The 115,343-nt window shown below is 40.8% G+C and carries 103 protein-coding genes, 1 tRNA gene, 2 pseudogenes and 1 riboswitch; of the genes and pseudogenes, 47 read left to right on the top strand and 59 right to left on the bottom strand.

Annotation, left to right across the window (positions count from 1 at the left end):
- Positions 1–225 precede the first annotated feature (225 nt).
- The 15 genes from tuf to deoC form a co-directional block, all read right to left on the bottom strand.
- Positions 226–1,410, bottom strand: a complete 1,185-nt coding sequence (tuf, locus tag AAEY55_RS06590; protein WP_011329538.1) for an elongation factor Tu — start codon at positions 1,408–1,410, stop codon at positions 226–228.
- Between the two features lie 62 nt (positions 1,411–1,472).
- Entirely contained in the window at positions 1,473–3,587 is a 2,115-nt protein-coding gene (fusA, locus tag AAEY55_RS06585; protein WP_011326943.1) for an elongation factor G, read from the bottom strand.
- Between the two features lie 27 nt (positions 3,588–3,614).
- Positions 3,615–4,085: a 30S ribosomal protein S7 gene (rpsG, locus tag AAEY55_RS06580; RefSeq protein ID WP_011326942.1), complete on the bottom strand. Its 471-nt coding sequence runs from the start codon at positions 4,083–4,085 to the stop codon at positions 3,615–3,617.
- 98 nt (positions 4,086–4,183) lie between these two features.
- The gene (gene rpsL, locus AAEY55_RS06575; protein ID WP_008165517.1) at positions 4,184–4,558 is read right to left on the bottom strand and encodes a 30S ribosomal protein S12; all 375 of its coding nucleotides are present in this window, start codon (positions 4,556–4,558) and stop codon (positions 4,184–4,186) included.
- Positions 4,559–4,750: 192 nt separating this feature from the next.
- On the bottom strand, positions 4,751–8,923 hold the full coding sequence (gene rpoC / locus AAEY55_RS06570; RefSeq protein ID WP_350550567.1) for a DNA-directed RNA polymerase subunit beta': 4,173 nt from the start codon (positions 8,921–8,923) through the stop codon (positions 4,751–4,753).
- Positions 8,924–9,027: 104 nt separating this feature from the next.
- A complete protein-coding gene (rpoB, locus tag AAEY55_RS06565; RefSeq protein ID WP_086995185.1) occupies positions 9,028–13,053 on the bottom strand; it encodes a DNA-directed RNA polymerase subunit beta in 4,026 nt (1,341 codons plus the stop codon).
- 270 nt (positions 13,054–13,323) lie between these two features.
- Positions 13,324–13,686, bottom strand: coding sequence for a 50S ribosomal protein L7/L12 (gene rplL / locus AAEY55_RS06560; RefSeq protein WP_011326939.1), 363 nt, complete (start codon positions 13,684–13,686; stop codon positions 13,324–13,326).
- Between the two features lie 74 nt (positions 13,687–13,760).
- A complete protein-coding gene (gene rplJ, locus AAEY55_RS06555; RefSeq protein WP_011326938.1) occupies positions 13,761–14,255 on the bottom strand; it encodes a 50S ribosomal protein L10 in 495 nt (164 codons plus the stop codon).
- 322 nt (positions 14,256–14,577) lie between these two features.
- Positions 14,578–15,282, bottom strand: coding sequence for a 50S ribosomal protein L1 (gene rplA / locus AAEY55_RS06550; RefSeq protein ID WP_011326937.1), 705 nt, complete (start codon positions 15,280–15,282; stop codon positions 14,578–14,580).
- A 4-nt stretch (positions 15,283–15,286) separates the two neighbouring features.
- The gene (rplK, locus tag AAEY55_RS06545) at positions 15,287–15,715 is read right to left on the bottom strand and encodes a 50S ribosomal protein L11 (RefSeq protein ID WP_058372361.1); all 429 of its coding nucleotides are present in this window, start codon (positions 15,713–15,715) and stop codon (positions 15,287–15,289) included.
- Positions 15,716–15,925: 210 nt separating this feature from the next.
- The gene (gene nusG, locus AAEY55_RS06540; protein WP_002958878.1) at positions 15,926–16,489 is read right to left on the bottom strand and encodes a transcription termination/antitermination protein NusG; all 564 of its coding nucleotides are present in this window, start codon (positions 16,487–16,489) and stop codon (positions 15,926–15,928) included.
- Positions 16,490–16,493: 4 nt separating this feature from the next.
- On the bottom strand, positions 16,494–16,871 hold the full coding sequence (gene secE, locus AAEY55_RS06535) for a preprotein translocase subunit SecE (protein ID WP_086995177.1): 378 nt from the start codon (positions 16,869–16,871) through the stop codon (positions 16,494–16,496).
- 132 nt (positions 16,872–17,003) lie between these two features.
- A tRNA-Trp gene (locus AAEY55_RS06530) sits at positions 17,004–17,080 on the bottom strand.
- 175 nt (positions 17,081–17,255) lie between these two features.
- On the bottom strand, positions 17,256–17,756 hold the full coding sequence (locus tag AAEY55_RS06525) for a hypothetical protein (RefSeq protein ID WP_089367604.1): 501 nt from the start codon (positions 17,754–17,756) through the stop codon (positions 17,256–17,258).
- Positions 17,746–18,492 (bottom strand): deoxyribose-phosphate aldolase, encoded by a 747-nt coding sequence (gene deoC / locus AAEY55_RS06520; protein WP_011326932.1) that lies wholly within the window; start codon positions 18,490–18,492, stop codon positions 17,746–17,748. Before deoC ends, AAEY55_RS06525 begins: the two co-directional genes overlap by 11 nt.
- A gap of 267 nt (positions 18,493–18,759) precedes the next feature.
- Here deoC and cysG point away from each other — a divergent pair, with 267 nt between their 5' ends.
- The 6 genes from cysG to cysQ are packed head-to-tail and all read left to right on the top strand — an operon-like array spanning position 18,760 to position 25,725.
- Positions 18,760–20,181, top strand: a complete 1,422-nt coding sequence (gene cysG / locus AAEY55_RS06515) for a siroheme synthase CysG (protein WP_182677334.1) — start codon at positions 18,760–18,762, stop codon at positions 20,179–20,181.
- A 55-nt stretch (positions 20,182–20,236) separates the two neighbouring features.
- Positions 20,237–21,136 (top strand): sulfate adenylyltransferase subunit CysD, encoded by a 900-nt coding sequence (gene cysD, locus AAEY55_RS06510; RefSeq protein WP_011326930.1) that lies wholly within the window; start codon positions 20,237–20,239, stop codon positions 21,134–21,136.
- Positions 21,136–22,560 carry a sulfate adenylyltransferase subunit CysN gene (gene cysN / locus AAEY55_RS06505; protein ID WP_011326929.1) on the top strand — a complete coding sequence of 475 codons (1,425 nt, stop codon included), beginning with the start codon at positions 21,136–21,138 and terminating at the stop codon, positions 22,558–22,560. Before cysD ends, cysN begins: the two co-directional genes overlap by 1 nt.
- 31 nt (positions 22,561–22,591) lie before the next feature.
- On the top strand, positions 22,592–24,316 hold the full coding sequence (locus AAEY55_RS06500) for an SLC13 family permease (protein WP_011326928.1): 1,725 nt from the start codon (positions 22,592–22,594) through the stop codon (positions 24,314–24,316).
- A 34-nt stretch (positions 24,317–24,350) separates the two neighbouring features.
- A complete protein-coding gene (gene cysC, locus AAEY55_RS06495) occupies positions 24,351–24,944 on the top strand; it encodes an adenylyl-sulfate kinase (protein ID WP_011326927.1) in 594 nt (197 codons plus the stop codon).
- A gap of 10 nt (positions 24,945–24,954) precedes the next feature.
- On the top strand, positions 24,955–25,725 hold the full coding sequence (gene cysQ / locus AAEY55_RS06490) for a 3'(2'),5'-bisphosphate nucleotidase CysQ (RefSeq protein WP_182684111.1): 771 nt from the start codon (positions 24,955–24,957) through the stop codon (positions 25,723–25,725).
- A gap of 143 nt (positions 25,726–25,868) precedes the next feature.
- Here the strand turns inward: cysQ and AAEY55_RS06485 are convergent, their stop codons facing one another.
- Positions 25,869–26,375, bottom strand: coding sequence for a GNAT family protein (locus AAEY55_RS06485; RefSeq protein ID WP_341255590.1), 507 nt, complete (start codon positions 26,373–26,375; stop codon positions 25,869–25,871).
- A 331-nt stretch (positions 26,376–26,706) separates the two neighbouring features.
- On the opposite strand from AAEY55_RS06485, the gene AAEY55_RS06480 reads away from it, so the two are divergent.
- The gene (locus tag AAEY55_RS06480) at positions 26,707–27,966 is read left to right on the top strand and encodes an aromatic amino acid transport family protein (RefSeq protein WP_011326918.1); all 1,260 of its coding nucleotides are present in this window, start codon (positions 26,707–26,709) and stop codon (positions 27,964–27,966) included.
- An 83-nt stretch (positions 27,967–28,049) separates the two neighbouring features.
- On the opposite strand, the gene speD is transcribed toward AAEY55_RS06480, so the two are convergent.
- The 8 genes from speD to AAEY55_RS06440 form a co-directional block, all read right to left on the bottom strand.
- Positions 28,050–28,862, bottom strand: a complete 813-nt coding sequence (speD, locus tag AAEY55_RS06475; RefSeq protein ID WP_011326917.1) for an adenosylmethionine decarboxylase — start codon at positions 28,860–28,862, stop codon at positions 28,050–28,052.
- An 87-nt stretch (positions 28,863–28,949) separates the two neighbouring features.
- Entirely contained in the window at positions 28,950–29,363 is a 414-nt protein-coding gene (locus AAEY55_RS06470) for an OsmC family protein (RefSeq protein ID WP_011326916.1), read from the bottom strand.
- Between the two features lie 169 nt (positions 29,364–29,532).
- Positions 29,533–29,871: a DUF3802 family protein gene (locus tag AAEY55_RS06465; protein ID WP_011326915.1), complete on the bottom strand. Its 339-nt coding sequence runs from the start codon at positions 29,869–29,871 to the stop codon at positions 29,533–29,535.
- A 128-nt stretch (positions 29,872–29,999) separates the two neighbouring features.
- Positions 30,000–31,469 carry a succinylglutamate-semialdehyde dehydrogenase gene (astD, locus tag AAEY55_RS06460; protein ID WP_011326914.1) on the bottom strand — a complete coding sequence of 490 codons (1,470 nt, stop codon included), beginning with the start codon at positions 31,467–31,469 and terminating at the stop codon, positions 30,000–30,002.
- Between the two features lie 16 nt (positions 31,470–31,485).
- Positions 31,486–32,502, bottom strand: a complete 1,017-nt coding sequence (astA, locus tag AAEY55_RS06455; RefSeq protein ID WP_086993843.1) for an arginine N-succinyltransferase — start codon at positions 32,500–32,502, stop codon at positions 31,486–31,488.
- A gap of 87 nt (positions 32,503–32,589) precedes the next feature.
- Positions 32,590–33,795, bottom strand: coding sequence for an aspartate aminotransferase family protein (locus AAEY55_RS06450; RefSeq protein ID WP_011326912.1), 1,206 nt, complete (start codon positions 33,793–33,795; stop codon positions 32,590–32,592).
- Positions 33,796–34,163: 368 nt separating this feature from the next.
- Entirely contained in the window at positions 34,164–35,324 is a 1,161-nt protein-coding gene (locus tag AAEY55_RS06445) for an HDOD domain-containing protein (protein ID WP_011326911.1), read from the bottom strand.
- A gap of 45 nt (positions 35,325–35,369) precedes the next feature.
- Positions 35,370–35,951 (bottom strand): aminodeoxychorismate/anthranilate synthase component II, encoded by a 582-nt coding sequence (locus AAEY55_RS06440; protein ID WP_011326910.1) that lies wholly within the window; start codon positions 35,949–35,951, stop codon positions 35,370–35,372.
- Positions 35,952–36,222: 271 nt separating this feature from the next.
- On the opposite strand from AAEY55_RS06440, the gene AAEY55_RS06435 reads away from it, so the two are divergent.
- From AAEY55_RS06435 to glpD, 3 genes are all read left to right on the top strand, one after another.
- Complete coding sequence (locus tag AAEY55_RS06435; RefSeq protein WP_011326909.1) at positions 36,223–36,465, top strand: YdcH family protein; 243 nt, start codon at positions 36,223–36,225, stop codon at positions 36,463–36,465.
- A 202-nt stretch (positions 36,466–36,667) separates the two neighbouring features.
- A complete protein-coding gene (gene glpK, locus AAEY55_RS06430; RefSeq protein WP_089367586.1) occupies positions 36,668–38,173 on the top strand; it encodes a glycerol kinase GlpK in 1,506 nt (501 codons plus the stop codon).
- 58 nt (positions 38,174–38,231) lie between these two features.
- Complete coding sequence (gene glpD, locus AAEY55_RS06425; RefSeq protein WP_089367585.1) at positions 38,232–39,737, top strand: glycerol-3-phosphate dehydrogenase; 1,506 nt, start codon at positions 38,232–38,234, stop codon at positions 39,735–39,737.
- A gap of 12 nt (positions 39,738–39,749) precedes the next feature.
- Here the strand turns inward: glpD and AAEY55_RS06420 are convergent, their stop codons facing one another.
- Positions 39,750–40,148 carry a thioesterase family protein gene (locus tag AAEY55_RS06420; protein ID WP_011326906.1) on the bottom strand — a complete coding sequence of 133 codons (399 nt, stop codon included), beginning with the start codon at positions 40,146–40,148 and terminating at the stop codon, positions 39,750–39,752.
- Between the two features lie 33 nt (positions 40,149–40,181).
- On the opposite strand from AAEY55_RS06420, the gene AAEY55_RS06415 reads away from it, so the two are divergent.
- Entirely contained in the window at positions 40,182–40,886 is a 705-nt protein-coding gene (locus AAEY55_RS06415; RefSeq protein ID WP_011326905.1) for a 2OG-Fe(II) oxygenase, read from the top strand.
- Between the two features lie 19 nt (positions 40,887–40,905).
- Here the strand turns inward: AAEY55_RS06415 and AAEY55_RS06410 are convergent, their stop codons facing one another.
- The 6 genes from AAEY55_RS06410 to AAEY55_RS06385 all read right to left on the bottom strand — a co-directional run bounded on the left by AAEY55_RS06410 (position 40,906) and on the right by AAEY55_RS06385 (position 49,444).
- Positions 40,906–42,141 (bottom strand): cysteine desulfurase-like protein, encoded by a 1,236-nt coding sequence (locus AAEY55_RS06410; RefSeq protein WP_011326904.1) that lies wholly within the window; start codon positions 42,139–42,141, stop codon positions 40,906–40,908.
- A 9-nt stretch (positions 42,142–42,150) separates the two neighbouring features.
- Positions 42,151–42,783, bottom strand: coding sequence for a 2OG-Fe dioxygenase family protein (locus tag AAEY55_RS06405; RefSeq protein WP_011326903.1), 633 nt, complete (start codon positions 42,781–42,783; stop codon positions 42,151–42,153).
- 199 nt (positions 42,784–42,982) lie between these two features.
- Positions 42,983–45,580: a bifunctional aconitate hydratase 2/2-methylisocitrate dehydratase gene (gene acnB, locus AAEY55_RS06400; RefSeq protein WP_011326902.1), complete on the bottom strand. Its 2,598-nt coding sequence runs from the start codon at positions 45,578–45,580 to the stop codon at positions 42,983–42,985.
- A 296-nt stretch (positions 45,581–45,876) separates the two neighbouring features.
- Positions 45,877–46,941: an OmpA family protein gene (locus tag AAEY55_RS06395; protein ID WP_011326901.1), complete on the bottom strand. Its 1,065-nt coding sequence runs from the start codon at positions 46,939–46,941 to the stop codon at positions 45,877–45,879.
- A gap of 385 nt (positions 46,942–47,326) precedes the next feature.
- Positions 47,327–48,736: a protein adenylyltransferase SelO family protein gene (locus tag AAEY55_RS06390; RefSeq protein WP_350550557.1), complete on the bottom strand. Its 1,410-nt coding sequence runs from the start codon at positions 48,734–48,736 to the stop codon at positions 47,327–47,329.
- A gap of 9 nt (positions 48,737–48,745) precedes the next feature.
- On the bottom strand, positions 48,746–49,444 hold the full coding sequence (locus AAEY55_RS06385) for a DNA-3-methyladenine glycosylase I (RefSeq protein ID WP_011326899.1): 699 nt from the start codon (positions 49,442–49,444) through the stop codon (positions 48,746–48,748).
- 203 nt (positions 49,445–49,647) lie between these two features.
- Positions 49,648–49,845: riboswitch (Lysine riboswitch) on the top strand.
- 152 nt (positions 49,846–49,997) lie between these two features.
- On the opposite strand from AAEY55_RS06385, the gene dapA reads away from it, so the two are divergent.
- The 5 genes from dapA to AAEY55_RS06360 all read left to right on the top strand — a co-directional run bounded on the left by dapA (position 49,998) and on the right by AAEY55_RS06360 (position 55,240).
- Positions 49,998–50,882: a 4-hydroxy-tetrahydrodipicolinate synthase gene (dapA, locus tag AAEY55_RS06380; protein WP_011326898.1), complete on the top strand. Its 885-nt coding sequence runs from the start codon at positions 49,998–50,000 to the stop codon at positions 50,880–50,882.
- 15 nt (positions 50,883–50,897) lie between these two features.
- Positions 50,898–51,638, top strand: a complete 741-nt coding sequence (locus AAEY55_RS06375; RefSeq protein ID WP_011326897.1) for a 2,3,4,5-tetrahydropyridine-2,6-dicarboxylate N-succinyltransferase — start codon at positions 50,898–50,900, stop codon at positions 51,636–51,638.
- Positions 51,638–52,843, top strand: a complete 1,206-nt coding sequence (locus tag AAEY55_RS06370) for a PLP-dependent decarboxylase (RefSeq protein ID WP_011326896.1) — start codon at positions 51,638–51,640, stop codon at positions 52,841–52,843. Before AAEY55_RS06375 ends, AAEY55_RS06370 begins: the two co-directional genes overlap by 1 nt.
- A gap of 49 nt (positions 52,844–52,892) precedes the next feature.
- Positions 52,893–54,011 carry a succinylglutamate desuccinylase/aspartoacylase family protein gene (locus AAEY55_RS06365; protein ID WP_089367575.1) on the top strand — a complete coding sequence of 373 codons (1,119 nt, stop codon included), beginning with the start codon at positions 52,893–52,895 and terminating at the stop codon, positions 54,009–54,011.
- 194 nt (positions 54,012–54,205) lie between these two features.
- Positions 54,206–55,240, top strand: coding sequence for a phospholipase A (locus tag AAEY55_RS06360; protein ID WP_182684118.1), 1,035 nt, complete (start codon positions 54,206–54,208; stop codon positions 55,238–55,240).
- 88 nt (positions 55,241–55,328) lie between these two features.
- On the opposite strand, the gene AAEY55_RS06355 is transcribed toward AAEY55_RS06360, so the two are convergent.
- A complete protein-coding gene (locus AAEY55_RS06355; RefSeq protein WP_011326892.1) occupies positions 55,329–56,222 on the bottom strand; it encodes a bifunctional GNAT family N-acetyltransferase/hotdog fold thioesterase in 894 nt (297 codons plus the stop codon).
- 162 nt (positions 56,223–56,384) lie between these two features.
- On the opposite strand from AAEY55_RS06355, the gene AAEY55_RS06350 reads away from it, so the two are divergent.
- Complete coding sequence (locus AAEY55_RS06350) at positions 56,385–57,113, top strand: spermidine synthase (protein WP_011326891.1); 729 nt, start codon at positions 56,385–56,387, stop codon at positions 57,111–57,113.
- Here the strand turns inward: AAEY55_RS06350 and dtd are convergent.
- Positions 57,097–57,534, bottom strand: coding sequence for a D-aminoacyl-tRNA deacylase (dtd, locus tag AAEY55_RS06345; RefSeq protein WP_058372331.1), 438 nt, complete (start codon positions 57,532–57,534; stop codon positions 57,097–57,099). The genes AAEY55_RS06350 and dtd overlap by 17 nt on opposite strands.
- A 1-nt stretch (position 57,535) precedes the next feature.
- On the bottom strand, positions 57,536–58,438 hold the full coding sequence (locus AAEY55_RS06340; protein WP_011326889.1) for a virulence factor BrkB family protein: 903 nt from the start codon (positions 58,436–58,438) through the stop codon (positions 57,536–57,538).
- Between the two features lie 87 nt (positions 58,439–58,525).
- Between AAEY55_RS06340 and AAEY55_RS06335 the strand changes: the two genes are divergently transcribed.
- A complete protein-coding gene (locus tag AAEY55_RS06335; RefSeq protein ID WP_011326888.1) occupies positions 58,526–59,182 on the top strand; it encodes a DUF2959 domain-containing protein in 657 nt (218 codons plus the stop codon).
- A gap of 92 nt (positions 59,183–59,274) precedes the next feature.
- Positions 59,275–60,354 carry an MBL fold metallo-hydrolase gene (locus tag AAEY55_RS06330; protein WP_350550552.1) on the top strand — a complete coding sequence of 360 codons (1,080 nt, stop codon included), beginning with the start codon at positions 59,275–59,277 and terminating at the stop codon, positions 60,352–60,354.
- A 165-nt stretch (positions 60,355–60,519) separates the two neighbouring features.
- Here the strand turns inward: AAEY55_RS06330 and AAEY55_RS06325 are convergent, their stop codons facing one another.
- Entirely contained in the window at positions 60,520–61,104 is a 585-nt protein-coding gene (locus AAEY55_RS06325) for a hypothetical protein (protein WP_350550549.1), read from the bottom strand.
- A gap of 257 nt (positions 61,105–61,361) precedes the next feature.
- Entirely contained in the window at positions 61,362–63,185 is a 1,824-nt protein-coding gene (typA, locus tag AAEY55_RS06320; RefSeq protein WP_179807385.1) for a translational GTPase TypA, read from the bottom strand.
- A gap of 509 nt (positions 63,186–63,694) precedes the next feature.
- On the opposite strand from typA, the gene glnA reads away from it, so the two are divergent.
- From glnA to AAEY55_RS06275, 9 genes are all read left to right on the top strand, one after another.
- Positions 63,695–65,101: a glutamate--ammonia ligase gene (glnA, locus tag AAEY55_RS06315; RefSeq protein ID WP_086993786.1), complete on the top strand. Its 1,407-nt coding sequence runs from the start codon at positions 63,695–63,697 to the stop codon at positions 65,099–65,101.
- 115 nt (positions 65,102–65,216) lie between these two features.
- Complete coding sequence (locus tag AAEY55_RS06310; protein ID WP_350550545.1) at positions 65,217–65,738, top strand: DUF4124 domain-containing protein; 522 nt, start codon at positions 65,217–65,219, stop codon at positions 65,736–65,738.
- Between the two features lie 92 nt (positions 65,739–65,830).
- On the top strand, positions 65,831–66,901 hold the full coding sequence (glnL, locus tag AAEY55_RS06305) for a nitrogen regulation protein NR(II) (RefSeq protein WP_011326883.1): 1,071 nt from the start codon (positions 65,831–65,833) through the stop codon (positions 66,899–66,901).
- A 15-nt stretch (positions 66,902–66,916) separates the two neighbouring features.
- Positions 66,917–68,302 carry a nitrogen regulation protein NR(I) gene (gene ntrC / locus AAEY55_RS06300; RefSeq protein WP_011326882.1) on the top strand — a complete coding sequence of 462 codons (1,386 nt, stop codon included), beginning with the start codon at positions 66,917–66,919 and terminating at the stop codon, positions 68,300–68,302.
- A gap of 30 nt (positions 68,303–68,332) precedes the next feature.
- Positions 68,333–68,791, top strand: coding sequence for a Crp/Fnr family transcriptional regulator (locus AAEY55_RS06295; RefSeq protein ID WP_011326881.1), 459 nt, complete (start codon positions 68,333–68,335; stop codon positions 68,789–68,791).
- A gap of 79 nt (positions 68,792–68,870) precedes the next feature.
- Positions 68,871–69,254, top strand: a complete 384-nt coding sequence (locus tag AAEY55_RS06290; protein WP_182677314.1) for an RNA-binding S4 domain-containing protein — start codon at positions 68,871–68,873, stop codon at positions 69,252–69,254.
- Between the two features lie 107 nt (positions 69,255–69,361).
- The gene (locus AAEY55_RS06285) at positions 69,362–69,796 is read left to right on the top strand and encodes a hypothetical protein (RefSeq protein ID WP_011326879.1); all 435 of its coding nucleotides are present in this window, start codon (positions 69,362–69,364) and stop codon (positions 69,794–69,796) included.
- 186 nt (positions 69,797–69,982) lie between these two features.
- Positions 69,983–72,727: an aconitate hydratase AcnA gene (acnA, locus tag AAEY55_RS06280; protein ID WP_011326878.1), complete on the top strand. Its 2,745-nt coding sequence runs from the start codon at positions 69,983–69,985 to the stop codon at positions 72,725–72,727.
- Positions 72,728–72,868: 141 nt separating this feature from the next.
- Positions 72,869–73,120 carry a hypothetical protein gene (locus AAEY55_RS06275; protein ID WP_182684120.1) on the top strand — a complete coding sequence of 84 codons (252 nt, stop codon included), beginning with the start codon at positions 72,869–72,871 and terminating at the stop codon, positions 73,118–73,120.
- Between the two features lie 7 nt (positions 73,121–73,127).
- Here the strand turns inward: AAEY55_RS06275 and AAEY55_RS06270 are convergent, their stop codons facing one another.
- From AAEY55_RS06270 to rpsJ, 15 genes are all read right to left on the bottom strand, one after another.
- Positions 73,128–73,631 carry a DUF4124 domain-containing protein gene (locus AAEY55_RS06270; protein ID WP_350550540.1) on the bottom strand — a complete coding sequence of 168 codons (504 nt, stop codon included), beginning with the start codon at positions 73,629–73,631 and terminating at the stop codon, positions 73,128–73,130.
- A gap of 136 nt (positions 73,632–73,767) precedes the next feature.
- Positions 73,768–74,508, bottom strand: a complete 741-nt coding sequence (locus AAEY55_RS06265) for a phosphoadenylyl-sulfate reductase (RefSeq protein WP_350550537.1) — start codon at positions 74,506–74,508, stop codon at positions 73,768–73,770.
- A 43-nt stretch (positions 74,509–74,551) separates the two neighbouring features.
- Complete coding sequence (gene cysI / locus AAEY55_RS06260; RefSeq protein WP_197182393.1) at positions 74,552–76,249, bottom strand: assimilatory sulfite reductase (NADPH) hemoprotein subunit; 1,698 nt, start codon at positions 76,247–76,249, stop codon at positions 74,552–74,554.
- Positions 76,250–76,297: 48 nt separating this feature from the next.
- Positions 76,298–78,112, bottom strand: coding sequence for an assimilatory sulfite reductase (NADPH) flavoprotein subunit (locus AAEY55_RS06255; RefSeq protein WP_089367566.1), 1,815 nt, complete (start codon positions 78,110–78,112; stop codon positions 76,298–76,300).
- Between the two features lie 421 nt (positions 78,113–78,533).
- Positions 78,534–78,791: a 30S ribosomal protein S17 gene (rpsQ, locus tag AAEY55_RS06250; RefSeq protein WP_011326872.1), complete on the bottom strand. Its 258-nt coding sequence runs from the start codon at positions 78,789–78,791 to the stop codon at positions 78,534–78,536.
- A complete protein-coding gene (gene rpmC / locus AAEY55_RS06245; protein WP_011326871.1) occupies positions 78,791–78,982 on the bottom strand; it encodes a 50S ribosomal protein L29 in 192 nt (63 codons plus the stop codon). Before rpmC ends, rpsQ begins: the two co-directional genes overlap by 1 nt.
- On the bottom strand, positions 78,982–79,395 hold the full coding sequence (gene rplP, locus AAEY55_RS06240; RefSeq protein ID WP_011326870.1) for a 50S ribosomal protein L16: 414 nt from the start codon (positions 79,393–79,395) through the stop codon (positions 78,982–78,984). The genes rpmC and rplP overlap by 1 nt, the downstream gene beginning before the upstream one ends.
- 12 nt (positions 79,396–79,407) lie before the next feature.
- Positions 79,408–80,109 (bottom strand): 30S ribosomal protein S3, encoded by a 702-nt coding sequence (rpsC, locus tag AAEY55_RS06235; RefSeq protein ID WP_350550533.1) that lies wholly within the window; start codon positions 80,107–80,109, stop codon positions 79,408–79,410.
- 12 nt (positions 80,110–80,121) lie between these two features.
- A complete protein-coding gene (gene rplV, locus AAEY55_RS06230) occupies positions 80,122–80,454 on the bottom strand; it encodes a 50S ribosomal protein L22 (protein WP_002957892.1) in 333 nt (110 codons plus the stop codon).
- 13 nt (positions 80,455–80,467) lie between these two features.
- A complete protein-coding gene (gene rpsS / locus AAEY55_RS06225; protein WP_010376377.1) occupies positions 80,468–80,746 on the bottom strand; it encodes a 30S ribosomal protein S19 in 279 nt (92 codons plus the stop codon).
- 16 nt (positions 80,747–80,762) lie between these two features.
- Positions 80,763–81,587: a 50S ribosomal protein L2 gene (rplB, locus tag AAEY55_RS06220; protein ID WP_011326867.1), complete on the bottom strand. Its 825-nt coding sequence runs from the start codon at positions 81,585–81,587 to the stop codon at positions 80,763–80,765.
- Positions 81,588–81,602: 15 nt separating this feature from the next.
- Positions 81,603–81,905 (bottom strand): 50S ribosomal protein L23, encoded by a 303-nt coding sequence (rplW, locus tag AAEY55_RS06215; RefSeq protein ID WP_011326866.1) that lies wholly within the window; start codon positions 81,903–81,905, stop codon positions 81,603–81,605.
- Positions 81,902–82,507 (bottom strand): 50S ribosomal protein L4, encoded by a 606-nt coding sequence (rplD, locus tag AAEY55_RS06210; RefSeq protein ID WP_002957897.1) that lies wholly within the window; start codon positions 82,505–82,507, stop codon positions 81,902–81,904. The genes rplW and rplD overlap by 4 nt, the downstream gene beginning before the upstream one ends.
- Before the next feature lie 17 nt (positions 82,508–82,524).
- The gene (rplC, locus tag AAEY55_RS06205; RefSeq protein WP_011326865.1) at positions 82,525–83,160 is read right to left on the bottom strand and encodes a 50S ribosomal protein L3; all 636 of its coding nucleotides are present in this window, start codon (positions 83,158–83,160) and stop codon (positions 82,525–82,527) included.
- A 27-nt stretch (positions 83,161–83,187) separates the two neighbouring features.
- A complete protein-coding gene (rpsJ, locus tag AAEY55_RS06200; RefSeq protein ID WP_002957900.1) occupies positions 83,188–83,499 on the bottom strand; it encodes a 30S ribosomal protein S10 in 312 nt (103 codons plus the stop codon).
- A 438-nt stretch (positions 83,500–83,937) separates the two neighbouring features.
- Between rpsJ and plsB the strand changes: the two genes are divergently transcribed.
- Positions 83,938–86,376 (top strand): glycerol-3-phosphate 1-O-acyltransferase PlsB, encoded by a 2,439-nt coding sequence (gene plsB, locus AAEY55_RS06195; protein WP_350550530.1) that lies wholly within the window; start codon positions 83,938–83,940, stop codon positions 86,374–86,376.
- 103 nt (positions 86,377–86,479) lie between these two features.
- On the opposite strand, the gene tesB is transcribed toward plsB, so the two are convergent.
- Positions 86,480–87,337, bottom strand: coding sequence for an acyl-CoA thioesterase II (gene tesB, locus AAEY55_RS06190; RefSeq protein WP_011326863.1), 858 nt, complete (start codon positions 87,335–87,337; stop codon positions 86,480–86,482).
- Between the two features lie 76 nt (positions 87,338–87,413).
- On the opposite strand from tesB, the gene AAEY55_RS06185 reads away from it, so the two are divergent.
- Both AAEY55_RS06185 and AAEY55_RS06180 read left to right on the top strand, forming a co-directional pair.
- Positions 87,414–87,875: an EVE domain-containing protein gene (locus tag AAEY55_RS06185; protein WP_182684122.1), complete on the top strand. Its 462-nt coding sequence runs from the start codon at positions 87,414–87,416 to the stop codon at positions 87,873–87,875.
- A gap of 186 nt (positions 87,876–88,061) precedes the next feature.
- Positions 88,062–89,093, top strand: a complete 1,032-nt coding sequence (locus AAEY55_RS06180; RefSeq protein WP_339684088.1) for a cytosolic protein — start codon at positions 88,062–88,064, stop codon at positions 89,091–89,093.
- 62 nt (positions 89,094–89,155) lie between these two features.
- Here AAEY55_RS06180 and AAEY55_RS06175 read toward each other — a convergent pair whose 3' ends face one another.
- Both AAEY55_RS06175 and AAEY55_RS06170 read right to left on the bottom strand, forming a co-directional pair.
- Entirely contained in the window at positions 89,156–89,359 is a 204-nt protein-coding gene (locus tag AAEY55_RS06175) for a PLDc N-terminal domain-containing protein (RefSeq protein ID WP_011326860.1), read from the bottom strand.
- Positions 89,356–90,426 carry a potassium channel family protein gene (locus tag AAEY55_RS06170; protein WP_306287646.1) on the bottom strand — a complete coding sequence of 357 codons (1,071 nt, stop codon included), beginning with the start codon at positions 90,424–90,426 and terminating at the stop codon, positions 89,356–89,358. The genes AAEY55_RS06175 and AAEY55_RS06170 overlap by 4 nt, the downstream gene beginning before the upstream one ends.
- A 179-nt stretch (positions 90,427–90,605) precedes the next feature.
- Between AAEY55_RS06170 and AAEY55_RS06165 the strand changes: the two genes are divergently transcribed.
- Positions 90,606–91,916, top strand: a complete 1,311-nt coding sequence (locus tag AAEY55_RS06165; protein ID WP_350550525.1) for a TIGR00366 family protein — start codon at positions 90,606–90,608, stop codon at positions 91,914–91,916.
- A 58-nt stretch (positions 91,917–91,974) separates the two neighbouring features.
- Here the strand turns inward: AAEY55_RS06165 and AAEY55_RS06160 are convergent, their stop codons facing one another.
- Positions 91,975–92,991, bottom strand: a complete 1,017-nt coding sequence (locus tag AAEY55_RS06160) for a site-2 protease family protein (RefSeq protein WP_350550522.1) — start codon at positions 92,989–92,991, stop codon at positions 91,975–91,977.
- Between the two features lie 176 nt (positions 92,992–93,167).
- Between AAEY55_RS06160 and AAEY55_RS06155 the strand changes: the two genes are divergently transcribed.
- Positions 93,168–94,397 (top strand): EAL domain-containing response regulator, encoded by a 1,230-nt coding sequence (locus tag AAEY55_RS06155; protein ID WP_350550519.1) that lies wholly within the window; start codon positions 93,168–93,170, stop codon positions 94,395–94,397.
- A 13-nt stretch (positions 94,398–94,410) separates the two neighbouring features.
- Here the strand turns inward: AAEY55_RS06155 and AAEY55_RS06150 are convergent, their stop codons facing one another.
- A complete protein-coding gene (locus AAEY55_RS06150) occupies positions 94,411–95,487 on the bottom strand; it encodes a hemolysin family protein (RefSeq protein WP_350550516.1) in 1,077 nt (358 codons plus the stop codon).
- Positions 95,488–95,571: 84 nt separating this feature from the next.
- On the opposite strand from AAEY55_RS06150, the gene AAEY55_RS06145 reads away from it, so the two are divergent.
- Together AAEY55_RS06145 and AAEY55_RS06140 are read left to right on the top strand one after the other, a co-directional pair.
- Complete coding sequence (locus tag AAEY55_RS06145; RefSeq protein WP_350550513.1) at positions 95,572–98,073, top strand: prolyl oligopeptidase family serine peptidase; 2,502 nt, start codon at positions 95,572–95,574, stop codon at positions 98,071–98,073.
- Positions 98,074–98,302: 229 nt separating this feature from the next.
- Positions 98,303–99,022, top strand: a complete 720-nt coding sequence (locus AAEY55_RS06140) for a response regulator transcription factor (protein WP_011326853.1) — start codon at positions 98,303–98,305, stop codon at positions 99,020–99,022.
- On the opposite strand, the pseudogene AAEY55_RS06135 reads toward AAEY55_RS06140, so the two are convergent.
- Positions 99,019–99,597, bottom strand: a pseudogene (locus AAEY55_RS06135) (ATP-binding protein); the annotation flags it as partial. The gene AAEY55_RS06140 and the pseudogene AAEY55_RS06135 overlap by 4 nt on opposite strands.
- A gap of 226 nt (positions 99,598–99,823) precedes the next feature.
- On the opposite strand from AAEY55_RS06135, the gene AAEY55_RS06130 reads away from it, so the two are divergent.
- Entirely contained in the window at positions 99,824–100,009 is a 186-nt protein-coding gene (locus AAEY55_RS06130; protein ID WP_350544928.1) for a hypothetical protein, read from the top strand.
- A 94-nt stretch (positions 100,010–100,103) separates the two neighbouring features.
- Here AAEY55_RS06130 and AAEY55_RS06125 read toward each other — a convergent pair whose 3' ends face one another.
- Complete coding sequence (locus AAEY55_RS06125; protein ID WP_350544925.1) at positions 100,104–100,457, bottom strand: DUF3147 family protein; 354 nt, start codon at positions 100,455–100,457, stop codon at positions 100,104–100,106.
- A gap of 96 nt (positions 100,458–100,553) precedes the next feature.
- Between AAEY55_RS06125 and AAEY55_RS06120 the strand changes: the two genes are divergently transcribed.
- The 11 genes from AAEY55_RS06120 (at position 100,554) to AAEY55_RS06070 (ending at position 114,271) form a co-directional block, all read left to right on the top strand.
- A complete protein-coding gene (locus AAEY55_RS06120) occupies positions 100,554–100,937 on the top strand; it encodes a BlaI/MecI/CopY family transcriptional regulator (protein ID WP_350544922.1) in 384 nt (127 codons plus the stop codon).
- Positions 100,938–100,939: 2 nt separating this feature from the next.
- The gene (locus AAEY55_RS06115) at positions 100,940–101,914 is read left to right on the top strand and encodes a M56 family metallopeptidase (RefSeq protein ID WP_350544919.1); all 975 of its coding nucleotides are present in this window, start codon (positions 100,940–100,942) and stop codon (positions 101,912–101,914) included.
- Between the two features lie 12 nt (positions 101,915–101,926).
- Positions 101,927–103,207: a TolC family protein gene (locus AAEY55_RS06110; RefSeq protein ID WP_350544916.1), complete on the top strand. Its 1,281-nt coding sequence runs from the start codon at positions 101,927–101,929 to the stop codon at positions 103,205–103,207.
- Between the two features lie 8 nt (positions 103,208–103,215).
- Complete coding sequence (locus tag AAEY55_RS06105) at positions 103,216–104,454, top strand: efflux RND transporter periplasmic adaptor subunit (protein ID WP_350544913.1); 1,239 nt, start codon at positions 103,216–103,218, stop codon at positions 104,452–104,454.
- A gap of 9 nt (positions 104,455–104,463) precedes the next feature.
- Positions 104,464–107,607, top strand: a complete 3,144-nt coding sequence (locus tag AAEY55_RS06100) for a CusA/CzcA family heavy metal efflux RND transporter (RefSeq protein WP_350544910.1) — start codon at positions 104,464–104,466, stop codon at positions 107,605–107,607.
- Entirely contained in the window at positions 107,597–108,292 is a 696-nt protein-coding gene (locus AAEY55_RS06095) for a HupE/UreJ family protein (protein ID WP_350545004.1), read from the top strand. Before AAEY55_RS06100 ends, AAEY55_RS06095 begins: the two co-directional genes overlap by 11 nt.
- 13 nt (positions 108,293–108,305) lie before the next feature.
- On the top strand, positions 108,306–108,836 hold the full coding sequence (locus AAEY55_RS06090; protein ID WP_350544907.1) for a hypothetical protein: 531 nt from the start codon (positions 108,306–108,308) through the stop codon (positions 108,834–108,836).
- 25 nt (positions 108,837–108,861) lie between these two features.
- Entirely contained in the window at positions 108,862–109,188 is a 327-nt protein-coding gene (locus AAEY55_RS06085) for a DUF6488 family protein (RefSeq protein WP_350544905.1), read from the top strand.
- A gap of 349 nt (positions 109,189–109,537) precedes the next feature.
- Positions 109,538–109,798: a hypothetical protein gene (locus tag AAEY55_RS06080; protein WP_350544902.1), complete on the top strand. Its 261-nt coding sequence runs from the start codon at positions 109,538–109,540 to the stop codon at positions 109,796–109,798.
- Positions 109,799–110,557: 759 nt separating this feature from the next.
- Positions 110,558–112,546: an AAA family ATPase gene (locus AAEY55_RS06075; protein WP_350544900.1), complete on the top strand. Its 1,989-nt coding sequence runs from the start codon at positions 110,558–110,560 to the stop codon at positions 112,544–112,546.
- A 6-nt stretch (positions 112,547–112,552) separates the two neighbouring features.
- Positions 112,553–114,271 carry an ATP-dependent helicase gene (locus AAEY55_RS06070; protein WP_350544897.1) on the top strand — a complete coding sequence of 573 codons (1,719 nt, stop codon included), beginning with the start codon at positions 112,553–112,555 and terminating at the stop codon, positions 114,269–114,271.
- 458 nt (positions 114,272–114,729) lie between these two features.
- On the opposite strand, the pseudogene istB reads toward AAEY55_RS06070, so the two are convergent.
- A pseudogene (istB, locus tag AAEY55_RS06065) lies at positions 114,730–115,266 on the bottom strand (IS21-like element helper ATPase IstB); the annotation flags it as partial.
- Between the last annotated feature and the right edge of the window lie 77 nt (positions 115,267–115,343).

Below are 115,343 nucleotides of genomic sequence, written 5' to 3'. Positions count from 1 at the left end.
ACTACAGCCCAGCCTTACTTCTTACAATGCCAATACAGTACACAGTATCAATCACAGCGACAAAACACCACTTAGCTACCCCACCGTAAGCCTGCCTAAATAGCCCCTCTTAAAATCACTAAGCACTCTTTTTATAGCTAGGTTCTGAAAGGTTTACTTTATATCAGGCATTAAAAAACCGAGCATAAGCTCGGTTTTTTTAGTACTAATTAGCTAGGCTAATTATTACGCTACGATGTTTGCAACAACGCCAGCGCCTACAGTACGACCACCTTCACGGATAGCGAAACGAAGACCTTCGTCCATCGCGATTGGCGCGATTAGAGTAACTGTCATCTTAACGTTATCACCTGGCATTACCATTTCTACGCCTTCTGGTAACTGTACGTCACCAGTTACGTCAGTTGTACGGAAGTAGAACTGTGGACGGTAACCTTTGAAGAATGGAGTATGACGACCACCTTCATCTTTTGAAAGTACGTATACTTCTGATTCAAAAGTAGTGTGTGGCTTGATTGAACCAGGCTTAGCTAGTACTTGACCACGTTCAACGTCTTCACGCTTAGTACCACGTAAAAGTGCACCAATGTTCTCACCAGCACGACCTTCGTCAAGCAGTTTACGGAACATTTCAACACCAGTACAGATTGACTTAGTTGTATCACGGATACCAACAATTTCAATCTCGTCGTTGATGCGGATAATACCAGCTTCAACACGACCAGTTACAACAGTACCACGGCCTTGGATTGAGAAAACGTCTTCGATAGGCATGATGAATGCTTTATCGATGTCACGCTCTGGCTCTGGAATGTAAGAATCAAGTGCGTTTGCAAGCTCAACAATCTTATCTTCCCACTCTTTCTCGCCTTCAAGCGCTTTAAGTGCTGAACCTTGAATTAGTGGTAAGTCATCACCTGGGAAATCGTATTCTGAAAGAAGTTCACGAACTTCCATTTCTACTAGCTCAAGTAGCTCTTCGTCATCAACCATGTCACATTTGTTCATGAACACGATGATGTAAGGAACGCCAACTTGACGAGAAAGTAGGATGTGCTCACGCGTTTGTGGCATAGGGCCATCAGTCGCAGCAACTACTAAGATAGCGCCATCCATTTGAGCAGCACCAGTGATCATGTTTTTAACATAATCGGCGTGACCAGGACAATCTACGTGTGCGTAGTGACGTGTAGGTGTATCGTATTCAACGTGAGACGTTGAAATAGTGATACCACGTTCGCGCTCTTCTGGAGCGTTATCGATTGATGCGAAATCTTTAGCAACACCGCCGTATACTTTTGCAAGTACGTTAGTGATTGCTGCAGTTAGTGTAGTTTTACCGTGGTCAACGTGGCCGATTGTACCTACGTTTACATGCGGTTTTACGCGTTCAAACTTTGCTTTTGCCATCTTAAAAAATTCCTATAAAGAAATTAAAGTCTAACTCACTATTGAGTTAAACAAGCTAAAAATCATATTACAGCGCGAGCTGAAATTATTGTCTCTGCAACATGTTTCGATGCTTCGGCGTACTTCAAAAACTCCATAGAGTATGAAGCACGACCCTGTGTTGCAGATCGTAAGTCAGTAGCATAACCAAACATTTCAGAAAGGGGAACCTGTGCATTAATTTGCTTCAGTCCACCTAATGCATCTTCCATGCCTTCGATCATGCCGCGGCGACGGTTTAAGTCACCAACTACATCACCCATGTTTGCTTCAGGAGTGAGTACTTCAACCTTCATTACTGGCTCTAAAAGTACCGGGCTCGCTTGCAGCGCGCCTTGCTTCATTGCCAATGAACCTGCTATTTTAAATGCCATTTCATTCGAGTCTACATCATGGAATGAACCATCATATAAAGTCGCTTTAACGCCAAGTAATGGGTAGCCTGCCAGCACACCTTGAGACATTTGCTCTTGGATGCCTTTGTCTACCGCAGGGACGTATTCTTTGGGAATAGAACCACCTACAGTTTCGTTAACGAACTCGTAAATTGGTGCTTCGTCATCCGTAATATCCATCGGTTCAAGTTTAAGCCAGACGTGACCATATTGACCACGACCACCTGATTGACGTATAAACTTACCTTCAACTTTAACAGTTGAACGGATAGCTTCTCGGTATGCAACCTGCGGCTTACCAACGTTACATTCAACACTGAATTCACGTTTCATACGTTCGACGAGGATATCGAGGTGAAGTTCACCCATGCCAGATATTATAATCTGACCCGATTCTTCGTCGGTTTGTACACGAAAAGATGGATCTTCAGCCGCTAGTTTACCCAGCGCGATCCCCATCTTATCTTGGTCAGCGATTGTGCGAGGCTCAACCGCAACAGAGATTACTGGTTCAGGAAATTCCATACGCTCAAGCGTAATAATGGATTTCGGATCACACAGTGTTTCACCTGTTGTTACGTCTTTGAGACCAATAGCCGCCGCGATGTCGCCTGCGAAGACTTCTTTGATCTCTTCACGTGAGTTTGAATGCATCTGTACGATACGACCAAGACGCTCACGCTTACTTTTAACTGGGTTGTATACCGCGTCACCCTGTTTAACTGTACCAGAGTAAACACGGAAAAAAGTTAAGGTGCCAACAAACGGGTCCGTTGCAATTTTAAATGCAAGTGCAGCAAACGGCGCTTTATCATCAGCAGGACGCTCTTCTTCGGTACCATCTTCTAGGATACCTTGAATTTGTTTCACTTGCGTTGGGGCAGGCATGTATTCAACAACGCAATCAAGCACCGCTTGAACACCTTTGTTTTTAAATGCGCTACCACACGTCATAGGAACAATGTCGTTTGCTAATGTACGTTGGCGTAAAGCTTCTTTTATTTCGGCTTCACTTAACTCTTCACCCTCTAAGTATTTATCCATTAGTTCTTCAGTAGCTTCTGCAGCACTTTCAACTAAATGAGAGCGCCATTCATCGGCTAATTCCTGAAGTTCTGCCGGTATTGCCTCATAAGTGAAAGTCATTCCCTGGTCCGCTTCGTTCCAGTTAATAGCTTTCATCTTGATTAGGTCAATAACACCTTTAAAGCCGTCTTCAGCGCCTATTGGCAACTGAATTGGAACAGGCGTTGCTCCAAGACGAGATTTCACCTGGTCAACAACTGCAAAGAAGTCAGCGCCTGTGCGATCCATTTTGTTTACGAAGATCATTCTTGGAACTTCGTATTTGTTCGCTTGACGCCAAACTGTCTCAGTTTGCGGCTGTACACCAGATGAAGCACAAAGAACAACTACCGCACCATCTAATACGCGTAAAGAACGCTCTACTTCGATAGTGAAATCAACGTGTCCTGGAGTATCAATAATATTGATACGATGAGCGTCAAATTGAGCGTCCATCCCTTTCCAGAAACACGTAGTTGCAGCAGAAGTGATTGTGATACCACGCTCTTGTTCCTGCTCCATCCAGTCCATAGTTGCAGCACCATCATGCGTTTCACCGATCTTATGAGAAAGACCCGTGTAAAACAGAATACGTTCTGTTGTGGTGGTTTTGCCTGCATCTACGTGAGCACAAATACCGATATTACGATAGCGCTCAAGTGGAGTTGTACGTGCCATAAAATCCTCTTAAAGGTTAAGGGCAGATTACCAACGGTAATGAGCGAATGCTTTATTCGCTTCAGCCATACGGTGAACGTCTTCACGTTTCTTAACCGCAGTGCCTTTGTTGTCAGCAGCGTCAACGATTTCTTGAGCTAAACGTAAGCCCATAGATTTTTCGCCACGCTTACGAGCAGCGTCTACTAACCAACGCATACCTAATGCGTTACGACGAACTGGACGTACTTCAACTGGTACTTGGTAAGTTGAACCACCAACACGGCGAGATTTAACTTCTACCTGTGGGCGGATATTATCAAGTGCCGTTTCAAAGATTTCTAGGTGCGACTTGCCTGATTTCTCAGCAGCCACATTTAGCGCACCATAAACGATTTTTTCAGCAGTAGATTTCTTGCCATCTAACATTACGATGTTTACGAATTTCGCAAGAAGCTCCGATCCGAACTTAGGATCTGGAAGAATTTTACGTTGACCTATTACGCGTCTTCTAGGCATTTTGTATCTCCGGTTTATTCAGGTTTGCTCTTATCGAGTCAATAACCCAAAACAATAATTAAAAATATTTAGTGCTTGGCCTTACTAACGGAGAACTATTAGCCTTTAGGGCGTTTAGTACCGTATTTAGAACGAGCTTGGCGACGATCGCTAACGCCTGCACAGTCAAGTGCACCACGAACGGTGTGAAAACGCACACCTGGTAAATCTTTAACACGACCACCACGGATTAGGATTACACTGTGCTCTTGAAGGTTATGACCTTCTCCACCAATGTATGAAGTTACTTCGAAACCGTTAGTTAAACGTACACGAGCTACTTTACGTAACGCCGAGTTTGGTTTCTTAGGTGTAGTTGTATATACGCGAGTACATACACCGCGCTTTTGCGGACACGCTTTAAGCGCAGCTGAGTTACTTTTCGTAACCTTGCTACGGCGTGGCTTACGCACTAGCTGGTTAATAGTTGCCATTTAAATAGCTCCTGAAATTAGAATTACTACTGAAAAAATAAAAAATCCGCCCGTTTTTACAAGTTTGTTTTAAACGCACAGGTAAATGGGTGGCGGAATTTTAATGAGCAAAGATTGACCTGTCAACCTAAACCGCTCGCAAGGTAGAAGATATCTACCTTGCGAAAACCTAATCTATTGATTTGGTTTAGTTTATTGATTTCCAGATAAATCCGCATTTAAAGCATCAGTTAGCGCTTGAGTTGCCTCTTCTGCACTTACAGTCTGCTCTTCTACTACATTTCTTTGCTTACGGCGAGCCATACGTTCTTGATGATACGAAAAGCCGGTACCGGCTGGGATCAAACGACCCACTATTACGTTTTCTTTCAGACCGCGTAACTCATCGCTCTTACCATTCACTGCTGCGTCGGTTAAAACACGTGTTGTCTCTTGGAAAGAGGCTGCAGAGATGAAAGATTCTGTTGCTAGTGATGCTTTTGTGATACCCATTAACTGGATTTCAAACTTAGCTGGGATCTTACCTTGAGCTTCAAGGTCGCGGTTTGCGATATTAACGCGTGCCACTTCAATTTGCTCACCGGCTAAGAAGTCAGTATCACCACCGTGCATAATGGTACATTTACGTAACATTTGACGAATAATAGTTTCAATGTGCTTGTCATTGATCTTAACGCCTTGCAAACGGTAAACCTCTTGCACTTCGTTAACAATGTAGTTAGCAACATGAGTCACACCACGTAAGCGTAAGATGTCATGCGGTGATTCTGGACCATCGGCGATAACTTCACCTTTAGACACTCGTTCACCTTCAAACACGTTAAGTTGACGCCATTTAGGGATCATCTCTTCGTAATGATCACCTTCATCTGGAGTAATAACTAAACGCTTCTTACCTTTAGTCTCTTTACCAAAGCTAATTGTACCGGTAACTTCAGCTAAAATAGCTGGTTCTTTCGGTTTACGAGCTTCGAATAAATCGGCTACGCGTGGTAGACCACCCGTGATATCACGAGTTTTCGACCCTTCTTGCGGAATACGTGCTAATACGTCACCTGGGTTTACTGTCGTGCCGTCAACTACTTCAATCGTAGTGAATGAAGGTAGACGTGTTTCTTGTAAGCCGCGCTCTTCACTTTCAATGATAAGCTTAGGTTCTTTCGCATTCGCTTTAGAAAGATCTTTAACAACTATACGGGTTAAACCGGTTAGTTCATCTGTCTGTGTTTCAGTATTCGAGTCATCGATATCGCTGAACGATACTTTTGACTTATGCTCAAGTACGATTGGGTGACTATGCGGGTCCCAAGTAGCAACGATGTCGTTACCTTGAACTTCTGCATTGTCTTGTACTGTTAATACTGCACCGTAAGGTACTTTATAACGCTCTTTTTCACGGCCATAACTATCAATGATAGTAATTTCCGTAGAACGCGAAATAATAGCAATCTTACCGTCTGTATTTAATACGTACTTAGCGTTGTGAAGCTTTAATGTACCGTTAGTTTTAACTTGTACATTATTCTCAGCAGACGCTCTAGATGCCGCACCACCGATGTGGAATGTACGCATCGTTAACTGTGTACCTGGCTCACCAATTGATTGTGCCGCGATAACACCTACTGATTCACCTGCGTTGATGATATGGCCACGTGCTAGGTCACGACCGTAACAGTTAGCACAAACACCAAAGTCATTATCACACGTGATAACAGAACGTACGCGAACTTCATCTACTGAATGCTCTTCTAAAAGGTCACACAGTTTTTCGTCAAGCATAATGTTACGTTCAACAAGTACTGTATTAGTACCTGGAATAACAATATCTTCAGCAACAACACGACCTAGAACACGTTCACGAAGCGCTTCTACAACATCACCACCTTCAATAAGCGGTTTCATTGTTAAGCCATCTTCTGTGCCACAGTCATCTTCATTGATTACCAAATCTTGTGCAACGTCTACTAGACGACGCGTTAGGTAACCAGAGTTAGCTGTTTTAAGTGCTGTATCGGCAAGACCTTTACGCGCACCATGCGTTGAGATGAAGTACTGAAGTACGTTTAGACCTTCACGGAAGTTAGCTGTGATTGGTGTCTCGATGATTGAACCATCTGGACGTGCCATTAGACCACGCATACCCGCCAACTGACGGATCTGAGCAGCACTACCACGAGCACCTGAGTCGGCCATCATAAACACTGAGTTAAATGACGCTTGCTCTACTTCTTCACCTTGTGCATTAATAACTGTGTCTTTCGACAAGTTAGACATCATCTCACGTGATAAGTTTTCATTTACACGTGACCAAATATCGATAACTTTATTGTACTTTTCACCAGCCGTTACAAGACCTGATTGGAATTGTTGGTTGATTTCAGTAACTTCAGCTTCAGCTGCTTCAATGATCTGCGCTTTAACCGGTGGGATAACTAAGTCATCAATACCGATTGAAACACCTGACTTCATTGCATAATGGAAACCGGTGTACATAATTTGGTCAGCAAACATAACTGTGTCTTTAAGACCAAGACGACGGTAACACTCATTAATTAAGCCAGAAATCTGCTTTTTACCTAGCGGCTGATTGATTGACTCATACGGCATGCCTTTTGGTAAAATTAGCGACAGAATTGCACGACCAACAGTTGTATCAATAACAGTGATAGTATCTTCTACTACACCGTTTTCGTTTTTAACTGATTGACTAATACGTACTTTCACAATTGCGTGAAGGTCTGCATTGCCACTACGGTATGCTTTTTCTGCTTCTTTTGGATCTTTAAATATCGCGCCTTCGCCTTTAGCGTTAATACGGTCACGAGTCATGTAATAAAGACCCAATACAACATCCTGTGAAGGAACGATGATTGGCTCACCATTCGCAGGAGATAGAATGTTGTTTGTAGACATCATTAAGGCACGAGCTTCAAGCTGCGCTTCAATTGTTAGCGGTACGTGTACCGCCATTTGGTCACCATCGAAATCGGCGTTGTAGGCCGCACATACTAATGGATGCAAATGAATCGCTTTACCTTCGATAAGCACAGGTTCAAACGCTTGGATACCCAAACGGTGAAGTGTTGGTGCACGGTTAAGTAATACTGGATGTTCACGAATTACTTCGTCAAGCACATCCCATACTTCCGGCATTTCACGTTCAACCATCTTCTTCGCAGCTTTGATTGTCGTAGCCATGCCGCGACGCTCTAATTTGCCATAGATAAATGGTTTGAATAGCTCAAGTGCCATCTTCTTAGGAAGACCACATTGGTGAAGCTTAAGTGTAGGACCCACTGTAATTACAGAACGGCCTGAATAATCCACACGCTTACCAAGTAAGTTCTGACGGAAACGACCTTGCTTACCCTTGATCATATCGGCAAGAGATTTAAGAGGACGTTTGTTAGAACCTGTAATTGCACGACCACGACGACCGTTATCAAGTAGCGCATCTACCGCTTCTTGTAACATACGTTTTTCGTTGCGTACGATAATATCTGGTGCTGCTAAATCTAATAGACGCTTAAGACGGTTATTACGGTTAATAACACGACGGTAAAGGTCATTTAGATCAGACGTCGCAAAACGACCACCGTCTAGTGGTACTAATGGGCGTAGATCAGGTGGCAATACTGGAAGTACTGTCATGATCATCCACTCAGGGTTGTTACCTGATTGGTGGAACGATTCCATTAACTTAAGACGTTTGGTGATTTTTTTACGCTTAGTTTCAGAGTTAATTGTTGGTAACTCTTCACGCATTTCAGCAATTAATTGTGCAAGATCGAGTTCACGAAGCAAGTCTAAAACTGCTTCAGCACCCATCTTAGCTTCAAATTCATCACCATGCTCTTCAAGTGCATCTAAGTATTCTTCTTCACCTAATAGCTGACCACGCTCAAGCGTTGTCATACCAGGCTCAGTTACTACGAATGATTCGAAGTAAAGAACACGTTCAATATCACGAAGCGTCATATCTAGCATTAAGCCGATACGTGACGGTAATGATTTTAAAAACCAAATATGCGCAACTGGGCTCGCAAGGTCAATATGACCCATACGATCGCGTCGCACTTTAGTGAGTGTAACTTCAACGCCACACTTCTCACAGATCACACCGCGGTGTTTAAGACGCTTATATTTACCACATAAGCATTCATAATCTTTCACTGGGCCGAAAATACGGGCACAGAATAAGCCATCGCGCTCAGGCTTGAAAGTACGGTAGTTAATAGTCTCAGGTTTCTTTACTTCACCGTATGACCACGAACGAACCATGTCTGGTGAAGCAAGACCAATGCGAATTGCATCGAATTCTTCGGTCTTATTTTGTTGCTTCAGAAACTTAAGTAAGTCTTTCACCTTAGCTCTCCTGTCGGAGTTAATCTTGAGGACGGGTAGTCTCGTCCCTACATTCTATTCGGCCGTAACAGATGCTGCAGCGTTAACTGCAGCATCTAATTGGCTTAATTTTCTTCCAACTCGATGTTGATACCCAGTGAGCGGATTTCTTTTAACAATACGTTAAACGATTCTGGCATACCTGGTTCCATTTTATGGTTACCATCAACGATGTTTTTATACATCTTAGTACGACCGTTCACGTCATCCGATTTCACTGTTAGCATTTCTTGTAGAGTGTAAGCAGCACCGTAAGCTTCAAGTGCCCATACTTCCATCTCACCAAAACGCTGGCCACCGAACTGTGCTTTACCACCCAGCGGCTGCTGAGTAACAAGGCTATAAGAACCAGTAGAACGCGCATGCATTTTGTCATCAACTAAGTGATTCAGTTTCAGCATGTACATGTAACCAACGGTTACTTGACGTTCGAACTGATCGCCAGTACGGCCATCATAAAGTGTAACCTGACCACTTCTTGGGTAGCCCGCAAGCTCTAGCATGTCTTTGATTTCGTTTTCTTTCGCGCCATCAAATGCTGGAGTAGCTATTGGTAAACCACCTTTTAAGTTTTCAGCCAAACGACGAATTTCGTCATCTGTAAAGCTATCAATGTCTACTACTTGACGAGATTCGCCAATTTCGTAGGCTTGCTTGATGAAGGCGCGTAACTCATGCAGCTCACGTTGCTCTTTCATCATTTCTTCAATGCGTTCACCAATACCACGTGCAGCTAGACCCATATGTGTTTCAAGGATCTGACCGATGTTCATACGTGATGGTACACCCAGTGGGTTAAGTACGATATCTACCGTACGACCTTTATCATCGTATGGCATATCTTCTACTGGTACGATAGTCGAGATAACACCTTTGTTACCATGACGACCCGCCATTTTATCACCCGGTTGGATACAACGCTTAACAGCTAGGTATACTTTAACAATCTTAAGTACGCCAGGTGCTAGGTCATCGCCTTGAGTGATTTTACGACGTTTGTTTTCAAACTTCTTATCGTATTCAGCTTTAAGCTCGTCATACTGGGCTGCTAATTGCTCAAGCTCAGCTTGCTTGTCTTCTTCAGCAAGGCTTTGCGTAAGTAGCTTCTCAGCATTTAATAACGCTAATTTGTCTTCATCAAAGCCAGCTGCGATAAGTAACTTACGCGCACGGTCTAATACACCAGCTTCTAGAATACGGAACTCTTCGTTGAAGTCTTTCTTCGCATCGCGAAGCTGCATTTCTTCAACTTCTAACGCACGCTTATCTTTTTCAACACCATCACGGGTGAAAACTTGCACGTCAATTACAGTACCAGTTACAGAATTTGGTACACGTAAAGAGCTGTCTTTAACGTCAGACGCTTTTTCGCCGAAGATAGCTCGTAGTAGCTTCTCTTCAGGAGTTAATTGCGTTTCGCCTTTCGGAGTCACTTTACCTACCAGAATATCGCCGCTTTTAACTTCAGCACCAATATAAACAACGCCTGATTCATCAAGCTTGCCTAGTGCAGATTCGCCCACATTCGGGATATCTGCAGTGATCTCTTCAGAACCTAATTTAGTATCACGGGCAATACACTGTAGTTCTTGAATGTGGATAGTCGTTAGACGATCTTCTTCAACTACGCGCTCTGAAAGTAAGATTGAATCCTCGAAGTTATAACCATTCCATGGCATAAATGCCACGCGCAAGTTTTGACCAAGAGCTAAGTCGCCCAAGTCAGTCGAAGGACCATCTGCTAACACATCGCCACGAGTAACCGGTTCGCCAACCATACAAGTTGGTTTTTGGTTAATACATGTATTTTGGTTAGAACGTGTGTATTTGGTTAAGTTGTAAATGTCGATGCCCGCTTCGCCTGGAACGCGTTCTTCTTCATGTACATTAACAACGATGCGACTTGCGTCACAATACATTACTTCACCACCACGTTTTGCAACGATAGTAACACCAGAGTCTTTCGCTAGTGTTAGCTCAATACCAGTACCTACTAACGGCTTATCCGCTTTCAATGTTGGTACTGCTTGACGTTGCATGTTTGAACCCATCAATGCACGGTTAGCATCATCGTGTTCTAGGAACGGGATAAGTGCTGCCGCTACAGAGATCACCTGTTGTGGTGATACATCCATATATTGCTGGTCCATACGTCCCATAAAGGTAGATTCACCTTTGTGACGACATGGAATAAGTTCATCTACAAACTCATTGGTTTCGGTTAAGTTTGAGTTCGCCTGTGCGATAACAAACTGACCTTCTTCAATGGCTGATAGGTAATCAACTTCATCAGTTACAACACCGTCTACCACTTTGCGGTAAGGTGTTTCTAAGAAACCATAATCATTAGTACGTGCGTACGTAGATAATGAGTTAATTAGACCGATGTTTGGACCCTCAGGAGTCTCGATTGGACATACGCGACCATAGTGAGTTACGTGAACGTCACGTACTTCAAAGCCTGCGCGCTCACGAGTTAGACCGCCCGGCCCTAATGCAGAAATACGACGCTTATGCGTTACTTCTGATAGCGGGTTATTTTGGTCCATAAACTGTGATAACTGAGACGAGCCGAAGAACTCTTTAACCGCTGCCGAAATAGGCTTAGCGTTAATAAGATCTTGTGGCATTATCGCATCTAGGTCACCTAAGCTTAAACGCTCACGTACAGCACGTTCTACACGCACTAAACCTACACGGAATTGGTTCTCAGCCATTTCGCCAACACTACGTATACGACGGTTGCCTAAGTGGTCAATATCATCTACATCGCCAACACCGTTACGAATAGCAATCAATACCTTCATAACCGACACGATGTCTTCTTTGCTTAATGTGCCTGGGCCTGTATCGGTATCGTAACCAACACGGCTATTGAACTTCATACGACCTACCGTTGATAAGTCATAGCGCTCTTCTGAGAAGAACAAGTTCTGGAATAAGGCTTCAGCCGCGTCTTTCGTCGGTGGCTCGCCTGGGCGCATCATGCGATAAATTTCTACTAATGCTTCTAAACGGCTGCTTGAAGAGTCAATGTTCAAGGTATTTGACATGTAAGCACCGCTGTCCACTTCATTGATATATAACGTATCAATTTTAGTGTGACCGGCTTTAACCAATTCAGCCATTAATTCAAGCGTTAGCTCGTCATTTGCATTAGCTACAACTTCACCTGTTGACTCATCAACATAGTTTTTCGCTAATACACGACCAATGATGTACTCATGTGGTACTTCTAATTGCTTAATGCCTTTTTTCTCGATGTTCTTGATATGGCGAGCCGTAACACGACGACCACTTTCAACAAACACTTCACCGTCTTCGCTCTTAATATCAAAAGCGGCGGTTTCACCACGTAAACGTGAAGGTACCAGTTCCATAAGAACTTTACCGTCAGTTACTTCAAACGTAGTGTTGTCGAAGAAAATACCAAGAATGTCTTCACTCGAGTACTCAAGTGCACGTAAGATAATAGACGCCGGTAATTTACGACGACGGTCAATACGTACATATAAGTTATCTTTTGCATCAAATTCAAAGTCTAACCATGAACCACGATATGGGATAACACGTGCGTTATATAACACTTTACCCGATGAGTGAGTTTTACCGCGGTCGTTATCAAAGAATACACCAGGGCTACGGTGTAGCTGAGAAACGATAACACGCTCTGTACCATTGATTACAAAGGTACCGGTATCGGTCATGAGCGGAATTTCGCCCATGTAAACTTCTTGCTCTTTAATGTCTTTAACTGTGCCTGGAGCTTCTTTGTCCATAACTACAAGACGCAATTTCACGCGAAGTGGAGCAGAATAAGTCACACCGCGAATTTGACATTCTTTTACATCGAAAACTGGCTCGCCAATACGATAACTTACGTATTGCAGCTCAGAATTTCCTGAGTAGCTTTTAATTGGGAACACAGAACGGAAGGCTGCTTCCAAACCATGATCGCCATCAGCGTCAGGCACTAAGAATTTTTTAAACGATTCTAACTGTGTAGATAGTAAGAAAGGTATATCCAAAACTTGTGGACGTTTACCAAAATCCTTACGGATACGTTTCTTTTCAGAATAAGAGTAAGCCATGGGGTTCCTCAGCTTGCTGATCTTTGACCCGACCTGTTCTTGTAAGAACAGACTTAACTGGCATCTATGCCAAGATTTACAACATTTGATTGTTGTTCTAATTTAGTCCCACTTTAACACTAGCAAACTATAAAGCGTTGAAAGTAAAGAAAAAACCAGATTTTATTTGAACTAAAAGAGTGCATCACTCTATAGCGCAAAAAGGCCGGTGATTAAATAATCACCAGCCCTTGCCTGATTTCTCAGGCAGCGAACTTAGCAAAAGCTAAATTACTTAACCTCAACTTCAGCACCAGCTTCAGTAAGGTCTTTAGCAAGAGCTTCAGCTTCTTCCTTAGAGATACCTTCTTTAACAGGTGTTGGTGCAGCTTCAACAAGAGCTTTCGCTTCTTTAAGGCCTAGGCCAGTTGCGCTACGAACTGCTTTGATTGCAGAAACCTTGTTAGCGCCAGCGCCAGTAAGGATTACATCAAATTCAGTCTTTTCTTCAACTGCTTCAGCAGCTGGACCAGCTACCATACCAGCAGCAGCAGTTACGCCGAATTTTTCTTCCATTGCTTCGATAAGAGCAACAACGTCCATTACTGACATTTCAGCAATTGCGTCAAGGATTTGGTCTTTAGATACAGACATTTCAAATTTCCTAATAATTAACGGACTTTAAGTCCAAATAAATTTTACACCGAAAGGGATTAAACAACTTAAAATTAAGCAGCTTGCTCTTCTTTCTGTACACGTACTGCTTCAATTGTTTTACACAATTTACCAGCAGACGCTTCTTTCATAGCGCTCATTAAGCGTGCAACAGCTTCGTCGTATGTAGGTAATGTAGCAAGCATTGCTGCATCAACAACATTTCCTTCAAAAGCGGCCGTTTTAAGCTCAAATTTCTCGTTCTTTTTTGCAAAAGCAGAAAAGATACGCGCAGCAGCACCTGGGTGCTCTGATGAGAAAGCGATTAAGCTTGGACCAACAAATGAATCAGAAAGGCACTCAAACTGTGTTCCTTCAAGAGCACGTTTTGCTAAAGTGTTACGGACAACTTTCATCCAAACACCATTTGCACGAGCTTCTTTACGAAGGGCAGTGATTGCGCCAACTGTTACACCACGAGAATCTGCAACAACTGCAGATAGAGCACCATTGGCTGCTTCGTTGACTTCAGCAACTATTGCTTGTTTGCCTTGAAGATTTAAAGCCATGGGTGTTACTCCTGGTTTAATGGGGTTACCGACACTCGGTGTCCCCTGTTCTACTCTTCCCTATCAAACAAGATAGAGATGCTTTTTACGGCGAGAGCCAGAAGGATTAGGAAAAATCTATCTGGGGTCTACACCGTCTACGTAGGTGAGTATTAAGGCCGAAGCCACCTACGGTCTTGGACGGAAGTCCAATTTATCGCTTTACCCTAAGGTGCAACGAAATTATGGACTTCAACCCGAATTCTTTACTTTGCTGAAAAACTAATTAATCAACAAAATGGCGCGAAATTATAGTACAAATTTCACGCCATGTAAACACCGATTAAGCTACAGTAGTGCTTAACGTGTTTTGGTCAACAGCAACGCCTGCGCCCATTGTTGTAGAGATGCTTACTTTCTTCACGTAAACACCTTTAGCTTGAGAAGGTTTAGCCTTCTTAAGCGCAACAATTAGTGACTCAAGGTTTTGTTGTAATTGCTCAGCAGTGAAATCAACCTTACCAATAGTAGTATGGATGATACCATTTTTGTCATTACGGTAACGTACTTGACCCGCTTTTGCATTTTTAACTGCTTCAGCAACGTTAGGTGTTACTGTACCAGTCTTAGGGTTTGGCATTAGACCACGTGGGCCTAAGATTTGACCTAGTTGACCAACAACACGCATAGCGTCTGGTGATGCAACAACAACGTCAAAGTTCATCTCGCCTTTTTTAACTAGCTCAGCAAGATCTTCCATACCTACTAATTCAGCACCGGCTTCTTTCGCAGCTTCTGCGTTAGCGCCTTGTGTGAATACTGCAACGCGAACGTCACGACCAGTACCGTTAGGTAGTACAGTTGCACCACGAACGTTTTGATCAGATTTACGAGCATCGATACCAAGGTTAACAGCAACGTCAACACTTTCTACGAATTTAGCTGTCGCTAACTCTTTTAAAAGCGCGATCGCTTCGTTGATTTCGTAATCTTTAGTTACTTCCACTTTTTCGCGGATAGTACGCATACGTTTAGTTAATTTAGCCATATTCTTAGTCCTCTACGCTCAAGCCCATCGCACGAGCAGATCCTGCGATAGTGCGAACCGCAGCTTCTAAATCAGAAGCTGTAAGGTCAGCTCGTTTAGTCTCAACAATCTCTTCAAGTTGAGCACGAGTTACTGTGCCTACTTTTTCAGTGTTAGGACGGCCTGAGCCTGATTTAACGCCAGCTGCTTTAAGTAGCAAGTATGCTGCAGGTGGAGTTTTCATGTCGAACGTAAAAGAACGGTCACCGTAAACAGAGATCACTACAGGAACTGGAGCGCCTTTTTCGATAGACTCTGTACGTGCGTTAAACGCTTTACAGAATTCCATGATGTTCACACCGTGTTGACCTAGTGCAGGACCTACTGGTGGACTAGGATTAGCCATACCAGCGGCAACTTGTAGCTTGATTAGAGCTTCAACTTTTTTAGCCATTATAAATACCTCATTAAGTGGGTCTCAGCCTTGTGCGCGCGAGGACGCGTACTCTAACGGCTCCCCAATTTAAAAAATTGTTTCGTACTTTTTGTAGCGTAAATTAATTTACCCAAATACAAAAAGGCCGCTGATTATAAGTTAATCAGCGGCCTTTTTCAAGCTTCGTGCCAAATTTTATAGAAAAATCAGCATCACTTTTTTAATCAATTACTTATCTTGTTCAACTTGACCAAATTCAAGTTCAACCGGTGTAGAACGACCAAAAATAAGTACCGACACTTTAACGCGGCTCTTTTCGTAGTCAACTTCTTCAACAACACCGCTAAAGTCAGCAAATGGACCGTCAGTAACACGAACAACTTCACCTGGTTCAAATAAGGTAGCAGGTTTAGGTGCTTCAGCATTTTCTTGTAGGCGATTAAGAATGCGCTCAGCTTCTTTAGGGCTGATAGGAGCAGGACGATCAGACGTACCGCCAATAAAGCCCATAACGCGTTCTGTGCTGTTCACTAAGTGCCAGCTTGCGTCATTCATATCCATTTGTACTAATACATAACCTGGGAAGAATTTACGCTCAGATTTACGCTTTTGGCCAGCGCGCATCTCAACAACTTCTTCAGTTGGTACTAGTATCTCACCAAAGCTCGATTCTAGACCTTCGATTTTAATATGTTCAATTAACGTTTGAGCTACACGCTTTTCGTAACCAGAAAAGGCCTGTACTACATACCAACGTAACTTAATTTCTTTGTTCTCGTTCTCATCCGACATGGGATCAGATCTCCAATCCAGTTAAAAAGCCTACAGCGCGGAATAAAATGCCATCTAATCCCCAAAGGATAAGTGCCATTATCACTGTTGCAACCATTACAATTAATGTCGTGTGGGTAGTTTCTTGACGCGTTGGCCAAATTACTTTGCGCACTTCAATTCTTGCTTCTTTAGCAAAAGTAAGGAAAGTACGTCCTTTAGCTGTTTGCGAGGCAATTGCTAAACCAGCTGCTATTGCAACTACAACGCCAATCGCACGTAGTAATACAGACTGATCTGCAAACATGTGATTACCAACAACTGCGCCTGCAAGTAGCACTATTGCTACTAACCACTTTACTGACTCCATCGCACTTGATGGCGTTTCTACATTCGTGCTCATAATATTATTACCTTAACTACAGACACAACAACCCTACGCTATGGTAGGGTTAATCCATTAAAATCCAAACTTAAAAACAGACTTATTTAAACCGATTTTTAACCCCAGACTTACCCGCATCGCGAGTAATATTGGCAGGGGCGGAGAGATTCGAACTCCCAACCGTCGGTTTTGGAGACCGCTGTTCTACCAATTGGAACTACGCCCCTGCAAAGTGGATGCCTATTATACTTACGCAGTTCATTAACACAAGAGTAAAGATTGTCATCTGATAAAATCTTCACCGTTAATTTACACACCGCATTATTTAACCACTTAACCCGCTAAATTAATATTTATTTATGCAATAAAAAGTCATTCCTGCAATGAGTTACCGTAAAAAAATCAAAATAAACGTACCAACTCGCCACGATAAAAATCGCATAACAACCAAATTTGCTCAAATGCATGCGTTTGCGGCACACTAATCATTTTAAGCTGAGCATCAAAGTCGGCTTTATGCCAAATAGTGCTGGCATTGCGAATTAATAACCAAGTTCGCGCTGAATGATAAGATTTAGTGGCTTTTTGCTCCAGTAATCTCTCTAACGCTAGGCGTAACCTTTGCTCACTTGGGGCTTGCGCCATATCGGCCAATGCCCGTTGCATTGGAATTGACAGTGGCCGGCCAAGCACTGCCATTGCTTCGGTTTCACTGGCATATAAATGCGCAACTTCAATATCAAGTTGCTGATCGCCTTTGTAGCAGCTAACGTCGGGCTTATTGGGCTCATTATGCCAAATATGGCGCATATGAATGCCATATTGCTGCTCATAACAACGTAAAAACAACCTCGCTGCCTCGTGCTCTAACTGTTGTTTTTCTTGTTCGCTATCACGCTTCATTTAATACCGCGTACACATTAGTTAATAAACTTGATGCGCCAAATCTAAAGGTATTTGCTTGTAAGTAGTCATTACCCATAATAGTGCTTGCAAGGGTTAAGTAATCGCTCGCATCTGCAACTGTTTTAACCCCTCCCGCCGCTTTAAAGCCAACTAGCTTGCCCGATTCTTTAATGGTATTGAGTATAGTTTTTGTCGCATCAAGCGTGGCATTAACGGCGACCTTACCGGTACTGGTTTTTACAAAGTCGGCACCGCCTTTAATAGCTAATAATGTGGCTGATGCGATTAAATCGGGTGTTTGTAACTCGCCGCTTTCTATAATCACTTTAAGTAGAGCGCGCGACCCACAGACTTTTTTGCTCTCGGTAACATACTCAAGCACACGGCTTTTATCACCCGCTATTAGCGCTTTATATGGAATAACTAAATCAATTTCATCTGCACCGCGCTCTATGGCAATTAGTGTTTCGTTTATTACGGTATTTAAAGGTGCGTCACCCGTTGGAAAGTTAGTTACTGTGGCTACTTTTATATGGCTTAGCTCTCTGGTAGCTAAGGCTATTTTTGCTTCTGCTACAAAATCACTGTAAACACATACTGCAGCGGGCGTGCCTAATTTAGGGTTAATGCTGTTCACTAACGTATTAATAGCGGCACTATCATCGTTGCTATTTAAGCTGGTTAAATCCATTAAGGCGACAGCCAAAGCAGCCTCTTTTTGTTGTTTAATCATAGTAACCTCATCATATTTATACCGTGATTTAATACCTGTAATTATAGTAACCTAAACTTGCTATAGCTCATAACCAAACACTCTAAGCCCTTAGTTTTACATGCAACCGACCGCAAAGCCTTACTAATTAAGATTTCGGCCTTAAAAACCCACTCGTTATAACTTTTAGTTATAACGAGTGGGTTTTAATTATTTTTTACTTAGTATGTGGCGCTATATTGTGGCTATCAGGCTAAACGAGCCATTTATTTTAGGGGTGTGATTAACGTGCAGTATTTACCTATCTTTACCAAACTCGACAACAAACCTGTATTGGTTGTTGGCGGTGGAGATGTTGCGTTGCGCAAATGCAGCGCGCTTTTAAAAGCGCGTGCCAGTATTACTTTAGTCGCTCCCAAATTTTGCCAACAGCTCATTGAACTTGCTAGCGAAAATAAAGTAACGCTTATACATGAGTACTTTAACGAGCAACATTTAAAAAATATGATGCTGGTAATTGCTGCTACTGATTTGGAACATGTAAATAGCCAAGTGTTTGAACTGGCTAATGCTCATAACATTTTTGTTAATGTAGTTGACGATCAGCCTAAGTGCACCTTTATATTTCCATCGATTGTCGATCGCAACCCAATCACAATTGCTATATCAAGCGCAGGCACTGCCCCGGTATTAGCACGCCGTTTACGCGAAAAACTAGAAACCCTAATACCGCAACATATTGGTCCGCTGGCAACGCTTGTGGGTGGCTTTAGAAGCAAAGTAAAACAACGCTTTAAGCACTTTGCCGATCGTCGCCAGTTTTGGGAAGGCGTATTCGACTCATCTGTTGTTAGTAAAGTACAAACCGGCGACACCCAAGCCGCAGAGCAACAGTTAGAACACATGCTAAATGCTAAAGCCGAGCCCGAAGGCGAGGTTTATGTAGTAGGTGCAGGCCCTGGCGATCCTGAATTGCTGACACTTAAGGCACTGCAACTTATGCAACAAGCCGATGTAGTGGTTTATGACTATTTAGTGTCTGACGAGATCATGGAGTTAGTGCGCCGCGATGCCGACCTTATTTGTGTAGGCAAGCGTTTAGGCGATCACAGCGTAGCGCAGCAAGACACTAACCAAATGTTGGTCGATTTAGCCAAGCAAGGTAAAAAAGTATGCCGTATTAAAGGTGGCGATCCGTTTATTTATGGTCGTGGTGGCGAAGAAGTACAAGTACTTGCGGCTAACAAGGTAAATTATCAAATTGTACCTGGTATAACTGCCGCTGCAGGATGCAGTGCCTATGCGGGTATTCCGCTTACCCATCGTGACCACGCACAAGCGATTCAGTTTGTAACCGGGCATTGTAAAAAAGACGGCCAAGAACTCGATTGGCAATCGCTGGCTAAACCAAATCAAACCTTAGCTATTTATATGGGCGTGATAAAGTCGCCACATATACAAGCTGAGCTTTTAAAACATGGCCGCAACGCCAATACACCCGTTGCCATTATTGAAAACGGCACCCGTAAAAATCAACGCGTAATTACTGGAAAGCTGGGCGAGCTTGCCGATTTAATTACGCGTAACAGTGTGGTTTCTCCTGCGCTGCTTATTATTGGCGAAGTAGCATCCTTGCACCAAGAGTTACATTGGTTTGGTGCCAAAGCGCAAACTAGCAGTTTTGCGCAACCACTTACCGATGTGGCATAAGCTTTATACATTTATTAGATTTTAACTTTTAATTATTTTAGTAGGACGACTAACAATGGCTTTAACTCACCTTCAGCAGCTTGAAGCTGAAAGTATCAAAATCATGCGCGAAGTCGCCGCTGAGTTTGAGAACCCAGTAATGCTTTACTCAATTGGTAAAGATTCGTCGGTACTTTTGCACTTAGCGCGTAAAGCATTTTACCCTGCAAAAATTCCGTTTCCGTTATTACACGTAGACACTAATTGGAAGTTTAGCGAAATGATTGAATTTCGTGACCGTATTGCCAAAGAATACGGCTTTGAGCTACTAGTGCATAAAAACCCAGAAGGCATGGAAATTGGTATAAGCCCATTCGAGCATGGCTCTGGTAAACATACCGATATAATGAAAACTCAAGGTTTAAAGCAAGCACTCGACAAATATGGCTTTGATGCTGCCTTTGGTGGCGCACGCCGCGACGAAGAAAAGTCACGCGCTAAAGAACGTGTTTATTCATTTCGCGATAAGCACCACCGCTGGGATCCTAAAAACCAACGCCCAGAGCTTTGGAATACGTACAACAGCCAAGTAAATCCAGGTGAAAGTATTCGTGTATTCCCACTGTCTAACTGGACCGAGTTGGATATTTGGCAATATATTTATCAAGAAAACATCGACATGGTGCCTTTGTATCTAGCAAAAGAGCGCCCAGTGGTTGATCGCGACGGCACCTTAATTATGGTTGACGATGAGCGTATGCCACTTTTGGAGGGTGAAGTGCCAATGATGAAGTCGGTACGTTTTCGTACTTTAGGCTGCTACCCACTTACCGGTGCAGTGGAATCAACGGCCAGCTCATTAACCGAAATTATTGAAGAAATGCTGCTATCTACGTCATCTGAACGTGAAGGTCGAGTTATTGACCATGACTCGGCAGGCTCAATGGAAAAGAAAAAACGTGAAGGGTATTTCTAATGGCTAATCAAAATAACGACACATTTAACGAAGTAAAAGCAATCGGTATAGACGCTTACCTAGCACGTCAGCAAGACAAAAGCTTATTACGCATGCTTACCTGTGGCAGTGTAGATGACGGTAAATCAACACTCATTGGCCGCCTACTGCACGACAGCCACCAAATTTATGAAGATCAGTTAGCAGCACTACATAAAGATAACGAAAAAGTAGGTAACGCAGGTGATGACCTTGATTTAGCATTACTTGTTGATGGCCTACAAGCTGAGCGTGAGCAAGGTATTACCATTGACGTAGCGTACCGTTACTTCTCGACCGCTAAGCGCAAGTTTATTATTGCCGATACCCCAGGGCACGAGCAGTACACGCGCAACATGGTAACGGGTGCATCAACCAGCGATGTGGCCATTATTTTGGTGGATGCACGTTACGGCGTGCAAGTACAAACTAAACGTCACAGCTTTATTTGTGACTCGCTTGGTATTAAGCAATTTGTTGTGGCTATTAATAAAATGGATATCGTTGATTTTGACGAAACTGTTTATGAAAAAATTAAAGCTGATTACTTAAAATTTGCCGAGCAACTTAATGTAAGTAACATTAAATTTGTACCTATGTCGGCGCTTAAAGGCGATAACGTAGTTACTCGTTCTGTACATACGCCTTACTACACCGATAAACCATTGCTAGAGTTATTAGAAGACTCGCCAGCAGCGCAAATCGACACTGACTTTGAAGCACGTTTACCGGTGCAATATGTGGCGCGCCCTAACTTAAACTTTCGTGGTTTTCAGGGCACGCTAGCCTCAGGCAAGTTACAAGTGGGCGATGCAATAAAAGTATTACCATCGGGCAAAACTTCTAGCATTAAAGAAATTGTTACCTTTGATGGCAACCTAGACAGTGCACAAGCTGGCCAAGCAATTACCGTTACGCTAAATAGCGAAATTGATATTAGCCGAGGCGATGTCATTGTACCAGCAAGCTCTACGGCAATAGTTACCAACCAGCTACAAGCTAAATTAGTATGGATGCACGAAACGCCGCTGCAACTAGGTAAAAGCTATAACTTTAAACTTGGTAGCAAAAACACCTCTGCTCAAGTTACTAAGATTGATCACACTATCGATGTAAATACCTTAGAGCATGGTAGCAGCGACACTCTACAGTTAAACGAAATCGCTATTGTAACGCTAGAACTTAGCGAAACTATTTTGGCTGATGAGTATCACAGTAATCACGAAACCGGCTCGTTTATACTTATCGATCGCTTATCTAACTTAACTATTGCAGCCGGTATGATAGAGCAAGTACTGCAAAGCCAAGCGCAGCAAAGTAACTTTAGTGCTTTTGAAGTTGAGTTTAACACTTTAGTACGCAAGCACTTTCCGCATTGGCAAGCGCTTGATATATCAAAGTTATAATACTTTTTTAGCCTGTTATAGGATATAAAGCATGGTAGATCAGCTCATTTTAACAGGCATTATGCTTACTTTAGTCGGGTGCCTTTTTGGCACTCGGCTTAATCCTGCATGGCTATTTGTGGGAGCCATTGGCAGCAGCTACTTAGCAGGGCTAATAGATTTAGAAAGCATGTTAGTTAATTATACTAACCCGTCGCTAATTACTTTGGTGTTATTAATATTAGTGTCAATTGCGATTGAAAAAACCACCCTTATTCAAAAATTAGCGCAATCACTATCGAGCGGTAGTTTAGTTAAATCAGTGACTAAATTGGGGCTTTCGACCGCGTTTTTATCGTCGTTTACCAATAACACTGCCGTGGTTGCCTCCTTAATTACCGCGATAAAAGACAACCCCAATCACTCGCCATCAAAGTTATTATTACCGCTATCGTACACCGCTATTTTAGGCGGCACTATTACCCTTATTGGCACATCAACCAACTTAATAGTAAATGGTTTTGCCGTAGATGCGGGCATGGCGCCACTGGGCTTTTTTGACTTTACCTTAGTAGGTTTGGGCGCATTAAGCGTGGGCTTAATCACTATTTTAGTCATGTTAAAATACTTACCCGACAACGGTAAAAGCGACCAAGAAGTCGTGCCTTTTTATCTTGAAGGTAAAGTACAAGCCGGTTCAAAGCTAATTGGTCGCACCGTAGAAGAAAATGGCCTGCGTGAACTTAAAGACTTATTTTTAGGCGAAATAATTCGCGATAACCAACGTATTTGTGCGGTCACGCCACAGCAAATAATTAAACAAAACGACATATTACTTTTTGTGGGCGATATAAAATCAGTCCCCCTACTTACGCGTTTCGATGGTTTAAAAGTAGTGCACGACAATCATCAAAAAGACATAGAACACTTAGTAGAGGTTGTCGTAAGTCAGTCTTCAAAATTTATTGGTAAAACCGTAAAAGAAGCCCGCTTTAGAGAGCAGTTTCATGCGGCCGTTATTGCTATTCGCCGCGGCCACGATCGCCTGCAAGGTGGTTTAGGGCAAGTGCGTTTACAAGCAGGCGACTCACTAATACTCGCCCCGGGTAAAAACTTTTACAGCTTGCCTAATTTAAAGCGTGAATTTGTGTATATATCGGGGTTTGATTTACAAACTCACCTAGCGCCTAAACAGTCAAACATTGTGCTGCTAAGCTTTGCCGCTGTACTGGGCTTAAGTATTATTGGCTTAGTGCCGCTAGTTAAAGGCTTATTAGTATTACTGATTGGCTTTATGCTTTGCGGTACTATTAAGCTTAGCGAAGTAAAACGTCGCTTTCCTATTGAGTTACTCGCCGTAGTAGGCAGCGCCATAGGCTTAGCAAAACTAATGATAGGCACCGGACTTGCTGGGCAAATATCGGCGGCTATGTTTGTAGTACTTGGCGACTTTGGCCCATACAGCGCCTTTATCGCAATATTTTTAATGACAGTATTATTTACCGAGCTGATAACCAATAACGCCGCTGCAGCATTGTCGTTTCCGGTTGCCTATTCACTTGCCGTTGGCTTTAACGTAGACCCACTGCCATTTATTATGGCGGTTGCGTTTGGCGCATCAGCAAGTTTTATATCGCCGTTTGGTTATCAAACTAACCTTATGGTTTACAGCGCGGGTAACTATCGTTTAAAAGATTATGTAGTGATGGGCTTGCCCCTTTCTATTATTTATTCAATAACAGTATTAACCTTGATCCCGCTAGTATTTCCGTTTTAATACCGGCACGCACAGCATAAAGAGATAACTCACTATGGATGAAAATATTGTTTGGCATAACTACGCAACCACTAAAGCACAACGTAGTGAGCAAAAAAAGCATCAGAGCGCTATTATATGGTTTACCGGATTTTCGGGCTCAGGTAAAAGCACTGTAGCAAACGCGCTAGAAGCCGCACTTAATCAACAAGGTATTCATACTTACCTGCTCGATGGCGACAACGTACGCCACGGTTTATGTAAAGACCTAGGCTTTAGCGACGCAGACCGAGTTGAAAATATTCGCCGCGTAGGTGAAACGGCAAAACTTATGGTTGACGCTGGCTTGTTAGTGCTTACTGCGTTTATATCGCCTTTTAGAGCAGAGCGCGACATGGTACGCAGCTTAGTAGATGACAAGGAGTTTATTGAAGTATTTATCGACACCCCACTCGATGTATGCGAAAGCCGTGATCCTAAAGGCTTATACAAAAAAGCCCGCGCTGGCGAAATTAAACACTTTACCGGCATTGATTCCAGTTACGAAATACCCATCAATCCAGAAATAATTTTAGATACCAGTAAAAACACCCTAGACCAATCGGTTGTTCAGCTGATAACGTATCTAAAACAACAGCACATAATATAGGTTAACCCCAATGAACCAAACCGAACTGCTAGAAGAAACCCTGATCCTTGCCCGCAAAGCGGGTAGCGCCATAATGGGAATTTATCAAAAGGACTTTAACGTTGAATACAAAGCCGATGAAAGCCCTGTAACCGACGCCGACTTAGCAGCTCATAAAATTATTGTTGCAGGGCTACAGCAGCTCACTCCCGACATTCCTATATTAAGTGAAGAAAACGCCGATATAAGCTGGGAAGTTCGCAAAGCATGGAAAAGTTACTGGCTAGTAGATCCTATCGATGGCACCAAAGAGTTTATTAAAAAAAATGGTGAATTCACCGTAAATATCGCACTTATCGAAAATGGCATTCCGGTTTTAGCCGTAGTAGACGCCCCAGCCCTTGGCGTATCCTACTTAGCAAGCGAAGCCATAGGCGCATTTAAAGACAAAGGCGATGAGCGCATAGAGCTAAAAGTAACTACCAAACCAAACACAGGGTTAATACGCGTAGTTGGCAGCCGCTCACACCCCTCACCCGATTTAGCCGAATTTGTAAAACGCTTTGACGAGGTAGAAATGGTTTCAAAAGGCAGCTCACTAAAGCTGTGCTTAGTGGCCGAAGGCAGTGCTGATATTTACCCCCGCTTAGGCCCAACCTGTGAATGGGATACTGGCGCCGGCCATGCAATCGCCGCAATCGCCGGCGCTAAAGTAACTAAAATTGATGGCAGCCCGCTAATTTATAACACCAAAGATGAGTATTTAAATCCGTATTTTATTGTTTCAGCTATTGAAGAATAAAGCGCCTAGAGCTGCGGGCTTTTAGCTACTAGCAGCTCTATGTCAATTTAAACACCGTAGGTTGGGTTGAGTGAAGCGAAACCCAACGAATAACCGCTGTTAACCACAATATTTTAATCTTCCAATTTCACCTCAAAAAACACTTAAATCGGTGCGCGTAAAAAGTGTGTAACGCCTAATGTGAGTCCGTTTATTGTCATGTAGTTGTCTTTATGTGATTGGGCTTTAAAACCACACTTTAATAGTACGGCTTTTGAGGCGGGGTTATTATCTAGCACTAAGGCTTCTAACTTGTTAACTGCATAATGCTGAGCGGCTATGCTAATTAATTCGTTAAGGCAAAAACTGGCGTAGCCTTTACCTATGCTATTTTTAGCAACTCGATAACCCACTGCGGCAGTGTTTGTTTGCCCTGTTATATCTTTTAAATTTGCGCGCGCAACAATTTGCTCATTAACAATAAGCACACCCGAATAATGCGTACCTAATTGCATGTTTATAATGGCATCATAAATATGCATTTTAATGCCTAAATCGCGATAAAAGTAATCCTCTCTCGGCGGCAGCATTGATTCAAACCAAGCTTTATTTTCTGATTCAAATTGCAATAACATAGCTAAATGCTTAACTGACAAGGTTTCAAATATCACAAAAACTCCTGTTTTTAATCACTTTACAACCTAGGTGGAAAGTAGGGTTTACAATAATTATACTCTAGATTGCAGTGTGTAAACTTTAAACTTTATGGGGAAAAGCTATTAACCCCCTTTTTAAGTGCACCTTTCCTGCTTATTATTTTTAACGTTGAGCTAAAGCCACTGCCATTCTCTGCTCACTTTTATAACGCTGTTGCAAATTAATTACAGGCGTAACTGGTACGCTACAAATAAGCGAATATTAAGCTAGTTTATCGAATGAAATCATTAAGTAAAAACTATATGCTTTGCCGTCATTATTATTCTAAAAAAACCTGGTGAGCTTATGCCCCCATCTCAAGATGCTACGCATTTTAATGCATCTACAGCAAAACAGTCTTCTTGGACTTTACACGACACACAGTGGACGTTAAGCCTATTTGGTACCGCCGTTGGTGCCGGTATTTTATTTTTACCTATTAATATTGGTATTGGCGGTTTTTGGCCGTTAATTATTATGGCGTGCTTAGCCTTTCCAATGACCTTTTTAGCGCACCGCGGTTTAGCGCGGTTTGTGCTGTCGTCAAAAAATAAAGATGCTGACTTTACCGATGTAGTAGAGGAACATTTTGGGGTGACCGCGGGTCGGCTAATCTCTTTGCTGTACTTTTTATCTATTTTTCCGATTTTACTTATTTACGGTGTCGGTTTAACCAATACCGTAGACAGCTTTATGGTGAACCAGCTTGGCATGGAGTCGCCATCGCGGGTGTTGCTTTCTGGTGTATTGGTTGCAGGTATGATTGGCTTAATGATGGGCGGCGAAAAGCTGATGCTTCGTGCTTTTGCTATTTTAGTTTATCCGCTTGTGGGCATATTGTTTTTTTTATCCTTGTATTTAATCCCTAGTTGGCAAATGCCGAATATGGCGCTGCCAGAAGTAGGCAGCTTTGGTAAAACACTGTGGTTGTCGATTCCTATTATTGTATTTTCGTTTAGCCACGCAGCGGCTATTTCGAGCTTTGTAAACGTACAACGCGGTCATTATGGTAATAAAGCGGTTGCTAAGTCTGAGGCGATATTAAAGCGCACCAGTTTACTGTTAATTACCTTTGTATTGCTGTTTGTGTTTTCGTGTGTGTTGTCCTTAACTGGCGAGCAAATGGCGGCGGCGAAAGCGGCAAATGTGTCGGTTTTATCGTACCTTGCCAATATTACTGACAATTCGTTTATTGCTACGCTTGGCCCATTGGTGGCGTTTATTGCGATTATGTCGTCATTTTTAGGGCACTTTTTGGGTGCACGCGAAAGCTTTACTGGCTTAGTAACTAAGCAGTCGAACATAAGCGCTAAAGTTGCCGATAAGGTAGGTGCTGTACTAATGTTTTTTGCTATTTGGTTTTGCGCGGTTAAAAACCCGAGCATACTCGATATGATGGATCAGTTATCTGGCCCTATTATTGCGATGATTTTATTTATTATGCCCATGATTGCTGTTTATAAAGTACCGGCATTACACAAGCATCGTAATCGTTTAAGCACCTTATTTATATTAGCGGTTGGCTCAATGGCGGTAATGGCTTTGCTTTACAGCATGCTTAAATAATACTAAATATACTGGCTATAAGCTTTTTAACACAAAAAAATGGCGCTCATTGAGCGCCATTTTTATTGACTATATTTTGCTATTTAATCTAGGTCTGGCAAGTTACGGCCATAGAATATTTCTTGCATTTCACGGGTCAGTTTAGAGCGAATTTCTTCCTCTTCTTCATCTGACAAATCATCCGTAGAAAGGCCGAACAAATAGGTATTTAAATCAGTCTCTTTTAACATCATTTTAGTGTGAAACAGGTTTTCTTGATACACGTTTACGTCCATCATTTGGTACGCTTCTTTGGTATCTTCTGTCATGAAGTTTTGAATTGAGCTAATTGCATGATCGATGTAGTGCTTAACGCCGTTTATGTCGCGGGTAAAACCACGTACGCGGTAGTCAATTGTTACTACGTCTGACTCTAGACTATGAATAAGGAAGTTTAACGCTTTAAGTGGCGATATTATGCCACACGTTGACACTTCAATATCGGCGCGAAAAGTACAAATACCGTCATCAGGGTGAGCTTCTGGGTACGTGTGTACACAAATATGGCTTTTATCTAAATGGGCAACCACTGAATCTGGTAATGGGCCTGGAGCTTCGTCAGCATCGTAATTTTGCTGCTCTTCTACCGGCTCTTCTGAAACCAAAATAGTTACGCTTGCACCTTGCGGTTCGTAGTCTTGGCGCGCTACATTTAAAATGTTAGCACCTATAATATCAACAACTTCACCTAAAATGTCGGTTAGTCTATCTGCACTGTACTGCTCATCGATATATTCAATATATTCTTTACGTTGTTGCTCGGTCTTTGCATAGCAAATGTCGTAAATACTAAAGCTTAAACTTTTAGTTAAATTATTAAAACCATGAAGTTTAAGTTTATCGAAGGGTTTGTTCATAATAAACCAACCTATAAATTAGTGAAATCTGCTCTAGCAGAATAAAAGTTCGCGGATTTTATACGAATTTTACTCATGGAAAAAGCGTTATTTTACTTGATCTTGCACAACTTCGTGGCTATGCGTAATTTTTACTGTTTTATCAAGCATTAATGCGACCGAGCAATACTTTTCAGCAGAGAGTGAAACAGCGCGTGCAAGGTGCTTTTCAGACACATTATTGCCCGTTGCTACAAAGTGTAAATTAACTTTGGTAAATACTCGTGGGGCAGTTTCGGCGCGCTCTGCCGTTAACTGTACTTCTACGTTGCTAAAATCTTGTTTGGCTTTTTTTAAAATGCTCACTACATCAACCGATGAACAACAACCGATTGACATTAATACCATTTCCATAGGGCTTGGTGCAGCACTGTCGCTACCACCGTCAAATACAACATTATGATTTGAATTAGAGCGACCAATAAAGGTATTACCTTCAACCCATTTTACATTTGCTTGCATTGTTATACCTCAAAAATTATTTTCTTGATTGTATACCAATCAGCTTTAATAAGTGAGCGCCCAGCAATAATATAAATTAGCTTGATCAAGGCACTTAAATTTATGCAAGGGTGGTAAAACCGTCAGCGCATTTAAAGCGTGCTACCGGAAAATATAGAAGGGTTGCGGGCTAAGAAACGGCGTTATCAAATAGGTTTTTAACCAAACCACCAAACTCATCAATAAACATGTGTTGCTCTACCGTAACAGGCCGCGAGGTGATGCTACTGAGGACTTCTTGTAAATCGTAAACTATGCCATCAACTTCACGCACAATTTGGCTACGCTGCTCTGTAGTGAGCTCTGTGTGCTGCTGACATATGAGCATTACGTTTTGTGCAATCACGTCTTCGATTAATTCCATAACCGTAGGTGCACCTGGTTTTATTTCACCCGGCTTTTCAAATAAAGCTAAGTTTTGAGTTAGGTACATAATTAAGTCGTCGTACCCTTGCCTATTTAAAACCATTACACGTATACCTTAAAAATAATTAATTCAGTAATTTAAGCAGAAAGCACTAATAATTACTAGCTTAGCGACATAGCTAATACAAAAAAAGCAGCCGAAGCTGCTTTTATAATTATTTAGTAGTAATTTTAGTCTATTTTTAAGCCTGGGCTTAATGTAGCTGGCATAGCAACTTTTTCAAGCTCTACTGATGCTACTGGGTATGCACAGTAATCGGCAGCGTAATACGCGCTGGCTCTGTGATTACCCGATGCGCCAATACCACCAAACGGTGCAGCACTTGATGCGCCAGTAATTGGGCGGTTCCAGTTAACAATACCAGCGCGAATACGGCGTAAAAAGTGCTCGTAGTCGGCTGCACTGTCGCTAAGTAAACCTGCTGATAAACCAAAGCTTGTGTCGTTGGCTTTATCAATTGCTTGGTCAAAGTCGTCAAAGCGGAATACTTTTAGAAGTGGTCCAAAATGCTCTTCATCTGGGAAGTCGCTAATATTTGTACACTCAATAATACCTGGTGTTACAAAGCCAGTATTAACTGTATGCTCAAGCTCTACCAATACTTGAGCACCAAGCTCAACAAGTTCGTTTTGCGCTTTAACCATACCGGCAGCGGCGGCTGATGAGATCATTGAGCCCATAAATGGCTGATCTGCATCGTCATAATTACCTACTTTAATCGCTTTAGTTGCGGTAATTAAACGCTCCAGGATTACATCACCTTTGCTACCCGTTGGTAAAAATAGTTTACGTGCACAGGTACAACGCTGGCCACTTGAAATAAACGCTGATTGAATAATATCGTGAACAACCGCTTTAGTATCTTCAACGTCAGTAATAATAAGTGGGTTATTACCGCCCATTTCTAGCGCTAAAATTTTACCAGGTTGACCCGCAAACTGTTCATGTAAAATATGACCTGTGCGCGAAGAACCCGTAAAGAACAAGCCATCAATACCTTTGTGAGCAGCAAGGGCTTTACCCGTTGCTACTTCACCTTGTACAAGGTTAATTACACCCGCTGGTAAACCTGCTTTTTCCCACAGCTTAAGCGTAAGCTCGGCAACTTTAGGCGTAAGTTCTGACGGTTTAAATATAACCGTGTTACCCGCTAAAAGCGCTGGCACTATGTGGCCATTAGGTAAATGCCCCGGAAAGTTATACGGACCAAATACAGCTACAACACCGTGTGGCTTGTGGCGGATCATTGCGCGCCCTAGTGGCATTGCATTTTCTACGTCGCCAGTGCGCTCTAAAAACGCTTTTTCAGAAATGGCAATTTTACCAACCATAGCACCCGCTTCTGTGCGAGTTTCCCACAGTGGCTTACCTGTTTCTTGTGCAATAGTAATGGCTAGCTCTTCGCTGTTTTCTTTTAATTGCGCTGCGAATGCTTTAACTATTTCTAAACGTTCAGCAAATGTTTTATCAGCCCAAGCATAAAACGCTTCGCGCGCTGCGCTAACTGCAGCGTCTACTTGCTCTGCAGTTGCTGAGTTTGCTTGGAAAATAACATTGTTATTGGCTGGGTTTACTGAACTAAATTCGGTTCCTTGGCCTTGTGACCATTGACCATTAATAAATTGTGCAGGATGAGTCATTATACTTTCTCCTAAATTAAATCGTGGTTGCGCTTACGCTATCGCCCGCTTGTAAATACAGTGCATCGGCTACTTGTTGCGTTATTACTATGCTGCTCATGCGCTCATCGAACGTCATAGGCACTACAGTTGCTCTAAAATCTGTAAGCTTTTCGTTGGCTAATAACACCATGGTGTCGCCACTTGGTTCACCTATTTCAACTTTAAAGTGTTTAGCATTGCGAATGGTGGCAATGTTATCTACTTTTGCTTCAACTGTGGGGCCGGCATCAAAAATATCAACATACCCATTAAAGGTAAAACCTTCACTTTTTAATAGCTCAATTGCTGGGCGTGTGTTGTCGTGTACTTTACCAATAACAGCTTGCGCATTTTTGCTGAGCAAATTAACGTAAATTGGGTACTTAGGCATTAATTCAGCAATAAATACTTTTTGGCCTATGCCTGTTAAATAGTCGGCAGTTGGAAAGTCCATTGAAAAAAAGTGCTCTTCTAGCCATTGCCAAAATGGGCTGCTGCCATTGTCGTCAGACACACCACGCATTTCTGCAATGACGGTTTGTGCAAAACGCTGCTGATGCTGCTTAATAAACATAAAACGCGATTTTGAAAGTAATTTACCGTTACTGTTTTTGCGGTATGCGTCTTTCAAAAATAATGTACATAGCTCTGTAGCGCCGGTGTAATCGTTACAAAGCGTTAAAATATCAACTGCTTTATATACGTTTAGAGTGCGTGAAGAATGAATCACTTTACTTAAATGATAGTGATAAAATGCATCATCTAAGCCAACAGCGGCTTCTATACCTGAGGTGCCAACTACTTCACCTGTTTCGGTGTCCTCTAGTACAAATAAATAACCTTCGTCGCCCGGCTCGGTAGCAGCTTTTGCAAATGAGCTAACCGAATGATCTATTTTCTTTTGCAATAACTTTTCATTATTAGGTAAAGAAGTAAAGCCATGACCCGATTCGTGGGCTATTTTCACTAATGCAGGGTAGTCACTTTGTTGGATTGGGCGAAGGATCATCATAAACCCGCTTACTCCCTTATATTATAACGGTAAATTAAAATTAGAGGGCAAACTAGGTCTGCCCTTAATAGATATTGTTTGGCTATGTTAAGCGCTTACAACACTGGCTACTGCTTTTTCAAAGCGTGCCATACCTTCACGAATGTCGGCTTCTGGGATAACTAATGATGGTGTAAAACGAACCACGTCAGCACCGGCAACTAATGACATAAGACCGTGCTCAGTACCTGCCACTAAAAACTCTTTTGCACGACCTTTGTATTGCTCGCTTACTACTGCACCAATTAATAAACCTTGGCCGCGAATTTCGCTAAACACGTGGTATTTATTATTAATTTCAGTAAGTAGTTGGTTAAATAATGCTGCTTTTGCTGTTACACCAGCAAGTACTTCTGGGGTATTTACAGTATCGAATGCTGCTTCGGCAACGGCGCACGCTAATGGGTTACCACCATAAGTAGAACCATGCGTACCTACTTTAAGGTGTTGTGCAATTTCAGTTGTGGTGATCATAGCACCAATAGGAAAACCGCCGCCCAATGCTTTAGCCGTAGTTAAAATGTCAGGAACAACGTTTAAACCTTGGTATGCGTATAAGTTACCTGTACGGCCAACACCTGTTTGCACTTCATCAAAAATAAGCAGTGCATTATGTTTAGTACATAAATCACGAACGCCTTGTGCAAATTCGTCAGTTGGCGAAACAATACCGCCTTCACCTTGTAGTGGCTCCATCATTACGGCACATGTTTTGTCGCTAATAAGGGCTTCAAATGCTGCCAGGTCGTTGTAATCACAATGTACAATGTCGCCTGGCTTAGGACCAAAACCATCTGAGTATGCCGCTTGGCCACCAACAGTTACGGTAAAGAATGTACGGCCGTGGAAACCTTTGTTGAATGCGATGATTTGTGATTTTTCTGCGCCAAATTGATCAAGGGCAAAACGACGCGCTAATTTAAGTGCTGCTTCGTTTGCTTCTGCGCCTGAGTTGGCAAAGTAAACTTTTTCGGCAAAGGTTGCATCAACCATTTTTTTAGCTAAGCGTAGTGCTGGCTCGTTGGTCATTACATTTGATAGATGCCAAAGCTTTTCGCCTTGCTCTTTTAATGCGCCTACTAATGCAGGGTGGCAATGGCCAAGACAGTTAACGGCAATACCACCAGCAAAGTCGATAAACTCTCGACCTTGTTGATCCCATACGCGAGAGCCTTCGCCTCGAACTGGAATTACGCTTGAAGGTGCGTAGTTAGGAACCATTACGTGATCAAATAATTCGCGATTGACTGTCATTTTATTTCCTCTTAATTGTGTACATCACAAAGCCGTAAATAGCTGTGTGGTAACCTGTAGCATATGTGTTTTTTAGCAAACTCAGTATAGCGATATTTGCATAAAAAGGGCTGTGTGGTTCAATTTTCAGACGCTTATTATTTCAGAAAACATTGATTATGTCTCTTCAAAAACTTTCATGTAACCCTTGATAATAAAGGGCTTGAGATATAATTTCATAGATAGTGAATAACTATTTGCTTGCTTTATGCAACTCGTTTTTAGCCAATAAAGCGCCTGAACAACGAGCGCGCCTCACTTTAAACGGGGAAATGTATTGAAAAGAGATAATAAAAAGTGAATGGATAGTCGCAAAAAAATTAACAAATTTAATCAATTTGAATAGCAAGATTATTAAAATTGCTTGCTTGGAGTGCTTTTAGCTCTTTTTTGGTGAACTTAAAGTACGAAAACCAACTAAGCGTTTCATCCGGTTCAACTAGCTGATGCTGCTTTAGCGTTAAGTACTGAGAGTAACATCGTGCTTTTAGCATTACCTGCGTTAAAGGCAGCGCTGTATCGCCTTTTTCTACACCATTAACGAGTTGCTGCATTACGCTATTAAACGGCAAATACTTAAAGGCCATTTTTTCAATTATTTTAGCGCTAATAGCCAACGACTGTTCGCTCAGTAAGGTGGTTAAAAATAAAGGGTCTGGTTTTAGCTCTAGCAATGCAGTATGCAAGCCTTTATTCGCTGTAGTGCGAGCAAATTGTACTTTTCGCTGCCAAATTTGCTCAAACACTTTTAAATATAAACGCACTAAGGCTATTTGCCCCACGTTTAATAACATCCCTAAAGTAAAAGCATGGCTTGGGTTAACCTCGTTAACTTCAGCAATTTTTTGTGCAGCAATAGCATTCGCCATGGCGCTTTCTTTTAAGCGCCTTTTTAGTAACGAAAAAGGCTCTGTGCTATAAGGCATCCAATGGCGCACTGCAAAAGTTGGTACTACTAGCTGTAAGTTATCTAGGCCAATATAACGCAGCGCTAAAGCGGGGCTATCTACTTTCACTGCGGTATTTTTGCTGCGCTGATTACGATAATAAGGCAAGTTAACTAAAGTAACTAACTCTCTGCCAAGCCAGCTTAGGTCGTTAACTAAGGGCTCTAAGCGCCCAACCGATGCGCTTTTTGTGGCTAAAATATCTAACATGGCACATACGCTGTCCTCTACACCTATGGTGTTTTGAATAACACTGTCTATATCGCTAAGCTGCTCAGACATCATTTTTTCTATTGCTTTATGCAGTTGCTCGCTCGCTGCTGCACGATATTTATGATGCGCGGTGCTTTTTAGCTTGCGCTTTTGCTGAGCGGCAACCTCTACTTCAAGTAATGTGCGTTGCTTTAGTGGTTCGCCATAGTCCATTTCTAGCGTATGAATAAAGCCAATTTGTTGATGAGCAAAGTTATGACCAAGCAGCAAATCATGTGCTCGTTGATTAAGCATTTTAACAATACGCGGTTGCTGCACTATTTCGGTCATGGCTCTCTGTCTTTAATGTAATGATATTTACTTAATACTATAAGCTTAGAAGCGAGTTAAAAAGTTATCAAGTAACGCTAAACCTTGCTCAGTTAAAATAGCTTCCGGATGAAATTGTACACCTTCAAGTGCTAAGTCTGTATGTAATAATCCCATAATTTCGTCAAACTCACCTTGCTGGGTTTGTGTCCAGGCTGTTACTTGCAACTCTTTAGGCAGCGACTGTGCCTCAACAATTAAAGAATGATACCGACAGACCGTTAAGGGCTTAGCTAAACCTTTAAATACTCCTTGATCGCTATGGTAAATTGGCGATGTTTTACCGTGCATTACTTTTTTAGCACGCACCACCTTTGCTCCTAAGGCTTGGGCAATAGTTTGATGCCCTAAGCAAATTCCTAAAATAGGATACTGCCCTTTTAATTGCTCAACAATACTTAATGAAATACCCGCTTCGCTTGGGCTTTTAGGACCGGGTGATATAACAATATGTTGAGGATTTAACTGCTTAATTTGGCTAAGCGTTATTTGGTCGTTGCGCTTAACCAGTACCTCTTGATCTAAACGCTGAAAGTACTGTACCAAGTTATAGGTAAACGAGTCGTAATTGTCGATCATTAAAAGCATGTAATAAAGCACTCAAAATAGTTATTGTTTGCGAGGAGTTGTTGCATTTTGTATTCTAACTTAAGCATCTTTGAGTGTCAGTGCTTTGTATAGTGATATATAAGTATTTCCGTAATAATAATTAATAACGGCTATGTGTTGATTTATACTCAAGCAACCCCCAGCTCTAATATTATGGCGTACATAAATACCCATACAATCTGAATTTAACTAAACCCTAAGCGTGTTATTTTTAAAACACATTTATTACACGCACCGTTAAGGAGTACCTATGTTAGGCGAAGATCATTCATTAACTCAAGACTTTCCTGAGCACCTAAATACCATTAAAAAACTCAATAGCAATGATCCAGAGTTTGCAGATAAAGCCAAAAAATACAACGCGCTTGATAAAGAAATTCGTACCTTAGAGCTGCAAGACGCGCCTATCGATGACGAGGAAATGCTGCAATTAAAACATGACCGTGTGGTGTTAAAAGATTGGCTACATCAACAACTGTTAAAAGCCAGCTAAGCGCAATTTATACCCATTGTATTTAAGAGCCCTCTGACTTATGGGCTCTTATTACCCTTGCTTCTTAATATACACTGCCACCACCCTTGGTATAAATTACAGCGTTATAGCTATAACAGCCCTTCCTAATATTTAAAAAGCATTGCTATTAATTTAACTTGCAGACAAGCTATCTGTATCTAAGATAAATAACGTTAAGCTTATGTCTAAATACATACTCTCGATTGATCAAGGAACTACCAGCTCTCGGGCTATTTTATTTACCAAAGATGCCAAGGTAGTTGATACTGTTCAGCAAACATTCCCGCAGCACTTTCCCAATAATGGCTGGGTTGAGCACGACCCTAACGATATTTTACAAACCGTACTAAGTACCTGTAAAACAGTACTGGCTAATAACCAGGTTACAGCCGAGCAGGTCATTGCCATTGGTATCACTAATCAGCGCGAAACCACTTTAGTATGGAATAAAAAGACTGGCCAACCAATTTATAATGCCATTGTGTGGCAAGATCGCCGTACCAGCGAGTATTGCGAGCAAATACGTAGCGATAAACTCAGTAAAAAAATTAGCGATAAAACCGGGCTATTATTAGATCCGTACTTTTCAGCCACTAAAATTCGCTGGATTTTAGATAATGTTGCCGATGCACAGCAACAAGCGCTAGCCGGCGAGCTAGCATTTGGTACGGTTGACAGTTATTTACTGTGGCATTTAACCGCTGGCAAAGTACACCGTACCGATGCCACCAACGCCTCACGTACACTATTATTTAATATACATCAGCAATGTTGGGATGAAGAGTTACTAACGCAGTTTAATATTCCACACTCTATGCTTCCAGAAGTGATGGACAGCGCAGCCGAGTTTGGCAGTACCAGCAGTGAAATTTTTGGTGCACCGATTAAAGTTTGCGCTATGGCGGGGGATCAGCAAGCCGCATTAATTGGCCAAGCTTGCTTTAAAGAAGGCATGGCTAAAAGTACCTACGGAACGGGCTGCTTTTTAATGCTTAATACGGGCGATAAAGCCCTTACCTCTAATAACCGCTTATTAACTACTGTGGCTTACAGGCTCAATGGTAGAGTGACCTACGCTATAGAGGGCAGTATTTTTATGGCGGGTGCCACTATGCAATGGATTGTTGAGGGCTTAAAGCTACTTGAACATGCCGGCGACAGCGAGGCTATGGTCAAAGACGTGCCACTGGATCACGGCGTATTTTTAGTGCCTTCGTTTACCGGTTTAGGCGCCCCATACTGGGATGCCAATGCCCGTGGTGCTATTTTAGGTTTAACCCGTGATTCGGGCATTAGCACTATAGTAGCAGCGGCGCTGCAGTCTGTTGGCTATCAAACCAAAGATTTACAAAAAGCCATGGAAGGTGATGGCCTGCGTCCAAGTATTTTGCGCGTGGACGGTGGCATGGCAAAAAATAATTGGGCCATGCAGTTTTTAGCTAATATTTTAGGCGCAAGTGTGGAACGCCCAGCGCTAACAGAAACAACCTCTCTGGGTGTTGCCTATTTAGCAGGGCTGCAAACTGGGATTTATAAGTCAACGGAGCAATTAGCTACTATGTGGCAATGCGACCGTCGTTTTGAACCAACCATGAGCATAGATGAACGTAACGATTTATACGCAAAATGGCAGCACTGTATAGCACAAGTCACACTTTCAAATAACGCAACAAAAGACGACTGCTAATGCGATAGTGTTATTGGCTATTGATATGCCATCGCTTAAATTAATAAAGAGGTATTCAGTGAAATTACTCGATAATGAATATGATTTACTGGTTATTGGCGGTGGCGTTAATGGCACTGGTATTGCGGCTGACGCCGCCGGTAGAGGCTTAAAAGTATTACTGTGTGAGCAAAATGATTTAGCCTCTGCTACATCATCAAGTAGCAGTAAACTTATTCATGGTGGACTACGCTATTTAGAGCATTACCAATTTAGGCTAGTAAAAGAGGCACTTAAAGAGCGTGAAGTGTTATTAAAAAATGCCCCACATATTATGTGGCCGCTATCTTTTAGGCTGCCACATCAAGCGCATTTACGCCCTTACTGGATGATTAGAATTGGGTTGTTTATATACGACCATCTTGCCAAACGCATTACTTTACCCGCATCAAAATCAATTAAATTTACCCGCGATAGTATATTGAATAATACTATTACCCGCGGTTTTGAATACGCTGATGGCTGGGTTGATGATTCGAGGTTAGTTATTTTAAATGCGTTAGCAGCACAGCAAAAAGGTGCAACCATTTTAAGCCGCACGCGCTGTATTAAAGCAGTTCGCAATAACAATAATTGGAGTGTGACCTTAGAGCAACAAGGTAGCAAAAAGCAATGTTCTATAGTTGCTAAAGGAGTTGTTAATGCAGCGGGCCCTTGGGTTGCATCACTTTTTGATGAGGTAATTACTGGGCCGTCGCCACATAATATTCGCTTAGTTAAAGGCAGCCATATTATTGTGCCGCGTATTCACACTGAGCCGCAGGCCTATATTTTACAAAATAAAGATCAGCGTATTATTTTTGTTACCCCATTTGAAGATGACTATTCACTGATTGGCACTACAGATGAAGAATACAGCGACAATATAGCAGATGTAAAAATTAGCGATAAAGAAGTCGATTACTTAATTGGCATTACTAATAATTACTTTAAAAAACAACTTACTCATAACGACATAGTGCATACCTTTAGTGGTGTACGCCCCTTACTAGATGATAACTCATGCGACGCACAAGCCGTTACTCGCGACTACAAACTGATATTATCGAGCAATAATAACCAGGCACCACTGCTAAGTGTATTTGGTGGGAAAATTACCACTTATCGCAAGCTCGCTGAAAACGCAGTAAACGAACTCGCCAGCTTTTATCCGCATATGGGCCAAACATGGACAAAAAATACTCCATTACCCGGTGGCGACTTTTCATCAAAGGTAGTATTAAAGCAACAACTACAGGTAAAGTATGCATGGTTGCCTGAGTTTATTTTAAATCGCTTTATACGCAGTTACGGTACTGGCACTTATACCCTACTTACAGATGCCCAAAGCGTAGCTGATTTAGGCCAGCATTTTGGCCATGGTTTATACGCCACTGAAGTAAATTATTTAGTTAATAGCGAGTGGGCTCGCTGCGCCGAGGATATATTGTGGCGTCGTAGTAAGTTAGGTTTGCGTTTTAATACTGAGCAAATAACAGCGCTGAGCCAGTATATTCAAAATTATAATGGCTCAATACCGCTGTAAACATTTACCAAACTAGCTAGCCGGGGCTAAATGCTCATTAAGTGACGATTTTTCAGATACTGAAAGCGATTGCTTTGCTTTTGCTGCAAAATCGTAACGTACCAATACCGTTTTACCAACTGCACAGCAGTTACCTTGCTGGTGAGCTTCTTGGCGTAATACAAATGAGCTGGTACCTACATGCTCTACTGAGGTTTTAATGGTTACTTCATGGCCATAAAATAACTCACCAACAAACGACACTTCGACTTTGGCAATAATTAGCTTCCAGTCATGTGGGTTTAAATCTGGGGTAAAAAACCTAAAAATAGGCGCACGCGAAGCTTCAAACCATACAGGGAGTACGGTATTGTTAATATGTCCTAGCGCATCTGTTTCACTAAAGCGCGGCATCACTTTTTCAATAAACATAATAATCCAATAATAATTATATAAAGGTAAACTATGACGGACTTTATTCGCGTATACGATAACGCGCTCAGCAATGACTTTTGTGATAACTTTATCACTACCTTTTCTCAAAGCCCGCATATAAAACAAGGGATGACATCTGGCGGTATCGATTTAAATAAAAAAGATAGCCACGACTTGCACTTAAACAATCATCCGGAATACGTTGAGCAATTAAAACACATTCAACAAACCACTGCACAGTATGTTTTTAAATACATTGAAGAACATATTTTTATTATGATTGGTGCCTTTGGCCTAAAAGTGTATCACCCTAAAAGTGGCGAACCTGTTGACTTAACACACGCAAACTTTGATGAAGTGGGTAAACCACAACTGCCCTTATTAGTGCAGCAAATTTTTAGGCTAGGAAATATTCAGGCGCAAAAATACCAAGTTAATAAAGGCGGTTACCCGTATTGGCACAGCGAAGTTTATCCGCAGTTAAATCATAACGAGGCGCTACATAGAGTATTGCTGTTTATGTTTTATTTGAACGATGTTGAACAAGGTGGGGAAACGGAGTTTTATTATCAAAAGCGTAAAATTGCGCCTAAAAAAGGCACTATGGTAATAGCGCCCGGCTACTTTACTCACACTCACCGTGGCAATAAGCCAGTATCTAACGATAAGTATATTTTAACCTCGTGGGTACTGTTTAACCGCGCAGAGCAAATATACGGTGCGCCAAAGAGCTAGCGCACCTTTTTTATGTATATTAACCTAGTAGCTCATCAAACAAATTAAATAACTGATCAAGCTCTGCGGTGGTGTTGTAGTGCATGCAACCAATGCGCACTACGCCACCTTTATCAAGTACGCCTAATTGCTCACACAAACCTTGCGCGTAAAAGTTGCCGTCCCATACACAAATATGTTGCTTACCTAAACATTCAGATACAGCGCGCGGCTCTAAACCTTCAAAAGTTAACGCAAAAGTAGGCGTACGCTCATTTAAACGATCTAAATCATCTATACCAAACAATTTAATACGCGGGTAATTAACTAAGCGCGTTAAAAAGTATTCACTCAGCGCCATTTCGTGTTGCTTGGTTTTAGCAAAGGCAACACTTAACTTTTCGCGGCGTGAATGGCTGTCGTCAAGCTCGCTAATTGCTGCAATGTAATCAACCGCCGCTATAAAACCAGCCATGGCTTCAAAGCTTTGCGTGCCGGTTTCCCAGCGACCAGGCGCTACGTCTTTAGCTGGCTCAACTTTGTACGGGGTAAATCCTTCAAGGTGCTCTTTTTTGCCATAAACCATACCTAAATGCGGGCCAAAAAACTTGTACGCAGAGCAGGCTAAAAAGTCGCAATCAAGCGCTTGTACATCTACAAGTTCGTGCGGTGCATAATGTACGGCATCAACATAAACAAGTGCGCCTACGTTGTGGGCAAGCTCTACAATACGTTTAATATTGTTAATTGAACCTGTGGTATTTGAAGCATAAGTTACCGCTACCAGCTTAGTATTACTGTTTAGTAAACTCTCGAACTGCGCCATATTGAGTGTGCAGTCGGTTTCGTTAATAAGCGCAGTATTAACTTTAACACCTTTATCTTCTGCGGCTTGCTGCCACGACGAAACGTTAGAAAAGTGATCCGCGTTAGTGACAATAATTTCATCACCCGTTTGCCAGTCGCGTGAAATTGCGCGGCTAAAGCTAAACGTTAAGCTGGTCATATTCGGACCAAATACAATTTGTTGTGAGCTGGGCGCATTGAGTAAATCGGCAGCAGCTTGGCGAGCATTTGCCATTAGCTCAACGGTTTTATCGCTTGAGAAAAATGCTCCACCTAAATTTGAGTTGTAATAACCCAAATAAGCAGTCATAGCGTTAAGTACCGATTGCGGTACTTGCGAGCCACCGGGGCCGTCTAAAAACACGGGAGATTTACCATTAACGCTTTGCATTAATGCCGGAAATTGCTCACGTAATTGCGTTATATTCATGCTCATTCCTTAAGACGTTAATACAAAGCAATCCAGGTAACCTGGCTTACTGGCATCAAGTTTATTCATTGGAGTAGCGTTATGCCACACTTGACGGTCGTTAATTACTGCAAACATACCGTCTTTTATGGCCATTTTAAAACAGGGATCGGCTTGCTTGTTTTCGTATACAAGCAATTCACCGCCCTCTAAGTTTTCATGCGATACACCACATACACACACATGATCAAAACCATCTTGGTGCACGCCTTCTGGCGCTGCAGGCGTATCACTATCAATGGCTAACATACGAAATTGGTGAATTTCGATATCACGTTCTTCATCAATCCCGGTAATTTGACGAAACTCATTCACAATACTTTTCATGCCCGCTGACTCAAGTAGGCTTTGCTCTAAATTTTCGTAACTACGCTCAACATTACCCTGAAAGGTATTAATTGCATCATCTTGTACAAATGCTTTTGTTGCTTGTAGCTTTAGCTCACCATTTTGTAGTTTAACTACAGAGTAACGGCGTTTACGAAAGGCACCATCTGCATAAGGATTAGTCGGCAGGTTATCAAAAGAAGGCTTAACCAAATCAATATTTGTTTGGTTAATAAAACGCAGCTGCAGTAAATTCTGGGGGTTTAAAGCGGTCATAAAAATCCTGCTATAGTAATTATAATATTGCAGAGATTTTAATGCATGCAAAGAGGATTTATTGCTTTATTATTTAACTTCAAAACAATTAACCACCAAAATTAATACAATAAATGCAAAAAAACAACATTAACTATCTAAAATTTATTTTTGCCAATAAAAAACCCGCAAAAGCGGGTTTTTAAATAAGCTGTAAAAATTATACTGCTTGTTGAATGATCACGTTGTCTGCTTTTTTAGTGTAAGCAGGCATGCGATGGAAGTTCAAGTAGCGATATGTATCTGACGCTGTTGCATTGATCTTCGCTGCATATTCTTGATACTCAGCAGCAGTTGGCAATCGACCGATAATTGCCGCAACTGCAGCAAGTTCAGATGATGCTAAAAATACATTTGCACCATTACCTAAACGGTTAGGGAAGTTACGTGTAGAGGTAGACACTACCGTTGCTTTATCAGCAACACGTGCTTGGTTACCCATACATAATGAACAACCTGGAGTTTCTATACGTGCGCCAACACGACCAAAGATGCCATAGTAGCCTTCTTCAATTAGTTGGTCTTTGTCCATCTTAGTAGGTGGAGCAACCCAAAGCTGAGTAGGTAGTTGACCTTTAAAGCCATCTAGTAACTTACCAGCCGCGCGGAAGTGACCAATGTTAGTCATACAAGAACCGATGAATACTTCATCAATTTTCTCGCCAGCAACATCAGAAAGTAAACGCGCGTCATCTGGATCATTTGGAGCACAAAGAACTGGCTCTTTAATCTCAGCTAAGTCGATTTCAACTACGTGAGCGTATTCAGCATCTTTATCTGCTTCCATAAGCTCAGGATTAGCTAACCAGTCTTGCATTGCATTAATACGACGTTCAATCGTACGTACATCGCCATAACCTTCAGAGATCATCCACTTAAGCATAACAATGTTTGATTCTAGGTATTCAGAAATAGACTCTTTTGAAAGCTTAACCGTACAACCTGCAGCTGAACGCTCAGCAGATGCATCTGATAATTCAAACGCTTGCTCAACAGTTAGGTGCTCAACGCCTTCAATTTCTAGTACGCGACCAGAGAACTCGTTGATTTTACCTTTTTTCTCAACTGTTAATAAGCCTTGCTTGATACCGTAGTAAGGGATTGCATGTACAAGGTCACGTAATGTGATACCTGGTTGCATTTCGCCTTTAAAACGAACCAAAATTGACTCAGGCATATCAAGAGGCATAACACCTGTTGCTGCTGCGAATGCTACTGCACCCGAACCAGCTGGGAATGAAATACCTAATGGGAAACGTGTATGCGAATCACCACCAGTACCTACGGTATCTGGTAATAACATACGGTTTAACCATGAGTGAATAATACCGTCACCTGGGCGAAGTGAAACGCCGCCACGGTTCATGATGAAATCAGGAAGCGTGTGATGCGTGTTTACATCAATAGGTTTTGGGTATGCCGATGTATGACAGAAAGACTGCATTGTTAAGTCTGCAGAGAAACCTAAACAAGCTAAATCTTTAAGTTCATCACGTGTCATAGGACCTGTTGTATCTTGCGAGCCAACAGTTGTCATTTTAGGCTCACAGTATTGACCTGGGCGAATACCTGCAACGTTACATGCTTTACCAACCATTTTTTGCGCTAGTGTAAAGCCTTTATCTGATACTTCAGTTGCTGTTGGTACTTTAAATATATCAGTAGCACCTAAACCAAGTGATGTACGTGCTTTGTCTGTTAAACCACGACCAATGATTAGTGGAATACGACCACCAGCACGAACTTCATCTAAAATCACTTCAGATTTAAGTTCAAACTTAGAGATTACTTTATCAGTACCATGCTGCTTAACAACACCTTCGTATGGGTAGATGTCAATTTGCTCGCCCATGTTAAGTTCATCAACATTTAGCTCAATTGGTAAAGCGCCAGAATCTTCCATAGTGTTAAAGAAGATTGGTGCAATTTTATTACCTAGACATACACCGCCAACACGCTTATTTGGTACAAACGGGATATCATCGCCCATAAACCAAAGCACTGAGTTAGTTGCAGATTTACGTGAAGAACCCGTACCAACAACATCACCAACGTAAGCTAGTGGTAAGCCTTTAGTTTTTAATTCTTCTAGTTGGGTGATTGGGCCTACTTCGCCTGGTTTGTCAGGAGTGATACCATCACGTTCAATTTTTAGCATAGCTAAAGCATGTAGTGGAATATCTGGACGAGACCATGCATCTGGTGCAGGTGACAAGTCATCCGTATTTGTTTCGCCAGTTACTTTAAATACAGTAACTGAAATCTTTTCAGCAACAGCTGGTTTATTAGTAAACCATTCTGCATTTGCCCAAGACTCAATAATTTGCTTAGCGAATGTGTTACCCGCTTTTGCTTTTTCTTCTACATCGTAAAATGCATCAAACATTAATAATGTGTTTGAAAGGCCTTTTACTACAATAGGTGCAAGTGTGTCGTCATCAAGTAGGTCTATCATAGGTGCGATATTGTAACCGCCTAGCATAGTTCCTAATAATTCTGCCGCTTTTTCTTTAGAAAGTAGTGGAGAATTAGTTTCACCTTTAGCAACTGCCGCTAAAAACCCTGCTTTGATATAAGCTGCATCATCAACACCTGCCGGTACACGATTAGCAAATAAGTCGAGAATAAACTCTTCTTCACCAGCCGGTGGAGTTTTGATTAATTCAATAAGATCAGCCGTTTGCTGAGCATCTAATGGCGCTGGTACGATACCTAACGCGGCACGTTCTTCTACGTGTTTACGATATTCTTGTAGCACAATATTGCCCTCTTGGTGACGTGAAAATATTCGGTAGCGCTTCATAAGCGCAATGTTACCCAATACTTATAGTATTCTAACGCTTAATTATAAAGCTTTTGTAGGTAGATGAAAATCTATCCAGTTCAGCAACTGATTATACCGACTATAAGTATTATGAATAGTAGATAAAGTAAAATCAATTTCTATGAATGTTTATTAAGTAAGAATCATTAGTATTAATTTTTAATTTAAGTTTTTAGTAGGCATAAAAAAACCCAGCATAAAGCTGGGTTTTTGTAATTCAATCGATTTTATTAACGTAAAACTTTAACGTTTTTAATCGTTTTGATATGCGCTTCTACACGACGGTTTTCTTCGTGTGCTGCTTTAGTGTTCGCTTCATTTTTAAGACGCTCTTCACCTAAACCAACTGTAGTAATACGGTCTTCTGCTACGCCATCAGCTACTAATTTTTTAGCTACTGCGTCAGCACGTTTTTTAGATAACCACTTGTTGTAAGATGCTTTACCTACAGAAGAAGTATGACCTTCTAAAAGAACAGTTGTATCTGGGTACTCTTTTAAGAACTCAGCTACTTTATCGATATCGTTTAAGTACTGTGTAGATACTGCAGATGTATTATTAGGGAAAGTCACTAATAAGCTTACAGTTACTTCTTTATCTTCGTATAATGTACAACCTGTGCCATCAACTGCATCTGTCATTGGTGTGTTAGGACACTGATCATCTGCATCTGGAATGTTATCGTTGTCGCTATCTACTGGTGCAACTTCAACAATTACTGGCTCTGGAGCTGGTTGAACTGGCTCTTCTGCTACTGAACTTTGACCAAATAAGTAGTTAATACCTAGTTTAGCGTTCACATCGGTATAACCACGGTCAAGACCTTGATAAACAGATGTTTCTGCGTTAACAAATAAGCCGTCTGTAATGAAGTGCTGGTAACCAACACCTGCGTTTAAGAAAGTATTATCTGTTGCTACTTTTACTTCTTTAATACCAAATAAACCATAGAAAGGACCGCCACCAAAGTGGTAAAGTGCATCAACACCAAAACGCTCGCCGTCTACGTCGTTACGATTACCATTAGGAATCGGATTTTTAAGAAATGCATTAAAGTCCATATCTGCATACTCAAGACGTGCACTCCAGTAATCACTGAAACGGTAGCCAACTTCAGCACCCCAACTTGCAGATTCATTAACTTCCAAGTTTTGGTGCATGTTTAAGTTTTTCCAAGATGCATCGTAATAGTCACCGAACACACCAATGTAAAAACCTTCAGTTTTTTCTGCTGCAAATGCTGATGCGCTAGTTGCAGCTAACGCGATTGCGATTGTAAGTGATTTTAATTTCATTGTTTTCTTCCCATTTTAACAATTAAAAAATATAGCTAATTCTTTCTAGCTCAACCAGTTTTATTAATATTACCTGATCCTTTATTAATCAATACTTAACAAAAGATAAATTAATTCGTTTTCAACACTCTATATACAAGTATCAGTAAGTTTAGGACATATTAATTACTTTACCCAACCCCTAGATAATAAATACTATCGCTAGTATCTAAATTTATTAAATAACCATACCGACTTCACTAGCTGAGTTTATATTGAGCTCCAAGCTCCTAGCTTTAAATGCATATCAATAATATCAGCTCAGTTTATTGTGCTCAATAATAAAGCAGCGCTACGGCCGCTAAATGACCTTTAATAATCAGCAACTTAAATTTCAATCTAATAATTAAGTACCACAAAAAGTATAATACTCTTTATCGCTGCTAGGTGCATCCTGAAATTTTGCCAATTTGTCTGTATTTTCATAAGGTGTGTGCATAACCTGCATAAACTCATGCAGTAATTCACTTGAGCCAGTCTTATTATACTCACTAAGTATTTTTTCGATCACATGGTTACGAGGAATAACTCGCGGATTAGCTGCGCGCATTACGGTATAGCTGCGATCATCGGTACGTTTTTGCCACTTACCGGCCCACTGAACTAATACCACTGGTATGCTCACTCCACCTGTTAAAGACTCGGTTAGTGCATCAAACGTGTTGGTATAGTCGAGTTGGTGCTCTTTTAATAACTGTAATAGCTCTGCAATTAACTCTTTATCGGCTGTATCTGTGCCAGCTAAGCCCAGTTTTGTTGCCCACATTGCACTAAATTCAACATTAAATTGCTCAGCAAAACCATCTATTATTGGGGTCATTAACGCCACAGCTTGTTCGTCGTCATCATTTACAAGCGGTATTAAACTCTCAGCTAAGCGGGCGCAGTTCCAGTTAGCAATATTAGGTTGATTACCAAATGCATAACGCCCTTGCTTATCAATAGAGCTAAACACGGTATCAAAATCGAAGCTGTTCATCATGGCACATGGGCCATAGTCGATAGTTTCGCCGCTAACCAGCGTATTATCGGTATTCATTACCCCATGTATAAAGCCTACTCGCATCCAACTAACCACCAGCTCAACTTGGTTTTTAATCACTGCAGCTAAAAATGCTAAATAGCGCTCAGGTCCTGTTGCTTGAATTTTTGGGTAATGACGCTCAATAGCTAAGTCGGCAAGGTTTTTAAGCCCTTCAACGTCGCCTTGCGTTGCTAAATACTGAAACGAGCCAACACGAATATGGCTACTGGCTAAGCGTGTTACAATAGCGCCAGGTTGAGGTGGGTTTCTGTACACGGTTTCGCCACTACCAACCACTGCTAAGCAGCGCGTAGTTTTAATACCTAACGCTTGCATTGCTTCGCTCATTATATATTCACGAATTGCTGGGCCAAGTGCACAGCGGCCATCGCCACCACGAGAGTAAGGAGTGGCACCTGAGCCTTTTAATTGAATGTCCCACAACTGGTTTTGCGCATCCTCTACTGCACCTAGCAAATGAGCACGCCCGTCGCCTAAACGAGGTGAAAAATGTCCAAATTGATGCCCTGAGTATCCCAGTGCAACCGCTGCAATTGCTTGCTGTTCGTTGCCGCTAAAAGTACTGGCCCGTAATTCAGGAACTACATTAATATTAAACGCTTTAGCTAAGCTGTCGTTCCATAGTAATAGCTGTGGGGCGGCCACCTTAGATGGGCGATCTTCAATTGCAAAATTGTCGGCTACTTGTCTGTACCTTGGCATTAAATTCATAACTACCCTCTACTGTTGTTGGCTTATACCTACACGATTATCGCCTACACTGTAGGCTATAATTAAGCTTAGCTCTTGCATGCTCAAACCGCTTTGTTGTTGTAATTCATTAAAGAACGCTTGCGCTGCAGTTAACGACTTTTTAGTTTGTAAGCCACCATCAATAATTTTATGCGCGCGCAAATAACTCTCAACATCCCGCGATAATAAAAAGGTGTCTTTACCCAATGCACGCAAAGTATAAGGGCCGGTATTTCCACCCAAGCGTGCACCGTGTTTTTTTAAGTACGCCCACAAACCAATAATATCTTCACTTGGCCAGTCTGCAATAAACTGACTAAAGCTACCATGTTGCTGGGTAACCTCATGGATCATGAACGCATTTTCGGGGATCGTTTTTACTTTTTTATAATTACGAACAATGCGCTCGTCGCTGGCTTTTTGCTCCAACATATCGGGTGGCATCATTAATAATTTTTCAACGCTAAACTGCCAAAAAACCTCTCTAAAGCCTGCCCACTTGCTGTTAATAACCGACCAGTAAAAACCACTTTGAAAAACCTTGCGCGTAAACTCTTCCAGCCAATCATCATCACTTAAAGCTACTAATTGTCGCTTAGATGCAGGTTTAGCGAGTAATTGCTGTAGCATTTGTGTTGAGCCTTTTCGCTCTACTGCTCGCTGATAAATATCATTAAATTTTTCCATCTGCTTGAAACCTTATTTTGCAGTTACAAATTTCGCGCCGCGATTACCCCCTAGTTTAAGGGAAATCGTCCTTATACGTAACCGTTACCAAAATCGATGACACTATCTGCACTTAGCTGCTTGACACCCAGATGGCTAAAATGATTTAATCATCGCACTTACCCTATTTAATTATATTTGTATTGCTAGCAGTACAAATATAAAGGGCTGGAAGAGGTGCGTTATTCAGGTAGCGTATGTTAGGAGCACAAACTCCATTGAGCATACGTAAGGGGAATCAACGCCGAGAAACAACAATATTTGTGTCATTGTTGTTTCGGGCGACTAGGTTGAATCCTAGCGACTGTCACCAATAGCTATTTAAACGTAGCTTATTAGTTTGGTGGAGAGCTTCTGGTCTTAGTATAATAAGGCCGTGCGCCCTATTATTTAAGCCCATTCGCTCTTCGAATTATAACATACCCTACACGTGGGTATTTGTTCGAACGATGTTAATGCGGCTCTTTCCTATATAGCTTCTTAACTCACCGAACATTCTATAAGTTCGCGAGAGATGATCAAAAACTTTAATTTAGATGACTACTCAGTCTGGACGGCGCTCGTTACTCCGTTTAATCAAAACGGTACAATCGACTATGGTACCTTAACCACTTTGGTTGCTGAGCAAGCCGCTGCCAATAATGCTATTTTACTACTAGGCAGCACAGGCGAAGGCTTAGCCTTAACACTTAAAGAGCAACAAGCCATTGTTGAGCACGTGTGCCAATTATCGCCTAATGTACCCTTAATGGTGGCTGTAGGTGGTATGAACCTCAAACAGCAATTAGCCTGGGTTGAATACTGTAACCACTTGCCTATTCATAGCTTTTTACTTGGCTCGCCGCTTTATGCAAAGCCCGGTGTAATTGGGCAAACCCATTGGTTTGAAAGCCTTTTAAATATAAGTAAACACCCTTGTATGCTTTATAACGTACCAGGGCGAAGCGCTGTCGATATTCCAGTGGCAACCATTCAAAACCTACAACAACATAAAAACCTATGGGCACTTAAAGAAGCCAGTGGCAACATTGCGCAATTTGAAGCTTACCGTCAAGCGGCTCCTAACTTAGCTATTTTTAGCGGCGACGATGCGCTTATGCCCTACTTTGCCCAAGCCGGCGCTAAAGGGCTGGTATCGGTAGCAGCTAATGCTTGGCCGCTACAAACTCACGAATTCGTACAGCGTAGCCTAAGTGGCCAATACCCCAATTTATTTACTCAGTGGTCAAGCGCAATCAGTAGCTTGTTCACTGTAGCAAACCCCATTCCCGTTAAAGTACTCATGCATTTACAAGGGCGATTAACGAGTTCGTATTTACGCCCACCGTTAACTCACCTCGAATTAACGCAAACAACGTGCATTGAACAAGCAAACAACACCATTTTATCTTGGCATTAAACATAGGTTTTTATAATGAGCTGGTTAGAACTATTAAATAATTTAGAGTCGGGCGCAGTACGCGCAGCATCACAAAACGAAAGCGGCCAATGGCAGGCTAACGTTGCAGTAAAACAGGGTATTTTAGAAGCCTTTAAAAATGGTACAAACACCGAATTTGTCGGTGGCTTTGTTGATAAACATAACTTAGCGCCACAACAGTTTAGTGCCACCGATGGCGTACGTATGGTCCCGGGTGGCTCAAGCGTTCGCCGTGGTGCTTATGTAGCTAAAGGCACTATTATTATGCCACCAGCGTATGTAAATATTGGCGCATACATTGACGAAGGCACTATGGTAGATAGTCACGCTTTAGTTGGCTCGTGCGCGCAAGTAGGTAAAAATGTCCACCTTAGCGCAGCCGTGCAACTTGGCGGTGTGTTAGAGCCAATTGGTGCCAGCCCAGTGGTAGTTGAAGATGATGCATTTATTGGCGCAGGCTGCGTAATTGTTGAAGGCGTAGTAATTAAAAAAGGCGCAGTACTTGCCCCTGGTGTGCGTTTATCGGCCACAATTCCGGTTTACGACTGTGTAAACGAGCGCCAACTAGACAAAGGCGAGCCAATTCCTGAGTACGCTATTGTAATACCAGGCTCTCGCCCTGCTTCAAACGAATGGGCGCGTGCACAAGGTTTAAGCATGTCGTGCGCGTTAATTGTTAAGTACCGCGATGAGCAAAGTGATGCATCATTACTACTTGAAGAGGTTTTACGTTAATGAGCTTTTTGAGCACGGGCGTTAAAACGGCAATTAATGAATTATCAAGCCAACTCGATAGCCCATTTTTTGTTTACGACCTAGATACGCTAAATAGTCACTTGGCACAATTGGTCGCACAAACCGAGGTAAAACTTTGGTATGCGGTTAAAGCGAATCCGCTGTCTAAAATTATTCAATGCTTAGATAACGCCGGGTTTAATTTTGACGTAGCCAGTAAAGGCGAGCTTGAGCAAGTACTTGCTCAAGGCGTTAGTAGCGATCGCGTGCTCAACACCGGGCCAGCTAAAAGCCCAAAACAAATTAAACACTTTATTGAGCGCGGCGTACGTACTTTTGTTGCCGAAAGTATTAATCAAGTTCGCTGGCTCAATGAGCAAGCCAAGCTACAAAACTGTCAACTACAGGTATTACTGCGCGTACAGTTACGTTGGCCCGAGGGCGAAAAAAATCCACTAGGTGGCGATAGCCTCACGCCATTCGGACTCGGTTGTACAGAGTGGCAGGCACTTAATATTACCGACTATGACGCACTTAGCTTTGATGGCCTGCATATTTTTCAATGGGGAAATATGCTCAGCACGCAAAAACTCAGTGAGTTGTGGTCACAAATGATTGCACCACTTAGCCAACTTGCCCGCGATTTAAATATAAACCTTAAAATTTTAGATTTAGGTGGCGGCTTAGGTATTCCGTATACGCAAAACGACATAACGCTTAATTGGGATGACTTAATAACTGCCCTCGCTAAAATTAAAAAACAGGCGGGCGTTGAAGAGTTATGGATGGAGCTTGGCCGCTATGCCGTGGGTGAATGCGGACATTACGCAGCCCCAGTAGTAGAGCGCAAACAAAACTATGGCCAACAACAAGTTATTTTAAGTGGCGGTATAAACCACTTATTGCGCCCAGCCGTCACCAGTCAAGACTTTCCAGCAGCATTACTACGAGATTCACACACACCAACCCAAGCTATGAGCTTATACGGGCCACTTTGTACCGCACTCGATAGCTTGGGCGAGCACGCATTACCAAGTGATCTCAATGAGCACGACTGGTTGGTGTTTAGTCAATGTGGTGCCTATGGCTTTAGTGAAAGTATGCCGTACTTTTTATGCCACGAACTTGCTGGCGAATATGTTTTAGAACAAAACAAACTTAGCTGTTTGCGTGCAGCCGAAGATGCCAGTTATTACTTGAGATAATGTACCTAAGATAATGTACCTGAGATAAAATTAAAATGTTGAGATACTCATGATCGCCTCACCAATTAGTCAAGAAAACATCGTCGTTGGTGAAGTTGCCAATGGCTTACCACTCACTATTCCTGTGTATCGTTTAAAAGGCGATGGCACGGGGCCAAGTGTGTATATTCAGGCCAACATGCACGGAGCTGAAGTACAAGGTAACGCGGTAATTTTTCAACTACTTGAACAATTAAAGCACCTTAATCTTAAAGGTGATATTACTTTAGTGCCTTATGCCAACCCTATTGGTTGCAATCAAAAGTCGGGGGAATTTACCCTAGGTCGGTTCGACCCTATCACCGGCACTAATTGGAATAGGATGTATCATTATAATACTGATTTAGTCACTCAGTTTGCACAAAACCATATGCAATACGACGATGCCATATTAAAAAGCGCGTTCAAACAGGCACTTATTGACGAAGTTGACAGTAAACTTAATGGCCCTGCTTATTTACTCAATACTGGTAAACGCATTGCGCTTAACTTACAAAAGCTCGCTCACCAAGCTGATATAGTACTGGATTTACACACAGGTCCTATTTCAAGCAAGCACTTGTACTGCCCAACCTATGCGACTAATAGCGCTCGCTACTTTAATATTGAGCACGTACTGCTTATTCCAAGTGACTTTGATGGTGCGATGGATGAAGCAAACTTTTGTCCGTGGTGGCATTTAAGCGAAGCACTGAGCAAACAAGGCCGCGAGCTCAGCATACCTGTAGAAGCTTTTACTGTAGAGCTAGGCAGCCAAGAAAAAATAGACTTGAGCGAAGCACTGAACGATGCAAACAGTATTTTAAGTTACTTAAATTATAAAGCCGTATTTGTAAATGCGCCCCACACTCCAGCTAACATTACTCGCTACGCGTGTCATTTAAACGATTACTTTGCTTACTACGCGCCCATGGGCGGAATGGTTGAGTATATTGCCCCCCTAGGCGGGCATATAAAAGCCGGTGAGCCAATTGCTAAAATACTGCGCATGGAGCGTTATTTAAGTGAGCAACCACTACAAACACTTTCCCTTGAATCTGACGCTATTGCCATACTGCATTTTGCCTCGGCGAGCGTTAATCAAGGCACTGAACTGTATAAGTTTTTTACTAACGTATTTGAGCTTTAAGCTCTCCCTTCTCATTGCGTGAGAGTAAGTTAACTATAGTTAATTTGCATTATAAAAGCGGCTTAGGCCGCTTTTATTTTGATCTAATTATACTAAATATACGTAAATTCAGTAAAAGTTCACCGTTACATATGTAAAAAGGCGTTATAATTAAATTAACGCATTAAACCATCAATACTCACAAAGGAATTACAATGAGCTGGCGATACTTGATCATACTTTCAACATTAGTTAGTACTACTGTTTTTGCTGAAGAAAAACCTAAAAGCAATGAGCAAAATAGTAATATTGAGCTGGTAAAACAATGTATTTTAAATGAAGTGATTGGTGGAGACGGCAAGCAAACACTCGATCAGCTTCGTAAAAAGTGCTCCGCTCTTGAAGAAGATAAGCAACTTACCGCCATCGATAAGCGCAAAGCACGAGAAGCAGTAAGCCAAAAAAACCGTAATGTGATTACGCCACATAAACGTAACTACATTTTACCTATTTCATATGTATCGCATCCGAACAATAGCTCGTTTGAAACATTTGACGAGCTAACTGGCGAAAAAAATGACGAGCCACTCGATAACTTAGAAGCCAAATATCAGCTTTCAATTAAAGTGCCTCTATTCAATGACTTTTCAGATGAAGACCAAGCTATATTTTTTGCCTTTACATTACAGTCATATTGGCAGCTTTATAACAAAGAAAGCTCATCACCTTTTCGTGAGACTAACTACGAGCCAGAGGTTTTTTGGGTTAACTATTTAGATCCAGAACACGTTCCTTGGGGCGACGAAATGGCTGTTGTTTTGGGTATTTCGCATCAGTCTAACGGTAATAGTCAGCCAAATTCACGTTCATGGAACCGTATTTACGCTAACTTTATTTGGGAAAAAAATGGCTTTGTATTTAACTTTAAGCCTTGGTATCGTATTTCAGAAAGCGAGAAAGAAACACCTTTAGATCCAAGAGGCGACGACAACCCTGACATTTACAAATACATGGGTTACTTTGAGTTTAGCGGTGCGTATCGCCTTAATGAACATGAATTTAGCTTTATGACCCGTAACAACTTAAATTCAGACAATCGCGGTGCATTACAGCTCGATTGGTCATTTCCGCTTTGGGGCCGAGTGCGTGGTTATGCACAGTACTTTAATGGCTATGGCGAAAGCTTAATTGATTATAACGCTGATATAGAAAGAATTGGCGTAGGTATACTACTTACCGATTTACTTTAATTAATTAGCGATTAAATTAAACAAATTAAAAAGCCAAGCATCGCTTGGCTTTTTTCGTGCTTTAATTTAACTATAAAGTGCTAACAGCTTATTTTTTTACTACAAACTGCCCTTCAAATTCAGCCACTACCTTATCACCATCATAAATAATAACAGGTACTAAATAGCTGGCTTTACCTTCAGTTTCTAACTCGCTGAGCTTACCCTTACAGCTTTGTATATCAACACAGCCGCGTGGATCACTGCTAAGCGGTTTTAAATATTTAATATTGGCATCGGCTAATACAATATTTCCTTCAAGCCCTGCTTCTTTTAATGCTAAGTAGGTTGCGCCCCACCCCGTAAGGGTTGCTAAGCTATAAATAGAACCAGCAAACATAGTGTTATGCAGGTTTAAATTAGCATCTAAATCTGCGCTAGTCGTAAATTGCCAGTCGGTATAGCTCTCTACTTTAATGCCCATTGCATCACTAATTGGGATTGATTCACGCCAGGTGTTTTGCAGCACTTGAGTCCAGTTAGGGTGGCGAAACCAGCCTGGCTCTGATGGCTTTTGTTTTACCATTTTATAGTGTTGTACATCGCCGTACGCTAAATGCGCTTTTTCTTGTGTTTCATAACCATGGCGCTTATAAAATTCGAGTGCGCGCTCGCGTGCAAATAACACCAACTCTGCAGCGTCTTGTGACCATGCTATTTTTTCTAGGTCATGTAATAAACGACTACCAATATGCTGATTACGACTTTCTTCAGCTACAGCCATATAGCGAACCTGAGCTTGTTGCTGGTTATTAAAGTGCAGCCGCGCCACCCCTAATACTTTACCCGCTTTATTTTTAATAAAGCGATGCTCGGCATCTTGTTCTAAATCATCCTGTTCAGAACCACGTGGCTCACCCCAAGGGGCACGTAAAATTTCCCAACGTAATTGATAATAGGCTTGCCAATCTTCACTACTTTGCGGTGTACTTACCTGAAACATACATACTCCTGCTGTTAAGCCGTAAATAAAATACAACGTCACTTAATTATGGCAAATACCATACTCCATCTAAAAAAAACTGCCAATACGACTTTGGTGATGGCAAATACAAAGTGTAAAAAATTAATGACAAAAGCCATTGCGCTTTGCTTGGGCTAGTTTATGCTGGGCAACATGAGCGAATACATAAACCCTGTAAATGGCCTGATTAATAGCTATTTTATTGAAAATAGCCACAGTATTGGCCAGTTACTTTATTGGCATAAATATGGGGGCGATCACATTCAAGTACGCCAACATCAGCAACTGCGTTGGCTGCTAATAAATGACACTCTGCAATCTGTGGTAACGCAGCAGCAACCAAGCAATTTATTACTGCCACACTTACAGTGCTTAGCACAGCATTGGCACACATTAAGTACCCCTAAAAAAGTACTCGAACTGGGGCTTGGCGGCGGCGCAATTCGTAATTATTTGCTGCACCAATATCCACACGCAAAAATCACCTCAGCTGAAATAAATGCAGATATAATTAGTTGTTATAAAAAGTTTTTTACTACGCAGCAAGTGCCTAATAATAATACACAGCGGTTACTTTGTGAGGATGCTCAGCAAGTACTGGCGCGCGCCCGCAACATAGATTGGATTATTTTAGATTTATTTAGCCAAATAGACGCACCACGATTTTTATTCGCACCCGCTTTTTATCAAAAAATACACGCAGCCCTTAACAACAACGGCACGCTATTTATTAATTTTTTATCGCAACATGAGTCGCAATTAAAACAGTTACAGCAAGTATTACTTAATGTATTTGGTTATAAAGTTAGCCCGCAAAAGGTAGCAGGCTATATAAATCATATTGTGGTGATCACTAAACAGCTAAATTAAAGGTTACTGGCCCATCGTTACACAAACTCACTTGCATATCGGCACCAAACTCACCGGTAGCAACCGTTAAATTGAGCGCCTTGGCTTGCGCTACAAAGTATTCGTATAACTCATTAGCTTGGCTTGGAGTTGCCGCCGATGAAAAGCTAGGTCGCATGCCCTTTTTAGTATTTGCCGCCAAAGTAAACTGCGATACTACCAACAGCTCACCAGCAATATCTTTTAGACTTAAGTTCATTTTGTCGTTTTCGTCAGTAAAAATGCGGTAATTACTAATCTTATGCAGCAACTTATCGGCCGCTTGCTCGTCATCTTGTTTTTCAACACCCAACAACACTAAAATTCCTTGGCCAATTTCGCCAACTACTTGGTTATTAATTTCTACTTTGGCATGTTTTACACGTTGTATTAAACCTTGCATTTTATAGCGTATCCTTTGTATTTTCTTGCTCGTCTAGCTCTATTTCGGGCGTGTCTTCAATATTTTCAGGGCTAATACACGCCGTAAGCTCAGCGCCTAGCAACACCACTATCCACGACAAATATATCCACACAAACAAAATAGGAATGGTAGCAACTGCACCATAAATAACTTCATAAGATGGAAAGTGGCTAATATAAAGCGCAAAACCTTTTTTAGTTAACTCAAACAACATGGCAGCAAATAGTGCACCTGGTATCGCCGCTTTAAACGAAACCCGAGTGTTGGGCACCAAGGTGTAGAGCATAATAAAACCCACCATAGAAATGCCGTACGGCAATAACTTTAATAAAAAGCCACTAAACCCCGGAATCCCCTGATCAGCAAACGACACCAACGATACAATATACGAAGTAACTGCAATACTGCCGCCTAAAAATACGGGCCCTAAACTAAGTACCATCCAATAAACGGCAAACGAAATCATCATTGGACGCTTTTTCTTAATTCGCCAAATACGGTTAAGCGTGGCATCAACATTACGAATAAGTAACAAGGCAATAGCAGCTAAAAAGCCAATGCCCACTGCGGTCATTTGATTTGCATTGCCCGCAAACGAGCTAATATGCTCTTTAATAACATCTGACGAAGTAGGCACAAAGTTAGTAAATAAAAAGCTTTCAATTGCTAATCGAGTTGATTCAAACCCCGGAAAAGCCGAAAATATCGCCACACCTACGGCAATTAATGGCACCAAAGACAGCAAAGTTACATAAGCTAAATAGCCCGCGTTAACGGTTATTTGGTCATCAATACAGCGGTTAATATATTGCATCCACCAGCCGGGTTGCTGCCGTAAAAAAGATCCAACTTGCTGTTTATAATAAGAGAGCTTATCGTTCATAACATTGACTTGTGCTAATATAATTTTGACCATAATAACAATCAGCACCATAATTTACAGCATTAACACACGTAAATAGGAAACCAAATGAAAAAACAAACATTACTGAGTGTTACCGTACTTGCACTTGTACTAACATTATCGGGTTGCCAGTCAGCTTATTACTCGGCCATGGAAAAAGTAGGTGTTCACAAACGTGATATTCTTATTGACCGCGTAGAAGAAACCAAAGACTCGCAACAAGAGTCTCAAGAAGAGTTTAAATCAGCGCTTGAGCGCTTAACTACACTTATTGATTTTAATGGTGGCGAACTGCAAGACACTTACAATCAGTTAAACGATGACTATGAGTCGAGCTTAAATGCCGCTAACGAAGTGTCAACTAACATCAATAAAGTAGAAGACGTAGCAGAAGCCTTATTTGATGAGTGGAGCGATGAGCTAGAGCAATATAAAAGCGCATCACTTAAACGTGAAAGCAGTAAAAAGCTAGCCGCGACTAAGCGTCAATTTGATCAGCTATTACGCTCAATGCGCAGTGCAGAGAGCAAAATGGAGCCGGTATTAACATCGCTTCATGATAACGTTTTATACTTAAAGCATAACTTAAACGCACAAGCGGTATCGGCTATTAAAGGCGAGTTCACTAACCTTAAACGCGATATACAATTGCTTATGAACGACATGAACAAATCGATTGCCGACTCAAATAAATTTATTGAACAAATGAATAGTGCCGGTTAATTAGCTGATATTATATTTAAATTTGCCTGCATTATTGCAGGCTTTTTTATGGCTGCATGGCTGCTTTAGCACTATTTAAAACGGATTTAATTATGAAACACATTACCCTTATAATCTTTATAAGCTGTTTTTTATCAGCGTGTAGTACACCTAACCAGGTGCAAAAAATAGCTGATAAAAACTCAGTTATTGCTGTTAACAACCAAACAGGTCGTTACCATAATTTATATCAAGGCAAAAAGGTTTACCCAACCACCTGCGAGCAAAACTGCTACCCGCCACATCCGAACTTGATTTGCGAAACACCCAGCAGCAACTGCCAGTATCAAGGTAAGCAAATTAAGCCGCAGCTCAATACCGGTTATACGGTTCGTTGGTTAGGGCATGCCAGCTTTGTGGTCAGCACACGTAATGGGCAAAATGTATTATTTGATCCGGTTAGTGAGCAGTTTGATTCACCGGTTGATTTAGGCTTTAAGCTTGCAGGTGGGTTTTATCGCAAACCCGGAGCATGGCCAAATAAGCAAACACTTGAAAACATTAACGCCGTTATGTATTCGCATATTCATTATGATCACTTTAATAAAGCAGATATTAAAAAACTGGGTAATCAACCACGTTATTTAGCCCCGCTAGGCATGGCAGATAACTTCCCAACGGGTGGCTTTAATATTACTGAAATGGCGTGGTATGCAAAAACCAGCATTGAGGACTTAACCATACACGCAGTGCCTGCACATCACTTTAGTAATCGGGTGCTTATTCCCTATATTTACGAAGATGATAATAAAGATTCTTGGAATGGCTGGCTGCTTGAACAAAATGGCAGCACCTTATTTTTTGCCGGCGATACTGGCTATTCAAAACACTTTAAAGACATACAACAAAAATACGGTGATATAGACCTATGCCTAATGCCAATTGCCTCTTATTACCATAAAACCAACGCTAAAGGGTATCGATACGTTCATACTACGCCAGAGGATGCCCTCAATGCGGCCACAGAGCTTAATTGCAAAGTAATGATACCATGGGGATATGGCAACTCAAGTTGGCAAATGGGCGATCACAGCAGCCACTCAGCGCTATCGCGCTTACTGCATATGTATAAACAAATGAATGCACCAGTACCGCTGTATATTTTAAATGAAGGCGAAACAATTAAACTTTAACTAATGCACGTAGGTTGGGTTGAGCGCAGCGAAACCCAACGAAAAATACCCTACCAACAAACACTAGTACTTAGCCTTATCGGCTGTTGATATATCTCTTCTTTCAGTATAAAAGTATTAAAATGTTTAGATAAAATCACAAAACGAAATTTTATTTTGTTAAATTTATTCATCAAAGGACATAATGAACTCTGCAATACCAGGTGGTAGAGTAACCAACTTATTTTCAGTACCTTTCCAAAATAACCTATACTCATTTTGCCATTTATCTTCATGTGACTTTAAGTAATGATTCCGTTGATGAGAGTCTGTGTACTGGCAATTCTTCATTTTTCCTTTTTTACCGAGTTGTTTATCGATCACTTTTCTCAGGTGCTCAATGTCTAGAATTTTCACACAACATTTCTTACCCATTTTTCTTGCGATTTCTGGAGAAAACTCATTACAAAATGAAAGTATTAAACCATCTTCATTATAGTAACTAGCATTTATTATATTTGGAATTTTCCTACCATTAAACGAACTACCTATAATGCTGAGCCCTTTCACTTGTGCCCCAGTCGCAATATGAATCATAGGTGATAAGCTTTTTAGATCGACTATAGAATCGTGAATTAGATTTTCATCAGGAGTATAAATACCATCTCTTACACCCCTGATATATGTACTTGCAACTGATATAGGAACATCTCCCCCATTGACCCAAGAATCTGACCACTCTACATAAGTTAAATATAGATATTTTTCCATTTACACCTCACTAACTTAACAGCATCATATAAAAAATATGAACATATTTTCCATTTACTACATCTCTCTCCGAGACATAATAATACTTTGATAATGTTAAAACTTATCAGTACCTAATACTATAAACAATCGTTATCGATTTTTATGATCGTCAAAGTTTACTTAATTAACCTTCAAACCACCCCCCCACAAACACAAAAAAGCCGCTGTATTTTGCAATACAGCGGCTTTTAAAATCATTATTCTAAATTAATAGATTATGACTTAGGCGCACGACCCGCACGTTTACGTTCGTTTTCTGTAAGATGACGCTTACGAATACGAATGTTTAGTGGCGTTACTTCAACTAACTCATCTTCATCAATAAACTCAAGCGCTTGCTCAAGTGAATAGTTTAAAGGTGGAGAAAGCGTTTGTGCTTCATCTGTACCAGATGCACGTACGTTAGTTAACTGCTTACCTTTAAGGGCGTTAACTGTAAGGTCGTTATCACGGTTATGAATACCGATAACCATACCTTCGTAAACTTCAACACCGTGACCGATGAATAAACGGCCGCGCTCTTGTAAGTTAAACAATGCGTTAGTCAGTGCTTTACCTGTAGCATTTGCAATGATTACGCCGTTTTTACGAACACCGATTGAACCGCCTTTATGAGGACCGTAATGATCGAACGTATGGTACATAAGACCAGAACCCGAAGTAATTGTCATGAAATCAGTTTGGAAACCAATTAAGCCACGGCTTGGGATAATAAAGTCTAAACGCATACGGCCTTTGCCATCTGGAGACATGTTAGTAAGCTCACCTTTACGTAGGCCAACTTGCTCCATTACAGAACCCTGATGCTCTTCTTGACAGTCAATTGTTACTGTTTCAAACGGTTCTTCTAATACACCGTCAACAGTACGCAAAATTACCTCTGGACGAGATACAGCAAGCTCGTAACCTTCACGACGCATATTTTCGATTAAGATACCTAGGTGTAATTCACCACGGCCAGAAACACGGAAGCTATCTGGGCTAGCAGTATCTTCAACGCGAAGTGCTACGTTGTGTACTAGCTCTTTGTCTAAACGCTCACGAATATTACGTGACGTTACAAACTTACCTTCTTTACCACAAAACGGTGAGTTATTTACAGAGAATGTCATTGTTACTGTTGGCTCATCAACACTTAGTGGTGGTAATGCTTCAACGTTAGTAGGACAACAAACAGTATCTGAAATCTTAAGCTCGCCAATACCGGTTACAGTAACAATGTTACCTGCATAACCACGGTCTGTTTCAATACGCTCAAGGCCTAAGTAGCTTTGTACTGTACCAATTTTACCGTTACGTTTAGTACCATCAGCACTAATAATAGTTACTTGTTGGTTTGGAGCAACAGAACCACGCTTGATACGACCAACACCAATTACACCCACGTATGAGTTGTAATCAAGTTGAGAAATCTGCATTTGGAAGTCACCTTCAGGATCTGCATCTGGTGGTGATACTTCGTCAACGATCATTTGGAACATGGCATCCATGTTATCAGATGGCTCGTCTAAATCTAATGTTGCCCAGCCGTTGATTGCTGATGCATAGATTACTTTAAAATCTAACTGCTCGTCAGTGGCGCCTAAGTTATCGAATAAATCAAAGATTTGATCCATAACCCAATCAGGACGTGCACTTGGCTTGTCGATTTTGTTAATTACTACGATTGGCTTTAAACCTTGCGCAAATGCCTTTTGCGTAACAAAACGCGTTTGTGGCATTGGGCCTTCTTGAGCGTCAACAATTAGTAATACTGAGTCAGCCATTGAAAGTACGCGTTCCACTTCACCACCGAAATCGGCGTGTCCTGGAGTATCTACGATATTAATGTGGTAGCCGTTCCATGAAATAGCGGTGTTTTTCGCTAAAATGGTAATACCACGTTCTCTTTCTATATCGTTTGAATCCATCACGCGCTCTTCATTACCGCCGCGTGTTTCTAATGTGCCTGAAAACTCAAGCAGTTTGTCAACCAGTGTAGTTTTACCGTGGTCAACGTGGGCGATAATTGCTATATTTCTTATCTTTTCGATACTCATTAATATTCACTCAGAGAAATTGAATCTCATTGATCCTGCAGGGGCTTACGCACTCACCTGCGTTTTCACGAGATGTCCCAGCATAGGATTTAAAAGGGCGCATATTATCCCTTATAAATGGAATGGATGAAAGTTTATCCAAAATAAATTTGCAAACTTTCTGGTTTTTTTATTTAACCTACTGTTTTAAATTAACTAATTATAAAAATAAAATTTTTAATATTTTTATAAAAACCTCCACTTTAATGACTTTATTGCTATTTTGGTCAGTCTTTTGTATTTACTTTATGTTAGTCTATCACGATTAAATAGCGAGCAACTTTTTACTCTGTAACTGTTGCACTATATTGAAGCATTTACGCACCATAATGGTGCGCATTAGAAACAGCCGTTATTACTTTTGTATTTTTTATGTTTATAAACATTAAGTTACAATAGTGGCACAAAATCAGCTTATAAAACACAAAGCATTTAAGCAGCAATAACAAAACCTTATAGTTGGAGGACACATGTCGCAATCGGTTTTAGATTTTATTAAAGAAAATGACGTTAAGTTCATTGATTTACGCTTTACTGATACAAAAGGTAAAGAGCAGCATATTTCAATTCCTCATCACCAAATTGATGAAGACTTTTTTGAAGATGGTAAAATGTTCGATGGTTCTTCAATTGCTGGCTGGAAAGGCATAAACGAATCAGACATGGTGTTAATGCCTGTTGCTGAATCAGCTAAGCTTGACCCATTCACTGAAGAAGCCACATTAATTATACGTTGTGACGTAGTAGAGCCTTCTACATTACAAGGTTACGAGCGCGATCCTCGCTCTGTAGCAAAGCGTGCTGAAGAATATATGCGCTCTACGGGTATTGCTGATACGGTTTTATTTGGCCCAGAGCCAGAGTTCTTCGTATTTGATGACGTAAAATATAAAACAGACATGTCTGGCTCTATGTACAAAATCGATTCTAAGCAAGCTGCTTGGAACTCAGATAAAGAATACGCAGACGGCAATACAGGTCATCGCCCTGGCGTTAAAGGCGGTTACTTCCCAGTTGCTCCTGTTGATGACTTTCAAGATTGGCGCTCTGCTACTTGTCTAGTATTAGAAGAAATGGGACAAGTTGTTGAAGCACATCATCACGAAGTAGCAACTGCAGGACAAAACGAAATTGCTACGCGCTTTAATACTATGGTGATTAAAGCCGATGAAATTCAAGAAATGAAATATGTTATTCATAACATGGCTCATTTATACGGCAAAACAGCCACTTTTATGCCTAAACCTATTGTTGGCGATAACGGTTCTGGTATGCATTGTCATCAGTCGTTAGCTAAAGACGGTGTTAACTTATTTGCAGGTGATAAGTACGGCGGTCTTTCTGAAGATGCGCTTTATTACATTGGCGGTATTATTAAACATGCTAAAGCAATTAATGCGTTTGCTAATGCCTCTACTAACTCGTACAAACGTTTAGTACCAGGTTACGAAGCACCAGTAATGCTTGCATACTCTGCACGTAACCGTTCTGCATCAATTCGTATTCCGGTAGTACCATCAGCTAAAGGTCGTCGTATTGAAGTACGCTTCCCTGATGCAACGGCTAACCCGTATCTTGCTTTTGCTGCCATGCTTATGGCTGGCCTTGATGGAATTAAAAATAAAATCCATCCTGGTGATGCAATGGATAAAGATTTATACGACCTACCTGCAGAAGAAGCAGCAGAAATTCCAACCGTTGCCTCTTCATTAGAAGAAGCACTGGCATCTCTTGATGCTGACCGTGAGTTTTTAAATCAAGGTGACGTGTTCTCTAATGATTTAATTGATGCTTACATTAAACTTAAGAGTCAAGAAGTTGAAAGACTTAACATGACAACGCACCCAATTGAGTTTGAAATGTATTACAGCTGTTAATTTTAATTAACAGTTATAAAATATACCTTTAAGCCCGCTTTGCGGGCTTTTTTAATGGTAAATTAGTACTTTCTCCACTAAAGTAAAGTTAATGTTAAAAATGCAGGGTTGCAGAGTGAGTAGCAAGATTTTATTACTACTAATTACTTCATTATTAAGTGTTTGTAGTTACGCTGGTGAAAAAAAAATTTACGCATGGAAAGATAAAAATGGCGTACTGGTGTTTTCAGATACCCCCCATATTGGCGCCAAAGAGATAAAACTCACCAGCCAAGATTTAACCATGCCTGCAACAAATACTGATATATTAAATAATCAAACTAAAGCGCAGCCGGTTGCATTTAGTATTGGTATTGCATCGCCTGAGCATCAGAAAACTATTCGTGAAAACACCGGCTCTGTGTATGTATCTACTCGCATTACCCCCCGCTTTGAAAACGACTTTACAATACAGCTATTTCTTGATGGTAAAGCCTATGGCGCAGCAAGTGATACCTCAACCTTTGCTTTAAGAGATGTAGAGCGTGGTGAGCACACTCTGCAAGTTAAGCTGTACAACAAACAAAACCAAGTCATTGCGACAAGCCCATTGAGTGTATTTTTTATGCATAGAAAAGGCTTAAGCTTAGGTAATTAACTCCCACCTAATTCACATTAAAAATAGCAATTGCAGTGCAATTTCATTAAATTACTTGCCTGAAAACACAGGCGCACTAAAATGGTGCAACAATGCTTAATAACACACACTTTAGCCCTGAGCTACTCAATGCCATATGGCAAAATCAAACCACCGCCGTGATGCTTTTAAACGAAAGCTTTACGCTTATTTATGCCAATACCAGTACCAGTGAACTACTTGGTTTAGGCACTAAGCGTTTATTAGGGCAGTCTTTTGATGATTTATTTAACTACCATTCAATCGATTTAAAACGCATAGCGCAATACTCTTTAATTGATGGCGTAGATTGCCACCAGCATAGGGCTGACGTGGTATTTGTTGATTCTCGCCATGCTAAATTAGCAGTCAGTTCAAAACAGATAAAATACCAAGGTGCACTTTATATTTTATTAGAATGTCGGCAAACCGATGATGAAATTAAATTCGATCAAGCATCAAATCAAATGCACCAATACCAAGCCGCACGTAATTTAATTCGAGGTTTAGCGCACGAAATTAAAAACCCTTTAGGGGGAATTCGCGGAGCGGCGCAGTTATTGCAATACGAGGTAGACCAGCAAGAAAGAAATGAATGTGCCGAGCTTATTATTGAGCAAGCCGACCGATTGCGTGAATTAGTAGATAGACTGCTTGGGCCTAACCAATTACCGCAAAAGTCTTATGGCAATATACATCAAACCTTAGAGTCGGTGATCAAATTAAGTACCCTAGATAATAGTGACAATATTCGCTTGGTAAAAGATTACGATCCGAGTATTCCCGATGTTTATATTGACCAAAGTAAAGTGCAGCAAGTGGTGCTTAATATTGTGCGTAATGCCCAGCAGGCATTAGTTAATGGTGGGGAAATAAAAATTAAAACCCGAATTAACTATCAGCACCGCCGGCCCGGTAAGGCACCCAAAAAAGCCTTGTTAATTCAAGTGCTCGATAATGGCCCAGGGATTGATATTAGTGTACGCGATACTTTGTTTTATCCTATGATCACTAATAAAGATGGCGGCTCTGGATTGGGGCTTTCTATAGCGCAAACATTAATTGATCAACACAATGGTTATATTGAGTGCGATAGCTGGCCTGGTCACACCGAATTTAATATTTATCTGCCTTTTGCAGATTAACGCCTTGGAGTATGCATGAAAACAGTTTGGCTTGTAGATGACGATGCCTCAATTCGTTTTGTATTAGAAAAAGCGCTTACTCGCGCAGGTTTTACAGTACAAAGCTTTGCTGAAGCACAAAGTGTGCTTAATGCATTAAAATTTAGCCAACCTAGTGTGCTGATCTCCGATGTAAGAATGCCCGGTATGGACGGCATGGCACTGCTAGAGCTAATAGCAGAGCAAGTGCCCGGCTTACCGGTTATTATTATTACCGCGCATTCAGATCTCGATTCCGCCGTAAATGCCTTTCAAAAAGGGGCTTTTGAATATTTAGCCAAACCTTTTGATTTAAACGAGGCGATTGCCCTAGTTGAAAGCGCCTATAGAGCTAATTCTACAAAAAAAGTTAAACGTAAACTCACGCCCCCTAAAAGCGCACATATAATTGGCGAAGCACCTGCCATGCAAGAAGTGTTTAGGGCCATAGGTAAGCTTGCAGCCTCAAGCATGAGTGTACTTATTAATGGTGAGTCAGGAACGGGTAAAGAGCTTGTTGCCAGCGCCCTGCACAACCATAGTCCACGTAAAGAAAACCAATTTATTGCGCTAAATATGGCCGCAATCCCTAAAGAGCTGGTTGAGTCAGAATTATTCGGCCATGAAAAAGGGGCTTTTACTGGTGCAGATAGCGTGCGAAAAGGCCGTTTTGAACAAGCCAATGGCGGCACCCTATTTTTAGATGAAATTGGCGATATGCCTCTCGACGTACAAACTCGACTACTGCGAGTACTATCTGATGGAGAGTTTTACCGTGTTGGCGGGCATAAAAGCATAAAAGTAGATGTGCGTATTATTGCTGCAACCCATCAAAACCTTGAAGAGCTCGTAAAACAAGGCAAGTTTAGGGATGACTTATTTCATCGCTTAAATGTAGTCCGTCTGCGCTTACCAGCCCTTCGAGAGCGTACCGAAGACATTGAGCGTCTAGCACTGCACTTTTTACATAAAAGCGCTAAAGATCTACAAGTAGAAAGTAAAATTCTTAGCCTTAAAGCAATTGAGCAGCTACGCTTGTTCAGTTGGCCCGGTAACGTACGTCAATTAGAAAACACCTGCCGCTGGCTTACGGTTATGGCTCCTGGCGAGCTTGTTAGCGAGCAAGACTTGCCACCTGAAATTATTAATGCCTCACTAACTCAAGAAGAAGGCGATTGGTTAGATGCCTTCCAGTTATGGCTTAATCAGGAACTTAAACAAGGTAAGGAAAATATTTGGCCTAATATTCAAGCGCAACTAGAAACCCGCTTAATAAAAACAGCACTCGCCAATTGCGCAGGCCACAAACAAGAAGCCGCTATAAAAATAGGCTGGGGACGCAATACATTGACCCGTAAATTAAAAGAGCGCAACATTAATTAGTTTTGCGCGTAATAAACTCTTAGGTAATTAATGAAGTTAATAGAGAACATTCCGCTATTTAAACAGATGGAAATTATCAATCGTTTAGGATTTTTTAAAGAATTTAGCCTTAACGAGCGCCAAATACTTTTAGAGTCGTTTGGTTTATTATATTTAGTGCGCGAAAATTCATTTTTATTTAAACAGCACGACAACGATAAGCGCTTATTTATAGTACTTAGCGGTGCATTAATAGTGTTTAAGCACAACCATTTATTAGAGCTCGGTACTATACGTCCTGGGGAGTTTATTGGTGAAGGCGCTTTTATTAATAACCGCGCACGCAGCATTAGCGCACGTGCTAAAACGGATGCAATTGTGCTTGCTATTACCTCTGATGCCCTTACTCGCTTACCCAATGTAATACGCGAAAAAATTAAAGATAGAATAATTGAAGGTATGAGCTTACGTATTGCCAAGTTGAGCGAACACATAGAAAACCATGGTTAGATTTGTATACGCACTTTGATGCAAAAATAGTGACTTCACTTTATACTAGCGTTAATGCGTTACCCCACCGAGAGCAAACATGAACGAAGAATATATAGAAATTGAATTAGAAGAAGAGCCGATTGAGCTGTGTAAATTATTAAAAGTACTAAATTTAGTAGAAGGCGGCGGCCAAGCAAAAAACTTAATTGCTGAAGGTTATGTGGGTGTTAACCATGAAATTTGTACAATTAAACGGAAAAAACTATACAGTGGCGACATACTAGAATTTGATGGTGAGCTTTTTCAACTTGCATTAACCGAAGATGCAACACCGGTAGAGCGACCTGCCGAGCCGCCGCAATCTGAGCCAAGCCAAGCAGTACCGCAGCCAGCGAGTCAGCCTGCAAAAAATAAACGTAAGCGTACTAAAAAACCTAAAGTAGATGAAAAAACCGGTCGTCGCCCTATTTCATTCGGTTAAATTATAGTCTTTTTTTGATTTTTTATTTATAAAACCAGCCAGCTTGTATAGTTGGCTTTTTTGATCTTTAATTACCTCACTAACTATAAAAAAAGTAAGGTAATTAAATGCTTGCACACCCCCCTCCTAAGTGGTTAAAACCACTCGCATGGGTAGCGCTTATATGGAACTTATGCGGCGTTATTGCCTTCGCACTACAAATGCTGATGACACCTGAAGTAATTAGCAAAATGCCTATAGATCAGCAAGCTGCATATTCTAACATTCCCGTTTGGTCAACCATTGCATTTGCTATTGCAGTCTTTGGCGGCACGCTTGGCAGTGCTTTATTGCTCGCTAAAAAGTCATTTGCACTGCCCGTATTTACCGTGTCGTTAATGGCTATTTTAATCCAACAGTATTACAATTTTATTGTTATTAACAGCGTTGAAATAATGGGATCTAGTGCGGTATTTATGCCACTGTTTGTGGTAGTAATTGCCATATTGCTACTTTGCGTTAGCTTTAAAGGCAAACAGCAAGGCTGGTTGTATGCAAATTAAAAATATCTTTTGGGTAAGTCTAGCTGGCTCCCTTGAATTAAAAACTTTCAGCATCATCTCTATTGTAATGGCTGTTTAAAAATCACGCTTTAAACACTGTTTTTTATCTTGGTATACACTTTGCAATTCACAAACTATAAAAGGTCACTCTACACAACACTTATCTAATAACAAAAGGGGCAAATAATGAATAATAGTTTCAAAACCCAGCAGCAACTTACCGTTAATGGTGAGCAGTTTCATATTCACTCTCTTAAAGGCCTTGGCGACAAAGCCAAACGCTTACCTTTTTCTTTAAAAATACTACTCGAAAACCTACTTCGTAACGAAGACGGCGAAAACATTAAAGAACAAGACATTCAAGCCCTATTAGATTGGGACCCTCAAGCTAAGCCCTCTGCTGAAGTAGCGTTTACGCCTGCCCGTGTTGTGATGCAAGACTTTACCGGTGTACCTGCCATTGTCGATTTAGCGGCAATGCGCGATGCGATGGAAAAACTAGGCGGCGATCCTGCAAAAATTAACCCGCTTTCTCCTGCTGAACTTGTTATTGACCACTCTGTGCAAGTAGATGGCTATGGTAACGAGGGTGCGTTTGACTTAAACGCCAAGCTTGAATATGACCGTAATAAAGAGCGTTATGAATTTTTACGTTGGGGCCAAACTGCCTTCGATAACTTAAAAGTTGTCCCTCCAGCAACCGGTATTGTGCACCAAGTAAATTTAGAGTATTTAGCGCGCGTTGTTTTTAATGATGAACGTAATGGCCAAAAGTACGCGTACCCAGACACCTTAGTGGGTACCGATTCGCACACCACTATGATTAACGGCTTAGGCGTACTTGGTTGGGGCGTAGGCGGCATTGAAGCCGAAGCCGCCATGCTTGGCCAACCTATTAGTTTATTAATACCTCAGGTTGTAGGGGTTAAATTAAACGGCCGTTTACCAGAGGGCACCACAGCTACCGACTTAGTACTTACCGTTACCGAAATGCTACGTAACCATGGTGTAGTAGGTAAATTTGTAGAGTTTTATGGTGATGGCCTTGCCGACTTACCACTTGCCGATAGAGCAACAATTGCTAACATGGCGCCAGAATATGGTGCTACATGTGGTATTTTCCCGATTGATGACGAAACCATTAACTACCTGCGTTTAACCAACCGCGATGAAAAACAGCTTAAACTTATTGAAGATTATGCTAAGCATCAAGGTTTATGGCGCAACGATGGCGATGAAGCTAATTACACCGATAAACTTGAACTGATATTAGATGACGTAGTACCAAGCCTTGCTGGCCCTAAACGCCCACAGGATAGAATATCACTTGATAAAGCTGGCGAAGCAATTAGTCAGCATTTAAAAGAGTTTCAAGACGAGCGTTTAGCAAAAATTAGCAGCAGTGATACAGAGCAAGCACGTATCGAAAGCGAAGGCCCTGTAACTAATCCTGACGAATCAAGCAATGAAGCGCCGTTTATAGGCGCAGCAAAAGTAAACTTTAAGGGCCAAGAGTTCGAACTAAAAGATGGTGCCTGTGTTATTGCCGCAATCACTAGTTGTACAAACACCTCTAACCCCAGTGTTATTTTAGCGGCTGGCTTAGTTGCTAAAAAAGCCAAGCAATTAGGGATTAATGTAAAACCTTGGGTTAAAACATCACTTGCTCCTGGCTCTAAGGTCGTTACTGACTACTTAGAAAAAGCAGGGCTAATGGACGATTTAGAAAGCCTAGGCTTTAACTTAGTTGGCTATGGTTGTACAACGTGTATTGGTAACTCAGGCCCGCTGGCTCCTGAAATTTCAGATGCTATTCAAAAGCACAAACTGGTTGTGAGCTCAATTTTATCGGGTAACCGTAACTTTGAAGGGCGTATTCACCAAGATGTTAAAATGAACTTTTTAGCATCTCCTCCGCTTGTTGTAGCTTACGCCATTGCGGGCAGAACCGATATTGACGTATATAACGAACCACTGGCACAAGATGCTAACGGTAACGATATTTACCTTAAAAACATTTGGCCAAGTGTTAAAGAAGTAAGCGATTTAGTTAAGGAAACGGTAACCAGAGAAATGTTCGAAAAAAGTTATGCTAACGTATACGAAGGCGATAGCCGTTGGCAAAAAATTCAAATACCTGATGGTAAACTTTACGATTGGGATGATGCATCAACCTATATTAAAAAAGCACCCTTTTTTGATGGTATGAGTATTGAGCCTCCGGGTATTCCAACCATTACCGGCGCACGTTGTTTAGCAAAACTAGGTGACTCGGTTACTACGGATCATATTTCGCCAGCCGGTGCGATTAAAGCAGACTCACCAGCAGGGTTATATTTACAAGATAACAAAGTAGGGCAAGCGCAGTTTAACTCTTATGGTTCGCGTCGTGGTAACCACGAAGTAATGATGCGCGGTACATTTGCTAATATTAGACTTAAAAACCTCCTTGCACCTGGTACTGAAGGCGGTGTTACCCGCACGCAACCTGATGATGAGCTTGCCAGTATTTATGATGCCGCCATGGAATATCAAAAGAACGATACGCCATTGGTTATTTTAGCTGGTAAAGAATATGGTACCGGCTCATCTCGTGACTGGGCGGCTAAAGGCTCGCTACTGTTAGGTGTTAAAGCTGTAATAGCACAAAGCTATGAGCGTATTCATCGCTCTAACCTTATTGGTATGGGAGTTTTACCACTACAGTTTAAAGATGGCGAAAGTCATGAGTCGCTAGGTTTAACCGGCCAAGAGCAGTTTGATATTGAAGGCTTGTTTGATAAAACCAAGGAAGTTAGCGTTATTGCAACTAATAGTGAAGGTAAAAAAGTAAGCTTTAGTGCCGATGTACGTATTGATACGCCAAAAGAGTGGGATTACTACAAACACGGTGGCATTTTACAGTATGTACTTCGTAATATGCTCGATTAACTAATAGCAACTTAAACTTACGCCTAAAATTTAATCATAGCCTAACAATTTTGTTAGGCTTTTTTATGCGCGTCAGTTGCGATAAATCAAGGTAATGCTTTAAAAACCCCCTACACTAGTAAGACTATTAGTGAGGGCGCTATGTCACAAATCATAATTATTAGGCTACTTAAAATATCAATTGTACTTGGGTTATGCCTAATTGTGACTGGTCATGCGTTAATTGTATCAAGCTACTTTACTAGCCAGCATGGTATTAACGGCATAATTATAGCGGCAGCCTGCATTGCTATTGGCGTATTATTATCGTTACCCACTAAAATTTATTTAACTATTTTACTTATGGAAGCAGAAAAGCGCTATTTAAAAGCGCATAGCCATAAACACAAATAATGAATAATTAAAAACCGTTTAAATCATTTAATTGTTTAGTACGTTGCTCTAATTTTTGTTTTGCTTTTTCAGCGTCATCAAACACCTTTTTAATTGATACTGGATCATAAACTGTAGGTGTAGCTGAAGTGCTATTTACTGCTGAGGATTTGGAACTACCCGATAAAATAGCCGTATCTTGGGCAACCACCACGTTAATATCTTTAGGGTCTAGTTTTACTTCAACACTTTTACCATTAGGGTGAGGCGTATCTGAAAAATGCCATTGGCCTTGCTGATCTTGCCACTTAAATATTTTACTGCGGGTTGTTGAGGGTGTGTTCGACACGCTACTAACGGCTTGCTCAAACGTATTGCTGGTAAACGAGATTATTTTATCTTTAATTTGCTGAGATTCGTTGATCACAACAGATGTACTAAGCCATGTTTCTCCGTTTGGCTTTTTTAAATAAAATAGAGAAATAACAGCAATAATCACTACTGACACTGCTAAATAGGTAAAGTATTTCATAGCCTTCCTGCTTAAAATTAATCCTTTATTCGGCCAAGTTTAATAAAAAGCAATCAATCAGGCAATCCTTTTGTGTAAGTAAAAAACGCAGCCAAGGCTGCGTTTTATTAAATATTGAGCGAGATAATCAATAATATTAAATACCATCACCATCAATGTGCAAACCACACTCTCGGTTTAAACCAAAAAAGCGAGTTTCCTCTTCGGTCATACCGGGCTCTAGCTTACGTGTAGTATGTATGTCTCCCATAGAGACATAGCCTTCTTCCCAAAGAGGATGGTACGGCAAGTTATGCTTAGTTAAATACTGATATACATCGCGGTTTGTCCACTCAATAATTGGGTAAACTTTTACTGTACCACGGCTAATTTCAATTACTTGCTTATCAGCACGGCTTGATGCTTGGTCGCGACGCAGGCCACTAAACCACGTACCAGCATTAATTTCTTTTAAGGCGCGAGTCATCGGCTCAACTTTATTAAGCTGATTGTACTGCTTAATTCCGGCCTCTCCTTGCTCCCATAACTTACCAAATTTAGCTTCTTGCCAAGCAGGGCTCAGTTCTGATTTATACACTTTTAAATTGAGTGATAAACGCGCCGTCATTTGCTCAATAAATTGATATGTTTGTGGAAATAAATAGCCTGTATCTGTTAATACCACCGGAATATCTGGCTGTTGTGATGTCATTAAATGCAACATTACGGCGGCTTGAATACCAAAACTCGATGATAAAAAATGTGTCTCAGGTAAATTTTCAAGTGCCCATTGTACGCGCTGTTCAGCGCTCATGTTTTTCAGTATGCCATTGGCGTCTGCTAGCATGCTAATTTGGCTTTGTTTATCTAACTGTAAAATATTTTTAAATTCACTCATGGTAAATTCCAAACCTTAGCCAGTGTGTTGCACTGGCTTATTATTATGCGTGAAAATCGGTAACCGATACTTTAACTTCAGCAACAATGCCTTTGCGGATCACAAAGTCACCAAAACATTCACCGTCATTACGCTCATTAACCCATTGCCCAATTAATTCATCAAAAGCAGCTAAATACACGTCTTCACCCACATTTTCTAAATATAATTTAGGAATACGCGTGCCTTCAAGGTTACCGCCTAAATACACATTATATTTACCTGGGCCTTTACCTACTAATCCCGCTTCGGCTAACATGGCACGGCCACAGCCATTGGGGCAACCCACTACGCGCATAATAATACTGTCATTCGGCACACCATGCTTGGCTAGTAGTGCTTCTATTTTTTCAACCAAGCTAGGTAAATAGCGCTCAGCCTCAGCCATGGCTAACGGGCATGTTGGCAGTGCCACACACGCCATGGAGTTTTTACGTTGCTCGGTATCTTTATCGTCAATTAAACCATGGTTACGGGCAATTTCTTCAATCACGGCTTTTTGATCTGCAGCTACACCAGCAATAATTAAGTTTTGGTTTGCCGTCATGCGCATGTCACCTTGGTGAACTTCTGCTATTTTACGACAGCCTGTTTTTAGTGGTTTGTTTGGATAATCTAAAATACGCCCACTTTGAATAAATAATGTTAGGTGATGCTTGCCATCTATACCTTCAACCCAACCTATACGATCGCCTCGGTGAGTAAATTTATAAGGACGGCTTGCAGCAAACTCAACACCAGCGCGTTTCTCTACTTCCGCTTTAAATACATCAACGCCTACTCGGTCTAATGTATATTTTGTTTTAGCATTTTTACGATTTGAACGATTACCCCAATCGCGCTGTACCGATACCACATGCTCCGCAATTTTTAACGTATGTTCTAGTGGAATAAAACCAAAGTCGTCTGCTTTACGTGGGTAGGTTGCTGTATCGCCATGTGTCATGGCAAGGCCTCCGCCTACAAGCACATTAAAGCCAATTAATTTACCGTTATCGGCAATAGCTACAAAGTTTAAATCGTTGGCGTGCACATCCACTTCATTATTCGGCGGAATTGTTACCGTTGTTTTAAACTTACGCGGTAAGTAATTAGAACCTAAAATTGGCTCTTCTGTGGTTTCTGCTTTTTCACCATTAAGCCAAATTTCGGCGTAAGCCTTAGTTTTTGGTAACAAGTGCTCTGAAATTTTTGCAGCCCACTCATACGCTTCTTGATGCAACTCTGACTCAACCGGATTAGTAGTACACAATACATTTCGATTAACATCGCCTGCGGTAGCAATAGAGTCAATTCCAACGCTATCCAGTAATTGATGCATGCCTTTAATGTTAGGCTTTAATACACCGTGAAACTGAAACGTTTGACGCGTAGTTAAACGGATACTGCCATAACTGGTTTTTTCTTCTGCAAATTTATCTATGGCTAACCATTGCTCAGGCTTAATAATACCGCCAGGCATACGCGCACGTAACATTACGTTGTGTAATGGTTCAAGCTTTTGCTTAGCGCGCTCACCACGAATATCGCGGTCATCTTGCTGGTACATACCGTGAAACCGAATTAACTGGAAGTTATCAGCGGTAAAACCACCGGTGATCTCATCTTTTAAATCTGTTGCTATAGTGCCACGTAAAAAATTACTTTCTCGTTTCATGCGCTCGTTATCAGAAAGCTTTACGTTTTTATCTTGTTCGCTCATGTTTAATCCTAAATTAGTGACAGTGACGGCTGCTTTAAATATTTAATTTTAGTAAACGTCTTTCTGATAGCGGTTTGCGCTGCGTAAATCTTTTAAATACTGCTGAGCATCTTCATCGCTCTTACCGGTATTTTCTTTAATAATTTCGAGTAATGCTTGGTGTACATCTTTTGCCATATGATTAGCGTCGCCACACACATAAAAATGTGCGCCGGCTTCAAGCCACTCAAAAATAGCTTTGCTGTTACTACGTAACTTATCTTGCACATACACTTTTTCGGCTTGGTCGCGGCTAAATGCAACATCTACTTTGCTTAGTAAACCCGACTTTAAGTAACCTTGAATTTCAACTTGGTATAAAAAGTCTTGAGTAAAATGTGGATTGCCAAAAAACAGCCAGTTTTTACCTGATGCGCCGCGCGCATCACGCTCTTGTAAAAAGGCGCGAAACGGTGCTATTCCCGTACCAGGGCCAACCATAATTATTGGTGTTTCATCATTCGTTGGTAAACGAAAATTATCGTTATGCTCACTAAATACCTTAACTTTACAGCCTTCCTCAGCACGGCGCGCTAAATAGCCCGAACAACCGCCCAAATGCTCGCTACCAAAAGTATTAAACTCAACCAATGCTACGGTTAAATGTACCTCGTCTTCAACCTCGCTTTGGCTAGAGGCAATTGAATATAAACGTGCTTGTAATTTACGCAGGCAATCGACGAGTGTTTGCGCGTCGAGCTTAGCCGGGTTTTGTGCAACCACATCAAATATTTGGCGCGGTTCAATGTATTCATGCATTGCCGCTTTATCTTCAACCAGTTTTAATAGTTGTGGTGTGCCTGTAGCTATTGCATATTTTTCCACAAAGCCAGGGTACGACTGCGTTAATTCAAGTTTTTCAATCAGTGCATCGCGAATACTTAGCTGTTCATCTGCAACTTTTACTAAACTAGCTGCATCAATTTGCGTGTGTGTAAGCAACTCATCAACACGGGCTTCGTCATTTAAAAAATACACACCTAATGAATCACCTGGTATATAACTAATGTCTGAGCCTTCAAGCGAAATTTCTACGTGGCGGACATCTTTAGTTGAGTCGCGACCTGTAATTTTTTGCACTAAACCTAGTTCTGCGGCAAACGGGTTTTGCTTAGTATATTGACTTGCCACGGTAGTTGACCCAGCAAACGACATTGCAATAACTTGACCACCTGAGCTACCTTGCTGTGCTTTTAAATCGGGTTCAAAGGCATCCAATGCACCAGTGATCCAAGTTGCCGCTTCGTCATCGTAATCTACATCTAAATCGGCGCGTTGATAAATTGTTTCTGCGCCGAGTTTATTTAACCGCTGCTCAAAGTCTTTTGCTGTTTGGCAAAAAAATTCATAGCTCGAATCCCCTAAGCCAATCACGGCTACCTTCACTCCATCTAACTTAGGCGCTTTTTTAGTGGTTAAAAATTCGTGCAAAGCCTCTGCATCTTCTGGTGGCTCACCTTCGCCGTAAGTTGCAACAACCACAGTTATAAACTTTTCTTTTTTTAGTGCAGTTGGTTTGTAATCGGCCATGTTCACTAGCTTTACGGCTAAACCGCGTGACTCTGCTTGTGCTTTTAACTTAGCAGCTACACCCTTTGCATTACCTGTTTGCGAGCCATATAAAATAGTTAATGCAACTGCCTCACCAGCATTTGGAGCTGCGCCCACTGCACCGCCTAAGGCCGCCGTATTAGCATTTGCAGCAAGATAGCCGCTAACCCATGCTTGTTGAATTGGATTAAGCTCAGCCACTAAACCTTGCAGCTTTTGTACTTGCTCTTGCGATAGCGGACTTGCCGCAGCGTTTAGTTGACCTAGCAACATGAATCAATTCCCCGTAACCCTAAAAGTTAAACACAACGTACTGTTATACGTCGTTCAAAATGAGTTTTACCTCACCCAGAGACTATCTGTTGAGGTTTACTGAGCTTGTAGGATAGCGGGCAATGCAGAGTTAAAAAAAGAACAGAATCAACTTTGATATTCTATTTAGTTATTAACTTCAGTAAATATAGTTAAAAACAGATTAAGGAATGGGTTTTCGAAGGATAAAAGGGGCTATTTGTGCCTGAGCTTTATTGAGTAGATAAATATTGTTGTTATGTATAAATACCACAACCATAAAAGAGCGCTAAATTAACTCTGAGTTGCTGATTGCTTGCAGCTCAAACTCGCAGCTTCGTAAAAACAAAAAGCCCCAGCAAATAAATGCCGGGGCTTTTTATAAAACAGACTTAATTAAAAATTAAGCTTGTTTTGGACGTTCAATAACTGCTACGAATGTCCAAGATTTACTCTTAGAAATTGGAGCACATTCACGGATAGTAACTACGTCACCAGCCTGAACTTCATTATTTTCGTCATGTACGTGTAGCTTAGTCGTGCGTCGAATGAATTTCCCATAAATTGGGTGCTTCACATAACGTGCGATAGCAATAGTGAAAGATTTTTCCATCTTGTCGCTAATTACACGGCCTTGAAGAGTACGAATTTTATCGCTCATTATTGACCTGCCTTCTGGTTAATAACTGTTTTTACACGCGCGATATCGCGGCGTACTGTTCTTAGCGTGTGTGTCTGAGCTAACTGACCAGTGCTTGCTTGCATGCGCATATTAAATTGCTCACGAAGAAGTCCTAGAAGTTCAGTATTAAGCTCTTCTACGCTTTTATCTTTTAGTTCGCTAGCTTTCATCACATTACCGTCCGAGTTACGAAAGTTGTTTTGAATGGCAATTTACGAGCAGCAAGGTCAAACGCTTCACGAGCAAGCTCTTCTGAAACACCTTCCATTTCGTAAAGTACTTTACCAGGCTGAATTTCAGCAACCCAATACTCAACAGAACCTTTACCTTTACCCATACGAACTTCAAGCGGTTTGTTCGTGATTGGCTTGTCTGGGAAAACACGGATCCAGATTTTACCTTGACGTTTCACGTGACGCGTCATGGCACGACGAGCTGCTTCGATTTGACGAGCAGTCATGCGGCCACGGCCAGTAGCTTTCAAACCGAAAGTACCGAAGCTTACTTTGTTACCGTTTTGCGCTAGACCACGGTTGCGACCTTTGTGCGTTTTACGGAATTTTGTACGTTTTGGCTGTAACATTACTCGCTACCTCTACTTAGCACTTTTTTTGGCTTTCTTTGGTGCGCGTTTAGCTGGCTTCTCTTGCTCTTGTACTAGTGGTAAACCACCAATAACTTCGCCTTTGAAGATCCAAACTTTAACACCAATGATACCATAAGTGGTTAAGGCCTCAGAAGTTGCGTAGTCGATATCAGCACGAAGAGTATGTAGAGGTACACGACCTTCACGATACCACTCTGTACGTGCGATTTCTGCGCCGCCAAGACGACCGCTAACTTCAACTTTAATCCCTTTAGAACCGATGCGCATTGCATTTTGTACCGAACGCTTCATAGCGCGACGGAACATAACACGACGCTCTAGTTGAGAGGCAATGCCGTCTGCTACTAGTTGTGCATCTAGTTCTGGTTTACGTACTTCAGAAATATTAATCTGAGCAGGTACACCAGCGATTTTAGTTACCGCTTGACGTAATTTTTCTACGTCTTCGCCTTTTTTACCGATAACAACACCCGGACGAGCCGTGTGGATTGTTACGCAGATTGATTTTGCTGGACGCTCAATAACGATTTTAGACACAGAAGCCGTTTTCAATTCCTTTGTAAGGAATGTACGTACTTTGTGATCGCCAAAAAGCTGTGCAGAGAAATCTTTTGAACTCGCGTACCAGGTAGAAACCCAAGGTTTAGATATACCTAGGCGAATACCAGTAGGATGAACTTTTTGTCCCATTACTTATATCTCCTAGCTATCTGAAACCATAACAGTGATATGGCTTGTACGCTTAAGGATGCGGTCTGCGCGTCCTTTAGCACGTGGCATAATACGTTTCATTGTAGGACCATCGTCCACAAAGATCGTTGTTATACGAAGCTCATCAATGTCAGCACCTTCGTTATGCTCTGCGTTAGCAATAGCAGACTCAAGTACTTTCTTTACTAATACAGCCGCTTTTTTCGGGCTGTACGCCAGGATTTCTAGTGCGCGATCAACCGGTAGTCCGCGGATCTGATCTGCAACTAGACGTGCTTTTTGCGCCGAACCAGAGGCGAATTTATGTTTAGCTAATGCTTGCATTTATCTTCCCCTCTTATCGTTTCTTCGCTTTCTTATCCGCAGCATGGCCACGGTAAGTGCGAGTTGGTGCAAATTCACCTAGTTTGTGACCGATCATTTCGTCTGTGATAAACACAGGAACGTGCTGACGACCATTATGGACAGCGATGGTCAATCCGATCATGTTAGGTATGATCATTGAACGACGGCTCCAAGTTTTAATTGGCTTCTTGTCTCCGCTTTCCAACGCTTTCTCTACCTTCTTCAGCAAGTGTAGGTCTATAAAAGGACCCTTCTTGAGAGAACGTGGCATGGCTATTCCTCAACTATTATTTAGTACGACGACGTACGATAAACTTATCAGTACGCTTGTTCTTACGTGTCTTAGCACCTTTAGTCGGCTTACCCCATGGAGACACAGGATGACGACCACCAGATGTACGACCTTCACCACCACCGTGTGGGTGATCTACCGGGTTCATGGCAACACCACGAACTGTCGGACGGATACCACGCCAGCGATTTGCACCTGCTTTACCAAGTGAACGAAGCATATGCTCAGCATTGCCTACTTCACCTAGAGTCGCACGACAATCAGCTTCAACTTTACGTACTTCGCCTGAACGAAGACGTAATGTTACATACTGACCATCACGAGCAAGGATTTGAACGTATGCACCAGCAGAACGTGCGATTTGAGCACCTTTACCTGGTTTTAATTCTACGTTGTGAACAGTCGAACCTACAGGCATATTACGCATTGGTAATGCATTACCAGGTTTGATTGGTGCATCAACACCAGACTGGATTGCATCGCCAGCTTTTAAGCCTTTTGGTGCGATAATGTAACGACGCTCACCGTCTGCATATAATACAAGAGCGATGTTTGCGCTACGATTTGGATCGTATTCTAAACGTTCAACAGTGGCTGGAATGCCATCTTTAGTACGTTTAAAATCGATTAAACGGTAATGTTGCTTATGACCACCACCGATATGACGAACCGTAATACGACCATTGTTATTACGACCACCTGATTTAGAGTTTTTCTCTAATAGTGGTGCGTACGGCTTACCCTTATGTAAATCAGAGTTAACCACTTTAACTAAGTGACGACGGCCCGCAGAAGTAGGCTTACACTTTTGAAGTGCCATAATTCTATCCCCTTATTACTCGGCGCCGCCGACAAAGTCTAGCTCGCTACCTTCTTTAAGAGTAACGTAAGCTTTTTTCCAGTCGTTACGACGACCGAAACGTGCGCCAGTACGTTTTGTTTTACCCTTAACGTTAAGTGTGCGAACACCCGTTACTTCTACTTCAAAAAGCTTCTCAACTGCTGCTTTAACTTCAGCTTTAGTTGAATCTTTTGCTACTTTAAAAACAATAGTATTGTTTTCTTCAGCAGCAATAGTGCTTTTTTCAGAGATATGTGGAGCAACGATCACTTTTAAAAGACGTTCTTCGCGAATCATGCTAGCGCCTCCTCAAGTTGCTTAACAGCAGCGGCTGTAATAAGTACCTTGTCGAAAGCAATTAAGCTTACAGGATCGATACCAGCTACATCACGCGTGTCAACCTTATAAAGGTTACGTGCCGATAAGAAAAGATTTTCATCTACTTCTTCAGTCACGATAAGAACATCTTTAAGCTCAAGTTCTTTAAGCTTAGCAACTAGTTCTTTAGTTTTTGGTGCTGCTAGAGCAAAACTTTCAACAACGATTAAACGCTCTTGACGAACTAATTCAGATAAGATGCTTTTAATCGCACCGCGGTACATTTTACGGTTTACTTTTTGGCTATGATCCTGTGGTTTAGCTGCAAAGCTAACGCCACCTGAACGCCAAATTGGGCTACGAATCGTACCAGCACGTGCTCGGCCAGTACCTTTTTGAGCCCATGGCTTTTTACCACCACCGCTTACTTCAGAACGTGTCTTCTGAGCACGAGTACCTTGACGAGCACCTGCTGCGTATGCAACAACTACTTGATGTACTAATGCTTCGTTAAACTCACGTCCAAAAGTAGCTTCAGAAACTTCAAGACCGCCAGAAGCGTCTTTAATTGCTAATTCCATCACTAAATCTCCAGGACTTATGCTTTAACAGCTGGTTTAACGATAACGTCACCGCCGATAGCGCCAGGTACTGCACCTTTAACTAAAAGCAAATTACGCTCAGCGTCAACGCGAACTAGTTCTAAGTTTTGAGTCGTTACACGCTCAGCACCCATATGACCGGCCATTTTCTTACCTTTAAACACCTTACCAGGTGATTGGTTTTGACCGATTGAACCAGGAGCACGGTGAGATAGAGAGTTACCATGTGTAGCGTCTTGCATGCTGAAATTCCAGCGCTTAACACCACCTTGGAAACCTTTACCTTTAGAAGTACCGGTTACGTCAACCTTGTTGATTTCGTTGAATAATTCAACAGTAAGCTCAGCGCCTACTTCAAAATCGCCTTCACCACCATTTAGGCGGAATTCCCACAGACCGCGACCCGCTTCAACACCAGCTTTAGCGAAATGACCCGCTGAAGCTTTGTTTACACGACTTGCTTTTTTAGTGCCTGCGGTTACTTGAAGCGCGTTATAACCGTCTGTTGCTTCAGATTTAATCTGAGCAATGCGGTTAGGTGTCGCTTCAATAACTGTCACAGGGATAGATACACCATCTTCAGTGAAGATTCGTGTCATACCCACTTTACGACCGACTAGACCTAATGCCATTTTCCTAAAACCTCTCTAATCTTCCGATTAACCCAGGCTGATTTGAACATCTACACCAGCAGCAAGATCTAAACGCATAAGAGCGTCAACAGTCTTGTCAGTTGGTTCAACGATGTCGATCAGACGTTTATGGGTGCGGATCTCGTACTGATCACGCGCGTCTTTATTAACGTGCGGTGATGTTAGTACAGTAAAACGTTCAAAGCGTGTAGGTAGTGGAATTGGTCCACGTACTTGTGCGCCAGTGCGTTTCGCAGTTTCCACGATTTCCGCCGTTGATTGGTCAATCAAACGGTGGTCAAAAGCTTTTAGGCGAATACGAATGCGTTGATTTGACATTCTTAACCTCAATATAAAGAGCATTTAAAAGAGCATAAAAAAACTACCGAAACAATCTTAAATATTAAGATGTCGGTTGTTAGATTATATCTACGTTGAGTTCCAAATCGGAACTCCTGTTTATTAGCTAGAAATCCTAGCTTAATTTATCCTTCCAAGTTCCCTTGGGAATTTTGAAAGCCTGCGTATTATAATTACATTGGTGATAAATGCAACAGCTAATTAGTAAATAATTACAGCCTGCTGGTTGCTCAAATATACTGCAACCTATTATAGAGCAGCTACAATCAAGTGTAATGCATATATATTAAGCCATAACGTACTGACTAATCGGCAACGCAAATTAAAGGCTTTTTTAGATCTTATGTTATCATATGCGCCAATTTTGCTTTTATATACCCAAATTATATGGGTAATTACTCTCTATATGGTGAGTCGATGCGTATTGTAAATTATTGCTTAAATGTTTTATCAGCTGGAGTAAGCCGCTTACTTGTAAGAAGTAAGGTACTGCCAGAAAAGCCGACTGAACAATATGAATTAAACTCTAAAAACCCTACCTTTTATATTGTGCGCTTAAACTCTCGCTTTGACTTAGCGGCGCTTGCTCGGGTATGTAAACGCCATGGATTACCCGATCCTAGAGAACAACAAGTATTAGGCACACAACGCTTAGACCGCTTTATAGGGATTGAGAACCCACCACCATTAATTGGTGATATAGCAAAGCCAACTAATGCACTAGCGCAAGGCAAACAAATTATTGATCACTTATTAAGTAGTGGTCAAAAAGATGTACAGGTTATTCCTGTTACTATTTTATGGGGCCGAGCGCCCGGCAAAGAAAAGCCCGGACTTAGCACGCTCATAACACACTCATTAACACCAAGTTGGTTTAGAAAGTTATTTGTGGTGTTGTTTTCTGGCCGAGATAACTTTATCCGCTTTAGCCAACCACTCGACTTATCACTTTTAGTAGACGAAAAAGCGGACGTTAACGAGCTTCCACAAAAACTATTAAGAGTAGCCCGCGTGCACTTTCGCCGCCAAAAACTTGCCGCAACAGGCCCTAAAATGCCATCGCGCGAGCAGCTATTTAACTCATTATTAGCCTCTCCAACAATAAAAAAAGCCATACAAGACGAAGCAAAAGCTAAAAATATTAGCCAAGCGCAAGCACGTCAAAATGCGGTTAAGTTACTTAATGAAATAGCGGCTAACTATTCAGAGGCAATGATACGCGTAGCTGAGCGCTTTTTAACTTGGCTGTGGAATAAGCTATATAACGGTATAGATATAAAATACACAGAGCAAATTCATGAGCTGACTAATAAAGGCCACGAAATTATTTATATGCCGTGCCATCGCAGCCATATGGATTACTTACTACTTACTTATGCTATTTATCATCAAGGTTTAGTACCACCACATATAGCCGCGGGTATTAACCTTAACTTTTTTCCGGCAGGCGGGATCTTTCGCCGCTCGGGTGCGTTTTTTATTCGCCGTTCATTTGCCGGTAATAAGCTCTACTCTGCAGTATTTAAAGAATATTTAAGCCAGTTATTTATTAAAGGTTACTCTGTTAAGTTTTATACCGAGGGCGGGCGTAGCCGCACCGGGCGTTTGTTACCACCTAAAACGGGTATGTTAGCAATGACCATGCAAGCTATGCTGCGTGGTATTGACCGCCCTATTTCTATTGTGCCGGTATATATTGGTTACGAGCACGTTATGGAAATTAACACGTACCTTAAAGAACTCGCTGGAAATGATAAAAAAGGTGAGTCTATCTTTGGAATTTTTAAAGCGATTAAAAATCTTAAAAACTATGGTCGAGGTTATTTAAACTTTGGTGACCCTATTTCCATAAACCAATACTTAAACGACAACCAACCCAATTGGCGTGACGACATACACCCTACCGATGTACAAAAACCACAATGGTTAGGCCCACAAGTGGCAAACCTAGCCGACCAAGTTATGGTTAAAATTAACGATGCAGCGGCACTTAATGCGGTTAATTTATTAGCGATGATTTTACTGGTAAACGACAAGCATGCACTGAGTAAGCCAAAACTTTTAGCGCAACTTGATTTTTACTTACGCTTACAACGCGACGCCAGCTACAGTAATAAAGTAACAGCTCCAGAGGAAACGCCAGAGCAACTGTTAACGCATGCATTAAAGCTTAATAAGTTTGATGTGATAAGTGATGAATTTGGCGAAATTATCGCGATTAACGATAAAGAAAAAACACTCTTTAATTATTATCGTAATAATATTTTACATCTTTTTGCCGTACCAAGTTTAATTGCACTGCATTTGTTTAGAGAAAAAACCACAACAGTTTCAAAGTGTCAGCAGCTAATTGCGGCGTTTTATCCGCTGTTTGCTAAAGAATGGTATTTACGAGAGCTAGATGAGGATTACATTACGCGTATTTTGGCTAATTTTGTCGATCAAAACTTAATAGAACTTGATGGCGATAACATTCATATAACCAATACCAACGACTGTTTGGCTAAATTAGATATGTTAGGTAAAGCACTAAACTTTACGTTGCAGCGTTATGCCATTGTGATTGGCTTTATACAAACTAGCAACGGCATTGAAAAAGCGGAGTTAGAGCGAGAAAGCCAAGTGCTGGCACAACGTTTAGGCACTTTGCATGGGATTAAAACCCCGGAGTTTTTTGATAAAAAGGTGCTGGTCGGCTTTATTGATAATTTACGCGCACAGTCTTTAATTACCGATGGTGATGCGGGCTTAATAGGCAGCGTACAATTATGTGAAACCTATATGCACCTTAAAACATTATTGCCAGCACGAGTTTGGCAGTCAATTAGCGATATAGTACAAGGTCAGTGTAAATAGAGTCTTAGTTTTAAGTGAGTGCTACGCCGCTTACTTACTTGTTTAAATGTAGGTGCCGTACAATTTATATGGCACCTACTACCCTTTGTTACTAGTGCGTAAGTTAGCGCTGACGCATAACCCCTTCTTGCATTGTTGAGGCAATTAAGTTGCCTTGGCGGTCAAAAAACTGCCCTCTTACTAATCCTCGACCAGAACTTGCACTTGGGCTGTCAACTGAGTATAAAATCCAGTCATCCATTCTAAATGGTCGATGAAACCACATTGCATGGTCAATCGTGGCAACTTGCATATTAGGTTGCATAAAAGACACACCATGCGGCTGCAAAGCGGTTGGTAAAAATTCAAAATCAGACGCGTACGCTAATAAGTAATTATGAATACGTTGATCGTCTGGCATTTCACCGTTAGCTTTAAACCAAATGTGCTTAACTGGCTCCATTGCTTCAGGTTTAAATGGGTTATGAAAGGTCACCGGACGTATTTCTATTGGCATTTCACTAATAAATTGATTGCGTATAGCTGCGGGTATTTGCTCGGCGTTTTCTTTATAAAACTCTAACGATGAACGCAGTTCCTCGGGTAAAGGTACGTCAGGCATAGTCGCCTGATGCGATAATCCTTCTTCAGCCCCTTGAAAAGACGCTGTCATGTAAAAAATAGGCTTACCGTACTGAATAGCACTAACCCGACGAGTGCTAAAGCTTTTACCATCGCGAATAGCTTCTACATCATACACAATAGGCTTAGTGGCATCGCCTGGGCGTAAAAAGTAAGAGTGGAGTGAATGTACAATACGCCCCTCTGGTAGCGTTTCTTTTGCAGCAGATAGCGCTTGGCCCATAACTTGGCCGCCAAATACAGCACCAAAACCTAAATCTTGGCTTTGCCCTCGATACAAACCTTGCTCAATTTCTTCAAGTGTTAACAACGACAATAAATCATCTAATACTTGGCTCATTATTACTTCCTCAATTCTCTAATACCCAAATGATACTATACAATAGAGGGATGTAAATCATTCTACGAGTCCTGATATGGCGTATTGGCTATTTAAAACTGAACCCGATGCATTTTCGATTGACGATCTTAAAAATGCACAAAATCAAACCACACTTTGGGAAGGGGTACGTAATTACCAAGCACGTAACTTTATGCGCGACGAGGTAAAAGTAGGTGACCTCGTAATGATTTACCATTCTAGCTGCAAGCTCGTAGGCGTAGTAGGTATTGCTGTAGTAACAAAAGCAGCTTACCCAGATCCAACTCAGTTTGATTTAAGTAGTGATTATTATGATGCTAAAGCCACCAGCGACAATCCTCGCTGGGTAGTAGTAGAAGTAACTTATCAATCTCATTTAGACTCTCTGGTTAGCTTAAAAGAAATAAAAGCTAACCCTCGCATCACCGACATAGCGCTTAAAAAAGGCGGGCGATTGTCAATAATGCCCGTAACCAAAAGTGATTGGCAAATAATCACCCACATGGCTGAGGAGTAAAATATTTTACTATTTAACCTGAGCCTAGTTATTTAAAAATCGGTAAATTTAGTTACCGGCTAATTTATAAGTAAAGCAATCCTCTATGCAACAGGTATAACTCTCTGACACTAATACAAAAGTACGTTTGTTTTTCTTATCTATGGTAATTTGCTATAATTCGCCGCTTGTTTTTGTGGAGGAAAAATGAAGTTACTGTATTGGTTAGATGAGTGGTTAACCCTTTCGTGTGATGAGCAGCAAGCCAAACTGCCAATGTCTGGGGGAGATTTACTTGGCGATGTATATGTTAAGTACGACTTTATTGATATTACTAAGCCTCTATTATTTACCTTTTCGCCTGCTGGTACTAATGTGCAGGAGCAAGATCTTCACGCAGACTTCGCCCCTTGGGGTTATCACCTAGCACAAAAACAAAACGTAAATGTTATCGCTTTTCAGCATTTGGGTAAGAGCAACTGGTTTCGTAACCGTAATTTAATTTTTTTTCTGGAACAATTATCCCCACTGCTTACATCTTTTAAAACTCGATTGGGTTATGGTTTAAGCCGGGGTGGCTTTGCGGTTGGTGCTTTTGCAAAATTATTAAAGCTAGATCAGGTATTGCTTTTTCACCCTGTTAGCACTAAAAATAAAAGCTTAGTGCCATGGGACGACCGCTCTAGCACAGATATAGCTCAGCAATATGATTGGGAAGGCAGTTATGCCGATTTAGATTTAGGCAACGCCCAAGGCTATATTATTTACGACCCCACTAATCGTATTGATCGACTACATGCCAAGCGCTATAAGCAACTTAACCATTTACGGGTATTCGGTATGGGTCACGGCACTCACGCCACTTACTTAAACAAGTTTGGTTTTTATAAGCAAGTAGCTGTGGACTTTATGCGCCATCAACAAATTGATATTGCGCAGTTTCGCCTGCAAACTAAAACCTTACGCTTTAAAGAGGACTATTACAAAAGGCTCAATAAAGCGAATAAAAAATCGGCGCATCGCCTAGAATTACTAAGTACTGCACATAATATTTTGATAGACGAAAAAACAGCTCACGTACAGGAGCATCAAGCTAGCATTGATATTCAGCCACTTATTGATGTAGCGCTTAAACATCAAGAGCAGCACCCCGATGATGCCATCCAATTACTCGAAGTCGCCAAGCAATTAGCGCCAAACGACCCTCTTGTGAAGCACAAACTGAAAGAGCTTGAATAGTACTAAAATTTAAACTAGCGGCCTGCAATACCACTACTTCCTATTGCCCAAAAGCCTTATATTTAAGGCTTTTTATTTTGCCTTTTTTTACGCCCATGTTTAGGCACTATGGCTAAATACATAATAAGCCCTAACCACGAAAAAAATACAATACCAATTAACCAAGCATTTTTTTCGTGGCCTTGAGTACGCTTACTATTGAGTACAATAACCACAGGTAAAATGTAGGCAATTAAAAGAATGATTAAAAATATAACTTCGTTCATGCTTTTGCCAAAGCCGGCCAGTCAACCTCACGACTTAATACTCGCTCTACTGCTATGTAGTGCAAAATGTCGCCGGCACTAATTTTATAATCAAGTGGCGGATTTAAATCCATATTTTGTGCACTTAAATTGTGTGCCACACCAAGTAAAATAGCATCATGCTGATGTTTAAAATGATGAAACAAAGTACCAAACTCCATCTCTTTGCTTTGCTCTGGAACGGCTAAGCTAAACTGCGTATCGCCATGTAAAATTGATAGTAGCTCTTCGTGCACTCGGCTCGAACCTGGATCTTGCATTGAACGTACGAGTATTTCTGCCGATTTAACACTGCTGCATTCTACATTTTGGCAATGCTCTAATAGCATATCTACTTTTGTTTCATCTAAAAAATGCGCGCTTATATGGCAATCATCTTTAACTAAACGGCTAATGCGCAATGCGGTAGTAAAGGTTTGATCGTCGTCTTGGCCGTCAATAATCACTTTATCGGCGTAGCTTATAGCTACACGCTTTAGCTCCTCTAAATCGGTAAAGCTGCTTAGTCGCACAAAGTCGACACTTTCATTACTTAAAAATGGGTGCTCCATTTGCTCAGTTACTGCAAGTAAAATGCGCCGTTCGGTACGTTTAGTGTCGGCCAGAATATAATCTATCATTTTTTTAGTACGGGTATCGTGCCAACCAAAAATAATAATATGGTTGCTACTGTGAGCAAAGTTTTTATCACCAGTCATAGCGCGCCTAATTAAGTAAGTTATTGTTTGCCCTGTTTTGCCTAACAGAACGCCAAATAAAGCTAAACCAAAAGGTATTTGTATTAAAGCCACCACCCAACGCCCTAAATCTGTGGTTGGGCTAAAATCGCCATACCCTACGGTTGAAGTGGTTACCGTGTAATAATAAAAAAAGGTTGTTAGGGAGGTGAGTGCTTGCTCATTTGCTATATATAACAATCCCCATGTTAAAAGCATATGAGTCAAAATAGCCAGTGCCACTGCTTGCCAACTCAACTGATCAATATGAGCCCGTACAAGTAACACTAGCCTTTTAAATATCACCGGCATAATACAAAGTCTTAGTTAGTAAATTATCTATAAACAACACGTTACTTTATGCTATTGGTTTAAGCAATATTTTCACTACTCCCATTTAAACATAACGCCCATAAGACTAAATGCGGTTTGCCAATTAATGTTTTTCGTGATTAATTACCCTGCAAATAATACTAACAACAGCCCTAGTTATGCTTAATAAAATAGCCACTCCCTTTACCAAGCTCGTTGAGCGCTACCTGCCTGATCCCTTTATATTTGTAATACTGCTAAGTGTTATTACCTTAGTTATCGCTAGCGTGTTTACTCCAGCAACCGGTATTGAAGTACTGCAAGCGTGGGGCGATGGTTTTTGGAACTTACTTAGCTTTGCAATGCAAATGCTGCTGGTGTTAATTACCGGCTATATGTTGGCAAGCACTCCACCTATTAGTAAGTTACTAGAAAAGCTCGCCACCTTTGCTAACACTGCACCAAAAGCAATTATATTAGTAACGCTTATTTCACTACTCGCTAGTTGGCTTAACTGGGGGTTTGGCTTAGTTATTGGCGCGTTATTTGCCAAAGCCATTGCTAAACACACCCGAGTTGATTACCGCTTATTAGTTGCCAGCGCCTACTCAGGTTTTGTAGTGTGGCATGGCGGGTTAGCAGGCTCAATTCCACTGACGATAGCCACCGAAGGGCACTTTTTGCAATCAAGCATGGGGATTATTAGCACTGAGCAAACGCTATTTGCTGGCTTTAATATTGCCATACTAGTAGGGTTATTTATTATTATGCCGCTAGTTAACCGTTACATGCTACCAAGCGCCGAGGAAAGTGTTTACATAGACCCCGCACTATTAAAAAGTACCTCCCCTGCAATAATTAATATTACCAGGCCAGCCCAACACTTAGAGCAAAGTAAATTACTTGGTATTACAATTGGCGTATTGGGGTTAATTTATTTAGGTTATTACTTTTTAGTTGCCGGTGGCGGCTTAAACTTAAATAGCGTAATTGCGTTGTTTTTGTTTTTAGCTATAACCTTACATCAAACACCGCATAACTTACTCAATAGCTTACAGCAGGCAATTCCTAGTGGCGCAGGTATTGTTATTCAATTTCCGTTTTATGCCGGCATTATGGCGGTAATGGTTGATAGTGGCCTAGCACAGCAAATATCAAGCGGTTTTATTGCCATAGCGGATGCAGACAGTTTGCCATTTTTTAGTTTTATAAGTGCCGGGTTGGTTAATATGTTTGTGCCTTCGGGCGGCGGACAATGGGCGGTACAAGCGCCAATTGTAATACCCGCAGCGCAAGCGCTTGGCGCCGACATATCAAGGGTTGCAATGGCAGTAGCCTGGGGAGATGCCTGGACTAACTTAATTCAACCTTTTTGGGCATTACCTGTACTTGCTATAGCAGGCCTAAAAGCCAAAGACATTATGGGATTTTGTGTAGTGCAGCTATTTGTAACTGGGGTATTTATATCCTTAATGTTGAGCTTTTATTAACTGTATAAAAATAATGTATTAAGCAGGACTGCAATTACAGCCCTGCTTTTAAATACGATTAGCTCGATAATATTTTCATTGGCAAGCTTAAAATGGGGTTTTCTGAGTCAGCAAAATGCATCATCACTGCTACATGTCCTGCAACCACCAGCGCATACATGACCGCTGAGAAGCCTTGGCCGTATTTATCTAATGGCAGTAAATGTGAGTAATGCCGGCCGCGCCATTCAAATACAATTTCCAGCGCACCAATAAGCAAAAAGAACACCAACAACATTAAACCAAAGGTGTTACTTAGCCATAAACCAAACAGCACTCCCAATAAACACACACTTAAACCGACCCATGAGCGCATAGAAAAGCTAATACTTTTTAATACATGGCCACCATCAAGCGGTAAAATAGGCAGTAAATTAAATAAGTTAAGTAAAGCGCTAAGCACAGCAACACCGGCAAATATTTCCATTTCGGTAGCGTAGTACAACACTAAACTTAATACTGACGTTATAAGCCCAAACGCGGGGCCCATTAAAGAAATCACTACATCTTGCCAGCGAGTGGTAATTTTATCATCACTTACTGCAAGCCCGCCTACAAACGGAATTAAATAAATGCCTTTGGTTTTAATGCCAAAATATTGCATGGCACGCACATGGCCGTATTCATGCACCACTAAGCAAGCAATAAGCATAAGTGCAAACTCAATACTGAATAACCAGGCATAGCCGGCAACTGACGCTCCCGCTAACACCACCTTAATTACTTTGGCACTTTTAAATAACTTAAAACCAAGTGCGGCCAATCCTAGCCAGCCTTTTTTAGTTTCATCGCCAGTAGCTGCAGGTAAAGCAAGTTGCGTAGCAAACTCATCGTTTACAAACAACGAAATACTCTGCTCATTTACCAATGAGCTATCAATACCTATTAGTTTGTTATCAAAAGTAAATTGATAATAGTTGTCGCGGGGGTTATCAAAATTAATTGCTTGTTGACTATGAAATATTTGTACAATTTTTTGCCCAGAAACCATTAATGTAAAGGGCTGATCGGCTAACTTAAGTTCTATTCTTATCATAATTAAAACCGTTTAAAACAATAGCGCTAGTATACCGACTCAGCTAAAAAACACGAGCGAGCATGATTAATAACAACTTTTTATTAGCCGGCTAATAAACACATTAAAAGAATGACAAACACATGAGAATCTACTACTTTTATAGTAATACACACTATGCATTGAAAGGGATAACAGTGAAAAAAGTAGTGCCTAATATTCTGGTCGTTGATGACTCAAAAGCTATTTTAATTGTAATGGAAGCAATCCTCGCTGAGTTAGATATGTCGGATACCATAACCACTTGCCTAAGTGCTACAAAAGCGCTAGAAAAAGTTAAACGTGACATAAACTATTTTGATGCCATTTTTACCGATTTAAACATGCCTGAAATGGACGGCATGGAGCTAATACGCCATTTAGGAGAGCTAAATTACCAAGGCGCCATTATTATTATTTCTGAAATGGAGCATAAGGTAATTAGTTTAGCTGCCAACTTAGCCAAGCAGCATAATGCTCACCTTATCGGTAATATTTCTAAGCCCGTACAATTAACTCAAGTAGGCTCCTTGTTAAATAAAGTTGCCTATTTAAATAGCCACACTTTAATAAAAGAACCTGCTATTTCAAAAACAGAGCTTATTAACGCATTAAAAAATGACGAAATAACGCCGTTTTATCAACCTAAAATATGTATTAATACCAGTAAAATAAAAAGTGCTGAAGTATTAGCGCGTATTGTGTCAAATACCGACGGTGGTATAATTTTACCAGCTCGTTTTATTAGCCTTGCTGAGCAACATGATCTAATTAACGAAATTACATTTGCGCTCTTTGAAAAAGCCACCAGTGATTTCGAAAATATAAAAGAGCAGCTAGGACAAAATTTAAAACTGGCATTTAACTTATCCCCCATGCAGTTAAACGATCTTAGCTGCCCAAATAAGCTATTGCTTATATTAAAACTTAACCAGCTTAAACCTAGTGATATTATTATTGAGATAACCGAACAACATGCACTTTCAAGCCTAAGCCAATTAGAAACATTAAACCGCCTAAGAATGCATGGTTTTGGTTTATCGCTTGACGATTTTGGCGTTGGCTTTACTAACATGAGCCAGCTTAAAAACCTGCCCTTTACCGAAATAAAAATAGACCGCACACTTATTAGTAATATAGAAACAGATCAATTTTCTCAAGTTGTTGTAAGCTCCCTCATCGACATTACCAATCAAGAGCATTTAGAACTAGTAGCAGAAGGGGTTGAACGACCTGAAGAGCTTGCCTATTTAAGGCATTACAAAACTCGCTTAGCAATACAGGGATTTTTATTTAGTCGTCCTAAATCTAAGAGTGAATTTATAGACTGGGCACAATATTGGATTAAAGTGACAGGAAATACCATTAACTATAAACCCCCAAGCTAATAAGGAGACCTCTTTAGTTGTCTCCTCTAGGGTGTTTATCCTCTTCAGTGACTAAGTTTTTACTATTTGCCAAACGTTTATGCCAACGCTGCTTCGCAACCGCACGCATATTAGTGGACTGATCACGCTCATCCACAATTTCTAAACCCATTAGTGCTTCAATCATGTCCTCAAGAGTGACAATACCCTGTACGTCGCCATACTCATCAACCACTAAACAAATATGCGTGCGGTCTGTTAATAAGGTTTGTAACAACGACGACGCATTTTGCGAACTAGGAACCGTATAGATAGGCTTTACTAGTTTACTAATTTTGTAATCGCTACCTAAGCGATGACATGCCAACATAATATCGTTTTTATGCACAAAGCCGATAATATCGTCAGTGTCTTTATCAAACACCAATATGCGAGAAAACGACGACGAACCATGCAGGTTCAAGTATTCGTTTACGGTTAAGTCTTTATGAACTTTAAAAATAACTGTACGTGGGGTCATCAAATCGCATAATTTGGCATGTCTAAAATGTAATAAGTTACTAATTATTTCAGACTCATCTTGGTGCAACGCCCCCGACTCAGTGCCTATATCGGCCATGGCTTCTATTTCTTGACGAATATAATAGGCTTGGTCGTGCTTTGGCCCCATTAAATTTGTCAGCTTTTGTGCAAGCCATACAAAAGGCTTAAGCAATATAACTAAAAAGCGTAAACCGTAAGTCACACTTGGGGTAAGTACTCGCCAATAGTTTGCCCCTAACGTTTTAGGTATGATTTCAGAAAACACCAGCACAAATAAAGTCATCACTGCAGAGGCAACCCCTACTGCTGCATCCGAAAATACAATGGCTGCTTGCGCGCCAACTCCAGCGGCTCCGGCGGTATGCGCCACCGTATTAAGCGTTAAAATAGCCGCTAATGGCTGATCAATATTATTTTTTAGTTTTTCGAGCTGCTTAGCTAATACAGGCTGCTTTTTACGCAGTAATGCAACATAACTAGGTGAAATGCTTAACAGCACGGCTTCCATTACTGAGCATAAAAATGAAATAACAATGGCAACGACCATATAAACTATCAGTAATGTCATTTGCTCTCCGCTTAGTTGAATATATGGGCATGATAACAATACATGCTATATTTGGCCAAAGACTCAATAATAATAGGTATAATAATGGAACTTAACGCACTTTGGCGTCATAGCAATAAACTATTTAAACACTCCTTTGCCCTTTTTACCCTTAGCAGCTTAAGTTTTGCTACGCTTGCAGCGCCGCTTGATAAATCTAAAATTCAATTTATTGGGCCACTGGCTGAAAACATGCAATTAAAGCCTTTTCAAACGGCCCAAAGCGATACCATAATTAGTAACTTATTACCCCAGCTACAACTCCCCATAGCTAACTTTTCGGTGTTTGACAAAAAACACAGCTGGCAGCCATTTAATAAAATAAATGCACTCACTTTAGGCGGCTTACAGGCACTTAAGTTTAATATAGAAACCACGCGTTTTAGCCAAGGTACGTTAACCTTAAAAGGCATTGAACAAGGACAATTGTTTATAAATGGCGAATTGCAAAAGGCAGACAACAGCAGCTACAAACTCGCCTTAAATAATGGTAGTCATACTGCTATTATTGTTGCGCAACAAGTTGCAAATTGGCACGATGTAACACTCGACTTTGCACCAAAAACACCGAGCGATAACATTACCCTTAGCACTTCACAAACTAAGCGTTTATCGGCAAAGCAGTTATTTGATGCCCCCACTATTAGCGGCTTATCATTAGCACCAAACTCAGAGCACTATATTACGACAACGCGCCGCTTTAATGATAAAACTCTAAATCAAGCAAACAATATTACTGAGCTTAAAAACACCGACAATCAAACGCTGTATCGCTTTGAGGCAGAACAACCAAGCAACCTTATTTGGAGCCCAGACAATCGCTTTTTAGTGTATTTACTAAACGGTGAATTAAAACAACTCAACCGTAAAAACTTATCAATAAAAACCCTCTCTACTCGCTTAGAAGGCGCTAGCGGTTTTACCTTTTATAACGAGCACAGTGTAATATTTAGTTGGTCTAACCCTGCATCAGACAAGGGTAATGACAAGCTTACAAAGCATTATAAAGGGTTACAAGATCGCTGGTCATACGCACGCTCAGTAAGCCAAGTTTATATGCTTGATACACAAAGTGGTTTAATAAAAACACTCAGCCAAGGGCCGCTTTCGCATAGCTTTGAAGACTTTAACAATAAGCGCGGTAAACTATTAATGAGCCGCCCTGTAGTCGCTATGCAAGCGTCAACTCATCCAGAAACAGAACTAGTAGAGCTTGATTTAAAATCAAATAAGCTTACTTCTTTGGGTAAATTTAAAACTTTTAATCAGGCCAAATACGCCAATAAAGATGTGTTTGTTGTTGCAGGTCCCGACTTTAAAAATGGGGCAGGTAGAGCATTGCCAAAAGAAATGCTAGCGAATAACTACGACGGTCAACTTTACCTGCTTACAGACGGCGGAAAAAACGTTAAAGCACTCAGTAAACAGTTTGATCCGGCAATTGGAAGCCTGAATGTATTAAACAATGGCGACGCATTACTAAAGGTTACTGAGCACGACACCCAACCGCTCTACCTATTTGATTTAAGTAAGCAGCGCTTTAAAAAATTAAATATCGGTTTAGATATTGTTGAGCAGTTTAGCTACTCAAACGAGCGCAACATTGAAATATTACTCAGTGGCACCACGGCTTCTAGTCCACAACAATTAAAGCGATTTAATATAAGTAAAAACACCGCTAAAATAGTCTGGGATTCAAAGCCACTTAGCTATGCAAATACACAAATTCCAACTCTCGAAGAATTTAATTTCACTAATAAAAATGGCGTGGAAATTTCAGGGCGTGTCTACATTCCAAATAACCTTGATAAAACTAAAAAACACCCAGCGCTGGTTTATTACTATGGCGGCACATCGCCAGTGACACGAGGCTTTACTGGACGTTATCCGTTTAATTTATGGGCGGCAAACGGGTATGTGGTTTATGTAATACAGCCAACAGGCGCTACCGGCTTTGGGCAAAAGTTTTCGGCGCAGCACGTTAATGCGTGGGGCAACTACACCAGCGACGATATAATTGCAGGCACGCAGGCATTTTTAAATAAATACAACTATGTAGATAGCGAAAAGGTAGGCAACCTAGGTGCCTCTTACGGTGGTTTTATGACTATGCATTTAGCAACTAAAACAGACTTATTTAGCGCATCGATTTCTCATGCTGGTATTTCTAACCTCACATCTTACTGGGGTGAAGGATGGTGGGGCTACTTATATTCTGGCGAAGCGTCTAAAAACAGCTTTCCGTGGAATAACCCCGAGCTTTATAGTAAACATAGCCCGGTATTTAATGCCGATAAAGTAACCACGCCTATGCTACTCATTCATGGTGACAGTGATACTAACGTACCCGTTGGCGAAAGCTTAACTATGTACACTGCACTTAAATTACTTAATAAAGATGTAGAGTTAATAGAATACAAAGGTGCGAACCATCAAATTATTGCCCGCGACAAACGTTTTGATTGGTGGAATACCATGCTAGCTTATTTTGATAAAAAACTTAAAAATGAGCCACAATGGTGGGATTATCTTTACCCTAACGACTAGTCGCTAAATTGTTTTTAATAATTAAGTGAACTTAGATTAAGATATTTATTCTGAGTACAGCAGGCTAAATAGCACCTTTAATAAAACCCTAAAGGTGCTAAATTTTCTAAACTGTAAACTTATTAACTACTTTTGAAACATTAGCTTACTTAAAAACAATAAACGCCCTTCTCAGCCTTTACTTAATGGTGCTACCATAGAAAACTATAAGCATTAACAATAAAGTATTATGACTATTCATGTTTTATTGGTTGAGGACGACGAATTACTCGTTAAACGCATCCAAAATCATTTTACAAATACCGAGTTTACAATAGAAGTTGACCCTACTGGCGCCGATGCACTGAGCACTATAAGGTCGCGAGTTAATTTGCGCGGTGCTTTTTCATTAGCCATTATTGATATTGTTTTACCAAAGCGCGACGGCTTACAACTTGCAAAAGAGCTAAATACTCTTACCGATATTGGCGTAATTTTATTATCGAGCCGTGATTCACAGGCCGATCGCATTGCTGGCCTTGCCCAAGGCGCAGACGACTACATATGCAAACCCGTAGACTTACTTGAACTAGAGCTGCGCATGCGTGCTTTATATAAACGCATTGCACACTTAAATTCAGACAATGATAAAAATGATGATAACGGCGAAGAGTTTATAGAATATGCCGACTTTAAATTACACCCCGACAACCGCACACTAATTACAGCTACAGGTGCTGAATCGCGCTTAACCGAAGCGGAACATAAAGTACTTATTTGTTTAATTGGTAACGCAGGTAAAGCAACTTCTCGCGAAAAAATATCTGAAGAAATAGGCCAGCCTGATTGGAGCCCAAACGATCGTACTGTTGATGTGTTAATTGGCCGTTTGCGTAAAAAATTAAATGATGAAAAAGATCAAAAGCGCATTGTTACCGTACGCGGCAAAGGTTATATGCTCTCTATTTAGTACTTAGTTAATTGCGCTAGTAAGCGCTCAAAGGCGCGGTAGTTAAGTGCTTCTTTTAGCTCATTTAAGCTAATACGCTCCGCCCCTTTTAAATCACTAATAGTACGCGCTACTTTAATTATTCTATGGTATGAGCGTGGCGATAATGCCAGTTTTTCACTCGCTCTGGCTAAAAACTGCAACTCAGTGGAAGCGAGATCACAATGTATACTCATTTCTTTATTGTTTAACCGCGCATTCACTTTACCTTGGCGTTTTAGCTGCAAATAATAAGCAGCCTCTACTCGCGCTCTTACTACTGCACTGGTTTCTTCGGGTTTACTACTTTGTAACTCAACACTCGTTAGCCTTGGTAATTCAATTTGTAAGTCAATACGGTCAATAAACGGCCCCGAAACACGCGACAAATAACGCATTACTTGATCAGGCGTTGCCCGCTTATCATTATGGCAACCTGTAGGGCTGGGGTTTAGCGCCGTAATAAGCTGAAACTGCGCCGGAAACTCCATTTGCCTTGCCGCACGCGAAATAGTGACAGTACCAGTTTCCATAGGTTCACGCAGCGAATCGATTATAGTTATAAGAAGCTTGAAAATGTAATATCTTTATGTAGACCATTATAAATGCGAACAAAAACAAACACCTAACCATTATTAACATCATAAATACTACATACTATTATTACATACACTTTTATTTATTAGATCGATTGCCATTTCTATTATAAAAGCATATAAATTTTGACTATATACTTTTCTCATTCTGCTCCCTATTAGCTATTATCTAAGTGTGTGTAGCTGAATGTCAGAATGTTATAACCCTTCATCCACACAACAGCGACGACTAAAGCACCTTAACGCAAACTCCATTGTTGCTATTAAAGAAAATCCGTATCTATTAATCGCCTTTGGTATGCCATTTGATGATACAGATAAGCTTGTAGAAGCTATCGCCAACCACAGATTAAATGGCCCACAACATGTTTGAACAATGCGATAAGCTTTAATAACAGACGGGGTAGGAAAAATAACCGTTCTAAGCAAAATATTTAGGGCTTACTACAAATTTCAGGAACAACCTTTTAGGGTATTAAATTTATTCCAAATTTACTAACGACGAATGCAAACACACCAAAGAGAAAACAAGTTATTAAGGCGCTAAGACCAAGAGATGGCCAAAAACCAAATCGGTGCAGCAATGATGGAAATATTAAAAACATCGGTAAGGTAGGCACGACATACCAAAAGGTGTACCAAGCATGGCTCGCAATTTTCTCCGTTGGTTGTTTTTCAACGTACAACCAAATCATTGCTAAAATAGTCACTAATGGAAGTGCCACAATTAAAGCGCCAAGTTTATCGCTGCGCTTTGCGACCTCTGAAGCCGCCACTATAATTGCTGCAGTTACTAAGTATTTAAAAATTATCCAACCCATATTTTACTCACCTGTGTAAATAAAAGAATAAAAACCGATTGCCAGTCGGTTTTTTTTCTGCCACTATATTCCTACGTTGTTAAGAGATATTTAACTATGCAGTTAGGTGAATTAGAAAAATTAGTACTTCAATACTTGTGGTCTTATAAAGAAGCTGATGCAAAGCATGTGCACAGTCGTTTAGGTGAAGCACGTGGTTGCTCCCTTAATACTATTCAAAGCACCCTTGAAAGACTTTATAAAAAAGGACTTCTTAGCAGAACTAAGCAGAGTCATGCTTATAATTACCGCACTAAAGTTGATCGTAACTCGCTTATGGCTACTTTAATAAATGATATTACGGCTGACTTTGTTGAAGAAGGTGAAAACAGTTTAATTGCTGCATTTTCTTCTACTTCTACTAATTTTAATGATACACAGTTAGATGAGCTAGAAAGACTCATAGAACGACAGCGAAAACTACGAAGCGGAAAAGTGTAAACATGATTGTTGGAAATTGGGCCGTTTTTTTAAATTTAGCAAGCGCAGCGGTAACCGCTTTTATCTGTGTAGTCGTATTGATTTCTTTTTTTCACACATCACTTTGTAAAAAACTTGCCATTTTCCAATTTACCGATCGTAAATTCATGCTTTGGTTAACTATTAGCTGCCCTTGGTGGATCTCATTATTGTCTACGCTTGTGTTTTTTCAGGTACAACAAAATCCAATGTCTAATTGGTGGCAAGGAGTAGCTCACTGGCATCACCTTGAGGTTTTCTCTGTATATAGTTGGCATTCGGTATTGCTTATATCGGTTGTTTGTTTGATGACAAGTGCTAGCTTACATGCATTCTTTAGTCTTAATAGGCATCGTACAGCAATGAGCAGCCTATTGGCTTTATCAAACGCTCAACCTCACAGAGATTATCCAAACCAGTCTGTGTACGTTATTGAACACCTTGTACCAGAGGCATTTACTGTAGGTTTTTTCAATCCAAAAGTTTATATAACCAGTGGTTTACAAGTACTCGATGAAAAAACAGTACAAATAGTCGTACAGCATGAACTAGCACATTTAAAAGCCCGAGATCCGCTTTTTAAAACTCTGTTTAGTTTATTTTGTTGGTGTTTCCCTGCGCCAACGCGCGCGGCGTTACAGCAATCTTATACGGCTTTAACAGAGCAAATTGCTGATGTCGGTGCCACGCAGCATTTTGATGGTTTAGATGTGGCTCAAGCGCTTATTAATGTTGCTCGATTTCAACGACAACAACATAGCATTAATGACAATATATATATGAGTCATTTTAGTAATGAGCAAATAACTCAGCGTATACAAACATTGTTAACACCAATTCCCACTACGCCTAAACTACTTTTAATTGTCACGTTGTTTAGTTTTGTGGTTATCACTTTATTCACACTGTCGACTGTCGATAGTGTTCACCACCTTATAGAAACTTTTTTCATCCACTAAGTAAGGATTAAAATGAAATTATTCAGTCGTCATTTTGCCTACAAAAAACCGATTGGCAATCGGTTTTTTGTAGGCCTATTTATGGCTTTCTCAGCGTTGCCGTGTTTTGCAAGTTCTGAGGCTTATCAAACATTAAACCTAAAACAAGCCATCTCATTCACGCTTGCTAACAATCCACAATTACAAGGTTTTTTTTATCGCGACAAAGCGCAGCAAGGTAGGATAAAGCAAGCAAATATAGGCCAAAGAGCACAAATAGGTTTAATGATTGAAGATGCTTTTGGTACAGGTGAGCACAGTGGTTTGCAAAACATGCAATCAACTTTAACGTTCTCTTGGCTGATGCAACAAGAGCAAATTGATAGTCGCGTAAAAGCAAGTCAGTCTGAACTTGAGCAATTACGTATAGAGAAACAAATTCTAGTACTTGATTTAGCTGCGATGACCGCGAAGCAGTTTATTCAATTACTGGTGAAAGAAGAGGCACTAAAGCTCAATAAAATGGCAGTAAGGCAAGCGAGTGAGGTTGTTAATGCAATTGATAAACGGGTCCGTATAGGTAAGTCTTTGTTAATTAATAAATATTTAGCCGAAGCTGAATTAATTAAACAAAGATTACTCGTCGAAGATCTTGAGCATGAAATAGTCAGCGGAAAATATCAACTTTCTGCTTTGTGGGCAGAGCCTCGCACTGACTTTACACTTGCAGGTAACTTATTACAGTTACCTAAAATTGTAGATTTTCAATCACAGTTCGAGCGTTTTAAAAATGCGCCCCGCTTAATGCAGTTAGTAAGTCAAAAGCGTATTGCACAGTCATATATTGAATTAGCTCAAATTGAAGCAAAACCGCAATGGCAATTTACAACAGGGTTACGCCGTTATGAATCAACGGATGACTATGGACTCGTGGCTGGTATTTCTATTCCATGGGGTTCATCTGACAGTAATGCTGGAACGGTCGCTAAGTTACGTGCCGAACAAGATGTATTAACAGCGCAAGCGAATAGTTTAACTCAACAAACTAATAGCCAGCTTTATGTCCTACTTCAAGAAGTTAAGCATTCTGCTCATGTGATTGCTACCTCAAAAAATAAAATCATTCCCACGCTAGAAACCGCGCTTACGCAAGCAAAACAAGCATTTAACGTTGGTAAATTGAACTACAACCAGTGGAGCAGCGTGCGTCAGGCGCAATTAAGCGCGCAATCAGAACTACTTAGCGCTTATGAAAGCTTACATTTACAGCATATTGAAATTCAGCGTCTTACTGGCGCATCAATAGAACAATGAGATTATTTATGAAAACGACAAATTTTATTCCATCTATAACCGTTGCCGTATTGCTCGGCCTTAGCGCTGGGGTGCACTTACCCGCCAGTGCAGTATCAAAGCCTGCTATTGAACAAGCAGAGCCTGAAAAAGGACCGCATAATGGTCGCATGCTTCGTGAAGGGAACTTCGCACTGGAGTTAGCTATATTCGAAACGGGCGTTCCCCCCGAGTTTAGAGTGTGGTTAACTGATAATAAAAACCCAATTAACCCCGACGATGTTGAATTAACGGTTACGTTAACCCGATTAGGTGATGTGATTGATAATATTAACTTTACTAGCCAAAGTGACTTTTTACGTGGGGATATGGAAATTTACGAACCGCACTCTTTTATTGTCACAGTAAATGCGAGCTACCAAGGCAAAACATATCGTTGGCAATACGACAATCTAGAGGGGCGAACAAAAATCGAACCCGCAGTAGCAGATGCAATGGCAATTAAAACCGCAATTGCAAAGCCGCAAGTGCTCCATCAAACGATCCCGGCTTATGGGCAGGTTTGGTTGCCGCCGAGTGCGTATCGCACTGTTTTTGCTCGTTTTGAAGGTGTTATTACACACTTAAATGTGAAGCTAGGCGATAAAGTAAATAAAGGCCAAACTTTAATGACGATTGAAAGTAATGAAAGTTTAAACCCCTATGAGATTAAATCGCCTATTGCTGGTTTTGTCGCAAAACAAATGGCTAATTCAGGTGAGCAAACGAATAACCGTGAACTGCTTGTTATCACAGACGCGAGTCAATCTGTCGTTAAATTAGCAGTCTACCCGAGCGATTACAGCAAAGTATCTCAAGGCACTCCAGTGAGCATTAAACCAGAAGGTAGTCTTGTAAATATTACTGGTAAGATATCATTTATAGAGCCAAAAGTTAGAAACGATCAGGCAAGAATGGTGTGGGTGACGTTGGCACAACAGACTGAGCCTTTGCTGGAAGGGAGTTTTGTTAAAGCCGATATTGAAACGGCTTCTTTTGAAGTTCCTTTAGCGATAAAGAAAATAGGCTTACAGAGCTTTCGTGATTTTACGGTCGTGTATGCAAAAGTAGGCGATGAATATGAAGTCAGGATGCTTGAGCTGGGTCGCTCAGATGCGAAATGGATAGAAGTACTGGGTGGACTGCCCGTAGGTACTGAGTATGTTACTGAGAATAGCTATGTCATTAAAGCCGATATTGAAAAATCTGGCGCGTCACATGATCACTAGGAGAGCGTAATGTTAGAATCGATTTTACGCTTTGCTATAAAGCGCAATATTTTTGTCCTTGTGATGGTATTTGCCATTGCAGGATTAGGCTTATGGAATTTTACTAAACTGCCTATTGATGCAGTACCTGATATAACCAATGTTCAGGTTATGATCAACACCGAAGCGCCAGGCTATACGCCGTTAGAGGTTGAACAACGAGTTACTTTTCCACTTGAAAACGCACTTGCGGGGCTACCAGGACTTGTAAACACACGCTCAGTGTCTCGTTATGGTTTATCGCAGGTTATTGCTATTTTTGCTGATAATACCGATGTTTACTTTGCTCGTCAGTTGGTTAATGAGCGGCTGTCTAGTGCACGTTCGGAGTTACCGATAAACCTTTTACCTGAGCTTGGCCCCATTGCTACTGGATTAGGTGAGATTTTTATGTTTACGGTTGATGCTGTGCCTGGCGCTAAAAATCCCGACGGTAGTGATGTAACCCCCATTGATTTACGAACAGTACATGACTGGACAATTCGCCCTCAATTAATGCGGGTGCCTGGTGTTGTTGAAGTAAACCCTATTGGTGGTTACGAGCGTGAAATTCTCGTTGCGTTTAAACCTGAAAAACTACTGGCTTATAATCTTACCTCAGCAGATGTTGTTGATGCTATTGGTCAAAACAACCAAAACCAAGGCACCGGATTTATTGAAAAAAGCGGTGCGCAATGGTTAATTCGTGTCCCAGGTCAGGTTGCTGGTTTAACTGAAATCACTAATTTACCCATCAAAACTATAGACGGCAGTGCAGTGTTTATTAAAGATGTTGCTACTATAAGTGATGGTAAAGGGTTGCGTACTGGTGCTGCTACACAAAATGGCCGCGAAGTGGTGATGAGCACTGTGTTCATGTTAATAGGTGAGAACAGTCGCACAGTTGCACAAGGCGTTGGTGAAAAGTTAAAAGAAATCAATGGCAGTTTACCCGAAGGCATTGTCGCAAAAGCGGTGTATGACCGCACCAAACTTGTAGATAAAACACTTTCAACCGTTCAGACTAATCTGCTCGAAGGAGCCATTTTAGTGATTGTTGTATTATTTGTATTACTGGGTAATTTTAGAGCCGCATTTTTAACGGCCTTAGTTATCCCGTTTGCAATGTTAATGACAATAACTGGTATGGTACACACGCGTGTCAGTGCAAATTTGATGAGTTTAGGAGCTTTAGATTTTGGTCTGCTGGTTGATGGTACGATAATTATAGTCGAAAATTGCTTACGGCGTTTAGGGATGAAAGGCGATGCACCTCTTTCGTTAAAAGCGCGTTTGGAGGTCGTTTTTACAGCAACGCGCGAGGTCATACGACCCGCTTTATTTGGTGTATTTATTATCACCGTAGTTTATTTACCTATCTTTGCGCTGGAAGGTGTCGAAGGTAAAATGTTTCATCCGATGGCAATAACCGTTGTGATCGCTCTGCTTTGCTCAATGGCGCTTTCAATCACATTTGTGCCCGCAATGGTGGCTTTATTATTTAAGAAACCGGTTAAAGAAAAACCTAATCATATTATGCTTGGGTTAAGCTATATTTATAAACCAGTACTCGTATTAGCATTAAAAGGCCGCTGGACTGTGGTGCTAATAGCTTGTTTACTCGTAACATTTTTTGGCTATCAAGCAACACGCTTAGGCAGCGAGTTTGCACCAAATCTTGATGAAGGTGACATTGCCATGCATGCGCTTCGTATTCCTGGTACATCATTAAGTCAAGCGATTGAGCTACAAAAAGTGTTGGAAGAAAAAATTACGCAGATGCCTGAAGTAGAACGCGTATTTGCAAAAATTGGCACAGCAGATGTAGCAACAGATGCAGTTCCACCTAGCGTAGCTGATAACTTTATTATTTTAAAACCAAGAGAACAATGGCCAAACCCTGACAAGTCAAAAATACAAATTGTTGAAGAGTTAGCAGCCTTAGTTAAGCCAATTCCAGGTAACCGCTATGAGTTTTTACAACCAATTCAAATGCGCTTTAATGAATTATTAGCAGGTGTACGCGCTGAGCTGGCAATTAAAGTATTTGGTGATGACTTTGAAACGCTTGCTGCGTTAGGTAAAGAGATTGAATCTGCTATTGGAAATGTTGACGGTGTAGCTGATTTAATGGTTGAGCAAACAACGGGATTGCCAATGCTTGAAATTGTGCCCAATGTTGAAAAACTAAGCCAGTTTGGTATCAGCAAAGCACACATTCAGTCACAGTTAGCCACCGCATTAGGGGGGACTATTGCAGGTAAGTATTATCAAGGGGATATCCGCTCTAATATTGTTGTACGTTTAGAAGAGCAGCAGCGTAATAATGTGCAAGAGCTAGGTTACTTACCTATTAATTTACCTAATGGTCGCGCTGTGCCGCTCCAAGAGTTAGCAACAATCAAACTCACTAATGGCGCAAGTCAAATTAATCGCGAAAATGCTAAACGTCGTATTGTAGTGACTACCAATGTACGAGGACGTGACTTAGGGAGCTTTGTTGGAGATATTCAAACAATTATTGAAGATAAAGTCACTATTCCTGCTGGTTATTGGATTGAATACGGAGGAACGTATCAAAAGTTACAATCGGCCTCTGAGCGTTTAAGTGTGGTTGTGCCCGTTACATTGTTAATGATTATAGGCTTGCTTATTTTAGCTTTAAGCTCACTTAAAGATGCTGCGATTATTTTTACCGGTGTGCCTTTAGCGCTTACCGGCGGAATTGCAGCACTACTGTTACGTGATATTCCATTTTCAATATCTGCAGCGGTCGGTTTTATTGCTTTATCCGGAATTGCCATATTAAACGGCTTGGTAATGGTATCGTTTATTCGTGAATTACGCAGCTCAGGAATGGACCTTAATCAAGCGATAACAGAGGGGGCATTAACACGTCTTCGCCCAGTGATAACTACAGCATTGGTTGCCTCATTAGGATTTATTCCTATGGCACTTAATACAGGGATTGGCTCAGAAGTACAGCGACCTTTAGCAACCGTGGTAATTGGTGGCATTATTTCATCGACCTTACTAACATTATTTGTGATCCCCGCGCTGTATCGACTTTTACACAATGAAAAGGAGTATACTTTGACTGAAAGTGAAACGTTGGAGCAACATGATGCCAACTAAAATAATAAACGTTAGCATAATGATTACGGTGCTTGTTTTGGCTTTTCTGAGCTTTGAGACATTGGCACATGGAGTTGATGACAGCACTCGCGCTTTTTTAGAACAAAACCAAGGCGTACAGTTTGTACCATTTATTTATATTGGTGCAAAACACATGATCACCGGTTACGACCATATATTGTTTTTAATCGGTGTGATCTTCTTTTTGTATCGCAGTAAAGAGGTTTTGCTGTATGTAACTATGTTCACCATCGGCCACAGCACAACGTTACTATTAGGTGTGCTTGGCGATATTCAGATTAATGCCTATTTAATTGACGCTATTATCGGTTTTTCAGTTATTTATAAAGGCTTTGATAACTTAGGTGGGTTTAAGCGTTGTTTTAATTGGCAGCCAAATACAAAAATGGCGGTGCTTGTTTTTGGTTTGTTTCATGGCTTTGGTCTAGCAACTAAGCTGCAAGAGTTTCAATTACCCGAAGATGGATTACTGACAAACCTAATCGCCTTTAATATTGGTGTAGAGCTTGGCCAATTTTTAGCGCTCGCAGTTATTTTAATTGCCATTAATGCATGGCGTAAACTGCCGTCATTTCAACGTTTTTCAACATTCACCAACGGTGTATTAATGAGTGCCGGTTTAATGCTAGTCGGCTTTCAGTTAACCGGTTATATGATTAATTAATTTAGAGAAATATATGCAACATACAGTTAGTTCAAAAACACTTATAAAAGCCAGTATCACCGCTTTATTAGTCGCGACAATCGTCCTTGTGCTATTTATTCTTCCGGCCGAATATAACATTGATCCAACCGGACTCGGTAAACAACTAGGCGTTACTAAAATAGCCCAAGCATCAGCGCAAAAATCAGTTAAAGCACCAGACTCACTGCAAGTGGGCAGTGATGAGTTTCAAACAATTGAAGTTACTATCCCTGCAAATCGCGGGATTGAATATAAATTTGAGATGCAACAATATGAAAAAATGACCTACGAATGGATGACCGATGGCGCTTCTTTACATTTTGATTTACACGGAGAGCCAGCAGGAGACACAACCGGTTATTTCGAAAGCTATACAATTGCCAGTTTAAGCGAAATGAAGGGCAGCTTTACCGCCCCATTTGCGGGCTCGCATGGCTGGTACTGGAAAAACAACTCAAATAACCCCGTGGCTATACAGCTTTTAGTAAAAGGCCAATATAAAGTAATTGGTTTAAAAAAATAAACTTAAAATTTAACAGGAGAAAATAATGAATAAATTAATCTCAATAGTATTAGTATGTATTACGTTAATGAGTACAGGTGTTTTAGCACATAGCGATCATGGTCACGTTAGTGATCAGCAAGCGATTAGCATCGCAGCTAAATCAATAAAAAAACTGACTTTTAAAGACTATGGTTTTGAAGTTGGAAAGCTAAATGATTCTTGGAAAAATATTTCTTCAGAAGTGTTCTCAGTCGTAAGTGAGGGCGATAATTATTATGTTATTAAAGCGTTAAATGACGATGAACAGGTTTATTTCAAAATAACTAAAAATGGTCAGCTACTAGATGTAAAATCGAAGAACGACTTCTAATCTTATTAAAATTGGCACTGTGAATTTACAGTGCCAACTTTCAATCTGTATTTTCGATACTAATTAAATTAGAAGGTAAGGTTTAGTGGGTAATACCGACAATGGGTGTCGCGTTTGCTTTTTTAATAAAAACATTTTTGTATTAGCCGGTCTTTAAACTACTTTACAAGTTAAAGTAAGGCCTTTGTCGGGAAAAAGGAAAAAGCTATAGAGTTTTCAAGTCAGACTTTTAACCGATTCTACTTCGTTTCATATTTTAGCAAACAATTGCAAGCCGCTTAAAACGGCGATTAGTTTATTTTTTCTATTTGTTGCTTTCGCAAAAGGAAAACTTGGGATTGCCGTCGGTGTGTCTGTTGATGGATTCTTTAGCCCTAAAATTAAAATAACCAAGTTTAAAATTTATAAAGTTCATTTTGGATCCCTTGCAGAAAAAGCAGGGATTAAAGTTGGTCAATTAGTTATTGAACTTGATGGTTGCAAAATCCTAGGCTGCCCAGCAGATAAAGCGAAAAAACTAATGGATAAAGAAACAGATGCAATATTACCATTCTTAGTTAAAAACTTAGATGGCAGTAAAGCTTTGCTAAGAACCCATGTACGTGAGTAAAAACCTAACGAGAAATTAAACAAGAACAAAAACAGTTGGCGTTTAATTGAACGTTGAAGATATAGAATTTCTATTTTTTAAGAAAAACTGTCTATTATGAGCTCTAAATGCATTGCTTAATGTTTTAAAAGCGCGCTCAGAGTTGATTCAAGAACCCGATTTTTAATTGATTTTGGCTGTTGGAGTTATTCTATAGTCTTGTTATTAAGGTCCAAAGATTATAATTGGCACAATGCTACTATGAGAGTAAATTGAGCCATTAATAAGCTCAAATGTCGGAGGACATTAAAGTATGAAACTCGACAATAAATACTAAAACCATGACAATAAAGTTCGAAACTTTTCGATGCTATTTGTCGCAGTCTGCCTTTTGTTCTAACAAGCTTTTGCCCCAAGACGTGTTAAAGTAATTACTCTATAGGTCGGCTTTGAGCGAGAAGCAGACTGTCGGGCAAACTTATTTTTGGGCAAAAACAATTTAGGACATAGACGTAAAGGCTGCTTTATTACAGGATAAACAATTTCTGGTTGCTCTTTAAGTGTCTCATGACCTGAAAATGGTAACCCCCGATGGTTCTTCTTTCTGTTAAAAGATACTAAAACTTTATACAATTGAATATTGTATAAGGTTGTATGAATGTATTGCATTGAGTGGCATAGTATGTATCTATACATCTGGATTTTGTATTCTAGCTCAGTCAGTTGGAACTCAAGAAAGCCTATCCTACGTAATTCTCTATCGATTATAGGTTGTACATAATGAAGCTATCAAAAGTTCGCATCTCAAACTTCCAATGTTTTGACCAAAGTCAGACAGAAATTGACTTTGCAAATCAATTAACCGCTTTTATTGGATTAAACGGCAGTGGGAAGACTTCAACACTCCAAGCATTAAGTCGAATGTTTGGTATCAGTGAATCTTCTAGAAAAATAAGGGTTGATGACTTTCATAGTCCATCGGTTATTGAGCAAAGAGCTGATGAACTGTCAATAGAGGCCTGGTTTACTTTTCCTGAAGTCGAATCTGAAGGTGACATGTTCTCTGTTGCAGGAACATTTAACCAGCTATGTTTCAAGTCTTCAAACAATGAGATGATGCTAAGGCTGAGGCTTGAAGCAAAATTAACAGTTGACGATATTTCTCCAGAAGGTGTCGTAGATGAAACCGTCTACTATGTATTGAGTGATAGTGATACTTACGATAGCGATAAATGTCGAGAGCTGCGTAGATCTGATAGAAATAACATTCAGGTACATTACATTCCAGCAAGTAGAAACCCTTTCAAAGAAATTAGTTCATCTACAAAGATGCTATTGGGTCGATTGTTAAATGCAATTCAGTGGGACCAAAGTAAAGATGGTGAGCTTCAAAAGGCGCTGGAGTTTACTAAGCAAGCAAGTGAAGAGATTTCTAAGAACAGTGCTATAAAACTTATTGAAAAGCAGCTACAAACCAGTTGGCGAGAAATGTACTCAGGAGACTATCTGAGCAAGGCGAAGGTTAACTTCTTGCCATTGCAGACTGATGAGCTTTTGAAAACGATCACTCTCTCTTTCGAGTCTGAAACAAATAACCGAAAGGCTACGATGGATAGGTTGAGTGATGGCCAACGCTCGCTATTACATATATCCATAATTCAAGCAGTGCATGAACTAGAGTCAAAAGCACTTCGAGAACAAACTAACCGAGTTCATTTTGATTCTAAAAAGCTAAATACTCCAATTTTTACCCTTCTAGCGTTAGAAGAGCCTGAAAACCATCTAGCACCTCACTTCTTGGGGAGAATAGTTAAATCTATAAGTTCTTTGGCCAAATCAACAAATGCCCAGGTTTTAGTCACTACTCACTCCCCAAGTTTAGTAGGTAGAATCGAGCCTACTCAAATTCGTTACTTTAGGTTGGATAAAGCAACTAGAAATACAGTTGTCTCAAAAATACCCTTACCAGATAAGCAAGATGAGTTGTACAAATTTGTGGCTGGTGCAGTTAAGGCTTATCCTGAGCTCTACTTTGCCCGTTTGGTTATTTTGGGTGAGGGTGAAAGTGAACAGGTAGTCATACCAAAATTGTTATCCAAATTCGGTATTGATATTGATGATAGCTTTGTATCTGTTGCTCCTTTAGGTGGGAGGCATGTAAACCATTTTTGGAAGCTTTTGAATGGGTTAGGTATCCCATACGTTACACTTTTAGATATGGATTATGGTCGAAATGGTGGCGGTTGGGGACGTATAAAGTACGTCGTTGATCAAATGGTTAAGCTAGGAAAAGGTGAAATCATTACGAATATACCTAATTGGGATACACCCAACTCTAACCCTATGTCTGATGCGCTATTGAACAGCCAGGATACTGCGGAGAGTTTCTTGAATCAGCACGGTGTATTCTTTTCTACACCACTGGATTTAGATTACTCAATGCAACAATCTTATCCTAAGAACTATAATGAAAAACTGGCGGGTGAGAATGGTCCGCAAGATAAAGATTGGGAATCCTTAAAAGCCGCTGTTTTAAAGACCAAGTATTCAAAGGATATTGCTGATAATTATTATGATGAGATGCAAGATAAAGATACTTTCTTATGGTACAACTACAGGTTCCTCGGTAGTAAAGGCAAACCAGTTTCACACATAAATGCCTTAGAGCAAATTGACTTTAATCTAGCTGAAAATATCGAACGAATCCCTAAAGGGATTAAGGAAATGATTAAGCATATAGAAAAAGAAATTTCTGAACTCCCGGAGTAATATTTAATGATTGATGCTTCAATGTGGGAACCAAAGGATGGTCTAGAGTTTGATAAAAAATCTTTAGATATAATTAAGTGTGACAATAGCATTGCAATTATGGCTGGGCCTGGGGCAGGCAAAACTGAAATTCTTGCTCAAAAAGCTTGCTTCATACTTGAAACAGAGTTGTGTTCGTGGCCATATAATATTTTATCTATATCTAGGAAGCGAGAATCTGCTTCAAACATAAAGGATAGAGTATCACTTAGATGTGGTAATGTTCTATCTGATAGATTTCATTCTTTTACAATTGAAGCTTTTACAAAAAGTATCGTTGATAGGTTTATGCATATCTTACCTAAACACGAACAACCGAATAAAGATTACAAGTTAGTTTTTAATTCCAGAGAAAGTAACTTCAGAGACAAGTTAACTTTTGATCAGCTTACTATTATTGCTCTAAAAATTGCAAAATCTTCTTCTATTTTAATGTCATCGATCAGAGCGACATACAAATTTGTTTTTATTGATGAATTTCAAGATTTGAATGGCCATCAATATGATTTCGTAAAGGAACTATTTTGTGAATCACAAAGTGTTATCACTGTTGTCGGAGATACAAAGCAAGCGATAATGAAATTTGCCAACGCTTTACCAGACGGATTTGTTAAATTCAAGTTAGACTTTAAAGCCGACTTAAAGATAATTTATACCAATTTTAGGGCATCTCCAGAACTTAAACAGTTTATTGATTGCATCGGTAATTATTGGTGGCCTATTGATTCTAATGATGTAATTTATAATACAGAAAGAATTCCATTGAACAAAAGTGATTACTCTCTACTTTTATTTGATGACGAAGCTCATGAGGTTAAGCAATTATCTTTGAAAATAAAGAAATGGATCGTTGAAGATAAAATAAAACCTGAAGAGATAGCTATTTTATTTAGAGCTAATGCAAACAACAACTACAGTAAAAACCTAAATATTGCCTTATTAGAGCAAGGTGTTTTAAGTGTTAACGAAAGCAATATCCAAGACTATCTTTCCGAACCTTTAGGTAAAGTGTTAGCCTCATTGTTATGTTTATTAACCCGACCTAGGGATATAAAAGCATGGGAGTATCTTAGAGACTCGTATGCTTATTGTGGCTCTAGTAACTCTCGCCGTAACGATTTTGAGCTAACAAGAATGCTCAATATAATAGGAGAAGCTAATTTCTACGGAGAGGGTGACGCTAAATCATTCGATGAGTTGTTTAATATAACTATCAAAATTATTAATCAGTTCTTCCATGATAATCTCAAGAAAACTTGGGTACAATATCAACAAGGTACACTAATGGAAGAGACTGTTCTTGGTGTGCTAGAAGAGCTAAAAGAAGCAAGAAGTATAAGTTCTTCGTGGGCAGGTGCTGTCGACCTTATTTCTGGAGTCAGAGCCGTTCGAATGATGACAATCCACAAAAGTAAAGGGTTAGAATTTGAGGCTGTAATATTACTCGGACTAGAAGATTATTCATACTTTAGATTTGGTATGAATCAAAAGAAGTTGGACGAGGAGCGTTCTACAGTGTTTGTTGGATTGTCTAGGGCTAAGTCAAAACTATTGATATCGAGTGCCATGCACCGACAACATACTGGGCCTTCCTCATTTGCACACGTAAATAGTATCATAAATGATCTAGGTAAATTTGGCATGAATAAATCACGTGTTGATAAGTTAGATATTTTGAATATATGATGTTTAGTTGCGAACAAGGCTGCTCTTGCCAGTCGCTTGACTAAAATGATTCTAATAAGGCCTGTTGAAAAGCACAGCCCGCATATATCCCCATGAATACTTCTTATGATAAATATCTGATTATCTTAATTCTTATTTTGAGACGTAACTCGTTTTGGGGCAAAAACGATTTATACCGAAACGGCTGCTAATGGCACATAGCCGAAGTTCAGTATCTTGAAGCTTTGAATGATTAGCTATCTCCAAGCTCTAAAATCAGTGAGGATGTTTGACCAAGTAATGTTTAACATTGATCTGTAGATTACCCCCAAATTTTTCTTTCTCTATTTTCCTAAGATCCACATGAAAGTTGTCAAAAATTTTTATAACTTAAATACTAATTAACGTTCCCTATATATCGACTCTAATGTCAACAACAACCGAAAAGTGATCCACTCCACCATTTGAATATTGATCCACTATTTATTAAGGTTTTCCATTAACCCTGCTTGTTTCTTTTCTTTAATTCTATAACTTTCCCCCTTAATTTGAACAATGTGTGAGTGGTGTAAAATTCTATCTAACATAGCTGATGTTAACGCTGTATCATTCGCAAAAATGCTTCCCCATTGTCCAAATGGGAGATTACTTGTGAGTATTATCGCTCCTTTTTCATAACGCTTTGCAATGACGTCAAACAATAACTTGGATTCTTGAGCACTGAACGGTAAATAACCTATTTCATCAATGATTAGTAGCCTGGGTGCCAGCACTGACCGCTGCATCACTTGTTTATACTTATCTTGTCGTTGGGCGGTGGTTAATTGCAATATTAAATCAGATGCGCTAATAAAGCGGGTTTTCAAGCCTGCTTGCACTGCCTTGTAACCTAGCGCACTGGCAATATGTGTTTTGCCTACACCAGATGGCCCGAGCAGAACGATGTTTTCTTTTCGTTCAATAAACGAGAGTGTGGCAAGCTCGTTAACCTGTTTTTTGGGCACACCAGTGGCGAATATCTAGCGTCAATTAACTTGGCCGGTTCCGCGTCAATTATCTTGGCCGGTTGACGCCGAATTTTATTTGCTCTTAT

Source organism: Pseudoalteromonas sp. 120-MNA-CIBAN-0494, from assembly GCF_040308885.1.
Taxonomy (GTDB): Bacteria; Pseudomonadota; Gammaproteobacteria; order Enterobacterales; family Alteromonadaceae; genus Pseudoalteromonas; species Pseudoalteromonas nigrifaciens.
This window is presented reverse-complemented; position numbering and strand designations above follow the sequence as displayed.

Excerpts from the sequence above, each read along its gene's own strand:
- cysQ (WP_182684111.1), top strand. The coding sequence starts at position 24,955 with ATGAACCAAACCGAACTGCTAGAAGAAACCCTGATCCTTGCCCGCAAA.
- AAEY55_RS06145 (WP_350550513.1), top strand. The coding sequence starts at position 95,572 with ATGGAACTTAACGCACTTTGGCGTCATAGCAATAAACTATTTAAACAC.
- AAEY55_RS06140 (WP_011326853.1), top strand. The coding sequence starts at position 98,303 with ATGACTATTCATGTTTTATTGGTTGAGGACGACGAATTACTCGTTAAA.
- rplK (WP_058372361.1), bottom strand. The coding sequence starts at position 15,715 with ATGGCTAAAAAAGTTGAAGCTCTAATCAAGCTACAAGTTGCCGCTGGT.
- AAEY55_RS06325 (WP_350550549.1), bottom strand. The coding sequence starts at position 61,104 with ATGGAAAAATATCTATATTTAACTTATGTAGAGTGGTCAGATTCTTGG.
- glpK (WP_089367586.1), top strand. The coding sequence starts at position 36,668 with ATGTCTAAATACATACTCTCGATTGATCAAGGAACTACCAGCTCTCGG.
- cysC (WP_011326927.1), top strand. The coding sequence starts at position 24,351 with ATGGATGAAAATATTGTTTGGCATAACTACGCAACCACTAAAGCACAA.
- rpmC (WP_011326871.1), bottom strand. The coding sequence starts at position 78,982 with ATGAAAGCTAGCGAACTAAAAGATAAAAGCGTAGAAGAGCTTAATACT.
- AAEY55_RS06265 (WP_350550537.1), bottom strand. The coding sequence starts at position 74,508 with ATGAGTGAATTTAAAAATATTTTACAGTTAGATAAACAAAGCCAAATT.
- cysD (WP_011326930.1), top strand. The coding sequence starts at position 20,237 with ATGGCTTTAACTCACCTTCAGCAGCTTGAAGCTGAAAGTATCAAAATC.
- AAEY55_RS06105 (WP_350544913.1), top strand. The coding sequence starts at position 103,216 with ATGAAAACGACAAATTTTATTCCATCTATAACCGTTGCCGTATTGCTC.
- AAEY55_RS06500 (WP_011326928.1), top strand. The coding sequence starts at position 22,592 with ATGGTAGATCAGCTCATTTTAACAGGCATTATGCTTACTTTAGTCGGG.
- AAEY55_RS06445 (WP_011326911.1), bottom strand. The coding sequence starts at position 35,324 with ATGACCGAAATAGTGCAGCAACCGCGTATTGTTAAAATGCTTAATCAA.
- AAEY55_RS06170 (WP_306287646.1), bottom strand. The coding sequence starts at position 90,426 with ATGCCGGTGATATTTAAAAGGCTAGTGTTACTTGTACGGGCTCATATT.
- deoC (WP_011326932.1), bottom strand. The coding sequence starts at position 18,492 with ATGATTAAACAACAAAAAGAGGCTGCTTTGGCTGTCGCCTTAATGGAT.
- AAEY55_RS06270 (WP_350550540.1), bottom strand. The coding sequence starts at position 73,631 with ATGAAATACTTTACCTATTTAGCAGTGTCAGTAGTGATTATTGCTGTT.
- AAEY55_RS06465 (WP_011326915.1), bottom strand. The coding sequence starts at position 29,871 with ATGGTTTTAAATAGGCAAGGGTACGACGACTTAATTATGTACCTAACT.
- AAEY55_RS06440 (WP_011326910.1), bottom strand. The coding sequence starts at position 35,951 with ATGCTTTTAATGATCGACAATTACGACTCGTTTACCTATAACTTGGTA.
- rplP (WP_011326870.1), bottom strand. The coding sequence starts at position 79,395 with ATGTTACAGCCAAAACGTACAAAATTCCGTAAAACGCACAAAGGTCGC.
- rplA (WP_011326937.1), bottom strand. The coding sequence starts at position 15,282 with ATGGCTAAATTAACTAAACGTATGCGTACTATCCGCGAAAAAGTGGAA.
- glnL (WP_011326883.1), top strand. The coding sequence starts at position 65,831 with ATGCTTAATAACACACACTTTAGCCCTGAGCTACTCAATGCCATATGG.
- rplW (WP_011326866.1), bottom strand. The coding sequence starts at position 81,905 with ATGATTCGCGAAGAACGTCTTTTAAAAGTGATCGTTGCTCCACATATC.
- rplL (WP_011326939.1), bottom strand. The coding sequence starts at position 13,686 with ATGTCTGTATCTAAAGACCAAATCCTTGACGCAATTGCTGAAATGTCA.
- rpsC (WP_350550533.1), bottom strand. The coding sequence starts at position 80,109 with ATGGGACAAAAAGTTCATCCTACTGGTATTCGCCTAGGTATATCTAAA.
- glnA (WP_086993786.1), top strand. The coding sequence starts at position 63,695 with ATGTCGCAATCGGTTTTAGATTTTATTAAAGAAAATGACGTTAAGTTC.
- AAEY55_RS06385 (WP_011326899.1), bottom strand. The coding sequence starts at position 49,444 with ATGGAAAAATTTAATGATATTTATCAGCGAGCAGTAGAGCGAAAAGGC.
- astA (WP_086993843.1), bottom strand. The coding sequence starts at position 32,502 with ATGATGATCCTTCGCCCAATCCAACAAAGTGACTACCCTGCATTAGTG.
- AAEY55_RS06330 (WP_350550552.1), top strand. The coding sequence starts at position 59,275 with ATGAAACACATTACCCTTATAATCTTTATAAGCTGTTTTTTATCAGCG.
- rplB (WP_011326867.1), bottom strand. The coding sequence starts at position 81,587 with ATGGCACTTCAAAAGTGTAAGCCTACTTCTGCGGGCCGTCGTCACTTA.
- AAEY55_RS06070 (WP_350544897.1), top strand. The coding sequence starts at position 112,553 with ATGATTGATGCTTCAATGTGGGAACCAAAGGATGGTCTAGAGTTTGAT.
- AAEY55_RS06470 (WP_011326916.1), bottom strand. The coding sequence starts at position 29,363 with ATGCAAGCAAATGTAAAATGGGTTGAAGGTAATACCTTTATTGGTCGC.
- speD (WP_011326917.1), bottom strand. The coding sequence starts at position 28,862 with ATGAACAAACCCTTCGATAAACTTAAACTTCATGGTTTTAATAATTTA.
- rplC (WP_011326865.1), bottom strand. The coding sequence starts at position 83,160 with ATGGCATTAGGTCTAGTCGGTCGTAAAGTGGGTATGACACGAATCTTC.
- fusA (WP_011326943.1), bottom strand. The coding sequence starts at position 3,587 with ATGGCACGTACAACTCCACTTGAGCGCTATCGTAATATCGGTATTTGT.
- AAEY55_RS06075 (WP_350544900.1), top strand. The coding sequence starts at position 110,558 with ATGAAGCTATCAAAAGTTCGCATCTCAAACTTCCAATGTTTTGACCAA.
- rplJ (WP_011326938.1), bottom strand. The coding sequence starts at position 14,255 with ATGGCTTTAAATCTTCAAGGCAAACAAGCAATAGTTGCTGAAGTCAAC.
- nusG (WP_002958878.1), bottom strand. The coding sequence starts at position 16,489 with ATGTCGGATGAGAACGAGAACAAAGAAATTAAGTTACGTTGGTATGTA.
- AAEY55_RS06100 (WP_350544910.1), top strand. The coding sequence starts at position 104,464 with ATGTTAGAATCGATTTTACGCTTTGCTATAAAGCGCAATATTTTTGTC.
- AAEY55_RS06375 (WP_011326897.1), top strand. The coding sequence starts at position 50,898 with ATGAGCTGGTTAGAACTATTAAATAATTTAGAGTCGGGCGCAGTACGC.
- AAEY55_RS06365 (WP_089367575.1), top strand. The coding sequence starts at position 52,893 with ATGATCGCCTCACCAATTAGTCAAGAAAACATCGTCGTTGGTGAAGTT.
- AAEY55_RS06335 (WP_011326888.1), top strand. The coding sequence starts at position 58,526 with ATGAAAAAACAAACATTACTGAGTGTTACCGTACTTGCACTTGTACTA.
- AAEY55_RS06165 (WP_350550525.1), top strand. The coding sequence starts at position 90,606 with ATGCTTAATAAAATAGCCACTCCCTTTACCAAGCTCGTTGAGCGCTAC.
- acnA (WP_011326878.1), top strand. The coding sequence starts at position 69,983 with ATGAATAATAGTTTCAAAACCCAGCAGCAACTTACCGTTAATGGTGAG.
- AAEY55_RS06390 (WP_350550557.1), bottom strand. The coding sequence starts at position 48,736 with ATGAATTTAATGCCAAGGTACAGACAAGTAGCCGACAATTTTGCAATT.
- rpsL (WP_008165517.1), bottom strand. The coding sequence starts at position 4,558 with ATGGCAACTATTAACCAGCTAGTGCGTAAGCCACGCCGTAGCAAGGTT.
- AAEY55_RS06480 (WP_011326918.1), top strand. The coding sequence starts at position 26,707 with ATGCCCCCATCTCAAGATGCTACGCATTTTAATGCATCTACAGCAAAA.
- AAEY55_RS06120 (WP_350544922.1), top strand. The coding sequence starts at position 100,554 with ATGCAGTTAGGTGAATTAGAAAAATTAGTACTTCAATACTTGTGGTCT.
- AAEY55_RS06415 (WP_011326905.1), top strand. The coding sequence starts at position 40,182 with ATGACGGACTTTATTCGCGTATACGATAACGCGCTCAGCAATGACTTT.
- AAEY55_RS06115 (WP_350544919.1), top strand. The coding sequence starts at position 100,940 with ATGATTGTTGGAAATTGGGCCGTTTTTTTAAATTTAGCAAGCGCAGCG.
- AAEY55_RS06185 (WP_182684122.1), top strand. The coding sequence starts at position 87,414 with ATGGCGTATTGGCTATTTAAAACTGAACCCGATGCATTTTCGATTGAC.
- AAEY55_RS06160 (WP_350550522.1), bottom strand. The coding sequence starts at position 92,991 with ATGATAAGAATAGAACTTAAGTTAGCCGATCAGCCCTTTACATTAATG.
- AAEY55_RS06090 (WP_350544907.1), top strand. The coding sequence starts at position 108,306 with ATGCAACATACAGTTAGTTCAAAAACACTTATAAAAGCCAGTATCACC.
- AAEY55_RS06275 (WP_182684120.1), top strand. The coding sequence starts at position 72,869 with ATGTCACAAATCATAATTATTAGGCTACTTAAAATATCAATTGTACTT.
- rplD (WP_002957897.1), bottom strand. The coding sequence starts at position 82,507 with ATGGAATTAGCAATTAAAGACGCTTCTGGCGGTCTTGAAGTTTCTGAA.
- tesB (WP_011326863.1), bottom strand. The coding sequence starts at position 87,337 with ATGAGCCAAGTATTAGATGATTTATTGTCGTTGTTAACACTTGAAGAA.
- rpsG (WP_011326942.1), bottom strand. The coding sequence starts at position 4,085 with ATGCCTAGAAGACGCGTAATAGGTCAACGTAAAATTCTTCCAGATCCT.
- AAEY55_RS06180 (WP_339684088.1), top strand. The coding sequence starts at position 88,062 with ATGAAGTTACTGTATTGGTTAGATGAGTGGTTAACCCTTTCGTGTGAT.
- tuf (WP_011329538.1), bottom strand. The coding sequence starts at position 1,410 with ATGGCAAAAGCAAAGTTTGAACGCGTAAAACCGCATGTAAACGTAGGT.
- AAEY55_RS06150 (WP_350550516.1), bottom strand. The coding sequence starts at position 95,487 with ATGACATTACTGATAGTTTATATGGTCGTTGCCATTGTTATTTCATTT.
- AAEY55_RS06295 (WP_011326881.1), top strand. The coding sequence starts at position 68,333 with ATGAAGTTAATAGAGAACATTCCGCTATTTAAACAGATGGAAATTATC.
- AAEY55_RS06410 (WP_011326904.1), bottom strand. The coding sequence starts at position 42,141 with ATGAATATAACGCAATTACGTGAGCAATTTCCGGCATTAATGCAAAGC.
- AAEY55_RS06405 (WP_011326903.1), bottom strand. The coding sequence starts at position 42,783 with ATGACCGCTTTAAACCCCCAGAATTTACTGCAGCTGCGTTTTATTAAC.
- AAEY55_RS06435 (WP_011326909.1), top strand. The coding sequence starts at position 36,223 with ATGTTAGGCGAAGATCATTCATTAACTCAAGACTTTCCTGAGCACCTA.
- rpoB (WP_086995185.1), bottom strand. The coding sequence starts at position 13,053 with ATGGCTTACTCTTATTCTGAAAAGAAACGTATCCGTAAGGATTTTGGT.
- rpsS (WP_010376377.1), bottom strand. The coding sequence starts at position 80,746 with ATGCCACGTTCTCTCAAGAAGGGTCCTTTTATAGACCTACACTTGCTG.
- AAEY55_RS06395 (WP_011326901.1), bottom strand. The coding sequence starts at position 46,941 with ATGAAATTAAAATCACTTACAATCGCAATCGCGTTAGCTGCAACTAGC.
- rpsJ (WP_002957900.1), bottom strand. The coding sequence starts at position 83,499 with ATGTCAAATCAACGCATTCGTATTCGCCTAAAAGCTTTTGACCACCGT.
- dtd (WP_058372331.1), bottom strand. The coding sequence starts at position 57,534 with ATGCAAGGTTTAATACAACGTGTAAAACATGCCAAAGTAGAAATTAAT.
- AAEY55_RS06350 (WP_011326891.1), top strand. The coding sequence starts at position 56,385 with ATGCTGGGCAACATGAGCGAATACATAAACCCTGTAAATGGCCTGATT.
- AAEY55_RS06285 (WP_011326879.1), top strand. The coding sequence starts at position 69,362 with ATGCTTGCACACCCCCCTCCTAAGTGGTTAAAACCACTCGCATGGGTA.
- AAEY55_RS06450 (WP_011326912.1), bottom strand. The coding sequence starts at position 33,795 with ATGACAGTCAATCGCGAATTATTTGATCACGTAATGGTTCCTAACTAC.
- secE (WP_086995177.1), bottom strand. The coding sequence starts at position 16,871 with ATGAGCACGAATGTAGAAACGCCATCAAGTGCGATGGAGTCAGTAAAG.
- AAEY55_RS06085 (WP_350544905.1), top strand. The coding sequence starts at position 108,862 with ATGAATAAATTAATCTCAATAGTATTAGTATGTATTACGTTAATGAGT.
- rplV (WP_002957892.1), bottom strand. The coding sequence starts at position 80,454 with ATGCAAGCATTAGCTAAACATAAATTCGCCTCTGGTTCGGCGCAAAAA.
- AAEY55_RS06290 (WP_182677314.1), top strand. The coding sequence starts at position 68,871 with ATGAACGAAGAATATATAGAAATTGAATTAGAAGAAGAGCCGATTGAG.
- ntrC (WP_011326882.1), top strand. The coding sequence starts at position 66,917 with ATGAAAACAGTTTGGCTTGTAGATGACGATGCCTCAATTCGTTTTGTA.
- cysN (WP_011326929.1), top strand. The coding sequence starts at position 21,136 with ATGGCTAATCAAAATAACGACACATTTAACGAAGTAAAAGCAATCGGT.
- cysI (WP_197182393.1), bottom strand. The coding sequence starts at position 76,249 with ATGAGCGAACAAGATAAAAACGTAAAGCTTTCTGATAACGAGCGCATG.
- AAEY55_RS06355 (WP_011326892.1), bottom strand. The coding sequence starts at position 56,222 with ATGTTTCAGGTAAGTACACCGCAAAGTAGTGAAGATTGGCAAGCCTAT.
- AAEY55_RS06255 (WP_089367566.1), bottom strand. The coding sequence starts at position 78,112 with ATGTTGCTAGGTCAACTAAACGCTGCGGCAAGTCCGCTATCGCAAGAG.
- AAEY55_RS06175 (WP_011326860.1), bottom strand. The coding sequence starts at position 89,359 with ATGAACGAAGTTATATTTTTAATCATTCTTTTAATTGCCTACATTTTA.
- rpsQ (WP_011326872.1), bottom strand. The coding sequence starts at position 78,791 with ATGAGCGATAAAATTCGTACTCTTCAAGGCCGTGTAATTAGCGACAAG.
- typA (WP_179807385.1), bottom strand. The coding sequence starts at position 63,185 with ATGAGTATCGAAAAGATAAGAAATATAGCAATTATCGCCCACGTTGAC.
- dapA (WP_011326898.1), top strand. The coding sequence starts at position 49,998 with ATGATCAAAAACTTTAATTTAGATGACTACTCAGTCTGGACGGCGCTC.
- AAEY55_RS06525 (WP_089367604.1), bottom strand. The coding sequence starts at position 17,756 with ATGAAGCGTGATAGCGAACAAGAAAAACAACAGTTAGAGCACGAGGCA.
- AAEY55_RS06370 (WP_011326896.1), top strand. The coding sequence starts at position 51,638 with ATGAGCTTTTTGAGCACGGGCGTTAAAACGGCAATTAATGAATTATCA.
- AAEY55_RS06110 (WP_350544916.1), top strand. The coding sequence starts at position 101,927 with ATGAAATTATTCAGTCGTCATTTTGCCTACAAAAAACCGATTGGCAAT.
- AAEY55_RS06360 (WP_182684118.1), top strand. The coding sequence starts at position 54,206 with ATGAGCTGGCGATACTTGATCATACTTTCAACATTAGTTAGTACTACT.
- AAEY55_RS06125 (WP_350544925.1), bottom strand. The coding sequence starts at position 100,457 with ATGGGTTGGATAATTTTTAAATACTTAGTAACTGCAGCAATTATAGTG.
- AAEY55_RS06340 (WP_011326889.1), bottom strand. The coding sequence starts at position 58,438 with ATGAACGATAAGCTCTCTTATTATAAACAGCAAGTTGGATCTTTTTTA.
- astD (WP_011326914.1), bottom strand. The coding sequence starts at position 31,469 with ATGACTCATCCTGCACAATTTATTAATGGTCAATGGTCACAAGGCCAA.
- AAEY55_RS06420 (WP_011326906.1), bottom strand. The coding sequence starts at position 40,148 with ATGTTTATTGAAAAAGTGATGCCGCGCTTTAGTGAAACAGATGCGCTA.
- AAEY55_RS06095 (WP_350545004.1), top strand. The coding sequence starts at position 107,597 with ATGCCAACTAAAATAATAAACGTTAGCATAATGATTACGGTGCTTGTT.
- AAEY55_RS06130 (WP_350544928.1), top strand. The coding sequence starts at position 99,824 with ATGTCAGAATGTTATAACCCTTCATCCACACAACAGCGACGACTAAAG.
- plsB (WP_350550530.1), top strand. The coding sequence starts at position 83,938 with ATGCGTATTGTAAATTATTGCTTAAATGTTTTATCAGCTGGAGTAAGC.